Origin of the sequence: Stenotrophomonas maltophilia (assembly GCF_039555535.1) — a bacterium.
Taxonomy (GTDB): domain Bacteria; phylum Pseudomonadota; class Gammaproteobacteria; order Xanthomonadales; family Xanthomonadaceae; genus Stenotrophomonas; species Stenotrophomonas maltophilia_Q.
Genome location: NZ_CP154630.1, coordinates 2,410,778 through 2,526,120 on the forward strand (window position 1 = coordinate 2,410,778; position 115,343 = coordinate 2,526,120).

The following is a 115,343-nucleotide window of genomic DNA, read 5'->3' on the forward strand; positions in this document are numbered from 1 at the left end:
GGACGGCGACGAAGCGGCCGCGCAGCTTGCCCTGCTGCGTCAGTTCGTCGAGCGTCGGCGCGAAGCGTTGGCCGATCTGGAAGTGCAGTTGGCCACCCTGCCGACCGAGCCGGCACAGCACGCGGAGAGTCTGCCATGAACAACCCCGAGCGCTTGCCGTCCGAGACGCACAAACCGATCACCGGCTACCTGTGGGGCGGACTGGCTGTGCTGACTTGCCCCTGCCACCTGCCCATCCTCGCTGTCGTGCTGGCCGGCACAACCGCCGGTGCTTTCCTCGGCGAGCATTGGGTCATCGCGGCGCTCGGTTTGACCGGCCTGTTCCTTCTGTCCCTGTCGCGGGCGTTGCGGGCATTCAGGGAAAGAGAATGAGCGCTTTCCGGCCGGATGGATGGACGACGCCGGAACTGGCCCAAGCGGTCGAGCGCGGGCAGCTTGAACTGCACTACCAGCCCGTCGTCGATCTGCGCAGTGGTGGGATTGTCGGCGCGGAAGCCCTGTTGCGCTGGCGTCATCCGACGCTTGGACTATTGCCACCGGGCCAGTTCCTGCCCGTGGTCGAATCGTCCGGCCTGATGCCTGAAATCGGCGCTTGGGTGCTGGGTGAAGCCTGCCGCCAGATGCGTGACTGGCGAATGCTGGCATGGCGACCGTTCCGGCTGGCCGTCAATGTTTCGGCGAGCCAAGTGGGACCGGACTTCGACGGGTGGGTAAAGGGCGTGCTGGCTGATGCCGAGTTGCCCGCCGAGTATCTCGAAATCGAGCTGACCGAATCGGTCGCGTTTGGTGATCCGGCGATCTTCCCCGCCCTGGACGCCTTGCGGCAGATCGGTGTGCGCTTCGCCGCCGATGACTTCGGGACGGGGTATTCCTGTCTGCAACATCTGAAGTGCTGCCCAATCAGCACGCTCAAGATCGACCAATCGTTTGTCGCCGGGCTCGCCAACGACCGCCGCGACCAAACCATCGTGCACACCGTGATTCAGCTTGCGCACGGGCTGGGCATGGATGTGGTGGCTGAAGGCGTGGAAACATCGGCGAGTCTTGATCTATTGCGACAAGCGGACTGCGACACAGGACAAGGCTTCCTGTTCGCGAAGCCAATGCCGGCGGCGGCATTCGCCGTCTTCGTCAGTCAATGGAGGGGTGCCACCATGAATGCAAGTGACTCGACCACCACCAGTTGCTGCGTGTGCTGCAAGGAAATCCCGCTCGATGCCGCCTTCACCCCGGAAGGCGCGGAATACGTCGAGCACTTCTGCGGGTTGGAGTGTTATCAACGCTTCGAAGCGCGTGCCAAGACAGGGAACGAAACCGATGCCGATCCGAACGCCTGCGACTCGCTACCGTCAGATTGAGGCATACCCTAACTGGATGTCAGGCAGGGCCGCGCCGCTTGTCATTTTCAGAAGACGACTGCACCAATTGACGGGGCGTAACGCCAGGTGTGCAGTCGGCTCCTGACCACGCAATATCAGAAGTCATCTGCACCAATCTCGACTATGCTCAATACTCGTGTGCACCAAAGCGAGGTGTGAGCATGGCGTCAGACACATTACCAATTGCCGAGCAGGGCGTGGCCACCCTGCCCGATGCGGCATGGGCACAGGCCCGGCACCGGACCGAAATCATCGGGCCGCTGGCAGCGCTTGAAGTGGTTGGGCATGAAGCCGCCGATGCCGCTGCTCAAGCGCTGGGCCTATCCAGGCGACAGGTGTATGTCCTGATCCGGCGTGCCCGGCAAGGTGCTGGGTTTGTGACGGACCTGGTTCCCGGCCAGTCCGGCGGCGGAAAAGGCAAGGGACGCTTGCCGGAATCAGTTGAGCGCATCATCCGCGAGTTGCTGCAAAAGCGCTTCCTGACCAAGCAGAAGCGTAGCCTGGCGGCGTTCCACCGCGAGGTCGCGCAGGCTTGCAAAGCGCAAAAGCTACGGGTGCCGGCGCGCAACACTTTGGCCCTGCGGATCGCCGGCCTCGACCCGCTCAAGGCCACTCGCCGCCGGGAAGGTCAGGATGCGTCCCGCAGCCTGCAAGGTGTCGGTGGTGAGCCTCCCGCCGTGACCGCGCCACTGGAACAAGTGCAGATTGATCACACGGTCATCGACCTGATCGTGGTGGACGAGCGCGACCGGCAACCGATTGGCCGTCCGTATCTGACCATCGCCATCGACGTGTTTACCCGCTGCGTGCTCGGCATGGTCGTCACGCTGGAAGCGCCGTCATCTGTTTCGGTCGGCCTGTGCCTTGTGCATGTCGCCTGCGACAAGCGTCCCTGGCTGGAGGGTCTGAATATAGAAATGGATTGGCCGATGAGCGGCAAGCCCAGGCTGCTCTACTTGGACAACGCGGCCGAGTTCAAGAGCGAGGCGCTGCGCCGTGGCTGCGAGCAGCACGGCATCCGGTTGGACTATCGTCCGCCAGGGCAGCCGCACTACGGCGGCATCGTGGAACGGATCATCGGTACGGCGATGCAGATGATCCACGATGAATTGCCAGGGACGACCTTCTCCAACCCTGACCAGCGCGGGGACTACGATTCCGAAAACAAGGCCGCCCTGACATTGCGTGAGCTGGAGCGCTGGCTCACGTTGGCGGTGGGCACCTATCACGGCTCTGTGCACAACGGCCTGCTTCAGCCGCCGGCGGCGCGCTGGTCAGAAGCCGTGGCGCGTGTCGGTGTACCGGCTGTCGTCACCCGCGCCTTGGCTTTTTTGGTCGATTTCCTGCCCATCATTCGCCGTACTCTGACTCGCACCGGCTTTGTCATCGACCACATTCACTACTACGCCGATGCGCTCAAACCGTGGATCGCACGACGCGACCGCTTGCCCGCTTTCCTGATCCGGCGCGACCCGCGTGACATCAGCCGTATCTGGGTGCTGGAACCGGAGGGGCAGCATTACCTGGAAATCCCCTACCGTACCTTGTCGCACCCGGCTGTCACCCTCTGGGAACAACGGCAGGCGCTGACGAAATTGCGGCAGCAGGGACGCGAACAGGTGGATGAGTCGGCGCTGTTCCGCATGATCGGGCAGATGCGCGAGATCGTGACCACCGCACAGAAGGCCACGCGCAAGGCGCGGCGCGACGCGGATCGACGCCAGCACCTCAAGGCATCGCCTCCGCCGGACAAGCCGATTCCGCCGAAAACGGACGTTGCTGATCCGCAGGCAGACAACCTGCCTCCGGCCAAACCGTTCGACCAGATCGAGGAGTGGTAGCCGTGGACGAATATCCCATCATCGACTTGTCACACCTGCTGCCAGCGGCACAGGGGCTGGCTCGGCTGCCGGCGGACGAGCGCATCCAGCGCCTTCGCGCCGACCGCTGGATCGGCTACCCGCGCGCGGTCGAGGCGCTGAACCGGCTGGAAACCCTGTATGCGTGGCCAAACAAGCAACGCATGCCCAACCTGCTGCTGGTTGGCCCGACCAACAACGGCAAGTCGATGATCATCGAGAAATTCCGGCGCACGCATCCGGCCAGCTCCGACGCGGACCAGGAACACATGCCGGTGCTGGTCGTGCAGATGCCGTCCGAACCGTCGGTGATCCGCTTCTACGTCGCGCTACTTGCCGCGATGGGGGCACCATTGCGCCCGCGCCCACGGCTGCCGGAAATGGAGCAACTGGCGCTGGCACTGCTGCGCAAGGTCGGCGTGCGCATGCTGGTGATCGACGAGCTGCACAACGTCTTGGCCGGCAACAGCGTCAACCGGCGGGAATTTCTCAACCTGCTGCGCTTCCTCGGCAATGAGCTGCGCATCCCATTGGTCGGGGTCGGCACGCGCGACGCCTACCTGGCCATCCGCTCGGATGACCAATTGGAAAACCGCTTCGAGCCCATGATGCTGCCGGTGTGGGAGGCCAACGACGATTGCTGCTCACTGCTGGCCAGCTTCGCCGCTTCGCTTCCATTGCGGCGACCCTCGTCGATTGCCACGCTGGACATGGCCCGCTACCTGCTCACACGCAGCGAGGGCACCATCGGCGAACTGGCGCACTTGCTGATGGCGGCGGCCCTCGTCGCCGTGGAGAGCGGCGAGGAAGCGATCAACCACCGCACGCTCAGCATGGCCGATTACACCGGCCCAAGCGAGCGGCGTCGGCAATTCGAGCGGGAACTGATGTGAAGCCAGCGCCACGCTGGCCGCTGCATCCGGCTCCCAAGGAAGGCGAAGCCTTGTCTTCATGGCTCAACCGCGTGGCCCTTTGCTATCACATGGAGGTGTCCGACCTGCTGGAGCACGATCTTGGTCACGGCCAGGTTGATGACCTGGATACCGCGCCACCACTGTCGCTGCTGATGATGCTCTTCCAGCGGAGCGGTATCGAGCTGGATCGGCTGCGCTGCATGAGTTTCGCCGGCTGGGTGCCTTGGCTACTGGACAGCCTTGATGATCAGATTCCAGCCGCATTGGAAACCTATGCGTTCCAGCTCTCGGTACTGCTGCCGAGACTCCGCCGTAAGACGCGATCCATCACGAGCTGGCGTGCCTGGCTGCCCACCCAACCGATACACCGCGCCTGTCCGCTCTGCCTGAACGATCCGGAGAACCAAGCCGTACTGCTCGCGTGGAAGCTGCCCCTGATGCTGAGCTGCCCACTGCATGGCTGCTGGCTGGAATCCTATTGGGGCGTGCCAGGGCGGTTTCTCGGCTGGGAGAACGCCGACGCCGAACCGCGCACTGCCAGCGACGCGATTGCGGCGATGGACCAGCGTACCTGGCAGGCACTGACGACCGGCCACGTGGAGTTGCCGCGCCGACGCATCCACGCCGGATTGTGGTTTAGGCTGCTACGCACGCTGCTCGATGAGCTGAACACCCCGCTTTCGACGTGCGGCACCTACGCGGGGTATCTCCGCCAAATCTGGGAATGCTGCGGGCATCCGCTGCGTGCTGGGCAAAGTCTGTGGCGACCGTATGAAACCCTGAACCCGGCAGTACGGTTGCAGATGCTGGAGGCGGCGGCAACGGCAATCAGCTTGATTGAGGTGAGGGATATAAGCCCGCCAGGCGAGCACGCAAAGCTATTCTGGTCCGAGCCCCAAACCGGGTTCACCAGTGGCCTGCCGGCGAAAGCGCCGAAGCCCGAACCCGTCGATCACTGGCAGCGTGCAATCCAGGCCATTGATGAGGCCATCATTGAAGCACGACACAACCCCGAGACGGCACGCTCGCTGTTCGCGTTGGCTTCCTATGGTCGGCGCGACCCCGCTTCCTTGGAACAGTTGCGCGCCACCTTCGCGAAGGAAGGCATCCCCCCGGAATTTCTGTCACATTATGAGCCTAGCCTACCCTTTGCATGCCTTAGGCAGAATGACGGGTTAAGTGACAAATTTTGACGTGCAGAGCTTCCCGATGCAAACTGTCACATAATAGAACGTATATGTGACAGGTACAAGATGCTGATTGGCTACATGCGAGTATCGAAGGCGGATGGCTCCCAGGCGACGGACTTGCAGCGCGATGCGCTGGTCGCGGCCGGTGTTGATCCGGCGCATCTCTATGAAGACCAAGCGTCCGGAAAACGCGAGGATCGTCCCGGTCTGGCGAGCTGTCTGAAGGCACTACGGCCAGGCGACACGTTGGTCGTTTGGAAACTGGATCGGCTCGGGCGCGACCTGCGCCATCTGATCAATACCGTCCATGACCTGACCGGACGCGGCATCGGCCTCAAGGTGCTGACCGGGCACGGCGCGGCCATTGACACCACGACCGCCGCCGGCAAGCTGGTCTTCGGTATCTTCGCCGCGCTGGCCGAGTTCGAGCGCGAGTTGATCGCCGAGCGCACCGTGGCGGGCCTGGCCTCAGCACGGGCACGCGGCCGGAAAGGCGGCCGGCCGTTCAAGATGACCGCCGCCAAGCTGCGGCTGGCGATGGCGGCAATGGGGCAGTCAGAGACCAAGGTCGGCGACCTGTGCCAGGAACTTGGCATCACGCGGCAGACCCTGTATCGGCATATTTCACCCAAGGGCGAGCTACGTCCAGATGGCGAGAAGCTACTCAGCCGAATTTGATGCCGACATGAGGCGACGTAGCGAAAGCGTGGTTTGTCTCAATTTGACGGCGGCGAACCGCAAGCGTTCGGTTCGCCGCTCGTTTCGGTCGCAGTGCTGGCCCGCGCCTGGAAACGTTGATAACACTCCAGCCCGCAGAAGTGCTCGACGTACTCCGCGCCTTCCGGTGTGAAGGCGGCATCGAGCGGAATTTCCTTGCAGCACACGCAGCAACTGGTGGCGGTCGGATCATTTGCATTCATGGTGGCACCCCTCCATTGACTGACGAAGACGGCGAATGCCGCCGCCGGCATCGGCTTTGCGAACAGAAAGCCTTGCCCGCGCTCGAACGCTTGGGCCCTCCGCCGTAGTCCATCCATCCGGCCGGGAAGCGCTCATGATCTTTCCCTGAATGCCCGCAACGCCCGCGCCAGTGACAGAAGAAACAGGCCGGTCAAACCGAGCGCCGTGATGACCCAATACTCGACAAGGAATGCACCGGCGGTTGTGCCGGCCAGCACGGCAGCGAGGATGGACAGGTGGCAGGGGCAAGTCAGCACGGCCAGCGTGCCCCACAGGTAGCCGGTGAACGGTTTGTGCGTCTCGGCCGGCATGCGCTCGGGGCTGTTCATGGCAAACTCTCCGCATGCTGTGCCGGCGCGGTCGGCATGGCGGCCAACTGCACTTCCAGATTGGCCAACGCTTCGCGCCGGCGTTCGACGAACTGACGCAGCACAGCAAGCTGCGCGGCAGTTTCATCGCAGTTCGCCGCATCCAGCGCCCGGCACAGCCGCGCCAATGCGCCGAGGCCGATGCCCGCCTCGAAGGCGGCCCGCACGAAGCACAGTCGCTGCAAGGCGGCGTCATCGAACAGGCCGTAGCCACCCGTGGTGCAGGCGACTGGCCGCAGCAATCCGCGCAGCAGGTAGTCGCGCACGATATGCACGCTCACCCCGGCATCAAGGGCCAGCCGGGACACCGTGTAGGCGTTCATCGAACACCTCCTTTTGGTCGGTTCACGGCAATGCATATACCGTTTCGCCGAGTTCAATCCGCGCGCTGCGAATCCGATGCCGGTGCCGTAGAACATTGGGTCGATATCCGATCACGGTGTCCTAGATGACATGGTCTGCAACAGATGTCGATTAAACTCCTGGCCCAAGCCGAAAGCCTCGTGGACACTGACGATCGCCAATCCTTCCAATCCTTGATGCTTGGAGGCCCAGTCTTCCGCCGTCGGGACAGATGCAAAGAAATGTACATGGCAACAGAAGGACTGACGAACGTCGGCTGCTTCCTGCGGCAATACCAAGGACACCGCCATGCCGGCAGGTTCGACAGCCTGTATCTCGCTGGGTGAAACCGTGAGTGAAACGGGTGCTCCGGTTGCAGCGCAATGCGATGAGACGCGAGCTGTACGGCCGATCAGCGCCGGAAATATCAAGGTGTCCAGCGCGCACCAGGCATACAGACGGCGGTCGTCAATTTCAAAGACATACGAAGTCTCGCGCAAGGTGAGGCCGTAGCCGATGATGTTCCCATCTTTGTCATATTCGGTACTGGTGGCCTGTTCGAGTACGGCGGCCACTCGCTCAGCGGGCCAGTCGAGAATCCCGGCAAGTGTCGTTCGTGAAACCGGACGCCCCTTGGCGAGTTCCCGCAGTAGCGGGACCAAGAGATCCGCAGTACCATTGGTACGATTGACCGAAGTGAGACGTTCTAAAATATATGGGGCGAGCTTCATGGTTCCATCTCCTTTCATCCTGCGCAGCAGGACAATTGTTTGACATCCTTGGTGAAGGTCTGCGCCGCGAGCTTCAGCCCCTCGACCATCGTCAGGTAGGGGAACAACTGGTCAGCCAGTTCCTGTACGGTCATGCGGTTACGGATCGCGAGCACCGCCGTCTGGATCAGCTCGCCCGCTTCCGGGGCCACTGCCTGTACCCCAATGAGTCGTCCGCTACCTTCCTCGATTACCAGCTTGATAAAGCCGCGTGTGTCGAAGTTGGCGAGCGCACGCGGCACGTTATCCAGTGTTAGCAGGCGGCTGTCGGTCTCGATCCCGTCGTGGTGCGCTTCCGCCTCGCTGTAGCCCACAGTGGCGACCTGCGGATCGGTGAACACCACCGCCGGCATCGCGGTCAGATTGAGCGTAGCGTCTCCGCCGGTCATGTTGATGGCCGCACGGGTGCCGGCGGCCGCTGCCACATAGACGAATTGCGGCTGGTCAGTGCAGTCTCCTGCGGCATAAATGTGTGGCGTACTGGTGCGCATGCCCTTGTCAATGACGATGGCTCCCTGCGCATTGACGGCGACACCCGCCGCTTCCAGCGCCAAGCTGCGCGTGTTCGGCGTGCGGCCGGTAGCGACCAGCAACTTGTCGGCGCGCACTTCGCCGTGCCCTGTGGTCAGCACGAATTCGCCGTCCGCATAGGCGACCTGGCTGGCTTGCGTGTGTTCCAGAACCTTGATTCCTTCGGCACGAAAGGCGGCTGTGACGGCCTCACCGATGGCCGGGTCTTCGCGGAAGAACAGTGTGCTGCGCGCCAGGATCGTGACCTGGCTGCCCAGCCGGGCGAAGGCTTGCGCCAGTTCCAGCGCCACCACCGACGATCCGATCACGGCTAGGCGTTCGGGAATGGTGTCACTCACTAGGGCCTCGGTAGATGTCCAGTACGGCGTGCCTTTCAAACCAGTGATGGGCGGAATGGCCGGACTGGCACCAGTGGCGACCAGGCAGCGATCGAACACCACGACGCGCTCGCCGCCATCGTTCAAACGGACGGTAAGGCTTTGGTCATCCTTGAAACGCGCTTCACCATGCAGAACGGTGATGGCCGGGTTGCCATCCAGGATGCCTTCATACTTGGCGTGGCGCAGCTCATCGACGCGCGCCTGCTGCTGGGCCAGTAGTTTGCTGCGGTTAATCGCCGGCACAGTAGCCGCGATGCCATCGTCGAACGGACTTTCACGGCGCAGATGCGCAATGTGGGCGGCACGGATCATGATCTTGGACGGTACGCAGCCGATGTTGACGCAGGTGCCGCCGATAGTACCGCGCTCGATCAGCGTGACTTTCGCGCCTTGCTCGACGGCCTTCAGCGCCGCCGCCATTGCAGCGCCGCCGCTACCGATCACGGCGACCTGCAACTGGCGTTCACCGTCGCTGCCCTTGTCGGCGGTCCCCATCCAGCCGCGTACCTTGTCGAGTAGCCCGGCGCGGTTGTCCGTCGATAAGGTATCAGCGAACGTTGCCTTGTAGCCGAGTCCGGCCACGGCGGCAGTCAGTGCGTCCGATGCGGTGCCGGGGTCAAGGTCGAGTTGGGCCGCGCCCTTGGCGTAGGACACGACGGCCGACTGTACGCCGGGCACTTTCTCCAAGGCTTCCTTGACGTGCGTAGCGCACGAATCGCAGGTCATGCCGGTGATCTTAAGGGTGGTCATGTTTGTTCCTTCTCTGTTGTCGGCGACGGTCGTTTCCGTCAGCCATGTTGTGGTGGCAGTTCGCAGCCGTCCGGGCCGCAGCGGCGATGTGCCGGCGAGACGAAATCCCAGATCGACACCCCGACCATCAAGGCCAGACCGACGTACATCAGGTTCGCCGTCCACCAGTTGCCGAGAAGCCAAACCGTGGCCGCGAATACGATGGCCGGCCTGATCATGCCGAGCAGGCTGCGGTGCCATTGACGATGACTCAGCCAGCCCAGCGCGTTTGCTAACAGGGCGATGGCGGCAAACAGCGGCAATAGCCTGGAGATAAACAGGCCCTCGTATTCACTCAGGAAGCCCAGCCCTATGGCCGCGCCGAAACTGGCGATGGCTGGGAAACAAGCCGCGCAGCCCATCGCGGAAACGACGCTGCCGAGCGCTCCGGTTTTATCGGCGATGCGTGTAATCAAGCCCATGATGTCGCTCACTGCTTAACACTGGAACTTCTTGTCCATTCCATAGCCTGAGCATCGCCGTCCGCGATCTGCTCACGTGTCAATCTGGCCGCAAGCTCGGCGCGCAGCTTGACCGCGGTCTCGTCGCCGCGGGCGGCGGCGATGCCGAACCACTTGTACGCCTGGACCAGATCGGACGCGGCCGGAGCGACGCCCTTCGCGTACAGCTGTGCCAGCTTAACTTGCGCCTGTGTGTGGTTCTGCTCAGCGGAGCGGCGGTACCAATTCACGGCCTCGCTGTCGTCAGCGGGCACAGGCCGTGCGTGGCGACGATAGAAGGTGTCGTTGGCATGCCCTTCGTAGATGCGCGCGAGGTTGAACTGGGCGTCCGCCTCGCCCTGCTCTGCCGCTGAGCGGAACCACTTCCACGAGACTGCCTGATCCTGCGCGACGCCGATGCCGTACTTGTACGCCATGCCGGTGACGTTCTGCGCAATGGGTTCACCCGCTGTGGCCTTGCGCTCCCATTCGCTTTGCGTGGTAGGCGAGAGCGACTCGATGGCCGCCTCCATCCTTTTGAAGTCATAGGCCAACGCACCGACGCTCATGAGCATCAGAAGGCCGCTTACGACGGACGAACGTCCGTATCTAAACAAGTTACTCATCATCGCTTTCCGGGTAGATTTACTGCTTGACGCTGGACGGAAAGCCCGCGTCTCCGGTTGCCTTGATCAGCTTCTGCACGCTGGTCTTGGCATCATCGAACGTGACAACCGCTTCGCGTGTCTCGAAGGTCACGTCAATTTTGCTGACGCCTTCGACCTTGGAAATCGCCTTCTTGACGATGATCGGGCAGGTGGAGCAGGTCATGCCCGGTACGGACAGCGTGACGGTCTGGGTGGCGGCCCACACGGGGGCAACAACGGCAGCGAGGGCGAGGGCGGCAAACAGTTTTTTCATGATGAACTCCTGTGATTAATAGAAAAATGGCATGACGTAGGGAAATCCGAGCGAGACCAGGACCAGCGCGGCCACGATCCAGAAAATGAGCTTGTAAGTAGCTCGCACTTGGGGAATCGCGCAGACCTCACCCGGTTTGCAGGCTTGCGCCGGGCGGTAGATGCGCCGCCAGGCGAAAAACAGCGCGACCAGCGCTGCGCCGATGAAGATCGGGCGATAGGGTTCCAGCACCGTCAGGTTGCCGATCCATGCCCCGCTGAACCCCAAGGCGATCAAAACCAGCGGCCCCAGGCAGCAGGCCGACGCAAGAATGGCGGCCAGCCCACCGGCGAAGAGCGCGCCGCGCCCGTTTTGTGGTTCAGACATACGCTTGTCCTTTCAAATTTGGTTTGGATAGCTTAAGCTTACTTCCGTAGTTATGTACGGAGTCAAGCGATATGCAAATTAATTTTGAGAATCTGACCATTGGCGTTTTTGCCAAGGCGGCCGGGGTCAATGTGGAGACCATCCGGTTCTATCAGCGCAAGGGCTTGTTGCCCGAGCCGGACAAGCCCTATGGCAGCATTCGCCGCTATGGCGCGGCGGACGTGACACGGGTGCGATTCGTGAAATCGGCCCAGCGGTTGGGCTTCAGCCTGGATGAAATCGCCGAGTTGCTGCGGCTCGACGATGGCACCCACTGCGAGGAGGCCAGCAGCCTGGCCGAGCACAAGCTCCAAGACGTGCGCGAGAAGATGGCCGATTTGGCGCGCATGGAGGCTGTGCTGTCTGACCTGGTGTGCGCCTGCCATTCGCGGCAGGGGAATGTTTCGTGTCCGCTGATTGCGTCGTTGCAAGGTGGAACGAGCTTGGCAGGGGCTTCCACAGCTTAGCGTGCTTTATTTTCCGTTTTCTGAGACGACCACAGATCAGAAAAGACTGTGCAGCCGACTCTTGATATTCCGTGCAGTCACCTTCTGAAAATGACACCGCTTAGTCAGAATAGAGTCATCTTTCGCATTTTTTGACACATGCCTGCGAAGGGCATAGATTTCAGCCTGACAGAAACGGGGTTTGAGGCACAACGGAACAGAAGGAGCACTTAAGCCGCCTTCAACCAAGGAGACATCGTGCAGGGGCACCGCATCGGCTACGTCCGGGTCAGCAGCTTCGACCAGAACCCGGAACGCCAGCTGGAACAGACACAGGTGAGCAAGGTGTTCACCGACAAGGCATCGGGCAAGGACACCCAGCGCCCCCAGCTCGAAGCGCTGCTGAGCTTCGTCCGCGAAGGCGATACAGTGGTGGTGCACAGCATGGACCGGCTGGCCCGCAACCTCGATGACCTGCGTCGCTTGGTACAGAAGCTGACTCAACGCGGCGTGCGCATCGAGTTCCTGAAGGAGGGCCTGGTGTTCACTGGCGAGGACTCGCCGATGGCCAACCTGATGCTGTCGGTGATGGGGGCCTTCGCTGAGTTCGAGCGCGCCCTGATCCGCGAGCGGCAGCGTGAGGGCATCACCTTGGCCAAGCAGCGTGGCGCGTACCGGGGCCGCAAGAAAGCCCTGTCCGATGAGCAGGCTGCTACCCTGCGGCAGCGAGCGACGGCCGGCGAGCCCAAGGCGCAGCTTGCCCGCGAGTTCAACATCAGCCGGGAAACCCTCTACCAGTACCTCCGCACGGACGACTGACACATGCCGCGTCGCTTGATCCTCTCGGCCACGGAGCGGGGCACCCTGCTCGCGTTGCCAGAAAGCCAGGATGACCTGATCCGCTACTACACCTTCAACGACTCCGACCTGTCGCTGATCCGTCAGCGGCGCGGCGACGCCAACCGCCTCGGCTTCGCCGTGCAACTCTGCCTGCTGCGCTACCCCGGCTATGCGTTGGGCACTGACAGCGAGCTGCCCGAACCGGTCATCCTGTGGGTGGCCAAGCAAGTCCAGACCGATCCGGCGAGTTGGACGAAGTACGGCGAGCGCGATGTGACCCGTCGCGAGCACGCCCAGGAACTGCGCACCTACCTTCAACTGGCCCCGTTCGGCCTGTCCGACTTCCGCGCCCTGGTGCGCGAGCTGACCGAACTGGCCCAGCAGACCGACAAGGGCTTGCTGCTGGCCGGCCAGGCGCTGGAGAGCCTGCGGCAGAAGCGACGCATCCTGCCGGCGTTGAGCGTGATCGACCGGGCTTGCTCGGAGGCCATTGCACGGGCCAATCGGCGGGTCTACCGCGCCCTGGTTGAACCGCTCACGGACTCGCATCGGGCCAAGCTGGACGAGCTGTTGAAGCTCAAGGCCGGCAGCAGCATCACCTGGTTGACCTGGCTGCGCCAGGCACCGCTGAAACCCAACTCTCGGCATATGCTTGAGCACATCGAGCGGCTGAAGACATTTCAGCTGGTGGACTTGCCCGAAGTCCTGGGCCGGCACATCCACCAGAACCGCCTGCTCAAGCTGGCCCGCGAGGGTGGGCAGATGACGCCCAAAGACCTCGGCAAGTTCGAGCCGCAGCGGCGCTATGCGACCCTGGCCGCCGTGGTGCTGGAGAGCACTGCAACCGTGATTGATGAGCTGGTGGATCTGCACGACCGCATCCTAGTCAAGCTGTTCAGCGGCGCGAAGCACAAGCATCAGCAGCAGTTCCAGAAGCAGGGCAAGGCGATCAACGACAAGGTGCGCCTGTACTCCAAGATCGGCCAGGCGCTGCTGGAGGCCAAGGAAGCCGGCAGCGACCCCTATGCCGCCATCGAGGCGGTGATCCCCTGGGACGAGTTCACCGAGAGCGTCAGCGAAGCCGAGCTGCTGGCCCGGCCGGAGGGCTTCGACCACCTGCACCTGGTCGGCGAGAACTTCGCCACCCTGCGCCGCTACACGCCGGCTCTGCTGGAGGTATTGGAGCTGCGCGCCGCCCCGGCCGCGCAGGGCGTGCTGGCAGCCGTGCAGACGCTGCGCGAGATGAACGCCGACAACCTGCGCAAGGTGCCGGCCGATGCTCCCACCGCCTTCATCAAGCCGCGCTGGAAGCCACTGGTGATCACCCCGGAAGGCCTCGACCGGCGCTTCTACGAAATCTGCGCCCTGTCCGAGCTGAAGAACGCCCTGCGCTCCGGCGACATCTGGGTCAAGGGCTCGCGGCAGTTCCGCGACTTCGACGACTACCTGCTGCCGGCCGAGAAGTTCGCCGCGCTCAAGCGGGAACAGGCCCTGCCGCTGGCGATCAACCCGAACAGCGACCAGTATCTGGAAGAGCGCTTGCAGCTGCTGGACGAGCAGTTGGCCACTGTCGCCCGCCTGGCCAAGGACAACGAGCTGCCCGATGCCATCCTCACCGAGTCCGGGTTGAAGATCACCCCGCTGGATGCGGCGGTGCCGGATCGGGCGCAGGCGCTGATCGACCAGACCAGTCAGTTACTGCCGCGCATCAAGATCACCGAACTGCTGATGGACGTGGACGACTGGACGGGCTTCAGCCGCCACTTCACCCACCTGAAGGACGGGGCCGAGGCCAAAGACCGGACGTTGCTGCTGTCCGCGATCCTCGGTGATGCGATCAACCTCGGGCTGACCAAGATGGCCGAGTCGAGCCCCGGTCTGACCTACGCCAAGCTGTCCTGGCTGCAAGCCTGGCACATCCGCGACGAGACCTATTCGGCGGCCCTGGCCGAGCTGGTCAACCACCAGTACCAGCATGCCTTCGCCGCCCACTGGGGCGACGGCACCACCTCATCCTCCGATGGCCAGCGTTTCCGGGCTGGCGGCCGGGGCGAGAGCACCAGACACGTCAACCCGAAGTACGGCAGTGAGCCGGGACGGCTGTTCTACACCCATATCTCCGACCAGTACGCGCCGTTCAGCACCCGCGTGGTGAATGTCGGCGTGCGCGATTCCACCTATGTGCTCGACGGCCTGCTGTACCACGAGTCCGACCTGCGGATCGAGGAGCACTACACCGACACGGCCGGCTTCACCGATCACGTCTTCGCCCTGATGCACCTGCTGGGCTTCCGTTTCGCGCCGCGCATCCGCGACCTCGGCGAAACCAAGCTGTACGTGCCGCAGGGCGTGCAGACCTACCCGACGCTGCGGCCGCTGATCGGCGGCACCCTGAACATCAAGCACGTCCGCGCCCATTGGGACGACATCCTGCGCCTGGCCAGCTCGATCAAACAGGGCACCGTCACTGCCTCGCTGATGCTGCGCAAGCTCGGCAGCTATCCGCGCCAGAACGGCCTGGCCGTGGCCCTGCGCGAGCTGGGCCGGATCGAACGCACGCTGTTCATCCTAGACTGGCTGCAAAGTGTTGAGCTGCGCCGCCGCGTGCATGCCGGCCTGAACAAAGGTGAGGCGCGCAACTCGCTGGCCAGGGCGGTGTTCTTCAACCGCCTTGGGGAAATCAGGGATCGGAGCTTCGAGCAGCAGCGCTACCGGGCCAGCGGCCTCAACCTGGTGACGGCGGCTATCGTGCTGTGGAACACGGTGTACCTGGAGCGCGCCACCCAGGGGTTGGTCGAGGCCGGCAAGCCGGTGGACGGCGAGCTGCTGCAATTCCTGTCGCCGCTGGGCTGGGAGCACATCAACCTCACCGGCGATTACGTCTGGCGGCAGAGCCGCAGACTGGAAGACGGGAAGTTTCGGCCCCTACGGATGCCCGGAAAACCTTAGCGTACGATTTTTTCCGAATTCTGCGAGCCCCCCAGGAAGAATTGCGTAGACCCGCGCGCAGCAAGCACTACGTTGTGCTGAGGGATCAGCAGCAGCTTTGCCCCCGCGGAATACGCCCCTGTGAGAGCATCCTCTGCCAGGGTATCCGCTGCGACGACGAGGTGGTCACGAGTGAGGAGAACGTTGAGGATGCTCATTGCGGGATCGTCTAGACGTTTGCAGACTATCGCCTTCCCCTCCCCTCCTGTCCAGACTGCTATGGCCTCCGCGATCACACAAATTCTTGGTCGCCCCAATGCTTGCGAGAACGCACTTGAGATACGCCGCGGCTACCTCAAGGCGATGGAAGATGCGCTGCGGGTTTCGCTTCTGATCCACCAAGATCCAAGGCTTCTGTTCGACACGTGGGCCAGACTGCTCCCCTTGATCGCTCAAAGCCACGAGAGTGACGGCAGCCAGCCATTTGCGACCGGGATCGTCCGCTCGCGCGATCATGGATCCCGGCGGTTGGCTGGCTGAGCGTATGGTTGCAATATAGGAAGCAATCGCGCGCGGACCAGAACGCTGTTCATCGCAGACATTCTTAGGGTGCCATTGCAGAGATTTCAGCTTTTGAGGAATAAAATTTCAGTGCAAGACGGTCCATTGCAGAAAAATTTGACTTGCGACTGACGCAACGCAGAAATTGCTGATGCACGGATGATGCAATGCAGAGATTACCGGCTAACAGATGCTGCAGCCCAGCCGGCCAACTGAGGGCTTTGCCCGATGGACGAGCCGTTACTCTTGCCTGCAGATCACGATTCTAGGATGACTTGTGCCTCAATCGGCTGACCAGGATCGGGCGTCTGTGCTGGAGGGCTCCTTAGAGCTCTTGGGTGAAATTCGAGCCGCTTGGATGGAGATAGAGCATGGACGTGACCGAAGATCGACGGCGGTGGCGGCACTTTGCCAGATGTCCCTTGATCACGCCGTGGCAGTACAGTCCCTGATCGCTACTCTGCCCCAGTCAGCAATCTCGCTGGTCCGGCCCCAGTATGAGGCCCTCGTGCGTGCAACCTGGGCATGTTATGCAGCTACCGACACCGACATCGAGAAGCTTCTTGCGCCCCTGACTCTGGAGAGTCAGCAAGCGGCAAAGAGGCTCCCTGGCGTTCAGGACATGCTCGTAAAGCTTGAGTCCTCTGGGCCCCGAGGAGCATCACAGTTGTTGGGCAGAGCCAGACAATGCCTTTATGTCGGCTTGAACTCCTATCTCCATGCCGGGATTCACCCCTTGGCAAGGCAGTTAAATGGCTACCCGGGCGCGCTTCTGGCGGGGGTGGCCATGAACAGCAATGCGCTTGCCATGCTAACCCTTCTGAATCTGGCGCACCTGTGGCCAGGCGAACCAGTTCTGGCATGGATGAATGCACTGCATCATCAATTTGGGGGTGTTTTGCCAGAGTTGGAGCCATTGACCCCCCATCAGCCCTCGCCATAGAGCTGTCCCGGATCGCCTGCGCGTCTAGGGTGGGGTCTGTGGTGAGTGACTAGGCAGTTGGGCCTCGCCCCCCTCTGGGGGCACGGGGAGAACATCACGGGCGCATAAGCAGTTGCCCCGGATTTCTCGTTGGGGCAAGTCCTGGCAGTTGATCTGTGTCGGGGGCCTGTCGGGCGACTGTCATGTTTCCAAGTTCGGCACCCTCCTAATCTGGGCTCCCTACCCCTCCGGAGTTATCTTCTATGACCACCAAGACCCCGCCTCGCCTGCTTACCGCTGCTGAGGTTGGCGCCTGCATTCGCCAGTTCCGCCAGTTGCGTCATTGGTCGCAAGAACAATTGGCCGAGATCTCGGGCCTGAACGTGCGAACAGTTCAGCGGGTTGAGCAGGGTGACTCGGCCAGTTTCGACACCCGTCGCGCACTGGCGCGCGCCTTCGATTTCAATGACATCGATGCACTCAACAAGCCTTTCTCGCTGCCGACAGACGAGGAACTGCAGGCGGCGCAAGCGCAGTTTGAGCGCGACTACATCACCCTGGCGGTGTCCCCGCTTGCTGCTGGGCGCGAGCTGGCCAGCCTGATCGTTTCGTGCGACATGGATCTGTCCGAACCGGCTTTCGAGCTGTCGCGCGAGGCGGCGAGCGAGTTTGCTGCACTGGTCGACTACTACCGTGAGTATCGCGACTGCCAAGACCTGTATTCAGAAGTCGACAAGCTAGACATCTACGACGGGCTGCAGCAGCGCATTGAGGTCCTGCGGGAACTGGGAGTATCACTGTCGCACGGTCAGCGTAAGGTCGTCATTCGGATGGGCTCAGGTATGCCGATGGATGCCACGGTCCTGTACGTCGTGGCGTTTCGCCTCGGCCACGAGTGCAGTCAGATCGTAACTCCTAAGGCAGCACGCATCGGCTGAGTCAGCATTCATTAGATCGATAGTGGTGGCGATACATCTGACAGATGTCTATTGATCGCGCCGTCGCAGTACAGTCCCTGGAGGTTGCCCTGCCTTAGTCAGCGATAGCGCTGGTCCGGCCCCAGCACAAGACCCTGATTCGTGCGACAGCAAGGTTCTTAGCTTTCGAGGCAGCGAATTTTTGATGTGCCCTGAACCCTCGCGAAGATCCACTATGGAGACGCCGTCGATTTCTGGATCCAGACCTAAGAAGCCCTCGAGTTCTGGATCCACAGGCAACTCGTCCTTGAGTTCCTGACTGCGCACCTGAGTGGTCAAGCTCCGCCCGGGTGAAGGCTCTGCGCCCAGTACTCTAGGAACTCCTCTTGAGCAATCGTTTCGATTGCGCCTGGCCTGGCATGCCGCACCATGTGGATGGCATCCGATGCCCGCTTGGCCTCGCCAGACTGCAGCAAAAGCATGGCAGCGACCGTTCCCGCGCGTCCCAACCCCCCCTTGCAGTGGACCACGATCCTTTGACCGCTCAGCATGTCAGCGACGAGCTCAGCACTTAGCTGTAGCCAATCTTTGAGGAGTCTGTCGTCTGGTGCGGCTCCATCAGTGATTGGCAGTCCATGCCAAGAGATGCCCTTCCCCGCCACTATCGCCGGTAAGCTCTCGATTCGAAGGTCCTTGAGCTCCCAAGGCTCAAGCAAGGTGACTAGGTGAGTGGCACCCCAGTCCTGAATAGCCGAGACGTCCACATCTAGGTCTCTCGCCCATGCTCCAGTCATGGCGACTTCCTGGTACTTGCCTGGCGCAAATGTCACCCCTATGCCGCCTCCATGGGCTCCAACAGGCAACTCTGCAATCAGTAACGGGTGGCTAGCGCTGGTGCGCATCATTTCGGCTCTCCCAACATGCGGTAACGTTCTGCGTCGTGCGCCGGGGCGCTCCCCGCTCATTCGCTGCACGGCTAGGATATCGGATGTTCAGATATCGTTGAACTGGAGAGAACACCTAAGGGTCAATATCGGAAAGTCAGATAGACAGTCTGTGGGCAGGTTGATATCCTGACAACTGGTATCGCGATTTGAGGGCTGTGTGGCCTATGTCGTTAGCCAACCGACCCTCATCGCGCCCTGGCCAGAACTGGACAATTTCGTTCGTTCAATAGGTCCCTTTCTTGCGTGCGCGTGGTGCGCGCTAGAGCGCTCAAGAACGGCTAGTTCGCCGGTAGCTGCTGAGGGGTTGGCCTCGCAGGCACTTGACACGCTTGCGACGCTGCGCGTCCTCCATCGCGAACCAGTCGAATGTTCTCGGCTTGCCGCAAGATCTCTGTATGAGCCCCTGGCTTGGTCCTACAAATCTCCGTGGTCTCGCAGTGACTTGAACCTTGAGTCGGCATTGACCCGGTCGCTCACCCAGTGGGCGGCTGAGTGCACGCCCAGTGCGAGGCGGAATCTCGGAATTTCACTGGCATCCACCGAAGCTCGAGCGTACTTGGCAAACCTTCTGCGGAAGCATCGGTTGGACCCGAAGCTAGGCGACGGGCTTCAGTCGATTGGATCGCCTGAATGGAATGCGCTCAGCTTGGGGCGTAAGCGCTACGTGCTGTGGGCGAGCATGCGAAATTCTGCCTCGGAGTTCATACAAAGCGGTTTGGATGAGCATGCCGCGAGGCGAGCACTTGATCGCGAGATAAAACGCAGATGCATCTGGTTAGCTGGACGCGAGCAAGCTGGAACCCTCGCCCGGAAGGATTTTTGCTTCTTGCCTGGTCAGGGTTGGCGTCAGCCGTTGATCCTGGACGTTGCAATGGAGACTTTCCTGCCGCTGGGCATGGCGTACTGGCTGGAACCTAGCGGCAGTTGGCAGCTTTAGCTTCTAGTCTGAGTAGACCGACCAGCTGCCACGGGTCCATGAGATGGTTTGAGGGGGCTCAGGACTCTATCGCGGTAAACGCCCCCCCAGGTCTATATCGACGGTTCTCCAACGAAGCGCTGGACCTTGGTTGACCGGCGAGCCTGTGGCCCATTGGACGCTGGCCAAGAGATGGCCCTCTAGTACTCGTTCAGTCGCTTACGGATTGCCTCGATGGCATCGTCCAGTCCCGCGTCGTCCTCGGGGTAAGGAGAACAAAACAGTTGAACCGGGACCCAGCAATGTTCCTGTCCCGGTTGTACATAGGGGGCGTAATCATCTAGTAGCCATGCAGAGCCGATGGGCTGGGAAACGTTGGCAAGATCCTTCGTCGGCCCAGTCCAGTCTATGTATGGCAAGCGGGCAAACCAACCCGGGGCCGCTCCTTCGCAAGCCAATAGGTCGGCAATCTCGCGAAATCTAGGCTCCGGAACTGTGGTGAAGATGACTAGACCCTCAAAGAGCGACTTTGCCGACTCCAGAAATTCGTAGAGGCCCGGGCGCGGGATCTGGCTTACAGCGTTGGAAATCAGCGTTCCTTCTAAGTCCAAGGCGAGGATGGACGGGCGCATTGTGTAATGGTCCTCTTTGGCGGGGGTGAACGTCGGTACCGCTACCAAGCCCCGCCGGAGGGTGATCCGCCGGCGGGGCTTGGTAGCATCAGACATCTTCGAACTCGCTCGCTTGCTTGAGTTGGTTCTCAAGGAAATCAATGCGCTTCTGAAGATCGGCACTTAGATAGGCTTTGTCCGTAAAGTCCATTGCTGTCTCAGGGATCATCTCCAGCTCGACGCGTGTGGATGTAGCTTGACGAATCGCCAAGGTGGTCCAGGCCTTATCGCCCTTGACGAATCCGACAGTGAATCGAGCCGTAACATGGTGTTCGGGCTTGAGGCCTTCGATGGAACGGAAATCGCTGCGCACCTTCGACGTGGCTACAGGCTGTACATCGCCATTGATGTACAGCGCCGCATTCCAGCTCGCTTCGCTCAATGGCAGTGTTGAGCGGTTGATGATGCGGGCGGTGATGACTGGCTTGGGCCCAAAGAAGCTGTTTTCCATCCGGAACTCTGGATCAACCGCACTGACCCTCTTTAGCTCGGCGATAGTAGGAAGTTGATCGTTGGCCTCCTGTCGTAGCGCTTCTATCTCCTTGGGATTGCTATCCCTGATGTGCTTAACCTGCCCTCTCACCACCTGCCTTACGGAAGCGTTTGGGTAGGTCTGGTTCAGTTTTTCAAGAAGGTCGGCAGGGATTCGTGAGAAAAACAGCCGAATCGTCTCTAACACCATGATTCAACGAGGAAACACCCCTCGACGTCAGGCAGTTCGTGGATTACAGACCTAGGCTTGATTGAACCAGAAGCCGCGTGACACAGGCATTCCTGGAGTACTGCTCAGGCACGCGTGCCCTTCTTGAATATTGGATTCAAGAGTTTCCACGCTCCTGACCCAACGGAAACCTTCAAGAAGGCTCTGACCGTCGCCTGATCCATTGCAGTAGTTCCTCGTGCGGGATCGTACGTCCAGCGTCGACGTCGGCCATACCCTCGCGGGTCCGCCGTTCCTTCTCTTCCTCGGTCAATCCCGGAAGGAGTGCTAGTAGCTTATCTTCAGGGCTCATAGGCCGATGAGCTGTGCTCAAGTTGGCTTGATTCTCGTGAAAAAATATGGGCAGGATCTGGGGATCATCCAAGCCCGCCGGCAAAGGCAGCGATACGTCGTGGACCGCCAAGTCGATGATGACGTCCAAATCTGAGCATAAGGGCTGTATGGCGGTGGTCACCAGACGAGCCGCCCGCTCGGCGAAAGCCAGGTCCACCACCAGCCAGATCAACAGACCGGGAGGCTGTTCGACGCCCCCTGACGAGTGAGTTTCCAGGAGATAGGCCGACGAGACGAAGTCGGCGTGCTCAAGGCTGCCGCTGATGGCCGGAGCGAGCCAAGCCGGCGCGGCCTGGGCAGGTCTCACCGCGAACTCCGCCGGCGCCAGACGTTCCACCCTGGCCAGAAAGCCCGTATCCAACAATGTCGCAACCTCTTCCGGGTACAGGACAACGCCGCCGTAGTTGGGATTGAGCATCAACGTCGCGCCGCGAGTACCGGTTAGCAGCTCACGGCCTGAAACTCCCAGAATTCTGACAGCAGACGAGCTGGCCGCCTGCGCCTTGTCGAGCGAGGTAAAGAAAGGGATCGCATCGAAACCGTCAGGATGGCGGAACTGGACCAGCCGCAGTGTCTGCGCGTCGTCCGAGATGGGCGCATGCACGTACACGATCGCATCCATCAGTCGCTTGAAGAATGCGCGTTCCTCGGCCGCACTGTCGCGGGCCCGTTCAAAGGAAGCCTCCAGCGCTGTCTCCGCAGACGTAGTCCCTCTTCCACGCGGCCTGCTCGGTTGCTTCATGGTCAGATGCGATGAGGGCCGAGCGGGTACCCGGAGAACCAATCCGCCTCGATCTCGCTGCTCAGGTAGGGTCGTACGAAGGCCGACTGGGTCAGCGCTCGCAGCCGCTCTTCGTGCTCAGCAATCGCCTCGATGTCGCTGACGGTTGGATAGTGCCGCAGCAGTCGATATGCCTCTTGCCGCACCTCTTTAGGCACGGCTTGGCTGGCCGCTAGCTGCCTGAGGAACGCGCCCGCCTGCAGCACATTGCGGGTGCGCTCAGATGGCATCGTCATGACATCAAGAATGACTAGCACTAAGGAATGCTTAGCTTATCGCGTTTGTGGCCGGCCAGGGCACGGTGCAACTACAGACCTTGCGATTCCTGTATTAATGTAATATAATCAATAACTTAATTCGCATAAGTGAGCGTTATGTCCATGGAGTGAGGGCCAATAGGAACGAGCAGGTAGCCTGAGCCTTCCCATGATGGGAAGGTCAACAACGCGGGACGGATTACCACTCAACTTGCCTGTCGTTTGACCTTCCCACCGTGGGAAGGCTCATCGTCACGCCGTCGGCAAACCGCCGATGCTTTTGGAGGGTTGTCCATGAATCTCGTTGTTGAAGGTATGACCTGTGGTCACTGTGTCCGAACGGTCACCCAAGCCATTCAGGCCCTTGACCCCCACGCCCAGGTGGACGTCGATCTGGGCAGTGGCGTGGTCAAGATCGAGGGCCTGCTTGCCGTAGAACAGGCGGTTGAGGCTATCCAGCGGCAAGGCTATGTGATCGCTGCGGTGCTCCCTTCTGAGGCTGGTACGCCGGCCGCCCCGGCCGTCGCATCCTCCTGCTGCGGCGGATGCCACCGCTGAGTCCGCGCGAGGGCTTGATCCTGATCAATGACAGTCGGCCCCAAGAGGGCTAGACTGGCCATCATGAGAGCTCGCACGTCCCCTGCCCTGATCTGCCCAGCGTCCGCAGGCGCTGCTTCGGGCGTGCGGGAGCTGTCATGGTGAGGCTGCTGAGGCGATGGCGGCGACCCCGTTCTCGTGCCCGACTGGCATGGCTGGGACTGTGGGCGCTGCTGCTGCAGCAACTCGCGCTGGTGGCTTACGCCTGTCCGCTGGAATCGGTGGAAGCTGGACAAGCGACCCTGATGGTCGGTTGCGAAGAGATGTCCACGCCGGATCCCGATGCTCCGGCGTTGTGCGACCAGCATTGCCAGCGCGATCACATCGCCACGGCCGATGCGAAGGCCCCTCAAGTGCCTTACCAGCCCGCGCTGGCCGCCTTCGCGCTGGTGCAGGCTCTGTTGCCACCGGTACACGCGCAGTTGTATCGGGATGTTCCGGTGTGCGTGTCCGATCCGCCTCCCCTGCAGCGCTTTTGTAGCCTGCTGATTTAAGCCCCCTCCTGGATTGACCCGTGCTCGTGCTGCATGCGTTGCAGCGCGCTCGTTGTCGTTTCCCGGAGGTCTTATGGAGATGTCTTTCTTCTTGCGTGCAAGGCGCAAGATGGCGTGTGGGTTCGTGTTTGCCCTGGCGCTCAGTGGTCCTGTGCTGGCGGCATCGCCCGCTATCCCGATCAGCTACACAGAAGCCCTACAACGGGCGCTTGCTAACGCCCCAACCCTGCAGGTGCGCCGATCGCAGATCGATGCCAGTACCGAAGAAGCCGCGCGTGCTGGCGCGCTTCCCGACCCACGTTTGATCGTGGGGCTGGCGAACTGGCCCGTCAGCGGACCCGATGCCTTCAGCTTGCGGGCCGATGAGATGACCACCCAGCAAATCGGTCTGATGCAGGAGTTTCCTGCGCGTGCGAAACGACGTGCCGAGCACGCCTTGGCGCAAGCGACGCTGGCGCAAGCGCGCTCACTGTCGATGGCCGAACAGCAGATGGTGGCCCAAGCGGCCGCGCTGGCCTGGATCGAGCTGTGGAGTACGCAGCAAGCCGTAGATGCGTTGGAAGGTCTGCGCGAGCCGGCCCGTATAGCCGAGCGTGCGGCGCGTGCTCGCTTGGCAGGCGGCACGGCCGGGGCCAGTGATGTGCTTGCCGCCCAGGCCGCCCTACTGCAGTTGGACAATCGCCTGGAGCAGGTACATGCGGAGCACGCCGCCGCGCAGGCCGGCCTGGCGCGGTGGTTGGGTATTGCACCAGAGGCGATCTTGGCCAGTGGTGCGGCACCGGATTTTTCGCAGTTGCCATTGGAGCCCACCCAACTGCTGGCCAAACTGGACCAACACACGCCACTACTGGGCTGGGAGGCACGCGAGAGCTTAGCCCAGGCCCAGGTGGATGCGGCCGTGGCCGAAACCCGCCCGGATTGGAGTGTGGAGCTCACCTACGGACGTCGCGAGCGCGCACCCGACGGCATGGCGCGCAGCGACATGCTCATGGTGGAAGTGGGTGTGGGCCTGCCGCTGTTCCAGAAGAACCGCCAAGCACGAGGCATCGCGGCACGGCGGGCCGAGCTGGAGGCGGTGTCCGCAGAGCGCGATGAGGCCCGGCGCATCCAAGCCGAGTCGGTGCAACGCGCGATAGCGCGATGGCGCGGGTTAACCGGCCAGTTGGAGCGCCAGAACACGCAGAGCCTGCCTTTGGCGCGCGATCGTGCACGCACGGCGTTGGCCGCCTACGGCGCCGGTGCCGACCTGCAGCCGTGGCTGGAAGCGCGGCGCGATGAGATCGAATTGCACCTGGAGAACGCCCGTCTGCTGGGCGAACAGGGCCGTGCCTGGGCGGCACTGGCCTATCTGCTACCCCATGAGGAGAACACGCCATGAGCCCGACCAAGACGCGTCTCACACAGCTCGCCGTGGCCCTCGGGTTGCTGGCGCTCGGCTTTGCCGGCGGCTACGCCTGGATGACTCGAACCTCTGATACCACCCCGCCCCCCGGCACGAGCGTCGCAGATCAAGCACGCAAGGTGCTGTACTGGTACGACCCCATGGCGCCGGAGCAGCGATTCGACAAGCCGGGCAAATCTCCGTTCATGGATATGGAGTTGCTGCCCAAATACGCAGATGAGGCCATAGGGGGCGGAACGCAGATCGATCCGCGCCTGCAGCAGAACGTGGGCATACGCACTCAGGAAGTGACGGTAGAGTTACTAGGGACTGCCGTACGCGTGCCGGGCACACTGACGTGGGATCTGACCCAGGAAAGCGTGATCAGTGCGCGCATGGAAGGCTTGATCACCCACGTGCAGGTAAAGGCGCCGTTTACCGAGGTTCGTCGTGGTCAAACGCTGGCCACCGTGCAGGCCCCGGCATGGAACGCGGCCATCGCCGAAGCACATGCCCTGAGCCAAGCTCAGTCCGCGGGCGCGCGTGAGCTGCAGGGTGCGGCGCAACAACGGTTGCGTTCGTTGGGTGTTCCTTCTGGCGCCTCGGCCAGAAGTGGCGTCGTGCTTAGCGCAGACCACAGTGGTGTCGTGACCGAGATCCTGGCACGCGAGGGACAGACGGTGATGCCCGGTACGCCACTGTTCAAGATCAATGGGCTGGACACGTTGTGGCTGGAGGCCTCGGTACCCCAGGCAGCGCTGGGCACCTTGCGGCCGGGGACCTCAGTGCAGGCCACGGTCAGTGCCTGGCCGGCAGAGCGCTTTGCCGGACAGATCCAGGCGTTGCTTCCCCAGGTCGACATGGCTAGTCGCACGCAGCGGGCGCGAATTGTGCTGCGCAACCCGCAGCGTCGGCTGGTGCCGGGCATGTTCGCCGAGGTTCTGGTGCAGCCCGACGCCGAGCAGGCCCTGCCAGTCGTTCCCACGGAGGCGCTGATCGCCACCGGGCGGGACAGCCGGGTCATCGTGCAGGATCCGGACGGGAGCTTCCGGCCAGTGCGGGTGAGTGTGGGACGTAGCGTGCAAGGGCGCACGCAGATCGTGGCAGGCTTGGCCGGTGGTGAACGCGTGGTCGTCTCGGGTCAGTTCTTGCTCGACTCCGAAGCCAGTCTCTCCGGTGCGTTGGAGCGCCTGGGTGCTGCACAACCGACACGCCCTGCCAGCGCATCAGGTGTGCACGAGCGCCATGACGCCGGGCACGAACCACGCACTGTCGTGCCGTCACCGTCCAGACAGCCGGCGCCTGTCGCGCCAGACACCTCCACCTCTACGCCGCCGCGCTGCCCGGTGCAGTACTGGTATGACCCGATGGTGCCGGAGAAGCATTTCGACAAGCCGGGCAAGTCACCGTTCATGGATATGCAGTTGGTACCCAAGTTCGGCCCCGCCGCAGCCGCTGATTGCCAGGCAAGCGAGGTCATGTCCGAAGCGATGGAGGGCACACCATGATCGCGCGCCTGATCCATGCTTGCATCGCCAATCGCGTGCTGGTGCTGGTTGCCGCCGCGCTGCTGGCGGTGGTCGGTATCTGGTCGGTAAAGAACACGCCGCTGGATGCGCTGCCGGACCTGTCCGATACCCAGGTCATCATCCGCACGCAATGGGCGGGGCAAACCCCGCGCATCATCGAAGACCAGGTCACCTACCCGTTGGCCACCACGATGTTGTCCGTGCCGGGCGTGAAGGCGGTACGCGGCTTCTCCTTCTTCGGTGATTCATTCGTCTACATCCTGTTTGACGATGCCACTGATCTTTACTGGGCGCGCTCTCGAGTGCTCGAGTACTTGAGCCAGGTACGCGATCGACTTCCGCCGAATGTGAATCCGGCGCTGGGTCCTGATGCGACAGGACTGGGCTGGATCTACCAGTACGCCTTGGTGGATCGAACAGGTCAACGTGATGTGGGGCAGCTGCGTGCGTTGCAGGACTGGTTTCTTCGTTATGAGCTAAAAACCGTGCCGGACGTGGCTGAAGTAGCCAGTGTGGGCGGTGCGGTGCGCGCCTGGCAGATCCAGCCCGATCCGCAGGCGTTGGCGGCCCGTGGACTGACGGTGGCCGAGCTCATCGAGGCGGTGGATGCGGCCAACGGCGCTACCGGGGGCTCGGTGATCGAACAAGGCGAAGCCGAACTGATGGTGCGCAGCGAAGGCTACCTGCGCACACAGGAGGCGTTCGAACAGGTGCCGGTAACCGGCAACGACGGCATCCCCGTCCTGCTCGGCGAGGTGGCCACGATCAGTCGCGGGCCGGTCTTCCGTCGTGGTATCGCAGAGTTGGATGGTCAAGGTGAGGTGGCCGGCGGCGTGATCGTCCTGCGGACCGGCAAGGATGCCTTGGGGGCCATTCGGAACGTCAAAGCGCGACTGCAGGCGTTGCAATCCAGCTTGCCCGAGGGCGTGGAAGTGGTGCCGGTGTACGACCGCTCCGAGCTGATCCAGGATGCGGTACGCAACCTCACCCACAAGCTTGGCGAAGAGTTTCTGGTCGTAGCGCTGGTATGCCTGCTGTTCCTGTGGCACCTACGCTCGGCGTTGGTGGCCGTCATCACCCTGCCTTTGGGTATCCTGGCGGCCTTCATCGTGATGCACGCCCAGGGGATCTCCGCCAACTTGCTGTCATTAGGCGGCATCGCCATCGCCATTGGTGCGATGGTCGATGCAGCGGTGGTGATGATCGAAAATGCACACAAGCATCTGGAGCACTGGCGGGAGGCGCACGGCCGGGAACCTCAGGGTGAGGAGCGCTGGCAGCTGATGGCCCGCTCGGCGGCCGAGGTCGGACCGGCCCTGTTCGCCAGCTTGCTGGTCATCACCCTGTCTTTCGTGCCGGTTTTTGCCCTGCAGGCGCAGGAAGGGCGATTGTTCTCGCCTCTGGCCTACACCAAGACCTACGCGATGGCCGCCGCAGCAGGGTTGTCGGTGACCTTGATCCCCGTCTTGATGGGCTACCTGATCCGCGGCCGCATCCGCCCGGAACAGCAGAACCCCATCAATCGCATCCTGATCGCTGGCTATCGGCCCATCCTGCTGTGGGTCCTCAAACATCCCGGTGTCACCTTGCTGCTCAGCGGCCTGCTGCTAGTGCTCACCTTGATCCCCTTTAGCCGGTTGGGCAGTGAGTTCATGCCGCCCTTGGAAGAAGGCAGCCTGTTGTACATGCCCACGGCCCTGCCCGGCCTGTCCGCCGACAAGGCCCGTCAGTTGCTCCAGCTCTCGGGCCGGATGATCAAGACCGTACCGGAGGTTGAGCACGTGTTCGGCAAGGCGGGCCGTGCCGAAAGTGCGACCGATCCGGCACCGATCGAAATGTTTGAGACCACCGTGACCTTCAAGCCGCGGGATCAATGGCGCCCGGGCATGACCCCCCAGAAGCTACGCCAGGAGTTGGACGCAGCGGTCAAGATTCCCGGTCTGACCAACCTATGGGTCCCGCCCATTCGCAATCGCATCGATATGTTGGCCACCGGCATCAAGAGCCCGATTGGGATCAAGGTCTCCGGACCCGATGTGGAGCAGATCGAGCGCCTGAGCCAGCAGATCGAGCAGGTGGCCAAGACTGTGCCCGGCGTGAGTTCGGCACTGGCCGAACGCGTCACGGGTGGGCGCTATGTCGATGTACAGGTGCGCCCGGAAATCGCTGCACGTTACGGATTCACTCAAGGCCAACTCCAGCAACTGATTGCCACGGTCGTTGGCGGTGATCCAATCGGGGAAACGATCGAGGGGCGCGAACGCTATCCCATCGTCTTGCGCTACCCCCGTGGCCAGCGTGACTCGTTGCAGGCCTTGCAGGATCTGCCGCTGATCGCGCCAGGCGGTGTGCAACTGACCTTGAGCCAGGTGGCGGAGCTGTCAATCAGCCCAGGCCCGCCGATGCTCAAGAGCGATAACGGCCGGTTGGTGGGCTACATCTACGTGGATGTGGCCGATCGCGACTTGGGATCGGTGGTCCAGGACCTGCAAGCCGCGGTGCAGACCCAGGTGAGTTTGCCTGCCGGCTATGGTCTGGCGTGGTCGGGGCAGTACGAGTATCTGCAACGGGCTTTGGCACGCCTGCAATGGGTGGTGCCCGCGGCGTTGGCGATCATCTTCCTGGTCATCTGGATGGTGTTTCGCCGGCTTAGCGATGTATCCATCATCCTGCTCAGCTTGCCCTTGGCGTTGGTGGGCGGTTTCTGGTTGATCTGGGGGCTGGGCCATGCGATTTCGGTGGCCAGCATGATCGGATTCATCGCCCTGGGCGGCGTTGCGGCTGAGTTCGGCGTCATCATGCTGCTGTACCTGCGTCATGCCTGGGAGCAGCGCTTGGCCAGCGGTGCGCCGGAAGATGTGTCTACCCTGCAAGAGGCTATCTACGAAGGCGCCGTGCAACGGGTGCGCCCGAAGGCGATGACGGTAGCCGTCATCCTAGCCGGGTTGTTTCCGCTTTTCGTCGGTGCCGGTGCCGGCTCGGAGGTCATGCAACGTATCGCCGCGCCGATGCTGGGTGGCATGCTCACCGCACCGGTGCTCTCTATGGTGGTGATTCCCGCAGCGTTCTATCTAGTGCGGCGACGTGGATTGCGCGCGGCGCGGGGCGACCAATGAGAGACAGACTGAGCACTTGAGGTAAGTCCCCACAAAAAGACGCCAGTCATGGAAGAAGTCATGACTGGCGTCAAAGGGGAGAGTACCGCCTACATGCTTACTTATCAGTGCCCGGCGTGCGGGGAAATCTCAAAGCTCAGCGACGCCCGATCCGACACAAAATCCAAACCCTTTTGTGTAGAGGGCACAATGTGATTGGTGTGGATGTACCAGGTCTTGGCGGTGGTCACCTGGAAACTGGCTTGGCCTTGGGCATCGGTGCGCAGGAGCGTAGCGCTACCGTGCCCACCCTTGACCGGTGCGTCAGCACGATGACCGACGTACACGCGTAGGTTGGGCACTGGCGTGCCCTGCTGCAGCACCTGGAACGACAGCTGTTCGCCGACCTTCACGCTTCCAGGATTGCGGGCCAAGCGGATCTCCAGCGGATAGCCCAGCGAGGCAGCGAAATCGTCGGTCAGTTTTGTGCCCACCTGTCCAATGGTACGAGCATGCTTGGTATAGCTATAGGTGACCCCTTTGGGAAACTTGCTCGCATCATAGGTGGCCAGGGTATCGGGCAAGTCTTCCAACTCCAGGTACTTGCCGAACTCGCTGGCCGTACGCGTGCTGGTGGAGGCCATCGTCGAGACCCCCAGCAGATAGGTGCCCTCGCCCGCCGGATGCACGGTGAGCTGGCTCTGCTTGCCGACCTCTTTCCAACTGGCCAAGTCCGGTGCAGCCTTAGCGCCGCCCTGACTCAGCGAAACGTCCTGTAGACGCGCTCGGGTGACTGCACCTGCACTTTCATCGAAGGTGCCATTGTTCACCAACGCTGTGTTCGCCTCGCCCGCTGCGGTGCCAGGCTTGGAGAAAGCGACAAACAGGTCGTGCGCACCGGCACTGCCGGCCACAGCGAACAGCAGTAGTGTGGCGGATAGTTGCGTGTTTCTCATGATGTGTAGCTCCTCGTGATCGTGGCTTACCAGTGGTAACCAAAGCGGACATTCCAGCGACGACCCAGCAAGTCGTACGTCATGGTGTCGGTGTCGGTGTTGGGGTTGTTCTTCACGAACGGCGCCTTCTTATCGAGCACTTTTTCAACGCCGGCGGAGATATCCCACTTCTTCTTGATGCCGTAGCTCAGTTGCAGGCTGTGGTACACCACGCTGGACACATGCGAGCCGATCGTGTCGGGCACGGCGATGATGTCGTCCGCGCTGCCGATGTACTGCGCCGAATAGACGCCGGTCCAACGGTTCTTGCCCATACGCAGTGAGCCCAAGCCACGCCACTGGGTGTAGCTACCCAAGCCGCTGGTGATCTTGCCGGCGTACTCAATGGTGGTGGCCCCGGGCGTGAGCGCCCCCAACCCACGCGGGGTGAGTCTGGAGGTCCTGGAAGCCCTGCTGGATCTGGTCATGGCCTCGGGCAAGGTACGTGTGGTCGACGTGGCGGAACTGTGTCCGCCCCTGGATCCGGATCAAGCCACCGCACGTGTGGCCGCGCGTTTGATCCACCGAATGGTCAGTGCGCAGGCTCAGTGAAGTGATATCGGCTGGCAAAAGGCAGTGAGCTAATGGGAACGCTCAGCCAGCAACTGCTTCATTTGCGCGATCTCCTGTGTCTGCGAGGTAATAATGTCCTGGCAGAGCTTCACCAACTCAGGATCCTTCAGACGATTCTCCTCACACATCAGGATGGCGCCAGCGTGGTGGGGAATCATCGAACGGATGAACTGTTTGTCAGTGACCGCTGCTTGAGTGCGAATGCCCCACCAGCAGAACAGCATGAACGCCACCGTCAGACCAGCCAGAATCAGATTGCGTCGGCGATCGGGGTACATGCTGGACATTAGCCACAGCTCGATCAGCAGCATGGGAGCGGCCATCAGGCCCGCCATGTAGAACTGGTTCACGTTGTTATAGACGTTAGCCCACTGATCGACCATTGCGTACATCAATGCGTACATGGCCACGAAAGACAGGCCCATCATCAACAACAGGCGGCCGTAATGGCCTTGATGCCCTTGTTGTGCCTGGTGGGCAGGTTGGTGTGAGGCGTGCGGTTTTGCGTGCTGGGACTGCGGGTCTTGCGCGTTTTCGTGCGTACCGTGCGAAGAGGACATAACAATCTCCGTGGGAATGGCAGAACGGCGGAAGAACCCGCGAACTGTTGGAACAGCTCCCGGGCTGAGAACACTTACATACCCTTGCCGGCAGCGAATTCCTGCGGGCTCAGCTTGCCATCTTTGTTGCTATCGAGCATGCCAAAGTGCGGCGCCAGCTTGTGCTTGGCCAGTTCTTCCTTGGACAGCGAGCCGTCCTTGTTGGCATCGAGCTTGGTGAAATCGGCATCGGCCGCCGCCGGCTTGTGCTGACCGTGGTCGGTGGTGGGCGTGGTGGTCTGGCCGCCGGCGAAGGCCGCGCCCGCCATCAGGAATAAGGCCATCATCGAGAGGGAGGCATAACGCTTCATTGCAGTACTCCTTGTGGGATATGAGCCATCAGTGACAGGAATGGCCGCGCGCAGGCTCATCGGCGCGGTCAGGGTGGGGGGTGGCAACAACGGTGGAGCCGGACAAACGCAGGGCATTGGTGACCACCGAAACCGAGCTCAGGCTCATGGCCAGGGCCGCCATCATCGGACTGAGCAAAAGGCCGAAGCTGGGATACAGCAAGCCGGCGGCGATAGGCACGCCGATGGCGTTGTAGACGAAGGCGAAGCCCAGGTTCTGCTTCATATTGGCCACCGTCAAAGACGAGATGGCACGGGCTTGCACGATGCGCCTCAAATCACCCTTGACCAGGGTGAGCTGGGCGCTGGACATGGCCACATCCGTGCCCGTCCCCATCGCGATGCCCACATCGGCTGCCGCCAGGGCCGGCGCATCGTTGATGCCATCGCCAGCCATGGCCACGCGACGACCCTGGGCTTTGAGTTGCTGGACCAGGTCGGCCTTGTCCTGCGGCTTGACGCCACCACGCACATCCTCGATGCCCAGCGTGCGCCCCACGGCCTCGGCCGTCGCCTGTGCGTCACCGGAGGCCATCACCACGTGCAGGCCATCGGCACGTAGCAGGTTCAAGGCAGGCAAGGTCGTGGCTTTGATGGGATCAGCCACCGCAATGGCGCCGGCCAACCGACCATTGACCGCCAGGAACATCACGCTAGCGCCTTCTTTCCGAAGACGCTCGGCGCTGCTTTGCAAAGGTGCTACATCGGCGCCAACCGACGCCATCAGGCTTTGGTTGCCGAGCACGACATCCTGATCGGACACGCGCCCGCGGACGCCTTGGCCGGTGAGCGAATCAAAATCTTGGGCGGCCACCAGGTTCAAGCCACGTCGCTGGGCTTCAGCCACGATGGCCTCGGCCAAGGGGTGCTCACTGCCCTGCTCCAAGCTGCCGGCCAAACAAAGGATCTGATCGGCGTCGAAGCCGGCGTTGGAGAGCGTGTCGCGAAAGGCTGGACGCCCCTCGGTCAACGTACCGGTCTTGTCCACGATCAACGTGTCGATCAGACGTAGCTGCTCGATCGCCTGAGCATCGCGGAACAGGACCCCGACCTGCGCAGCGCGGCCAGTGGCGACCATGATCGACATGGGGGTAGCCAAACCCAAGGCACACGGGCAAGCAATGATCAGAACCGATACGGCATTGAGGACGGCAAAGGTCCAGGACGGTTCGGGTCCAAACAGACCCCATCCGAAGAACGTGAGCACCGCCGTGGCCAGCACGGCCAGGACAAACCAGTACGCCACCTTGTCCGCCATACGCTGCATCGGCGCGCGGGAGCGCTGGGCTTGGGCTACCAACTGCACAATCTGCGCCAGTACCGTCCCGGATCCGACTTTGTCCGCCCGGATGACTAAGGCGCCCGTCCCGTTGAGCGTGGCGCCTATAACGTGATCACCGACAGCCTTCTCCACCGGAATGGGTTCACCGGTCAGCATCGACTCATCGACACTGGCGCGGCCTTCGATGACTTCCCCATCGACCGGCACCTTCTCGCCCGGTCGTACGCGAAGCAGATCACCCACGTGCACGTGATCCAGCGCAACGTCCTCTTCGCCCCCATCGGGTTTGACGCGGCGAGCCGTCTTGGGCGCCAATCCCAGCAGGGACTTGATGGCCGCCGAGGTTTTGGAACGCGCCCGCAGTTCCAGCAGCTGTCCGAGCAGGGTGAGCGAGACGATGACCGCTGCCGCCTCGAAGTAGACCCCTACCCGTCCATGCTCGCGGAAAGAGTCCGGAAACAGGTCCGGTGCCACGGTGGCCACCACGCTGTAGCCAAACGCGGCGGCCACGCCGATGCCGATCAGCGTCCACATGTTGGGGCTGCGATTGCCGATGGACTGTAGGCAGCGCTCAAAGAAAGGCCACCCCGCCCAGAGCACCACCGGGGCGCTCAGCACGAGCTCAATCCAGGTGCGCGCCTGCGTGGACAAGCCGGGCAGACGGTGTCCCAGCATGGCCAAGACCAGGACGATCAACGTCAAAGGCAACGTCCACCAGAACCTTCGGGTGAAATCGCGTAACTCTGGATTGTCGTCCTCCTCCAGCGAGGGCATCTCCGGCTCCAGCGCCATGCCGCAGATCGGACAGGTGCCGGGACCTGGCTGACGAATCTGCGGATGCATCGGGCAGGTGTAGACCGTGGCGTGGGTACCGCTGGGTTGGGCCACCGCTGCTGGGGCGGTCACTTCAACTTGCTGGGGAGCATCGTCCGTATAGCGGACGGGATTGGTGATGACCCGTCCATCCGCAGCCTCGACAGGGGCTGCGCCTGCAGAATGGTGATGGTCATGGGACGACGGTGAGTTCATGCCGATGCTCGCTTTAGTGGGGATGGACTGCCAAGGCAGTGTGCCATTGCGGGTTACACAGCTATTCGGGGCTGAGCGTCCCGAGCACTGAAACAACAATCAGGATCAAGATGGCCAGCGCGGCCTCAGCCGTAACACTCTGCCGCAAAGCCCGCACCTCCTGCGCGGGATCTCCGCTGGTCAGCGCTCGTTCCAAGCGCGGCACCAGCGTCCATCGGTGCAGCGCTCCCAAACCCAGCATTCCAGCGAACAGGGCCAGTTTGAAAAGCAGCAACTTCCCGTAGGTGCTCTGGAACAGGGCCGAAAACGACCACGCGGTGAGATCCCCGTAGTGCGCGATGCCGGACACGATGAGCGCACCAACGAAGATCGTTCCCAGCGTCGAAAAACCATGCAGAAAGTCATGCGTTGATCGCAGACGCCCGCTGCCGTTCGTCTCTTTGCCGCGCAGCAGCATGGCAAGGAACATCAGGACCGCTGCGATCCAGCCGCCTGCCGCGAGAAGATGGACGATGCCTGCAGCAAGCCGGACCGCGCCTGCCAAGCCCTCGCCAGCGGCGGCGTGGCCGTTCCATGCCAGCGAAGCGAGTGCGCCGCCCGCCAGCATCGCCCCCAGCGGGAAGGCGGTCTCCACCTTCCCGCGGCGACGATGCCATCCGAGCACGAACATCAGGGCGACCAGCAGCGCGCCTCTCGCCATGGCTGCCCGGCCCGCGGACGTCTCGAGCAGATACCAGCCAAGCGATGCGCGATCAACCTCGGCAAGCGGCATTCCCATGATGCCCGCGGTCTTGAAGACGACATCGAGCCCGGTGAGCACGAGACCGGCTACGGCACCCGCCAATAGAACGCCCATGAGTGACCACCCGGCCAAGGCGTCGGCGAGTGCCGATCGACGCGACCCGTACCAACCGAAGAGTGGAACCCCGAAAAGAACCATGATGACAAGGTATTCCAAGAATCTCAGTGCATAAGCCGACAGGTCGAACATTCGCGACTCCTCAGCGCACCGTGAAGCTGAAGCTGCCCGGCATGGGGTGGTTGTCACCACCGACGGCGCGGTATTCCACGGTATAGACGCCCGGAGCCAGCGGTCCAGGCAACTTGGCACGCAGGGTCTTGCCGTTGTTGACGATCTCGGTCGTGAAATTCTCGATCGGCATGGTGGAACTGCCGTGCTTCATGAGCAACTTGAGACGCGACGCCCGCGGAATCAATGTCTCGTTGAACACGAGATCGATCTGGCCTGGCGAGGCCACCACCGCATTTGCCGCCGGTGTGGACTGCTGCAGCGCGGCGTGGGCGTGCGCGACCTGCAGCGAAAACTGCCCGGCCGCGATTGCGAGGACGAGCGCGAAGGAGCGAATGACGTTGGACGACTTCATATGGATAAATCCTCATTGGAATGTGATGCAAAGCCCGTTCGGGAGGGGCCGCGCTGTGTTCGATGCGACAAGCGTTAGATGTCGGACTGTCACTGAAACCACGATTTGTCGGATTTTCTTGATACTTCCGCTTTCGCGAGACGAGGATCCCACCGGCTCAGGCGGGATCCTCGACGCATTACGCTGCCATGGCGCTGCAGCTTTCCGCGCAGCGGCGACAAACTTCGGCGCAGCGCGTCATCTCAGGGTCGTTCATGGCGTCGCATGCATCGGCGCACTGGCGGCAGATCTCCGCGCAGGCACCGCAAACCACGTCGTGAACGCTGGCACCGCGCAGCATCGCGTCGGCACTGGTTGCGCAGGTATCGGCACACGTCGCCAACAGGGCGATGTGCTCCGGGGCCGCGTGAACACCTCCTTTGGTCAGGCAGTAGTTGATGGTCTCCAGGCAGATCGCATGGCATTGCGTGCAGTTGTCGATGCACTCGTTCATGGCCTGGGGCCGGTGTGCTGCGGAATGGTGAGTCATGTAGTTCTCCTTCTTCCTCGCGGGCGAGAATCGGCGCGCCCGCAACACCGTCCCCTGTTGCTGCGACGGATCAGTGCTGTGCGAACGGTTCAGTGGTTCCGTCGCGATGTATCAGCTCGACCGTGAACGGCTGCTGGCGTCCCTCCGGGACCTCCATGCCCGGAGAACCAAGCGGCATCCCTGGGAGGACCAGGCCGCGTGCGTTCGGCTTTTCTTCGAGGAGACGCTTGATGTCCGCGGCCGGAACGTGGCCTTCGATGACGTATCCGCCGATCTCGGCCGTGTGGCAGGAGCCCTTTGCATAGGGGACACCCAACCGCTCCTTGACCAGACCCAGGTCATCCATGTCGTGCACATCCACGGTGAATCCCGCCTTCTGCACGTGGTCGATCCAGACACCGCAGCACCCGCAGGTCGGGGTCTTGTGGACGGTCATGCGTGGCAGGGCTGCTGGAGTCGCGTCGGCTGATTGGACGACAACCTGTGCGGAGGGCGAGGTTGTGGGTTGCGCGGATGAAGCATCCTGGGTGCAAGCACCCAGACCAGCCACGGCAAGGACCACAAAAGTCAGACGGTGCAATGTGAGCGTAGTCATTTCAATCTCTCGACTCAGCGCTTGGTCCGCGAGGACCAGTGGATGTGGACGATCCGCCAGCCGTCCGCGGTCTCCTTCAGCACCATCGTCTCGTCGCTCTGGACGGTCAGTGGCTGGCCGTCCTTCTGGGCATGCAACTCGCTTTCGGTTCCGACCCACGCGAACTCGCCAGCGGCTCGTGCGCGCTGACGGAGCAGCTGGCGATGGGCGCCCTTGAGGAACGCCGCATCGCTGACTGCGTGATGGCCCATGTATTCCTCGCGGCTGCGTTCGGCGCCCCCGGACTCGAGGATGAGAACGTCGGCAGCGAGCAGGGCTTCGACCGTGGCCAGATCGCCGCTAGACAGGGCCCTGTTGAAACGCTCCGCTACGGCGACCGCGGCCTCTGCAGTGACTGGGACGTCGACGTCCGCAGATGCCGCGGCAGCGGGGTGATGTGCGTGCGGCTGTGTCGCCTGCGCCATTGCGGGGGACACGACGGCCAGTGCCAGTGCGAGGGTGAACGAGATTGCTGTTGCGTTCATTGCGTGGGCTCCAAGAAGATCAATGGGGGTGCGCATGGCCGTCATCGGCCACGGGCGTGTGTGGTGCAGGGTGCGACTCCACCTTGCCGTCGGGATGGCCGTGGCTCACCAACCCGACTTCCGTGTCGCTGGGTGTCGGGCCGTGGTGATCGTCGTCCACGCCCGGCGGGTGCGCATGCGGCATGGAGTTGTTGCCCGGCTCGAATAAGGCAGGGTGATCCTCGGCCTTTTCGTCGTCATGGTGGCCTTGCGTCTCGCCGCCGCCATGCGAATGGCCCTCGCTGCTGTCGACAAGTTCCTTGTACGCAGTCGCGTCCAGCGTGGGCAACTTCTGCAGGAAGGCCGACATGTTCCATATGAACTCATCGTCCATGCTGCCGCCCCAAGCGGGCATGCCGCTGGCCTTGATGCCGTGCTTGATCACCCAGAACGCCTCAGCTGGAGCGACCGGCTGTTTGCTTAGGTTCGGTGGCGCGGGGTACAGGCCCTTGCTCATCTCGGTGGCCGCCGCGTCTGGTGAAAGATGGCAGGTCACGCACATGGCGTTGTAGTTGCCCGCACCCTGGCGGATACGCTCAGGATCATCAAGGTTCGTGGGTAGCTGAAGCTTGGCGGCGCGCACCTCAATGGAACGCTCGCGCGCCGTTTCAAGTAGCGCATACACCGGGCGACTATGCGGATCGTCGGCGGCCACGTTGTACACGCCCAGAGAGAGCGTGGCGGTTGCGACCACCGCAACCAATGCCACGCCGGCACCGAGCCATACCCACATCTTTTTGTTGGATTTCATTGTCAGTTCCCCTTAGAACCAGGTACGAAGGCCGATGACCAAGCGCGTGTCTTCAAAGGACTCGCCATGCTCGCGTCGCATGTCTGCGGTATTGCCAAACGCGCGCTCGTACACCACGCCGATGTAGGGAGCGAACTTTCGGGTGAACTCATAGCGAAGTCGTAGCCCCGCCTCAGCGGCACTCAGACCCGAACCTATCCCGCGCAATGGATCGTTCTTGCCATAGGCGGTGACTTCCACCAGCGGCTGCAAGATCAGCCGGTTGGTTAGCAGCAATTCGTACTCGGCCTCGACATTGGCGGCAGTCTGGCCCCCTTCGCCGAGATAGGCTGTGGCGGACACTTCGAACTTCATCGGCGCCAAGCCCTGTACACCGATAGCGGCGAAGTTCTGCGATGCCCCAGGCTTGAAGTCATGACGCACACCGGCCACCACATCCCACCACGTGGAGATACTGCGGCCGTAAAGCACTTCCAGATCAGCCGACTCGGTCTGACCATCCGTGCGTTCGCCTTCACTGCGGAGCCAGACGCGATTGAGGTCCGTACCGATCCAGCCCTGGCCCTCCCAGCCCAGCCCGGTGCCCGGATCGGCATCCCAGGTTTCCAGGCGATTGAGCAGCACGTAGCTCTTGATCGAGTTGTCATGCACCGGATGCGCGTGTTCCGGCGCGATGGCCGCCTTGCGATCCGCGTCCGTCACCGCGGGAATCGGGGTGCGCGGCTGCGTTGGCGCTGCAGGCCCGTGTCCCATCTGACTGTGGTCCATGCCCTCCATCGATTGCATTCCCGCTTCTGGTGTAGCGGGCGCGGGCGAATCATGGCCCATCTGCGAATGGTCCATCCCCTGCATCGCAGGCGTGGCCGTGCCGGAGGTGTCGGCTGCAGCGGGCTGTGCCATCTGACTGTGATCCATGCCCTGCATCGACTGCGCCTGCGCTGTGGGCGCCGCAGGTGTGCTCGCGGGCGAGCCGTGCCCCATCTGCGAATGGTCCATGCCCTGCATGGCAGGCTCGGCTGCGTTAGCCTGCGGCTCGGCGTGGCCCATCGCCGCATGATCGATCGTCGCTTCGCTCGTCTTGGCCGGTGTTGCAGGCTTTTGGGCTGGCGCAGGTTTTGATGTCGGTGCCTGATGTGCAGAGTGATCCTGAGTCTGGGTCTGCGCGCCCTGCTCCATCTGCATGGAGCCGTGCTGCATAGATTGGGCGCTGGCCGCATTGGCCAGGGCCAGCGAGATAGCCGTCAGCGCAGTCAGGGTGGTATCGCGTCTATTGATGTTCATTCGTCGACCCTCACCGTGCGCATCATTCCGGCTTCCATGTGATAAAGCAGGTGGCAATGGAACGCCCAGCTGCCCAACGCATCGGCACGCACGCGATACGTGCGTCGGCTACCTGGCGGCATATCCACCGTGTGCTTGCGCACCATGAAGTTGCCGTTGTCGTCCTCCACGTCACTCCACATGCCGTGCAAATGGATGGGATGGGTCATCATCGTGTCGTTAACCAATACGATGCGCATACGCTCGCCGTAGTTCAGCCGCAGCGGCTCGACATCGGAAAACTTCTGACCGTTGAAGCCCCAGGAGAATTTCTCCATGTGTCCGGTCAGATGCAGCTCGATCTCGCGACCGGGGTCGCGTCCGTCAGGGTCTTCAAAGGTGCTCTTGAGCATGGAATACGTCAGCACATGACGGCCGTTATCGCGCAGGCCATTGCCCGGATCATCCAAGCGCGAACTCACACTCATGGCTTGGTTGTCCAACAGGGGATTGTTGGTCTCGCTAGCAGGGTGTGATTGCATGCCCCCGTGCTGCATGCCTGCCATGGCACCATCGCCGGCGGCGGGCATCGCATGGCCTGCATGGGCCGAGGTCGCGTTACCGCTGACAGGTGGGGTCATGCCAGGCATGCCCATGGCCGCACCACAGCCGCCTTCCATGCCCTTGCTGCCGCCAGACATATCCATCGACCCATGATCCATGCCCATGTCTGCCATCGTCAGCAGCGGCCGGGGATCCACAGACGGAACGGGCGCGCGTAATCCTTCGCGCACAGCGAGCGTGCCGCTGATGTAGCCGGTGCGACCGGAGTCTTGGGCAAAGATGGTGAATGCGTCCTGCCCGGAGGGCTCCACGATCACATCGAAGGTTTCTGCTACCGCGATGCGGAACTCGTCGACGGAAACCGGATGGACATACAAGCCATCTGCCGCCACCACGGTCATCTTCAGCCCCGGAATACGCACATCGAAGTACGTCATGGCAGAGCCATTGATGAAACGCAGGCGCACCTTCTCGCCACTGCGGAACAAACCGGTCCAGTTGCCCAGTGAGGTCGTGCCGTTCATCAGGTAGGTGTAGGTGTTGGCGTTGACGTCGGACAGGTCCGTGGGCGTCATCCGCATCACGCCCCACATCTTGCGATCTTCCAACGTGGCCGACAGGCCGTTGCGCTTCACATCGCGCGCAAAATCGCCGACCGTGCGCTTGTAGTAATTGTCATGGCCCGGCATCTTCTTCAAACGATCGAACAGGGCCGTCGGGTCCAGGTCTGTCCAATCGCTCAGCATCACGACGTAGTCGCGATCGAAACTGAAGGGCTCCGGCTCCAATGGGTCGATGACGATCGGGCCATAGAGCCCGGCTTGTTCCTGGAACCCTGAGTGGCTGTGGTACCAGTAGGTTCCGCCCTGATGCAGGGTGAACCGGTAGTGGTAGGTCTCACCACGTCCGATACCGTCAAAGCTCAGACCCGGCACGCCGTCCATGTTGGCCGGCAAAATGATGCCGTGCCAATGGATGGAGGTGTCCGCGCCATGGATGGAGTTAGCGGGCAATGCATTAGAGACGCGCAAGTTGACCGTGGTGCCTTCCCGCCACCGCAGCAACGGCGCCGGAACGGACCCGTTGACCGTGATCGCGGTGCGGGTCTTGCCGGTGAAGTTCATCGGCGTCTCGCCAATGGTCAGGTCAAACTCAGTGCCCGATAGTACGTTGGGTTGTCCCGGCCCCTTGAGCGCCCAACTGGCTTTGGGCCAGAAACCTAATCCTGCGACTGCGCCTCCCAAGGCCAAGCCTTGGACAAATCGCCGCCGCGAAGGCAGCAGCGGTCCACCGCGTGGACCACGAAAATCATCATGCGACATGAAAATGCTCCAAGCGTCGTGTTGCCACCGGCGGGCGGTGGTACAGAGCGGGCGGCTGGCCTAAACAGGCATGCAAGCCACACCAACGGCGCCATTGCGGCGCCTAGGGACGCTTAGCCGATCGGTGGTCGGATCAGATGAGGCAAGGCAGGTGCCGCATGCCCTAGGGGCAGCGGCATGACATCCAGGCCCAAGGCCAGTTGCACCGAAACATGCAGGCGCGCAGGAAGTGCGCTCGCGCAAGCGTGTACGCAGGCGCACCGGCACGCAGAAGACTTGCAACAGTCGGGACCGGCATGGTCGCCATGCCCAGTGCCAGCCTTTTCAATCGATGTGGCATCGGGATGATGCTCAGCACTGTGATGGGCGAAGCAGTCTTCGTCGACTTGCACCGCGGCAGCCACTTCGCTGGCCTGCTCTTCCATGACCGGGTTCATACTGACGGACGCAAACGCCGACCACGCGCCGTTAAGCACGAGCATGGCGATCAGGAACAGTCGCAGTAGAAGTGAGGAGGCTGACACGGGCGACATGGTATATCACTTTAGACAAGGCGCGTGTGTATCGGTCGTGAACAAAATCTCAAGTAAGCCTGAGATGTCGCGACTTGTCAGTCGCACTAGCCGCGGACACTGCAGCTCCCTCCAGAAGCGCCCAAAGGGCGGGTTGAGGCGAAGAGTTGCCCATAGGGCGAGCGCTTGTTCGGTTTACTTCTCGGGCGTGGCCTCGATCAGCTTCACCAACTCGCGCTTCTGCTGCTTGCTTAGCGAGCCCCAGCGCAGGAGCAACTTGGCCAGCAGATCATCGTCGGTGTAAAGGAAGGCGGCGGGGATCCCCAACGCTTGGGCCAACCACTCAGCAATCTCCAGCATGGGCTCGTGCTTGCCACGCTCGTACTGGTTGATTCGGGGGCTGGCCACGTGAGGATCCAGACCGGCCCGGATGCCCAACTCCTTCTGCGACAAACCCGTGTGCAGGCGGGCTTGTTTGAGGCGTCGAGCGAAGGTCGGTGTTGAGTCGACGGACAAAGTCACGCGCGCACCCCATGGAGACCCCATAAGGATGGCGGATGTACCCAGCCTTGCATACTAAGATATTCTTAGCTTTGAGGCAACCGGCGACACCGGTAGCGCCGCCCCCCCCCCCCCAGGAGCCACGCCGCTCCCTCATCCCCGGAAACCGCATGCCCGGAACCTCGTCAATGACGCCATCTGGGGTCGCCAGCATCGAGGAGTTGGGCCTTCGTGGCACCCTTTTCCTAGCCGCACTGTTAGCCGCGCAGCTACGACGCCTACCGGTGGCGCCCACACGCCGCTCCACCTTGCTGGTGCTGGACACGCTGCGAGACTTGGCCTTGATCCAAGTTCCCTGGCCAGCCGATCGATGGCAGATCCGCCCCGATGCCGAGGTCACGCCCATCGAAGATCTGCAATGGGCTTTCGCCTGGTCTACCCACGAGCGCAGGCACCTGCTCCCGGTGCTGGAAGACCAACTCGGCGATATGGCACACGATGTAGACTTGGCGGACGCGAAACTGGAGCTGTGGGATGAACTTGCACTCTGGGAGACCGAGCAGTTTCTGGAGCAGCAATTGCTCAAACATCACTTCGACCCAGGCTGGGCACGTGATGTGGGGTTCGTCTTTCAATCCGGACCGCGGGGCTTGCCGATCGCGCGGTGGCGTTACTGCTGCTGGGCGGCGGTACGCCAAGGTGCCTCGGTGGCGATGCGTCTTGGCGTGCACGACAGCGCCCATGTGCGGGAAGCCATCTTTCAGGAGGTCCAGAAGCGCCTGCGCTACCTGATGACCAGTTCGCCCGAGCAAGGCATGTTCAATCCCTATCATTTGGCACCGGAGTCCTCAGTAGCCAAACTGTTTGTAGATTGGGTCGTCCCTATGGAATGGGCGTACTGGACAGGTGAGCGCCACCCCAGCCGCTAGCAGACAAACGAGCAGCCTCGTCAGTCGGCTCCCCCATCTTGCGCATGGCCGCGCCTAGTTTTCTTCACCGCATTTTGTGCTGGCGTCAGTTGATTCAGTAGAGGCTCTAGCGCTTCAAGACGTGCATTGGCACGCAACGCATCGGCTTCAGCGCTCTCGCGGCGCTCACGCTCCCGCGCAAGGGTGTCTTGAACTTGAGCTAGCTCGTTGCGCATGGTATCCAAGGTCTTGGCGTCAGTCTTCCAGCGCTCCTGCAGTGCCAAATAGTCCGTCGCGGTCTGGCGCAACGCCACGACCTCGCTGTGTTGGCCTTCGTGGGCCTGTCGTAGCTGGGCAAGCTCACGCTCAATCCGCCCGTGGCGCTCCAGCCATTGACCATTGTCGCGGTTCAGCACCAACAGCTCCTGATTCTTCGCGCCCAAGGCTTCATTGGCCTGACGTAAGGCTACTTGCAGCTCTTGGACCTGATGCTCGTGACGGCGAAGCTCTTGCTCACGCTGCTCTTTGGTTGAAGTGCGGTAGTGCTCAAGCGCTTCCCGGGCATGGGCATGCTTGTCCTCCAGAGAACGCGTATGCGCCTCATGATCAGCCAGCCGCACCGTCATGCCAGCGATGCGCTCGTTCAACTGGGCGATTTCCGCGATCCTGTCACCTAGATTCTGTTGAAGGAGGGCGTGAGCAGCTTGCTCTTGGTGCAGGCTTGCTTCGGTGCGCTGCAGCCGACTGCTCAAGGCGGCAGCCTCCTCTTGGGCACCGGAAAGCGCCTGTTGCCGACTGTGGAGCTCAGCCTGATGGCGCTCACGCTCCTGGGTGAGGATGGACTCTGCTTCCTCCTGGAGCCGCGAGGCCAAGCGCGCAACCAAGTCCTGCAAAGCATCACTAACGGCTACCGTCCTCGCCGGACCGCCGCCTTCCTCTCCTTCCAGTTCACGCAAGTAGCGGTGGATCGTGGTCTTGGAGCCCGTGTTGCCCAAGGCCACTCGCACCGCGTCGACTGACGGCTTCTTGCGTTGGGCCAGCAGCGCGTCGCGCGCCTTCTGGACGTCACTCTTATAGAGTCCTGCGCGCGCCATCGTGCCACCTCACTTTATTTCGTAATGTATTACATACCATGTAATTACATACTATTAAAGCAGGTAGACGACCGCTCGTCGGCGAAAATAGTTATACGGGATAATATTGAATTATCCCGCCTGATCGTCTTTTTGCTCCAGATTTCACCGGTGGCACGTACGAAACGGTCCGAGAGGAGACGCCCCTGCAGACGCCTATGGCACCTCTATCGACCAGGCCATCCAGAGGGGCCTCGTGCTGGGTTAAAATTGAGCGCGAATGGCCCATTCTTCTCCCACGACCACGCCAATGCCGCCCTAGACCCAGCCTGGGCCTAGATCGTCAAGACGTGGTTACAGCGCACAGCGCTTGAGGGAGTCTTATGCCGACCCATACCGCGGAGGCCGCGCGCCGCCGCACGTTTGCCATCATTTCGCACCCGGATGCCGGGAAAACCACCCTGACCGAGAAGTTTCTGTTGTTTGGCGGCGCCATTCGCCAGGCCGGTAGCGTCAAGTCCCGGAAGTCAGCCAAGCACGCCACGTCCGACTGGATGACGCTGGAGAAGGAACGCGGCATTTCGGTCACCTCGTCGGTGATGCAGTTCCCCTACGATGGCCGCATCGTCAACCTGCTCGATACGCCGGGGCATGCCGACTTCTCCGAGGACACCTACCGTGTGCTGACCGCGGTCGATTCGGCGCTGATGGTCATCGACTGCGCCAAGGGCGTGGAAGAGCGCACGATCAAGCTGATGGAGGTCTGTCGGCTGCGGGACACGCCGATCATGACCTTCATCAACAAGCTCGACCGCGAAGGCAAGTCGCCGGTCGAACTGCTGGACGAGGTCGAGCGCGTCCTCGACATCCCCTGCGCACCGATCACCTGGCCGATCGGCATGGGATCGAGGCTCAAGGGCGTGATCCATCTGATGACCGGCGAGGTCCACCTGTTCGAAACTGGCAAGAACTTCACGCGACAGGATTCGACGATCTTCCCATCCATAGAGGATCCTGCACTGGTCAAGCGCGTCGGAGCGCAGCTCCTCGATGAGGTCCGGGAGGAGCTGGCCCTGGTTCAGGGCGCGTCTCATCCCTTCGATCGCGAACTGTATTTGGCAGGTCTGCAGACTCCGGTATTCTTCGGCTCGGCGGTGAACAACTTTGGTGTCCAGTTGCTGCTCGACTTCTTCGTCACGCATGCGCCGGCACCCAAGCCACGCGACGCATCCCTGAGGAAGGTTTCGCCAGAGGAGCCGGCTTTCAGTGGCTTCGTGTTCAAGATCCAGGCCAATATGGATCCATTGCATCGCGACCGCGTCGCCTTCCTGCGCGTGTGCTCCGGCAGCTATCAGCACGGCATCAAGGCACTCCATGTCCGCACGGGCAAGGAGATGCGGCTTGGCGATGCCTTGACGTTCATGGCGTCCGAGCGTGAGTTGGCCGAGCACGCCTACCCGGGCGACGTCATTGGCATTCATAACCACGGCACGATCGCCATCGCCGACACGTTCACCGTCGGCGATCCGTTGCAGTTCACCGGCATACCGAGCTTTGCCCCCGAGCTGTTCCGGCGCATCCGCCTGCGGGACCCGTTGCGTCTCAAGCATTTGCAAAAGGGTCTGACCCAGTTGTCTGAAGAGGGAGCCACGCAGTTTTTCCGGCCACTGTTGTCCAACGACCTGATCCTCGGGGCAATCGGAACCCTGCAGTTCGAGGTGGTGGCCTATCGGTTAAAGGACGAGTACGGCGTGGAAGCGAGTTTCGAACCGGTCCAGATCCACACTGCGCGCTGGATCCAGGCTGAGAGCGATTCCGATCTCGAAGAGTTCCGTGAGAAGGCGGCAACCCATCTTGCGCTCGATGCTTCCGGAGCCCTGGTCTACCTGGCACCCAGTCGCGTCAACCTGCAGATGGCGCAGGAACGTGCACCGAAGATTTGCTTCACAGCCACACGCGAGCACTCCCAAGCCGTGGGTCGCGCGGACTAGGGGTTGTCCGTGTAAAAATGGTTCTTTGCGGATTACCGTGGAGCCTCGGCTGACCAACGGTGCCCTTGAGGCCTGATTTCCTAGATTCGAGGATGCAGCCATGCTGGACCGGAAGACGATCGAAAAGCTGGATGGCCGGGAAGGCTATCGGGTAGAGCGCGTGGCGTGGCCTGAGGATGACAGCCGGACCGTCACGATCTACCTCAAGCCATCGGCGCGGACGATGTACTGCGAGCACTGCGACACTCCCAAGCCGTGGGTCGCGTGCAGCGCAGGGGAAACCATCACGTTCATGAACCCCTCACCTCCGGTCGAATCGGCAATTGATCGGCGCGGACGTCGACCGCGTGCTCGATAGGCATTGATGCCGGACGTCTAACCCCCACGCTCCCGCATCACCTCGCGCACGATGAACAGCGACGCGATCGAGCACGCTTCAGAGCAGTCCTCGCGCAGGGCCAATTCGTGGAGGCGATCGAGCTGCCAAGGGACCACCTCGAGCTCTTCGGGTTCGTCCCCCGGCAAGCGCTCCGGGTACAGGTCCTCCGCCAGTACCAGATGGATGGCGTTGCTCATGTAGGTGGGGGCCAAGATCAGTGGCCGCAGATAGCGCATAACCTTGGCGCCCATTCCGACCTCTTCCTTCAGCTCGCGATTGGCGGCCTCGAGAATCGACTCGCCGGGGTCCATACGTCCCTTGGGCAGGCCAAGTTCGTATCGATGGGTGCCCACCGCGTACTCGCGAATCAAAAGTACCGTGTGCGGATCGGGCATCGCGGCGATGATGACGCTTCCAGGTGAGCGGGTGTGGAGCCGCTCGTAGAGCCGTCGCTCCCCGTTCGCGAATTCGAGATGCACCTGTTCCAGGCAATACGGGCCGAGCTCGGTCGCATCAGCCCGATGGATGACCGGTAGGCGCAGGATCGTGTTGAGGCGGGACATCAGCCGTCTTCCGATTGCACCGCGCCCGGCGGTTCTGCTTCGGCAATCGCGACGCCGCTGCTGAGGAACATGCGGGCAGCAGCGGCCGCATTCTCCAAGGCCAAGCGGGTGACCTTGGTCGGATCGAGGATGCCGAACGCGACCATGTCGCCGTATTCGCCGGTCTGGGCGTTGTAGCCGAAATTGCCGCTGCCTTCCTTGACTTTGTTGACCACGACCGATGGCTCTTCACCGGCGTTGGCGACGATCTCGCGCAGCGGTGCTTCCATCGCGCGCAGGGCGATCTGGATGCCGTGGTTCTGGTCTTCGTTGGCGCCCTTCAGGCCTGCAATCGCGGCCTTGGCGCGCAGCAGCGCGACGCCGCCGCCCGGGACGATGCCTTCTTCCACCGCCGCACGCGTGGCGTGCAGGGCGTCTTCGACGCGGGCCTTCTTTGCCTTCATCTCGATCTCGGTCGACGCACCGACCTTGATCACCGCCACGCCGCCGGCCAGCTTGGCAACGCGCTCCTGCAGCTTCTCGCGGTCGTAATCCGACGAGGTGTCTTCGATCTGGGTCTTGATCTGGGTGACACGCGATTCGATGTTGGCCTTCTCGCCGGCGCCATCGATGATCGTGGTGTTTTCCTTGGAGACCTGCACCTTCTTGGCGCGGCCCAGGTCCTTGATCGTCGCCTTTTCGAGCGACAGACCGATTTCCTCGGAGATCACGGTGCCGCCGGTCAGCACGGCCATGTCTTCCAGCATCGCCTTGCGACGGTCGCCGAAGCCCGGTGCCTTGACGGCCACGACCTTGACGATGCCACGGATGGTGTTGACCACCAGAGTCGCCAGCGCTTCGCCTTCGATGTCTTCGGCGATGATCAGCAGCGGCTTGCCGGACTTGGCCACGCCTTCCAGCACGGGCAGCAGGTCGCGCACGTTGGCGATCTTCTTGTCGTGCAGCAGCACGTACGGATCGTCCAGGTCAGCGGTCTGCGACTGCTGGTTGTTGATGAAGTACGGGGACAGGTAGCCGCGGTCGAACTGCATGCCTTCGACGACGTCCAGCTCGTTTTCCAGGCCCGAGCCTTCTTCAACGGTGATCACGCCTTCCTTGGTCACGCGGCGCATCGCTTCGGCGATGATGTTGCCGATCGATTCGTCGGAGTTGGCCGAGATCGTACCGACCTGGGCGATCGCCTTGTCGTCGGTGGTCGGCTTGGAGATGTTCTTCAGCTCGGCGACGGCGGCGATCACGGCCTTGTCGATACCGCGCTTGAGGTCCATCGGGTTCATGCCGGCAGCAACGGCCTTGGCGCCTTCGCGGATCAGGGCCTGGGCCAGCACGGTGGCGGTGGTGGTGCCGTCGCCGGCGTCATCGTTGGTGCGGGAAGCAACTTCCTTCACCATCTGCGCGCCCATGTTCTCGAACTTGTCAGCCAGTTCGATTTCCTTGGCGACAGACACGCCGTCCTTGGTGATGGTCGGGGCGCCGAAGCTCTTTTCGAGCACGACGTTGCGGCCCTTCGGGCCCAGGGTGGCCTTGACGGCATTGGCGAGAATGTTGACGCCGCGCAGCAGGCGCAGCCGCGCATCATTATCGAAAAGGATCTCTCTGTGCGTCATGACCGTTCCTCCGCAATAAAAACGCATGCCGGAGGGGAGCCGCCAGAACCCCCGGCATACGCCGACTCCGGCAGCAACACTTTCGTTCCGTCCACCGCCTTCATCGAAAGCCGAACCCGACCCTGCATGTCCACTTCCAGGACCTTGACCTTCACCACATCCCCTTCCGACAGAACGGAATTCGGGTTTTCCACTCGCTCGTCAGAAATCTGCGAGACGTGCACCAGTCCGACCTTGCCCGGCGCGATGGTGACGAACGCGCCGAAGTCAAGCACCTTTGCCACCTTACCTTCGTAGACCCGACCCGGTTCGATTTCGGCCGTGATCTGTTCGATACGCCTGCGCGCCGTGTCGGCGGCTCCGCCGCTGGTCGAAGCGATCACGATCGTGCCGTCGTCCCGGATATCGATCTGCGTGCCAGTTTCCTTGGTGAGCGCCTGGATGGTGGCCCCGCCCTTGCCGATCACCTCGCGGATCTTGTCCGGATGGATCTTGATCGTCAGCAGGCGCGGTGCGAACTCCGACATCTGCTCGCGCGGGGCCTGGATGGCCTTGGCCATCTCCCGAAGGATGTGCAGTCGCCCTTCTCGCGCCTGCGCCAATGCCACCTCCATGATCTCGGCGGTCACGCCGTCGATCTTGATGTCCATCTGCAGGGCCGAGATACCGTCGATAGTGCCGGCGACCTTGAAATCCATATCGCCCAGGTGGTCCTCGTCACCCAGGATGTCGGACAGCACCGCGAACCGATCGCCTTCCTTGACCAGGCCCATGGCGATGCCTGTCACAGGCCCCTTGACCGGAACGCCCGCAGCCATCAGGGCCAGCGAGCTGCCGCACACTGAAGCCATCGAGGAAGAACCATTGGACTCGGTGATCTCCGACACTATTCGAATGGTGTAAGGGAATGCTTCCATCGACGGCATGATCGCGGCGACGCCACGCTTGGCCAGACGGCCGTGGCCGATTTCGCGTCGCTTTGGGCCGATCATCGGACCCGTCTCGCCGACGCAGTAAGGCGGGAAGTTGTAGTGGAAAAGGAAGTGTTCCTTGTACTCGCCGGTGACGGCATCGATGACCTGGCCGTCACGCGTAGTGCCGAGCGTGGTGGTCACGATGGCTTGGGTTTCGCCGCGTGTGAACACCGCCGAGCCATGAGTGCGCGGCAGCACGCCGAGTTGGATCGAGATCGGACGTACGTCTTCGAGACCGCGACCGTCCAGCCGACGCCGATCCTGCAGCACCATGCGGCGCACAGCGGTGTACTCGAGGTCGTCCAGCTCCGCGCGGACTTGGGCGACCTCCCAACCCGTTGCCGAGGTCGTCGGTGCAGCTAGCGCAATCAACACTTCATTTCTGATCGCCTGCACTCGTTTCTTGCGTGCGATCCGGTCGGTGATCAGCAAGGCGCTGTTGAGGTTGTTTCCAATCTGTGTGCGCACCGTATCGGCCAGGGCCAGGTCGCGTGGTGGATGGCTCCACTCCCACTTGGTCACCTTCGCTTCTTGGGCGAGTTCCTCGATCGCTTCGATCACGGGCTGCATGGCGTGGTGGCCAAGCGACACCGCCGCCAGCATGATCTCCTCCGAGAGCACGTTGGCTTCGGACTCGACCATCAACACGCCGTGCCGGGTGCCGGCGACGACCAGATTGAGGTCGGAGGCCTTGAGCTCTTCGGTGGTCGGGTTGACCAGAAAACTGTCGCCGTGGCGGCCGATGCGGACCGCTCCAATCGGCCCCTTGAACGGCAACCCCGACAAGCGCAGCGCGGCGGAGGCGCCGACCATGGCTGGAATATCGGGATCGATCAACGGATCGACGGACAGCACGGTCGCAATGACCTGGACCTCGTGGCGGAACTGATCGGGAAACAGTGGTCTTACCGGCCGGTCGATCAGGCGCGAGGTCAGGATTTCCTTTTCGGTCGGGCGACCCTCGCGCTTGAAGAAACCACCGGGGATACGACCGCCTGCGTAGAAGCGCTCCCGGTACTCGACGGTGAGCGGGAAGAAGTCGAGTCCATCTTTCGCGCGCTTGCTGCCGACCGCGGTTACCAGCACCACCGTATCGCCCATGCGGACTATGACCGCGCCGGACGCCTGCTTGGCGATCTCGCCGGTTTCGAGGGTGAGTTCATGCGCCCCGAAGGCGCAGCGCTTCACGACCGGTAATTTAGCCGGTGCATTCGTCATCAGATTCATTATGTTTTCCTTTCATCAACAAGGATATGCCGACCACCGCAGAGGCGGCCCAATGGGTGCCGCGCGGACTCAGCGACCGGCGTTTCGGCGCATGTTGTGCTGTTTCGCCTCGGCCAGTTCCTCGGTGCACTCCAGGCAAAAAGGCGCGGCGGGATCGGCCATCAAACGGCCATGCCCGATTTCGAGTTCACATCGGCAGCAAATGCCGTAGCGCCCCGATTCGTAGCGATCCAGCGCCGCCTTGATCCGATCCAACTGGATCATCAGGCGACTGCTGCCCGCCTTGGCCATGTGCTGCTGGGAGATGGCGTCGATCCTGCTGACGCGGCCTTGCGTGGTCTGATCGAGGGCGACGGGTTGGCCCGCGTCTTCCAAACCGGCGAGGGTGATGCGAATGTCCCGCTGCTCCTCTACGAGCATGCTGAAGAATTCGTCCAGACTTTGAACGTGTACGGACATGGTGACTCCTCATCTTGGTAGGCGGTATGCCGGGAGCGGCATCCGGAAGCGGGCATTGCGCCCGCGGCCAAGAAGTGAGCGTTAGATTGGAGTGGTCATGAGAGAGCCTCGTCTTGACCCTCTGAACCGCACCCCATTGTGCGGAAACCACATCACCTAGTAGAGCTTGAGGCCATCCTCAAGATCGACGAGACAGGCGGAGGGGTGTTGTATCGTGAATTTCACTAAATCATAGCATGTCAAGTCCCCCGTCAAACGACGGGGGATTACCTCGGGCCTTCTGGGCGCTGATAGCCGCCACGAACCCCATCCTTGGACAGCACCCACTGCCACAGTTGCAGGTCGCGGGCGCGGAATGCACCGGCGCAGGACAACAGGTAGTAGCGCCACATCCGATGGAACCGTTGCCCCAGTTCGTCCTCGAAATGAGGCCATGCCTGCTCGAAGTTGGCATGCCACGCCATCAATGTGTTGTCGTAGTCGGCGCCGAAGTTGTGCAGATCCTCGACGACGAAGAGCTCGTCGCAAGCATCACCGATCTGGCCAATCGACGGCAACTCGCCGTTCGGGAAAATGTAGCGATCGATCCACGGGTCGGTAGTGGACTTGCGCCGGTTCTTGCCGATGGTGTGAAGCAGGAACAGGCCGTCATCGGCCAGGCAGCGATGAGCTACTTCCATGTAGCTGCGATGGTTCTTGCGACCCACATGCTCGAACATGCCGACGCTGGCGATGCGATCGAAGCGCTCGTTGATGGAGCGGTAGTCCTGCAGCCGGAACTCCAGTGGCAGGTCGGCATAACGCTCCGTCGCCCATGCGGTCTGCTCCTTCGAAACCGTCACCCCCACGCACTCAACGCCGTAGTGCTCGGCGGCGTACGCCATGAAGCTGCCCCAGCCACAACCGATGTCGAGCACCCGCATGCCGGGCTCCAGGCGCAACTTGTGGCAGATCATGTCGAGCTTGGCTTCCTGCGCCTCCGCCAGGTTCTTCGCATCGGCCCAGTAGCCGCAGGTGTAGGTCATGCGCGGGTCCAGCATTGCCGTGTAGAAATCATTCCCGAGGTCGTAATGGGCCTCGCCGACTTCCCAGGCCTGTCGCGATGTCTGCCGATTCAGCAGCTTGGCCCGTAGCGAATGAAACATGAGCCGCAACGGTTTGACGTGGCGATCGAGCCGCGCACGCAGGATGCGATCGAACAGTTCGTCCAGCCGATCGCACTCCCATGCGCCGTTCATGTAACTTTCCCCAAGGCCGAGATTGCCCTGTGCAAATACGCGCTCCGGGACGCCATCGACCAGCAACCGGATATCCCATGGGCGATCACCGCCCAGTCGAACATCAGCGATCTCCAGCAGTTCGTCCATCATTCGATGGAGGTGGTTTCGATTGATTGTTTCAGTGGATTTATGCTTGGTTGATGCTTCGGTCATTTGACTTACTGCCGGTGGTTGGCGTCAACGGAGAAGGAGCACCGGGACGCGGCAGGTGCGCAGCATCGTGGTGGTGGTGCTGCCGACAATCAGCTGGCGGATACGCGAGTGGCCATAGGCCCCCATGACCAGCAGATCCACATGCTCGTCACGGATGTAATGGCCGATCACCTCTTCCGCTTCGCCCGGTCGCACCGCGCCGGCCGCAGACAATCCGGCCGCGGCCAGCGTGTCCAGCGCCCAGCGCAATGCGGCTTCGTTTGTGGCATTGGTCGCTCCGACGGTGAGCACACGGATATCGAGTCCACTGAACAACGGGCTGGCCGCCACCATTTCCACGCCCTTGCGGGTCGTGGCGCTCCCATCGAACGCGATCAGCACGCGTTCGATTTCCGTGTAGCTGCGCGACGCCACCAGCAATGGGCGATGGACTGCACGTACCACGCGTTCCAGTTGGCTGCCCAGGTGTCCCTTGGCGAAATCCGCATGCTCGCCACGCTTGCCAAGGACAAACAGGCGTGCATCGCCTTCCAACTCGATGAGGGTGTCCACCAAGGACCCATGCCGCATCCGCGTCTCCGCCTCGATGCCATGGAAAGCGGCCGCAATCCCCTTGGCCTGTTGCAGCACTAGGCGGCCTCGTTCTTGGCCCAGCTTGCTGCGGGTCTCGTCCAGCAAGGCGAGCCCTTCCAGCAACCTGGGCTGGGCATCCGCTCCGAGGTTCCCACTGAAGTCCGCGGTACTGGCCGCTTCCGGATGGCGGTCAAGCACATGAAGGTATTCCAGCGGGGCTTCCAGTCTGTGCGCTGCCCAAGCGGCGTAATGCGCCACGCTCTCGCTGTAAGCGGATGCGTCGGTGGCGGCCAATACACTGCCGCTGTGATCTATATGGGAGTGTCCAATCTTGTCTGTCATGGTTGCTTCCTCAGTGGCCCATCAGCCGCTCGACGGCGTCGGGCTTGTCGTGGACGCCCAAGCGATCCACCAGCGTCGCACTGGCTTCGTTCATTCCTAGGATTTCGACCTCAGTACCTTCACGCCTGAACTTCACCACAACCGTGTCCAGTGCGCCCACCGCGCTGAGATCCCAGAAGTGGGCACGGCCCACGTCAATTTGAACGCGCTCCAAAGCCTCGCGGAAATCGAAGCTAGCAATGAACTGGTCAGCCGAGGCAAAGAAAACCTGCCCGGTCACGGTGTAGCACCGCAGACGCCCACCTTCTTCAGAAGTGGAGCCGATATGAAGCACCTGGCCTACCTTGCGAGCAAAGAACAGCCCCGAGAGCAGTACGCCGATCAAAACGCCCTTTGCCAGATCATGGGTGGACACCGTCACGATAACTGTGGCGATCATCACCACACTAGAAGTCTTGGGATTTGCCTTAAGTGCCGCCAGTGAACCCCAGTTGAAAGTGCCAATGGAGACCATGATCATTACAGCGACCAGCGCCGCCATGGGAATCAGCTTTACCCAAGGGCCTGCAAATACCACCATCAACAATAGGAATACGCCCGCGGCCAGTGATGAGAGGCGACCACGACCGCCGGACTTAACGTTGATGACAGACTGGCCAATCATGGCGCAACCGGCCATGCCGCCAACAAAGCCGGATGCGATGTTGGCTATGCCCTGACCGACCGCTTCGCGGTTTTTGTTGCTCGGCGTATCGGTCAGATCATCGACGATCTTTGCAGTCATCATCGATTCCAGCAGGCCCACGACCGCCAATGTGGCGGAAACCGGGAAAATGATCTTCAGTGTCTCTAGATTCAAGGGAACATCAGGCAACAAGAACACCGGCAAGCTGTCGGGTAGTTCGCCCATGTCCCCCACGGTGCGGATATCAAGCTTGAGCAGGAGCGCGACTATCGTCAGGACCACGATGGCCACCAGCGGCGAGGGAATGACCTTGGTCACGCGTGGCAACAGATAGATGATGGCCAACCCTGCGGCGACCATCGCATAAACGGTCCAAGGGACGTTGGTTAGCTCGGGGAGCTGCGCCAGGAAAATCAGGATCGCCAGCGCATTGACAAAACCGGTGATGACCGAGCGCGAGACGAAACGCATCAACGCCCCGAGCCTAAACGTGCCAGCCAAGATCTGCAGCATCCCGGTTAGGAGCGTCGCTGCCAACAAATACTGCAGTCCGTGCTCCTTCACCAAGCCAACCATCAGCAGCGCCATGGCCCCGGTAGCTGCCGAGATCATTCCCGGACGACCGCCGGTAAAGGCGATAACCACTGCAATGCAGAATGAGGCGTAGAGGCCCACCTGGGGATCAAGCCCGGCAATAATTGAGAACGCAATGGCCTCAGGAATTAGAGCGAGCGCAACAACTATGCCGGCAAGCAAGTCGCCACGAATATTGCCGAGCCAGTCCTGGCGCAGTCGAGTAAGCGTAGTCAAAACAGAATATCCCTAGTCCCGACTGGTCGTCGGGCCAACAGTGTGATTTACGAAATAACAACCCTAAGCCCGCTTGCGGGCTTGATCCGATGACAGGATTTAGGGCGGCGTAATCACTATGGGCACTGGCTCGGGAGTAGAGTTGGGTCCGCTGTTGTTTGCGGCCGCTGGCTGGAGAGCCTAGCACAATCTGCATAGTTGCGTCGAATGATGGACGATTGGCCGGCCACCTTTGAAACGTGCGTGTTCTGGGCCAGGTGACTATCCTCGATCAGTACATTGATGCCGCCACCCGCGAGAACACTGTGCGCAGCTACGCTTCGGCGTTACGGCACTTTGAGGTCGAGTGGCAAGGACACCTTCCGGCCACCCCAGACAGTGTGGCGCGGTACTTGGCCACCTACGCGCAGACCCTGGCCACCAGCACGCTGCGGCATCGCCTGGCGGCGATCGCTTTTTGGCATCGGGATCACGGATTTGTGGATCCCACCCGCTCGCCACTGGTGCGCAAGGTACTTAAAGGGATTCAGACCCTCCACCCGACCCGGGTCAAGCAGGCTGCGCCACTGCAGATCCGGCGGCTGGTCGAGCTCGATGACTGGCTGGCCGCAGCGATTGCTGCGGCCCATGCCCGGGGCGACGGGGCGGCGGCGCTTCGCCATCAGCGGGATCGCGCGTTGGTGCTGCTCGGATTCTGGCGTGGCTTCCGTGGCGATGAACTGCTGCGTCTGGAAGTGGCCCATCTCACGCTGGTGCCGAGACAGGGGATGACCTGCTTCCTGCCGCGCAGCAAGGGCGATCGCCAAGCGGCCGGCGTTACCCATAAGGTGCCGGCGTTGTCGCGGCTGTGTCCGGTAGAGGCGACCCAAGTGTGGCTGCAGGCGGCAAACGTGCAAGACGGGCCGGTGTTTCGGGCAATCAACCAGTGGGGCCACGTAAGTGCCGAAGGGCTCCATCCCAACAGTTTGGTGCGCCTGCTGCGCGAGTTGCTGGCCAGTGCCGGCTTTGCCGATGCGGGGCTCCACAGCAGCCATTCGCTGCGCCGCGGCTTTGCTAGTTGGGCCAACGATCAGGGCTGGGACATGAAGGCGTTGATGGAGTACGTGGGCTGGCGCGATGTTCAGTCGGCCATGCGTTACCTGGACGGGCGTGACCCGTTCGCCCGGGATCGCATTGAAGCGAGCCTGCCCAGCCCAACCGCGCCAGCTCCGGCGATGGCGCTGCCGGCGCCCGAGGTCAAATCTGCCCTGCAGCTGCTCCTACGCATGGTGCTGACCCCGTTTGCCCGCGCCGGCCGCGGCGCGGCCAAGGCCCGGGGCAGAATCGAAGAGATCTGCTTGGCCCCGTTCCAAGCGGTGCGGCTGAACACCGCCAGCAGCGAGTACCGGTTGACTGTTCCCACCGATCCCGACCGGGATCTGGATGAAATCCTGGCCACGTTGCTCGATGACATGCACCGCATGGCCGATACGCACCAGTGCTTCCTGGAAGCGTCGCTCAGTACAGACGACGGCCGGCACTGGGACTGATCCCCCTCACACCCTCCGGATCCAATGGCTACCCTTCACGAGACCGCCTACCCGCGACTGAAGCCTGATCCCACCGCCAAGGAACTGGAGGAGATCTATACCCCGACCGCCGCTGAGATTGCATTCGCCAAGCAGCTGACCACCCAGCCGGGTCCGCAGCTGGCGGTACTGATTCATCTCAAGCTCTTCCAACGCTTGGGCTACTTCACGGTGTTGGCCGACGTACCCGAGCGGATCCGGAAGCACATCGCCAAGGCCGCCCGACTCGGGCGCGTATTGGACACCGACCAGCTCGAACGCTACGACGCTTCCGGCAGCCAGCGCCGGCATATGCCGCAGCTTCGGCAATTCATCGGGGTACGTCCCCTGGATAAATCGGGCTTGGCTTGGCTGGACACCGTGGCCACCGGAGCAGCCCAGACCAAGCACACCATCCCGGACATCGTGAACGTCCTGCTCGAAGAGCTGGTGCACCATCGCTACGAACTGCCCGGTTTCCGCACTCTGGAGCTGGCCGCCATCGGCGCCCGTGAGCGGGTCAATCTGGGCTACTACCGCAGCATCAGCCACGCACTGACGCCTGCCACGCGCACGCTCATCGACGAACTGCTGCGCGCACCGGAAGGGTCCAGGTTCACCGGCTGGCAATCACTCAAGCGCGAGCCCGGCCGGCCCACCAACAAGGAAGTTCGGTTCTATCTGCAGCACATCCGCATGCTGCAGCAGTTGGCCGACCAGCTGCCTCCCATTGATGTGCCGGTGCCCAAGCTCAAGCAGTTCCGTGCGATGGCTCGGGCCTATGACGCCAGCGAGCTGGCCGAACTGGCTCCGGACAAGCGCTATGCGCTGGCCACCATCTTCATTCGCGCCCAGCATGCCAAGACACTGGATGATGCAGCCGAGTTGTTCATCAAGCAGGTGCGCGGGCTGGAGAACACGGCCCAGCAGAAATTGCTGGCCTACCAGCTCGAACATGCCAAACGGGCCGACTTCCTCATCGGCCAGCTCAAGGAAATCCTACAGGCCTATCAGCTCGACGGCAGCGATAGTCAGCGCGTGGATGCCATCGACAACAGCCTGGAAGCGGAAGTGTCGACCTTGCTGGCCGAATGCGAAGAACATATGGCCTACGCCGGGAAGAACTACCTGCCATTCATGCTGCAGCCCTATGGCGCGGTCAGGCCGCTGCTGTTCAATGGGCTGGAGCTGATGAAACTTCGGGCGACCAGCCACGACGCCGGCATGGAGCCACTGATCGCAGCGGTGCTCTCGCTGCGCAACCAGCGCCGTGAGCTGATCGAGGTCGCCTCCCTCGGTTTGGACCCGGAAAAGGACTTTGACTGGATGTCCAAGCTCTGGCGTCAGCACGTGTTCGGCAAGCGGGCCAGTGCAGCCGGCGCCGGCTGGATGCACCGTAAGTACTTCGAGCTGGCCGTGCTGGTGCAGGTCAAGGACGAACTGAAGTCCGGAGATCTCTTCATTCCCAGCAGCGAACGGTTTGATGACTACCGTGAGCAGCTGGTCGATGAAGCCACCTTGGCCCAGGAACTGGAAGCCTACGGCCAGGTGTCAGGCCTGCCCACCGACGCCGAGTCTTTCGTGGCGGGATTACGTGCACAACTGACCTCCCTGGCCGATGAGGTCGACGCGCGTTTCCCGGAGAACGTACATGCGGACATCCTGGATGGGCGCCTGGTGCTGCGGAGGGGCAACGCGCCGAAGTCTCCAGCGCGATTACCACCGTGGATCGCCTCATCGCCGAACGGCTTCCAGAATCCAGCATCGTCGATGTCCTGATCGATGCCAGCCAATGGCTGGATCTGCACCGTTTCTTCCGCCCGATCGCCGGCACCGAGAGCCAGGTCGAAGATCTGCCCCGACGTGTGATCACCACGCTATTTTGCTATGGCTGCAACCTGGGGCCGACGCAGACGGCGCGGTCGATCAAGGGCTTCAGCCGGCGCCAAGTCGCTTGGCTAAACCTGAAATACGTGACCGAGGATGTGCTTGAGAAGGCCATCGTGGAGGTCATCAATACCTACAACAAATTCGACCTGCCTGGCTATTGGGGCAGCGGCAAGAGCGCATCAGCTGATGGCACGAAGTGGAGCGTCTACGAGGACAACCTGCTGTCGGAGTATCACATCCGCTACGGCGGCTACGGTGGCATCGGCTACTACCATGTGTCCGATAAATACGTGGCGCTCTTCAGCCACTTCATTCCCTGTGGCGTGCACGAGGGCATCTACATCCTCGACGGTCTGTTGGCCAACACTTCCGACATCCAGCCTGAGATCGTCCATGGCGACACGCAGGCCCAAAGCTACCCGGTCTTCGGCCTGGCCCACATGCTGGGCATCCAGCTGATGCCCCGGATCCGGAACATCAAGGACCTGACATTCTTTCGGCCCGAACCGGGTAGGGCTTATAAGAACATCCAGGCACTGTTCGGGGACAGCATCGACTGGCAACTGATCGCCACCCATCTCCACGACATGCTGCGGGTGGTGATCTCAATCCGATTGGGCAAGATCACCGCGTCCTCGATCCTGCGCCGGCTGGGCACCTACAGCCGGAAGAACAAGCTGTACTTCGCATTCCGAGAACTTGGCAAGGCCGTCCGAACGCTGTTCTTGCTGCGCTACATTGATGACAACGAGATCCGCAAAACGATCCATGCTGCGACCAACAAGAGCGAGGAATACAACGGCTTCGTGAAATGGGTGTTCTTTGGCAGCCAGGGGATCATTGCTGAGAACGTCCAACACGAGCAGCGCAAGATCATCAAGTACAGCCAGCTGGTGGCCAACATGATCATCCTCCACAACGTGGAAGGCATGAGCCGGACCTTGGCCGAGATGAGGAAGGAGGGGATTGAACTGACGCCCGAGATCCTGGCCGGCCTGTCGCCTTATCGGACCAGCCACATCAATCGCTTCGGCGATTACCACCTGGATCTTGAAAGGGAAGTGGCGCCGCTGAGCTACACAGCCAAGGTGCTTGAACAGACCCCATAGATGGGGAGAGCCTGCCCGAGAGACGAGCAATCAACCTTGAAATTCAGTCGCTTAGGCAGCTTTTGGCCCTGTACGTAATGATTCCCTGCCGACCATCGACCAAAGCCCTGGACCCAATCGCTCTAAGCAACCTAGCTCTGCTGCGGCCATCTCACCAAGAGAGATGACCTTCTCTTTGATCATCTCGTCACTGAAGGCTACTTGCCCCCCCCTACTCTCGATGTGATCCCAAGTATTGGACAGCACATAGGCCTCGATCTCAGAATAGAGGTCGGATGGTGCCGCAACGCGCGAAAGTGACTCCAGCCGAGCCAGTAGATCAGGATGAGCTGAGTCGCCATCGAAGCCAAGCGTCTTCTTTACCGAGACCCACATCTGCGGCCATTCCCCTTTCGAAGCATGACTTCTGACTATCTCCTCGAGATCATCAAAACAGCCCGCAAACGTCCATAGTTCCCGGAAATGACCTGCCAGAAGTGAGCGCGCCCAGTCGCGAAGAGTCAAGTCATCACATGTCAGCACCGGTCGCAGCAAGTTCAAGAAGCCGATATACCACTCGAGCTCTTCGGCACGCGTTCGCGGCTGCCAGCCAGCATCACGTCTACGTGCACCGAAGTCGAACGCAGAGAAAGACGTCCAGTGCGTCGCTTCGAACGCAGCATGGAACAGCTCGGCTGCGATCTCGCGATGCCTCTCGGTGCCCGACTCGAGTAGCTTGCTGACAAACGCACACCGCCGTTCTGGTCGCGCCAGCGTACCTGACAGGTGCAACGAGAACAGATGCCGCATCTGTCCAACTATGCTGTCCCTGTTCTCACCTGACTTCTCGCCCTCGGAGAACTTCAGCATGACCGTCGCAGCACGATCAAACTTATCGTCGTCGTAAGCTAGCTGGTGCAGCAGGCGCACGAACAACCTGAAGTTTCGGTTCTCGCGCGAGGCAAAGCCTGGCTTGGTTGCGGCGTTCTCGATCAGCTGCAGCACGGTCTCCGGGAATACCGGCGCTATGTATAGCAATGCAGACAGCGTGCCTTCGTTACACGATCCAATATCATGCAGCGGTCCGCCGGGGCTCACCCAACTATTTGCCATCCGAACCGCAGGCTCGAAATCGTGCAGGTATCCCAGTCGATGCGCACATGAGACGAAAAGTCGGAGGTTCTCTGGCTTTAGCAGCTCGGCATTGATTGCATCGACAGGGATGTTCTCCAGCGCACGCTTCGCCAAACGATTGGCAAGTGCATGAGGAAGAACTGCTCTCCACTCACCACGACTCTGCGCGAGCTGACGACGCATCAACTCAGCCTGAGCCCGATGCAGACCACGACGATCGAGGCCAACGATGGCACTTAGGACGCCAAGCTCATCATTGAACTCGGACGAGGAGACATTGAAGGAATAGACGAGCGATAGCGCTTCAGCGCATTCCAGAAGTTCATTGGACGCTCCTTTTCGTTGACTGAACAACCTATGGAAAAGGTCCTCGTCGGAGAAGTTTGTCAACGTCTCATCTGCATCTACCCGGCTGGCCAGCGCGATCGCGATGCGCGAATTGCCGCCGGAAAATTCGGCGATTTTGCCCGCGTTCAACTTCCCGATGTCTGGGTGCCGCCGCTGGATCAGCATCGAGACCGTCTCCTCGCTGCACGGCTCGAGGTGGATCACTTCGGTTTCCTCAGGACGATCGTCCGAGATGTCGTACTCGATTGTCAGAAGGCTGAGCATCGCGCTACTTGCGGAGACCTGCTTCTGCAACTGCCGATGCACGTCTGGCGGGCAGTTGTCCAGCACCAATTGAACCGCATGATCGTTAGCAACGATGTATGAAACTAGCTCGGATGCCGTCGGTGTCAAGTTCTCACCCAGGTCGGCGTAGATTGCGCTAGCTGGTGACAAGGCCTCCTCACCAACGTTCGCCTCAAACAGGGCCTGCGCGAATCGCGTCTTCCCCACTCCGGAGAGGCCGGTGATGCGCACCGCACTACCGCGGCGGCGCAACCGTTCTCGAGCTAGATGTATACCCTCAGAAACAGGCATAGGAGTCTTTGCGCTCGAGTTCGCGTCAATCACGCAGGGGTGGTCATCAACAAGGAATGCGTCGTTCTGGGCTGGGGGAGTAGCTGCCCACCTCCCGAAAGGCCTCCAGCCGGACAAGGGGCGGCCGAGGCGCGCACGAACCCACAGCGCAACGCTTGGATGCCGCCGTAGCCAAGTCGCCAATCGATCTCGACCATAAAAGTCAACGCGCAGAGACGCTTTTCCAGGAAGGGTCTCCGCGACCGCCTCCATCGCCCGCACTCGACTCGCCAACATGCTGTCTGAACAATCGTCCTTGCCACTAACGATAATGTAGGCACCATTTCGATCGGCAAGATCTGCAAGTACGAGCTTTGGGGTGCCACCCTCCAACATCTCGTCCCTGCATGCCGCCGCACCCATAGCATGCTTCTTGACCTGGAAACCGCAGATCCCACGAGGAACAAAGCCGTCGTTGGACGGCAAGTCCATAGCCTCAATACGGACATCCAAACCGCCATCAGGTGCCTCCTGCGCACCTCCCCACATAACGCTCTTCGGCCGACGCCCCTGCTGGATTACCTCCGCTTCGCAAAGACGGGCAACCAATTCACGCAGATCGCCAGCACTGAGCGCTGTGATATCTACAGCATCAAGTTCAAAAAATCTCATGATTCCCTTCCCGCAATGATCGGGGCACGCGCATCAAGGCATTAAAGACGGCGCAAAGCAATTTGTCGCCTAGGTCAGACTGCCCAGAATTCTAGGAGCCTGGAAACTGTGGAAGGAGAACCTCCTGCTCCAGCGTCCCCGGATGCGTTTCCACATGAATGGCCAAGTCATTCCACCCGATGGATCGACAAGTTCGAGATATTGCGCTAGACACCGATTCAGCCGTTGGCTTGAGAGCGTAACCGAGACCAATGAGCTCCCTGGGATCCATCAACCACGGCTTCAGGGTGAACCCCGCCTCGGCGGCAGATCCTGCGATGACGGCGCCAATTCTCATCCCCCCCTCATCCAAGTCGCCGAAATGAAACGCCTGAGTTGTCTGGCAAGGAAGTGATTTCAAGATCAGCATGTAGACCTGTCTCCAGGATGGGGACGGCATACCACCGGTATAGAGCAGCACGAGGCCGACTTGATCAGATGCAGCTTCAGCAAACTCATGGAATGTCTGTCGATTCTCTATGGTGAGAACACGCCAACTCAACACGGCTGGATTCGGCACGAATCCAGTGATGTGGGCAGGAGCGAAGCCGAGATATGGATGAACCACTCCCACCACCGTAGTCGACGTAACAACCGTAAGCGGACCTGAGATCAGTACGGGCAATGGTTCCTTGTGCAGGCCTATGGCCGAGAAGACCTCGCTACTATCAAGTCCAGATGGTGCAATAGAGTTGAACCAAAGCAAATCGATCCATTTCACGATGCCCTCCACTCGCTTGCTGTCACCAAACATCATGGCCGAAACCCGGCGCAACAGTTCGTCCCTGACGACACCTCGCCTTGCTGAAATGAGTCTGATTGCATCCAGTATTTGCGCTACAGAAGCATCGGTAGCCTCTTGCCCGCGAACCTTATGGCCCAGCGACCAGCGCTCAATGACCTCGGTCAGTACGGGGAAAAGGCCGGTGTGAGTGTCCAGCATGGAACGGGCCTCTGATACGGAATCACGACGAAGTCGTGCGCCCAAGAAGTTCGCCAGCTTTGCGAGGTTCAGTACGGCAACGCCCGCAACATCTAGAGGCGGCTGCACCATCACCTTGGCCTTGATTTCGATGGCTCCAGAGCGCTCAGCCAGTTCAAGTTCGGAACGAAACGCTCTTGCATCCTCGATGCTGCGCAGGCTGAAGAACTCTGGGCATGATGACTCCGTCAGCCTGAGAGCTATTCGCTCATCCTTGCCACGACTCACTGCATTCTGGGAGCGATTGAAAATTGACGTAAGGAAGGCCCGGGCTATAGTCATGCAACGACCCCTTCCCCATGGGGCATTCGACTTGCTTCAACACGCTTGAGCTCCTCCTCGAAAAGCTCGGGATGCTTGCGCCAGTTATCGGAATCCAGAATTACATGACCATCGTCATCAATGCGTACGTGTTTGATGGAGATAAGATCGTCGTCACGGTACATCTCGATGTAGGTATCCACCGATTCGTTGATCTTACCCAAGGCATCGTCCGGTGCCGCGACGATGGGCTGAAGGCCCAATGCCTTCAGGTACTCAAAGACGGCACGGGTATTCACTGAGTCAATCTTGTCACCCAACTCATCGAAAATTATCAGCGACATGCCGCCTTGATCACCGCGCAACTTTCCCAATGCGCGCGCCATCGACGCTGCAGCAACGATGAAAAGAGGCGCGCGGTGCTCGCCCCCGGAACCCTTGTCCATGCGCTTTGAGAAGTCGGTCACCGTCACACCATTGCTGCGAACGTCAATCTCGAAGTTGAAGAAATTGCGATAGTCCTCCAGAAGCCTGTTGGCCTCTGCATCCTTTCCCTCAAGCATCGCCCTGAACTCAGGAGGAGCATCCACCTGTCCAGAGAAGATATCCCCCTCCGGTCCCGCACCAGCCACCTTCAGTATGAATTTGTACAGCGACTCATGATCTTTATTGAGATTGGTGACGAAGTGATACTTCTCGTTGTTCGAGAATGGCGGCAAGCGCTCCATCGTACTGTTCAGCTCATTGAGCGTGCTGCGCATGCTGGCGAAGTGGTCGCTCAGGCGGGCGGCGATCTGCACCTTGAACGTTTGCTCTGCCGCTTCTGCAGCTTCCGCGGAAAGCACTTGGTAGTGATGGAGCTCGGATTCCTCTAGCCGTTGCTTCTCCTGAGCCATCGTCTCGCACATGGCACCCAAGTCGCCCACCGCGATATCCATCTGCGGATCGAATTGGTTTGCGTATGTAGACATGTCACTTGCCAAGGCCTGCACCTGGGAAGACAGCTGATTGCCACTTCTAACCGTAGCGTCACTAATCTTCGCCACAATCGTATGCAGCGATAGGCCGGAACCATCAAACTCATCGCGTTTTGTTTCGAACCACTCATCACCCACGTATTCATTGCGGCGACTGAGAGCCGCCTTTGAGCAGATTCCGTTGGTTCTATCCGCAAGCTCGTCTAGCCGTCTCTGTGCTTGCCGGAAAGCCTCACCATGAGTTCCGACGTCTCTGCTGCTTTCTTCCAGCTTCGACTGTGCTGCCAGGGCAGCTCGCCTTGCCTCTGTGATGAGCAGCTGACGAGCAAGGAGATCAGGTGCGCTTGCGATCTCTTGCATCGCCGCCTTTGCATCAAGCGCGGATTGCTCCTGAATGTGCGAGTTCAGCCATCTTTCAATGTCCTGGATACGTCCTTCAAGTCCCACCAACTTCTCAAGGGCTTCAACCAACTGGCGCGACCGGTTCGCCTCCTGCTCGCATTCGGCTGCGTTCTGCCCCAAAGTGCTGCGCTGCTGCCGAAGCACCGCCAGGCGATGGCTCGCATCTTGGCGTCCCAACACCAGTTCCGTTGCAGACAAGGGGCGTCGACGGCCGAAATCAGCACGTCCAGCCTGCTCGCCAGTACGGGTGAAGCCCTCTGGGCTATCCGTGGTGACGCGCTCCAATCGCTCCAGCCGGCCGAGTCGAAGACGGATATAGTCCACCGCCACTTGATTGTCACCCGCGATCAGGTGCGCGAGACCCATTGGCGGAACCACACCCATATCCGCCTTCGACTTCACCGGGTTCACCAACAGTACTGAATCCGGCTTTGTATCCCACGGAATCTTGTTGAAAACGGACAAGGCATCCTCAAACTTGCCGCTACGGACAACCAGGGCAGTGCGCGAACGACCAAGGAATCCCTCGATTACGGGTGCCCAGTCGGCATCTGTGACTGTAACCAAATCGCAGACGGGCGTGCACAGAAGTCCTTTGTCTCCAAGTATGTTCACAACTGCTTGGACGGCCGGCGGGAGTTCCGCTTTGCCTTCCTGGATGCGTTTGATCTGCTCGTTAGCGATCCTAAGTTCATTTCCAAGCTTGGACAGCCTCTGCTCGTCATGGTCTAGCTGACGCCGTGCCGACTGGATGATCGGAGCAACCCGCATGCTGGACTCGCGCAATGCTGCCGAGGCCTGCGAAACGTCAAGCACAAGCGCATCGGATACGGATGTACTGGAAACCGCATCAAGAAGCTCAACCCACGGCATCGCCAGATGCTGCCAGCCTCCGAGATCGGGTTTCACGCGGTTGGCCTTCTCGAAGCCCGCCACCACCTCGCGAATGGCCTGGGCCACGTTGGTTTTGATAGGTCTAAGTGATCTCTCTCGTTCGCTGGCCAGGTCACGGGCGGCACTGATCGCCGGATCTGCTGCTGATTGAAGCTCTAGTTCGATGTACACGCCGTTGAGTCGATCATGCTCCGCCTTGGCGCTGTCGACTGCATTCTGCGCTGCCTGATGCCTGTCCCGCGCTTCATGCAGCGTAGTTTGTGCCGCATCAACAGCATCCATGTGTTGTTCACGCTCATAGTCATCCAACAGCGCCCTATAGGTCGCTGCGTGCATCCGAGTCTGAGTAGCCTTATGACCGGCTGCGATCAAGCTTTTGACGTTCTCAAGCCTGTCCAGTGTTTCCAGAACCTTGGCTTGAAGCGAGCGCAGATTGTCGAGCTGGGAGCGGAAGTTCTTGAGCTCGATAGGATAGGCATCGACAATGTAATTTCGAACAAAGCTGCTGGTGTCAGGAACTTTCTGCAGATTAAGCGCATTCTTCATCGCTCGCCGAAAAGCTCTCGGGTCGATGCTGCCCCCTCCTTTGGGGCGCAAGGCGAACAACATTGCTTCAACCTGCTTCTCCGCCGACGGAGGCACTGCGAGCCTACCATTCACGCGACTGACTGCGTCCTCCATCAGCTTATTGAACGTTCCCCAGGCCAACGGCAAAAGTTCCGCCTCGGCGTTCGCTTCAAGATGATCATCTAACGCGAGCGCAACCCCTTGGACCACATAGCGCCCGTAGACGTGCAGCTTTGGGTCGCCCACTGACGCGCCCAGGGCCAGGCCAACCGAAACCGGCGGCAATTCGCCCTCAGTGTCGCGAAACACCATGGTCAAATAGGACGTCGCATTCTCACGAATATGCTCGTCACCGCGATAGTAGCCGAGGCAGTATTCGCGCACTGAACGCCCTCGAGTGCCTGATACCCCCCCTGACTGCGCATTGAGATCGATTTGATTCTGATCCCCTCCGTACAAGACGATCTGCATCGCATCCAGAATCGCAGATTTTCCAGATCCGTTAGGCGCCACAATGCCTGTTGCAGGGCTAAAGCTCAGGGTTTCGGCACGGAATAGGAAAAACTGTACCAAGTGAAATTTCTCAAGCAGATACATCGCCATCCTCCGTGACTTCATTCATTGCGTCGAAAGTAGCCGCATCCCCCTCACCTGCCACTTCCTTACGGAAGGATTCCAGATGGCTCAAGTATTCCTTCCGCAGCAGATCTCCGATCGCGGGATGGATGCGAACCTTCGCGAGCTGATTCCGTACATCGTCCTTGTCCTCAAAGGCAGCAATCCCCCAGCGCTTGAACTTGGTCATCAAAGAGCGGAAGTCCCCAGGCGAGGGAAAGTCCCTGCCCGTTTCCTTCTCGTAGTGCTCTTGCAAGTCAGGCAAATCGACGAAAGTTTCGCCATTTGGCTCTTCGCGCCCCTCGAAACGGACGCGATGATGAACGCCGGCGAGCACCAACAGCAGCAGGGTTTCGTCCTTGCTGGCTCGCTGTTGGGTCAGTACGTGCACGGGCCGCGCCACGATGTACTGGTAGTTGGTGTCGTGCAACAGCTCGATGCCAAGGGGACGAACTGCCTGCTCAAAGTCATTGATATTTCGGCTGACAATGCCGTAATCCTTCCGGGTCGCCCGGTCAGAGGCGGACAAGACCTGATGGGTTACTAGCCGATAGGCCGCCTGCTCGTAGTCCTGCTCTTCGTACATAGTGTCGCGGCTAAGCGCCTTTTCCCAGTGGCGTGCCATGTCATTTCACCTTGGTGATGTAGAAGTCCGGCATGTCCAAATACGGCCCGGCAATTCGTTCATCACCGGCGCTTTGGAAGCGATATCCAGGTAGTCGCTTTGAAATTCCTTCATGGTGCTTCTTTCCGAGGCCTGTCATTGCTTCCTGTGCGTAGGTGGACAGCGTCTGCACCATTCGAAATTGCTTGATACCGGTGATGGGAAGCTGAGACGCCCGGATCTGCCTACCTCCTCCCATGACACCCTGCAAGTACACCCTCACCTCTGTTGGCATGGCGGTACGCGCATCACGCGCACGCCTGTGCAGGTTCATCCGCGCCTCCTGCTCGGCTGTCATCTGCCGCGGAGAATCCGCGGTCCTGGGAATGGGCGGACGGGCGATGCGTGGTTGAAACAGGAGTTCACCGGAAAGCAATGCTCCGGGCCCAACGGGCATGGAGGCGTCGAAGTTCTCCGCAGCATTGACTCCGGCGATAGCCTTTTTGATCCGTCTCTCGAGCTGGCCCGGCGCGCGAAGCTGGTACTCGATCATGGCCAGCATGCGACGCTCGATATGGCGCTGATCCTGGCCCAAGCGATCGAAGTAGTCTTGCAGACGATAGACATTGCTCAATCGCCTGATCGCCTTCTCATAGACAGCCTCAGCCGTGCCTTTATCACCTTTGTAGCGTCGCTCGGCCAACCACACGATGATCCGTTCCCGATGATCCCCGTAATGGATTTCCTGAGTTAGGCTCAACACCTGCGCCTTTCGTGCGAGGGGGTGATCGGCGCCAGCCAAGTCCGCATAGTCAGCCATGACGTGCTTGGAAATGTAGTCTTCAAACAACCGACGGATAGCCGCCCCGGGGGTCGCGGACTTGAATATCTCGCGCTGCAGGGTACGCACGTTCAGACTCATGGCGGCAATCCCGGACAGAAGCGCATGGGCGCTGTCGCCGGCGTTTACGAAGTCGTCACCGTAGACATTGCTTGCAGGATCAAGCACCCGACGTAATGTGTCTTCAATGGAACGCATCTTCGCGCCCACCATCGCCGGCGTGTCTTCTGTGAAGACCTGCAAGGTGGCAAGGAAACGGCTTACCACAGCAGTCATGGACAGAGTGCGCGTGAGTCCCACCTGCTCTTCTTCGAACCAGCCATTCTCCGTGAGATGGCTCAAGTACATGTTGGCGCGAATGTTGAGCGGAGTGAGCTGGCCTACCCCCTCTTCTGCCTGCCAAGCGTCATCGTGTTCGAGGTAGTTCTCGATGAACTGCGTCAACTGCCGCCGTTCCCAGCCGGTCGCCGGGGGAACCTCAGCCTCTGGCCCGAAGAATTCTTCGTACAGACCCAAGAGCAGCCGCCAGTAGTTCTCCCGATTTGCCGAGGCCAATGGGCGAAAGAGTTGCGATGGCAGTACCTCAAACAGAGAGCTGGACACTGTGCAACTCCACAGAAGTTGGGCTATCTACTTCACATTAGCATAAACGCTAACATATCATAAACGCTAACTTAGCATCAATGCTAAGCTGCGTGTCATCTGACCCCGGCCCAGCCCCATGCCCCGCCCCCGCCCCAATCCAAACAAAAGTCCGGAAACACTTCGAGCCATCGAAACGCTGCTCCTCTGGGAGGGGCAAGTCACCAATGAGCGAGTACGCCAAGTGTTTGATCTGCATATCACCACGGTAAGTCGATTGCTAACCCAATATGCTGAACTCAATGGAGGCGGCCTTGAGTACCGAAGCCATGTGCGCGGATACGTGGCGATGTCTGGCTTCAGACCCCTCCTAACCGAAGGGCTGATCGAAGAGTACCTTGCGTTTGAGCGCCCCCAGGAAGCTACAGGCTTTATCGAGAGCTCCCAGCTTATCCTCGGCGGCGTTGAACGACGCCACTTCGCACTGCTTAATCGTGCCTGCAGAGAGGGCAAGGGGCTCGTTGGCGAGCACCGGTCCATGCGCAACCCAGCACCTCGCACCAAACGACTGTTCCCTCATGCGCTGGTGCAGGCAGGCAGGCGCTGGCATGTTCGCGCATTTGTCATCGCCGAGGACGAGGCGGAAGCCGGACGCTTCCTGGACCTGTCTATAAATCGGCTGAGCGGCTTGAAACAGCTGGCTGATCCTCGGCCAGAGCGGGCCGAGCCTAGCCAGGACGCCGCCTGGCAGACACAGGTAGAGCTGTCGATCGTCCCCCATCCGCATCTGACACCAGATCAGAAGGATATGGTGCGTATCGAGTATTTCGGAGGTAAGGCAGCCTACAGGTTAAGAACCCGTGCCGCACTACTCCAATACCGACTACATGAACTGCGCTGCGCCACCGATGCAGAGAAGGAGCCGCCGAACGAATTTCACCTCTGCGTCGACGATCCAACCGCGATCCAACCGTGGCTATTTGGCGAGCTGAATTAGCGGATGGCATGATCGTAGCCAAACTTGAGGCCCGGCACGGATACCGCGCTACCCCTGCCTGGGTAGCTACCCTACATAGGAACCGTATCAGATGGACGCCATTGGCATTCAAAGCCAATTCTCCGTCTGTACCTCAATGATCAGGTCGATGAGCCGTGCCCTCGTGTCCCTATCGATCGAGCGCCAAATGCAAACTACCGCCCCAGCTGCGGCATGGTCCGGGGCATTCAACTCTAGCCCTTCGCTTACTCGGCATTGAGGTGACCAATCCCTACCTAGGCGATTACTGATTGCCCACTTCATAAACTCATGGCACTCTGGGTTGGCATCATTCTGGTCACAGGGGGCCAGGTATGGGCAGTCTGCATCAAATCCACAGTCGCAACGGCCGTATCGGTGCCGGAACCGATACGAAGCCAGAGGATATCGACGCTATCGTCACGGCGCTTCGTAAGGACGGGCGTGGTCATTTGCTGCTTTACTTTCACGGGGGCCTGGTCGACAAGGCCGCGGGTATCGGTATTGCCCAGCGACTTGAGGGGCGCTTTTCTCAATCGGCCTATCCGGTTTTTTCCGTGTGGGAGTCGGGTTTCGTTGAAACGATCCGCAACAACCTGCGCGAGCTGCCGGATGAGCCGGTATTCAAGAATCTGGTGCGCAAGGCGCTAGAGTACGCGCTCCGCCGCTTGGGAGGTAGCAACGGCGCCCGGACCATCACGCCGGGCAACGTCGATGCAGGGAAGGTCCGCCAGGCAGTTGATACATATTGGAGCGATCCCAGTCGCAATCACGTGCCCTACCGTGATTTCAAACCTGTAGTGGGGCCCTCAGGTGCGCGTGCGGCGAGTGCGCTGATCGACGACGCCGAGATCGAAGCCGACTTGCAAACCGACAGCGAGTTTGTGGTCGCCATGCAAACCCTGCCAACCGCGTTAGACGAAGCACGCGATGCATTCATCGGGGGCGGAGCGAGCGTTCGAGATACCCCGTTCTCGCAGGCGGTATCAACGCAGGTCGCCGGGGTCGAGGGAGGCCGCGGGTTGATCGTCTGGTTCAAAGTTTCCCTTCTGGTGAAGCGCATCCTGCAGGGTGTTCTGCGTCGGTACGCGGATCAACGCGATCACGGCCTGTATGCAACGGTCGTAGAGGAAGTGTTGCGTGGTGTTCATTTTGGTGGCAGTGGACTCAATGAATGGGGCAAGGCACTCCAGTGGAACCGCATGAAGCAGGACTCACTCGATGCGTTCGGCGACGGCTCCGACCTGTATGCCGGAACTGCGCTGCTGGAGCGGCTGCGTGCCGCCCATGCCTCTGAAGGGCTGCTATCGAGGATCACTCTAGTCGGCCACAGCACTGGCGCCGTCTACATCGCCAATTGGCTTGACAAGGCATCAGAGCTTCTGCCGGCCGAGATTGCATTCGACGTCGTGTTCCTGGCGCCCGCCATCACCTACGAGCGCTTTGCCGCCACGATCACCCAACATGGCGATCGCATCCGTCACTTCCGCTTGTTTGGCATGCGCGATGAATTCGAACGGGACGATCAGGTCGTCGGAGACGACTCTAAATTTCCCAATGGGCAGGACTGGAAGCGCTTCATCTATCCCAGCTCCCTCCTCTATCTGGTGTCGGGTGTCCTCGAATCGCGCCCAAATTCCGACGGAACGCTCGTCGACGAACCGGACATGCCGCTGCTGGGCATGGAACGCTTCTTCGCTTGGCACCACATCTACTCAGATAGCAAGTTTCCCGAAATAGGTGCAGTCCGCGCGTGGCTCGGAGCTGCACCGAACCGTACGATCTGGTCCAAGTCCCAAGGACAGACAGCAGGCTTGAACAGCACAAGCATTGATCACGGAGCTTTCGACGACGACGAAGATACGCTGCTCAGCGTTGAGAGCCTCCTCGGCGGATGGTGACATCTTCGAGAGCACGCCAAAGGTGCCCTTGTGTACGCAACAGGGAGAGATGTGGACATGCCGCGAGATGATCACTACGCGATCGTGCTGACAATTAACCGTTATCCCGGCCTGAGTGACCTCCATGGACCTGAGAACGATGGCGAAGAGTTCCGGCAATGGCTCCTCGATCCGGAGTACGGCGACCTGGACACCCGACGTATCCAAGTCATACGGTCGCAGGATTATGGCGTGGCAGCGACCCCGGACGACGCAAACCCGACCGAGAAGGAGCTCAAGAAGGCGCTTAATCTATGGCTGCGCACCCCGAACGGATGGCATGACCGCATTGGACAGCGCTTGTATCTGTTCTTCGCCGGACACGGGTTCACAGCCGGTTCGGCGATTCACGACCCGGCACTATTCTCGGCCGTCGCGCAAAACGGCGACACGGCGCATATCGCCGTCCTGCGTTATGCGTCGAAAATCGCCAACGCGGGTTTCTTTGATGAAATCATCCTGGTAACGGACTGCTGCCAGGACGTACTCAAGGCGAGCCAGGTGCTCGAGCCGACTTGGACCCCGCCGGACCGGCAACGAACGGCACACGTCCGATTGTTCCAGGCGTATGGAGCGCCGCGGGGACGTCAGTCCTTTGAGCGCAACATTGGCCCGGCCGGGCAGTCTCGCGGCCTGTTCACTAGCGTCCTACTGGACGCGCTGCGCAGCGCACCGCCTGACGCCGACGGATGGGTGACGGATCGCGCCGTCGCGGACTACTTCCAGGTGCTATGGGCCGATCGCTACGAACAGGAAACCGGATACACGCCACCACTGACTCCCGCAACGAAGCGGATTCGAATATATCAGCGCCCGGCGTCGGCGCCAGCTTCCGCGCTCCCACGCCGGGTTGCCGTCGACCTGAGCCGCATCATTGCTAAATTCGCGGCCATCGACCGGCAACCGGATCCTGACATCTCACCTTACCCACCCGCGCCGCCCACCGACATGACGCCAAATGGGCAGCTACGCAGTAGCCAGCTTCGCCAGCTCGAGCATCCCATCGTGGAGCTGACCCCGGGTCTGCATCTCGTCGTTACACCAGGGAATCTACCCGACGTCGCCTTCGAGGTTCCCTACCCGGTGCTGCCAGCTGCAGGCAACACCCCTCCCGTTGCTGCACCTATCGACATGCCCGCTTTGCGAACCGACGAGGTTGCAGCGCAGCCGGTGGTGTTGAGGACGGACAATCCCAACGCGCAGATCACGGTGCTCGATGCTAGCTACGCTCGTGTCAGCATCGGTACGGGAGTGGTCTCGCTGTCCTTAGCTCCGGGACTCTACAAAGCCCTGGTGCACGTCGGGGCCGAATCGGCGCAATCGCTGTTCGTTGTTGCGGATGCGCCCCTCGACCAGCGGTTGCCCGGGCCCGAATTTTCCGCGGCTGCGCCCGTCATCGGCACGTCAACCACGCACCAAAATCAGTCCCTTCATGCCGCTGAATACTCGATGATTCCGACGGAGCCAAGCCGCGATCTCAGCGAAATCGGTGAGGTCTTTGTCTTCGCGCGCGACTCCAGTTTCAGTCCCGACGGCTCTCTAAACCCCGCGCCACCGTGGCGGCAGTGGCACCTCAGTTCCCTTGTAGGGGCAACCTTGGAGGAGCGCCTCATCCACAGTGGTACGGACGACAGGCTCGGCTACGCCTACCTCAAATTAGCAGCAACAGCTGGCAGCCTCGCACTGCGAACGGCCAGCCCTTGGGACGAGTCGAATGAAGACGGACTGGTCGTCCCGGTGATTAAGGGGTGGCGTACCGAGATCTACCTTGACTGTACCTCAGCTCCGCCAACCCCTCCGATGGTGGACACTCAGGGCGCACGAATGCTCGACTTGGCGACTGCCTCCATCCATCTGGTCCGGATGGGAAGTGCGTCACTGCTGTTCGATCCGATCGGGCTTGCGACGGAGGCGGCGCGAGCGCAGCTTACAGTCGGCCGGGAGGTGGCGGTGCCATCAACCGAGCAAGCAATGGCCAGCCCGATGTGGGCCTTGTACGCGGCCCTCGCTGCCTTCCAGCGGGGCGGGCAGCACATCGATACCGTTGGACAATGCGTTGCAGCCGTTCCTAAGGAAATCAGGGAGGGTCTATCCGATTTTGCGGTGCTCGCGCAATGGCTAGGCCTATCGAACGTGGCCCATCCGCTCCGTAACCCACCCGCGCTGGCGGCCTCATGGAGCCTTGCCTCAAAGCTGGAGGCGCGAGGCGGACTGGCCTCCGAACTGTTCGAGGAGATCGGCCAATGGCGGTCCGGTGGGAGTCTATGGACTCTCTGGCAGCGTTCAGTTGATGACCGCTGGTTGTTGCGAAATCGGCTTTCTGACCAGGCTATGGGCACTCTGAAGGGTAATGCACAGGGGATTGACGACGCGGCAACCCCGCAAGTGCTCGCCCCCGCCTGGTCACTGGACACCTGGGTTCCGGTCGAAGACGGCCTGAGGTGTCCTAATCCCACCCATAGCCCCTTCCAGCAAGCACTCCGTCGGCGTCTTCTGGATGCGCTGGCTGAGCGCCACACCGATGCCGACAGCGGCGCCTTCACCACTGTGTCGCTGCCACCCGAGTCCGATGTCTTCGCCTTGGCAGCGGAGCTCATGCTGTCGCCGATATACGCCATGGCCGCCTATAGCAAGCTGTATGCGGAAGCCCGCCGCCAATCCGACCTGGGCCCTCTCATCGAGTGGGTAACGGTGAACGGAGATGAACCCGACCCAGACTCGACAGCCACCAAGTCGAAGCGCAGCACTCACCTGCAATCAATGGACGACTACTGAGAGGCGAATCGTAAGCGCGGCCTTCACGCGAACCCCATCCAAGTATTCTTAGCGGTGTCTAGGCAAAGTTGTCCCAAGTCACTGCCGACCTGCGTTGCCAGCCCGAAGCGGTTATAGGTCAAGAATCTAGATGAGGTGCGACGCCCGGCCTACAGGATGACATCCTCCCGCGTGTTAGGCGGCTCTCAAGTAGCGCCATTTCTTGGTGGTCCTTGTGCCTTCGCTGTGGCAGTTTGCGATTCGGACCTCACACTACTCACATAGAATGCTGAAATGCCGGTAAGCGCCAATCTCGCCTACGACCTTCTCAAGACCGTGAGCAAACTGGAATTCCAGCTCCGACGGCACGGGGACTTCTTCCGGAAAGACCGGACGGGGCAACCGACGTCCGACGTGGCTTGGCGCAAGGTGCAAGAGCGCGTCCGAAAGTTGGGCGACGATTTCGCGTCAGAGGTTCCTGAGTCGGCGCGTGCGCGCCTTCTCTGTCAACGCGATGAGCGCCCCATGAAGCAGATGATTATTGAAGAGAACGGGAACTTGGTGGCCCGCTTTTGCCCCTGCCCATTGGATGCCGAATCGGATGCGGTCGCGCTGGTGGAAGCCATGCGGCAAGTCCGCAACAACCTCTTCCATGGTGGCAAAGAAGATTCGGAAGTGGATCCGTACGAAGAAGACAACGATTGGGTCTACGCCGCGACGCAGGTTGCGATTGCTCTCCAGCATGCGTTGTCTAACGGACGGCTCGACAATCGCGAATGAAACCACCTCACGAAACTCTCGGGACGGCCCTAGGCCGTTGACGAGCGTGCAGCAAGGGGCGACGCGGCGATTGGCATAGCGCTAGCTAAGGCGAGGGGTGCCGACTAAACGCAGCATTGGCCGGGGGCATTCATGGTAGGTCGGTCACATCAGATCCGTAATTCTGAGATCATCTGGGTCCGATCTTCTGAACCAGGCACGCTTGCGCGCCAAAGGCCGATGCTCGAATGATCGCGCACCTCGTCGAACTATCTCTCGCCCAAGGAGCTCAATAGCTGACTGCTTCCATGATCCTCTGGATGTAGTGACTAGTACGACCTTTTTCCCAGGGAACATGTTGCTCCTAACAAACTCCCAAGCCGGCGGCGCTGGGCAACCACGCCAGATGGGTGTTCCCAAATAGATAGCGTCATAGGGAGCTAGATCCATCCACGCGGGATTTATCCACGCGTCATCAAGACCCCCATCAGCCATAGCATTCACCCACCCGGCCAAGCCCAATGAGTAGTCAAATGCTTCGACAGCACGCAGATCGGCGTGTAACTGGTTCGCCAGATAACTAGAGGCTAAGGCGGTGTGCCCAGAGCGAGAGTAGTAGACCACCAGGGCATCGGGTAAAGGAGATCTCGATGGGGCCGGCGCCTTTAGCTTCTGAAGTTTCTCCAGCCTTCGTCGCGCTGCCCACACGACACAGCAATCAATCACCTTGATCCCAGCGGCAAGCGCGACGATGACTACGACGAGCTTGGTGATTAGCATCATTCAGTACTCTCCATCATGCACTCCCGCGTTACTTCTGTAGTCGCTCTGCGAGGTACTGCACTCAAGGACATTGCATGGTCGAACACCCGCGATCGTCGCCACCTACTATAGCGAGCGGCTAATAGTGAAGCTTCCGAACACCGGCGACTGGCGCTGGCCATAGAACTCCCGGGTGCTGTGGTAACGCGCCATTGCGAATCTCCAGCGCCCGCGCATCACCGCGATGCCGTAGCCGCCTTGGGCGACCACGTGGCGCTTGTCCACGCTGTGGCTGTTGCGGAAGGTATTGCCGTCCAGAGTGATGTCGCGGATTACCCATGCCGCGTCGGTGGTCGCAAACAAGTGCCAGGACCAGCCGCTGAGGCGGCCACCACGGGTCGGCGCGGTGTTCTCGCCGGCCGGGCGCAGCGGCGTGCTGCCGAAGTCGTCGGGCAGCTTCCAGCCGAAGCGCACTTCGCCACCGGCGTTGGCCTTGGTTTCCAGGTTGCCGATCGCACCGCCATAGTGACTGATCGCATCCCAGCCCCAGCCGCCGGCATTGACACTGGCATCGGCCGGCCAGCGGCGCATGCGCTCGTGGGTCAGCATGAACACCGGCTCGTTGTGCAGCTGGTTGTCCCAACCCTTGAACTTCTCGTCCCCTAGCGCGTCGTGCACGGCGTTCTGCACCTGCCTGCCCTGGGCCCAGGGCCCGACCACGCCCACGGCCAGCTGGGTGGTCTGCAGGCGGTCGCCGCTGCGTGCGTTGAAGCCGAAGCTGGCCAGCAGCACGCCGGCATACGGCCGGTCATCCTCGATCAGGTCGCGGCGGGTCGGGTCGGTGGGGGTGAAGATGGCCTGGCCGATGCTGAAGATCATGTTCTGCTGCTCGAACCTGCCGGGGTGCAGGCCTTCCAGGTACTGGTTCACCCAGCGCGCCATGCGCGGCAGGCACGGGTCGGCGGTGTAGTCGACCAGGTTCGGCGAGACCAGGGTCAGCTGCGCGCCGTTGGTATAGCCCTGGTCTTGGTGGCGGCCACCGAACAGGTCGTTGTCGACGCGGAAGCTGATCTGCGGCGGGTGATCGCGCATCGCGTCCGGGCCACATTGTTCGGCCGCCTGGGCCACCGGGGCTCGGGCAGCGGCCAGGAACACGAGTGCCGCCATCACAGACAACCGACTAAGCGCCAGTCTTTTCATGGGCTTGCTGCCATTTGACTCAATGTGAGGTTCAATTGAAGATCTAATGCGCTGTCGCAGTAGACCCGGAGGAAGGGGTTTGAGCCATACACCAGGCCATCAGCCGGCCGCACGCCAATTGCTTTCAAAGGCGGCGCATCCCTGCAGCAGTATCTAGCGCTCTTGGGCTCGCCAAGACGTTCGCCTGAGCAAGAGATCGTCCAGGCCCTCCCCTAGTGCCGCAACAGCCGGCGCCCCAGGTACTGACCTAGACTGAAGGGCACGTCACCTCGCTGCGAAGCAACGTCAGCCGCTCAAGATGGACGTTTCAGAATCACAGTCAGTTTGTTGATCTCTGACTGAGAGAATGGCCACCCCGCCAGCAACTCCGCATCATGTGAGGTGGGGCATATGCGCTCAGCGGGCTCGCCAGATGCGTCCAGGAATGACTCCGGTCGCAGCGAGTTTTGTGGAAGGCTCCCAATCGCAGGGCTAGCCTCCGTGCTGAGCACGGAGGCACCACCGCACTAGCTACTTACGCCGACCTATCCACGCCGAAATGGAGCTACGAAGCAATCTAATGGCCCAGACTGCGACAACCGACGCTCCGATGAGGCCTGTGACTGAGTCCAGCCACGTCACGTCCCAGATCATCCCCACGACAAGTGCAGTAATTGCGAGTGCCGTTACAGCGGTGTCCGTAGCGACGTGAAGATAGGCCGCACGAAGATTGGGACTCCTGCGCGCATCGGCCCCCTTCTCGTCAGCATGGCGCTCATGCGGAACGTGGCAGTGATCAACCGCAGCACCTTCGCGATGGTAGGCAGAATGTAGCCACCGCGCTGAGAATATATTTGTAATCAAACCCGCAACGGCGATGGCAAGCGCTTCTGAGTACTGAACAGCCTCTGGCGCATGGAGACGCTCCGTCGATTCATAGGCCATCGAAGCGGCAATCCAAAGCATGATCATCGCGCTTACGCTCGCCGCGATGAGCTCAACCGCTAGCACCCGAGCCGCGCGCTCTGGGCGGCTCTGATTCCGCTCAGCGTACCAAGCGATAGAAAGTGCGAACAGGAGTACCAGCACGTGAGAGCTCATGTGCCAGCCATCTGCGAGAAGAGCCATCGAGTTGAAGGCCCATCCTCCAGCAATTTCGACGGACATCATGACCGCAGTGAGAGTCGCGGCCTTCGTAATTGCCCGTGCGTTGCCGGTGCTCTGTACGCCCTGCAGAGTCCGCTCGTGCATTGCGTTGGGGGGAAGCAAGGACATGGTCGAAGACTCCAGGCTCTGAGCGAAAATGTATACGCCGGTGGCGTACTGTCAGGAAGTACCGCCCCTTGCATGCAAGGGGCGGCATTTACACTGCTTAGGAGAGAACGCCGCTGAGTCGTGCAGCATGCGCGGACAGCGCATCCATGAGCGGCGGGTTCAACACGTCGTACGGCTCCAGGGACAGAGCCTTCAGGCGGCTACGGACGCCGTCCATCTGTTCCGGCCTTGCGCCGCCGCCTTCGATGATCGAAGACACGAATGCGGCGAAGCGCGGTTCTTCCCAGCCCTTCTGTTCGGACAGTTCAACGTGAATGAAGTCCAGGCCGTAGAAGGCATGGGACTTGTTCTCGATGCGGCCAAACATGTGGACACCGCAGTCCTTGCACGCGTGGCGCTGGATGGTCGCAGCCGGATCGACAATCGCCAGCTTGTCGGCATTCGCCGTGATCGAAACGGTATCGCGGGGAACGACACCGACCACGGAGAAGATGGCGCCTTCCGGCTTCCAGCACTTGGTGCAACCACAGGCATGGTTGTGGGCCACATTGCTTGCGACGGAGATCTCAACCGGCTTGTCAGAGCACAGGCACTTCAGCGTGCCGCCCTTGAAGCCGGCGGTTCCGGCAACGACGCCGGAATCGACCGAGGGATGGATAGTTTGGTGTTGCATGGACTTAAACTCCTATTGTTGGAAGTGCAGCACCGGTTGCCCGGTGCTGCGGTGCATCAGTAGTTGATGACAGTACGAATGGACTTGCCTTCGTGCATGAGTTCGAAGGCTTCGTTGATTGCTTCCAGGCCCATCGTATGGGTCACGAACGGAGCCAGATCGATCTCACCCCGCATGGCGTCTTCGACCATGCCAGGCAGCTGGCTACGGCCCTTCACACCACCGAAGGCGCTGCCAATCCAGCGACGACCGGTCACGAGCTGGAACGGACGGGTGGAGATCTCCTGACCAGCACCGGCCACACCGATGACAACGCTCTGGCCCCAGCCGCGGTGTGCACACTCCAGCGCCGAACGCATCACATTGACGTTGCCGATGCACTCGAAGCTGTGATCGACGCCCCAGCCGGTCATCTCAACGATGACTTCTTGAACCGGACGGTCGTAATCCTTCGGGTTCACGAATTCGGTTGCGCCGAACTGCTTGGCCAACTCGAACTTGGACGGGTTGGTGTCCACTGCGATGATGCGACCAGCCTTCGCCTGACGAGCACCCTGGATCACCGCCAGGCCGATGCCACCGAGGCCGAACACGGCCACGCTGTCACCTTCCTGCACCTTGGCCGTGTTGTGCACCGCACCAATGCCAGTGGTGACACCGCAACCGAGCAGGCAGACGTGCTCCGGATTCGCTTCCGGATTGATCTTGGCCAGAGAGACTTCGGCCACGACGGTGTACTCGCTGAAGGTCGAGCAGCCCATGTAGTGATACAGCGGCTGGCCGTTGTAGCTGAAGCGGCTGGTGCCATCAGGCATCACACCCTTACCCTGGGTGGCGCGTACGGCAACGCACAGGTTGGTCTTGCCGCTCTTGCAGAACAGACACTCACCGCATTCTGCGGTGTACAGCGGGATGACGTGATCGCCGGGCTTCACACTGGTCACGCCCTCGCCCACTTCGACAACGATGCCGGCGCCTTCATGGCCCAGCACCACCGGGAACAGGCCTTCAGGGTCATTGCCCGACAGGGTGAATGCGTCGGTATGGCAGACACCAGTGCTGGTGATCTTCACCAGTACTTCGCCCTTCTTCGGCGGAGCAACATCGATTTCGACGATCTCGAGCGGTTGACCGGGACCGAATGCAACGGCTGCACGGGATTTCATGTGAGTTCTCCTTGGGTGTAACGAGATAAGTGCGACAACGGTCTTTGGGGCGAGCTTGATCAGTGGTACATCGGGCGCGCCGCCCCTGGCGCCGGCTCTAGAACGCGTTTCAATCAGGTCGAATGCGCCTACAGCATTCTAGTTGGCGAGCTGTTGGGACCAAGTATTGGACTTCGATGGATTGCTGTATATGGAACAGATTGGATTTCATAATTCCTTGCGTTGGAATTGTTGACTCGCAGCTCCGCCCCTCAGCTCGCCCGCATCAATGCAACTTGAGGCGAGGCTCCGTACTCCGTCCCAATGCGTCTGCCAGCATGCGCGCAACCACCCGGCGTGTACCGAACAGGCTCCTCTGGTGCATGCGATACAGTGAGATGTAGAACATCCTGGCCAGCCAGCCCTCGACCTTGAATGACCCCATGAGGTTACCCATCAGCGTGCCAACGGCGCCCTCCCTCGACAGGGACACCAGCGATCCATAGTCTCGATAGGTGAAGCTGGGCAGCGGGCGTCCCTCGATACGGCGGGTAATCGCCTGCGCAAGGAAGTGAGCCTGCTGATGAGCGGCCTGTGCCCTGGGGGGAACGTTTGTACCGCTGTGTCCATTCGGGCAGGCTGCACAATCCCCGAATGCGAAGATGTTCGGATCCTGCGTTGTCTGCAGCGTTTCAGATACCTCGAGCTGGTTGATGCGATTGGTCTTTAGGTTCCCGAGGGATGCAAGGAAGACGGGAGCACGGATGCCCGCCGCCCATACCTTCAGCCTCGCAGCAACCTTGATGCCATTGGCGAGTTGCAGGCCCTCTTCATCCACTAGGGTCACAGCCGAGCCACACATGACACGAACGCCTTCATGTACAAGTCGCTCGGCGACCGGCAGGCTCACGCGCTCTGGCAGAGCTGGCAGCACTCGCGGACCAGCCTCGATAAGCGTGATTTTCAGATTCTCGGGAGAGATCTTGTCCAGCCCATAAGCGCTAAATTGCCTTGCAGCATCACGCAGCTCGGCCGCCAGCTCGACACCGGTGGCGCCGGCGCCGACGATCGCAACCTCCAGTGTTTCTGACTTGCCGCGCGCTTGCGCGCCCATGTACTCGCTCAGCAGCCGCTTCTGGAAAGCAATGGCGGCATCGGGATCGTCCAGGAACAGGCAATGATCCGCTGCACCGGGAGTTCCAAAGTCGTTCGTTCCGCTACCCACGCTGATCACCAGGGTGTCGTAGGAGATCGAGCGACGGGGCGCAATAACGTTGCCCTCCTCATCGTACAGTGGGGCAAGCTCGATCTTTCTGGACTTCTGATCCAAACCCGTCATCCGCCCCAACTGAAACTGGAAGTGATTCCAGCTAGCCTGGGCGAGATAGTTGAGCTCACTTTCTGCGGCATCCAACGCGCCTGAGGCAACCTCGTGAAGAAGTGGCTTCCACAGATGCGTCATCCGAGCATCGACAAGAGTGACTTTTGCTCGCCCTGAGCGCCCGAGCTTCCGGCCCAGCTGCGTAGCCAGCTCCAGCCCTCCGGCCCCACCACCAACAATGACAATACGATGCATTTTGATTCCCCAGGTATTTGAGTTGCCAGCGACGCCCACGAGCACTTCATGGCCCAGGCATCTAGACGTTGGTTAGTTCAGGACCTCAACGGAATGGAAGCGGAGCTGACCATCCCAATCCTTGTCGACGGCTACCTGCGCTCGTGCACGGCTTGCTTCGAGCGCTGCGAAGTCAATGTCAGCAATCGCCCACTCCTGATCGTCGGAGGTCGCTGCGAGCACGCCGTCACTGGGGAAGCCATGGTCCATCGGTGAGAGGATCATTGCCTCACCGGTGTTGACATCAAGCGCTTCACTCCAGTCGGCGACGCCAGCGGTGACCGCCTTTGCCACGAACATCCGATTCTCAAGCGCTCGCGCTCGGCACCCAACATCGACACGGGTGGCACCGGCGTCGGTGTCGGTGCAACTTGGCACCAACAGCAAGCGCACCCCTGCCTCCTGCTGGAGGCGAACAGGAAGCGGAAATTCGCTGTCATAGCAAACCGCAATCCCGACACGCTTTCCGTCCTGCTCAAACGCCGCGATGCGATCGCCAGGCTCGATGACAACTGCCTGCTTCTCGAAGCCAGTAAGCTGAAGCTTGTCCTGCCATCCGCTGCGACCATCAGCTGTGAACCACCAGGCACGGTTGCGATACATCCCATGGGATGTTGCGGTGAGGAACGTTCCTGCCTGGATGGTCATTCCCAGTTCGACAGCCAAGGTGCTATAGAGCTCACACCATGCGCTCTGATAGATCTGGAGCGACTCCAGGGTGGACCTCAGGCTAAGCTGAAGAGCTTCTGGAAGAGTCGAACCCAGTTCCAGCGACAGGTATTCCGGAAGTACTGCAAGCTCAACTCCTTGTTCCCGTGCGTCATTCAGAATTCGGCGCTGGCGCGCAGCGAACTCGGCAAAGGTCTTCGGACGACCGATCACGTACTTAGCTGCTGCAATCTTCATGTAACGTCCTCCAAGGAACGGAGCCAAAGTGAAAGTGTCTGCTCGGTTTCGTGCGTGGCCCCATGCTGCCGCCAAGGAAGAGCGACCTTCATCGCGCTCTGTTGTGCATACCCACGGCGAGTCCAGAAGCCTTCATTGCTTCGATATCCAGGTGGCCTAAGCGGATCAGTCTCCGACCGAACCACCGACGCGAAAGAAGACCACTTGAAGCCCTTTCGTCGGGCTTGCTCCTCTCTTCGATCAAAGAAGACGTGGCCCAAGCCAGCTCCTCTGTACTCCGGCCTCAGTACGGACTCCCCGCAGTAGAAGACTTCTTCTGGCCGGGGACCGTGCTCCTGGAAGGGACGAATGAAAGCGGCATCGGCGCTCAACAAAGGAAGGCCAGTCGATGCACCTACAACGTCCCTTCCATCCCTGGCCAGGACAACGATGCCCCCGTCAGACGTCGCATAATTGCGGAGGTAGTGACGCTCATAGTCCATGTCTCCTTCGTACAGGTAGGGATAGCTACTGAATATCTCGATCCGCAACTGAGCGACGCGATCGAGCCAGTCCTCGATTTCGGTGCCGACCAGTACCTCTACTCGCACGTTGGTAGCCATTTCAGGGCGCCTTGTGGACCTGGGAAATCCAGTCCTCCAGGTTGTAGTAGTTGGTGACGCGCGCAATCTTTCCATCACGGATGTCAAAGAACGCGCCACCGGGAAGAACATAGATCTGCCCTGCCGCTGCAGGGAGACCTTCGTCCGTGTGGTGGTAGAGTCCGTGCACCACGTACTCCGCGCCGGCACGCGCACCATCGCTGCTGTACATCACCACGATGTCGTGAAGCTGCTCGCTGTAGCAGGAATCCATGCGGCTCAGGAACGCGCGGAATGCGTCGATCCCTACTTCGCGACTCCCCTGATTTAGATCGTGCACAACGTCATCAGTGAGCATCGAGAGCATCGCGTCGCGATCACCGCGGTTGAATGCCTGGTAGTACTCTTCGATGTAGTTGAACTTGCTCATCAGGTTCTCCGGTCAGGTGAGGGTGTGGAGGAATTCTGGAGACCTGAAGAATTGTTGTATATGGAATTGATAGGATTTCATAATTCCCTGAAATGGAATAATATGAGCCCAACGACCATGGGGGCCTTGAGATGAACAGCGAGCTGGATCTTCTAAAGACGTTTAGGGCCGCGGCTGAGGCGCCGAGCTTTCGTGAGGCCGCTGTTCGACTGGGAAGCTCTCCTCAGGCCATCACCCGAGCGATACAGGCCCTTGAAAGTCATTACGGGGAGCTGTTGTTCCACCGAAGCACACGCCAGGTTCGCATCACGGCCTTTGGGGAGGATCTCTTACATCAGCTGCGGCCGGCGCTTGAGGGCTTAGACAAGCTGTGGCGCCCGCGAACCAAGGCGACGGCCTCACAGATTGTGGGCACAGTCCGAATTAGTGCCCCTCACAGCATGGGCTCCAGGGCAGTTCTTGCCGCCTTGGATACAGTGACCCAAAGTCACCCGGGAATTGTCTTGGACGTTCGCTTAAGCGATCGGGTTGCAGACGCTGTCGATGAAGGGATCGATGTCGGAATCCGCGTCGGCTTCATGCGTGATAGCAGATTCATTGCGAAGAAGGCAGGAGAGATGCGACTGCACATCGTTGGCTCCCCCGCACTTGTAGAGAGAATCGGAGCACCAGCGGAGACTAGCGAGCTCTCGCGGTTTCCACTGGTTGCATCGGTGGACATCAATACAGGCAGGCCCTGGCCCTGGTACCTGGCTGGAGGCGTACAGGTGGCGCCGACAGCACCGGTCTTCATTGCAGACAATGCCGACATGGAGATGGCAGGGGTCATTGCGGGCTTGGGGTTTGCCCAACTTGCTGATTACATGGCTGCCCCACTCATTCAGTCAGGTGTTCTGCAGCGTGTGATGGAAGAATTCGATCCTGCGCCGTGGGGCTTGTACGTCTATCGGCCTCAACGCGGCCCAGTCTCACCTCGCGTCAGAGTAGTTTTCGATGCACTCCATTCCGCCGTCGGAGCACTACCAAGCCTTACGCAGATGGCGCCCTCCCCCACCTCGGCCCTAACGCCATCCAAAGCAGGGAAGCGCTAATGCCGAGTCGCTTGGCCGCTCTCTGATACGGGATCTGGCCGCCATGAGCGCCAGGGACGCTCATGGTGGCCAAAAGAGCGTCGGGTCAACCCGCGCGGGCGAGTTCCTCAGCCAAGAAGGGGGCGGTACGGCTTCTCTTCACGCGAGCGACCTGTTTTGGAGTTCCTGCCGCCACGATCTGCCCGCCCGCATCACCGGCACCTGGACCCACGTCGATTACCCAATCCGCCTGAGCAACGGCACGCATGTCGTGCTCAATCATGACCACCGTATTGCCGGCATCAACGAGCCGCTGGAGCTGCACAAGCAGCCTATCCGCGTCCGAGGCATGGAGGCCCGTAGTGGGTTCATCCAGGACATACAGTGTCCGCCCGCGCTGGCTTCGTTGAAGCTCTGTGGCCAGCTTGATGCGCTGCGCTTCACCACCCGATAGCTCGGTAGCCGGCTGGCCCAGTCGAAGGTATCCAAGGCCAATCTCCTTCAGCAACTGAAGTGGGCGAGCGATCGCGTCCTCATCGCCAAAGAATTCACGTGCATCCTCGACAGTCATCCGCAGAACGTCTGCAATGTTCTTACCGTTCCAAAGCACCTTCAGCGTAGCTTCGTTGTATCGCGCACCGTGGCACGTTGGGCACGGTGCATAGACGCTAGGCATAAACAGCAGCTCGACGCTCACGAACCCCTCCCCTTCGCACGTCTCACAACGTCCCTTGGCCACGTTGAAGGAGAATCGACCTGCGTCGTAACGTCGACGCCGCGCATCTGGTGTTGCGGCAAACAGCTTTCGAACATGATCGAAAAGGCCGGTGTAAGTCGCGAGATTCGATCGCGGCGTCCGTCCGATTGGCTTCTGATCAACCTGGACGAGACGCTGAATAGCATCGACATCTCCGCCGAGGTGTCCCCCTGTCGTCTCGATGACGGTTGGCCCGTCTGCTGCCCCCGTTTCCACCGCGTCGTCTTCAGGCTCGTGTCCAAGTTGAAGCATCATCAGCTCCGGCAACGCTTGGGCGACGAGGCTGGACTTGCCCGATCCCGAAATCCCGGTCACCGCGGTGAGGATGCCCAGAGGTATCTTCGCATCAATGCGCTTCAGGTTGTGACGCTGGATGCCCTGAAGTTCCAGCCAACCACTCGCTTGACGCTCTTGGCCACTAGGGGGCGGGACCTTGTCAAAGAGGTACAACGCGGTACGTGACTCGTCGATGTCACGAAGACCATCCGGCTCTCCGCTGTAGAGCACTTTGCCGCCCCGCTCTCCCGCCTCAGGCCCAACATCCACCAACCACTGGGCACGGCGCATCAGCTCCAGATCGTGCTCCACAACAAATACGGAATTACCACCGTCGCGGAGGCGGTCCAAGGCGTCATAGAGAGCCTGGCTGTCGGAGGGATGAAGACCTGCCGACGGCTCGTCCAACACGTACACCACGCCAAAGAGCAGCGAGCTCAACTGCGTGGCGAGTCTCAATCGCTGCAGCTCGCCAGCGGACAATGTCGGCGTAGCGCGATCCAAAGTTAGATAGCCAAGCCCAAGGCCACGCAACTGACTGATTCGGCTCATCACTCCACTAGCGAGGCGCTGCGCGGCCAGGCGCTTCTCCTCCGACAGCGCTGAGGTCCGGCGGACGTCAGGAGACACCGCGTGGACCGCCCGCCCACTGGCCGCCCTATCGGCGCGATCACGACGGGTGGCTTCCTTGTTCGCCTTGCCCCCGCCAGCATGAGCACTGAAGTCTCCTTGAGAAATGGGCTCGAGCAGGGAAGCCAGTTGGTCAAGAGGCATCTGCATGAATTGACCAATGTCCACACCCGCAAATGTCACTGACAGCGACTCTGCCTTAAGGCGCTTGCCATGGCAGGTGGGACAAAGCTTACCCTCCATGTATCGCGATACGCGGCGCCTCATCAGGGCACTTTGCGTGTTAGCAAACGTGTGCAGGACATACCTACGGGCGCCAGTGAAGGTTCCCATGTAGCTCGGCTCAGTTTTACGCTTCAGGGCCGCACGCGTCTCCGCCGGCGTGAACCCAGCATAGACCGGCACAGTGGGCGACTCCTCGGTAAACAGAATCCAATCGCGGTCTTTCTTGGGAAGGTCCTTCCAAGGCCTATCAATGTCGTAGCCCAGCGTCACCAGAATGTCGCGAAGGTTCTGCCCGTGCCATGCAGGTGGCCACGAAGCAATGGCACGCTCACGGATGCTCAGCTTTGGATCCGGCACCATGAGGGCCTCTGTCACCTCGTACACATGGCCAAGGCCATGGCAGGTCGCGCATGCGCCCTGGGGAGTATTGGGTGAGAAGTCCTCGGCATAAAGCATAGGCTGATCAGCCGGATATGCTCCCGCGCGGGAATACATCATACGAATGAGGCTGGATAGCGTGGTGACGCTACCCACCGAAGATCGCGCATTGCTGGCACCACGCTGCTGCTGCAGCGCTACTGCCGGCGGGAGTCCATCGATGGAGTCAACATCAGGGACGCCTGCCTGATCGATTAGGCGTCGAGCATAGGGAGCAACGGACTCAAAGTACCTCCTTTGAGCTTCCGCATAGATTGTCCCGAATGCAAGAGATGACTTCCCGGAACCGGATACACCGGAAAAGACGACCAGTGCGTTGCGAGGAATTGAGACATCAACGTCTCTAAGGTTGTTCTCACGCGCACCGCGCACCTCTACAAGGCCGCTTGCTGCGACACTGCAGGAAGCTTCACCGAATGTGGCGTTTGGCATGTGCATGTCTCTGTAGGTTGTAGACGTTAAGTTCAGCTGGATCACTGGCCCGAAGAGGGATCGGCTTCGGTTTGCGATGCCTCTTCATCCAAGGCTCGCTGCCATGCCTGTCTCTCAGCCAAGGCGCGCTCAGCTCCCCGATCAGTGGGCCGATACCAGTTCGGCCTCTCCACACCCTCCGGCAGGTACGTCTGTCCAGCTGCGTAGCCGTCTGGCTCATGATGCGCGTAGCGATATGCTTGTCGATACCCCATCTGCCTCATAAGCTTCGCTGGAGCATTCCGAAGATGCATGGGAACTGGTAATGATCCGTGCTCCTTGACGAAGGCCCTTGCTAGATCCCAAGCCGCATAGGACGCATTCGACTTGGGGGAGAGCGCCAGATAGGTCGCAGCCTGGGCCAAGACAATTTCACCTTCAGGAGAGCCAAGTCGCTCATACGCCTGCGCAGCGTGGATGGCCAAGTGCAGAGCGCCCGGATCAGCATTTCCGATATCTTCGCTTGCCATAACAATCATTCGACGTGTGACCTGGCTCACGTCCCCGCCCCCATCCAGAATGCGCGCTAGCCAGTAGAGGGAGGCGTCGGGATCAGAGCCACGCAGTGATTTGTGAAACGCGGAGAGCTGCCAATAGAACTCGTCCCCGCCCTTATCGAATCGACGCAGTGACGGGCTGGTGGAGCGCTTGGCAAACTCAAGATCCACCTCTTCCACCCGCTTCTCAGAGGCCGCAGTTGAGACCTGCTCGAGAAGATTCAGGAATCTGCGGCCATCACCATCAGCGAAGCCCTTCAGCAGCTGCAATGCGGGATCGGAGAGGTCAACGCCTCGCAAGTGAGGTCTGGCGCGTTCGTAGAGCTTCTCAAGATCTGCGTCAGACAGAGGCTCAAGTGTGTACACCTGCGCGCGCGAAAGCAGCGCCGAGTTAACGGCCAGTCCTGGATGCTCTGTGGTGCCGCCCACCAGCGTGAGTAGCCCTGATTCAACGTGAGGTAGCAGCGCATCCTGCTGGGCCTTGTTGAACCGGTGAATTTCGTCGACGAAAAGTACCGTGGAGCGACCGCGGACGTCGAGTTCGGCCCGCGCATCATCAATGGCCTGCCTGATGTCCTTTACCCCGGCGAGTACGGCGGAGATCGCAATGAAGTGACTGTCAGTCACCATCGCTGCGAGGCGCCCCAGGGTGGTCTTACCGACGCCCGGGGGCCCCCACATGATGAAGGAGTGCAGACTTCTTGCTTCAAAGGCAAGACGCAAAGGCTTCCCCGGCCCCAGCAGGTGTTGCTGCCCAACGAACTCGTCGAGAGACTTCGGTCGTAGCAGTTCGGCCAGTGGTGCCCTTGGTTTCGCTGTGAATAGATCTGCCAAGGTGTTCTCCTTCGGGAAGTCAGTTGCGAGTGTGCATTCAGAGCGTCTTGGCCCCTATTTCAGCTTCCCATCCAATGAGCCGCTTGTGGCATTGCTTGCTTTTTCACGGAGGATGATGCGAGCCCCTCTGTATCCAACGCTGTGATTCCATACCCAGCTCATTGCGACGCTCAGGCGATTTCGCACTCCGATAAGGAAGTAGATGTGAGCGAGCTTCCAGATCCACCATGCGATTCCTCCGCTCAGCTTTAGCTTCCCCATATCGATTACTGCAAGGCTGCGTCCAATCGTGGCGAGGTTGCCCTGGTGCCGGTACTTGAATGCAGCGGTCCTCCGCGCCCCTGTTATCAGCCCTTCAATCTGGCCCGCGACGTACTTGCCTTGCTGCTTGGCCGCCGGCGCGATTCCAGGAACGGTCTTTCCGTCCGCAGTGGCTGATGAAGCAGTGTCCCCGATCACGAAAATGTTGGGGGAACCAGGCACCGTTAGATCAGGGCCGACGATTGCGCGCCCCGCCCGATCTGATTCGGTGTCGAGCCAACGTGCGGCTGGAGACGCCTGAACTCCCGCTGCCCAGACGATTGTGGATGCCGCCAGCTTCTTGCCATTGAGCATCACCCCATCAGAGGCGCACTCGGTGACAGGGGCCCCCAACAAAACGGATACCCCAAGCTTCTCGAGGGCGCGCCTCGTGTACTCGGAGAGCTTTTCAGGAAAGACGGGGAGCAGCCGCGGACCCGCCTCAATGAGAAATACCCGGGTTTTGCTGGGATCAACTGACCGAAAGTCATCCTGCAGCGTGCCACGCGCCAGCTCCGCGATGGTTCCGGCAAGCTCGACACCTGTAGGCCCACCACCAATGATCACAAAGGTTTGAAGGGCCTCTCGAACCTCGGGATCATTGCAGAGCTCCGCTTGCTCGAACGCGCTCAAGATCCTGCCTCGAATGGTTGTTGCATCCTCCAGGCTCTTCAGGCCTGGAGCGTACTTCGACCATTCGTCATGCCCAAAGTAGGCATGTGTTGCTCCCGTAGCGAGCACAAGGGTGTCGTAAGGGTATCGAGTGCCGTCCTGAAGGATCACTTGGCGGGCAGCTTTATCCACACCCTCGACCTCCGCCATGAGGGTTCTGACCTCCGGGCGGTCACGGAACAGATAGCGGATCGGCCATGCGATCTCCGACGGTGACAGTGACGCACCAGCCACCTGGTAGAGCAGCGGCTGGAACAAGTGATAGTTCCGCCGGTCAATGATTGTTACATCGACATCCACTCCTTCAAGGTGCGTGGCGGCCTCCAGTCCGCCGAAGCCCGCCCCAACGATCACAACTTGATGACGATTTCTGGAGGTCTTGATCACGGCAGCACTCCTTGGTTAGGTGTTCAGCGCCGATGCGTGGTGCTTGAGATGATCGGCAATGAAGCTGGAGATGAAGTAGTAGCTATGGTCGTAACCATCGCGAAGGTTCAGCGAAAGCGGATGATTCACCTTGGCGCATGCATCTTGAAGCAGTTCGGGGCGGAGCTGATTCTGCAAGAAATCATCGCTGAGCCCTTGATCCACGAGCAGGGGCAGGCGCTCCTTTGCATCTGCAATCAGCTCCACGGCGTCATACTGCCGCCACTGCTCCTGATCTCCCCCCAAGTAGGCCGAAAACGCCTTCTGGCCCCAAGGAGCCTGGGTGGGTGCCACGATCGGAGAGAAGGCGGATACGCTGCGATAGCGACCTGGATTTCGCAAAGCGATGACCAAGGCACCGTGGCCGCCCATTGAGTGGCCGCTAATTGAGCGAGCCTGGCTAACAGGGAAGTTCTTCTCAACGAGAGCAGGCAGCTCACTTACAACGTAGTCATACATGCGGTAGTGGTCGGACCACGGTGCCTCGGTGGCATTGACGTAGAACCCCGCACCTTGGCCGAGATCGTAAGCTGGATCATCCGCGACGGACTCTCCGCGCGGACTTGTATCCGGAGCAACGATGGCAATGCCATGCTCAGCAGCGAGCTGCTGCACTGCAGACTTGGTGATGAAGTTCTGCTCTGTGCACGTCAGGCCAGAGAGCCAGTAGAGAACAGGTACCGGGCCGCTGGACGCCTGCGGAGGGAGATAGACTCCAAACTTCATGGTGCAACCAAGGCTGGATGATTCATGCTGGTAGACGTCCTGCCATCCACCGAAGCTTGCGTGACGCTCAATGCGTTCCATTGTTCTTTCCTCTGAGTTGAATTTGATAGGCCATCTATCGCGAATCGAATGTGGCCTTAAGCGAGGCTTTAGGCCTTGTCCTCGACTGCCGAGTCACCGTGTGCATGCCTGATCCTTCGGACAATCCACCAAATCAGCAGCAATACAGCGGGAACCAAGATCGCAGTGACGGTTGCTGCGATGTCATGCGTCCCAGGCAAACCCTTGAGCAGGTATGCGAGAAGACTCACGACGTAGTACGAGATGGCGGCCACCGACAAACCTTCCACCGTCTGCTGCAGGCGCAGCTGAACCTTCGCCCGTTCATTCATGGACGCCAGTAGGTCGCGGTTCTGCCGCTCGAGCTCAACATCAATCCACGACCGGAGGAGCGAGATCGAGCGCGTCAACTTGTCTGAGAGCTTCCCCTGTCGCTCCTTCACTGACTGGCAAGTTCGCATGGCCGGTGCAATCCTTCGATACAAGAAGTCCGCCCAGGTGCTATAGCCGGCAACTTGATCCTCCGCCAACGCATCCAGTCGCTCTTCAACAATTTCGTAGTAAGCCCGACTTGCACCAAACCTATAGAGATTTGCCGCGGCGTCCGCCTCCAACTCTGCAGCCAGGCTGGTCAAATCCGAGAGGAGCACGTCACTGTCACGACGTCCGCCGGAGGCCCTGCGCATCTCTTCAGTAATTGCAGCCAGACGCGCCTCCATGCGACGAAGATTCGACGTCATGGAACGAGTCAGCGGTAGCGCTAGGAGGGCAAGCGTTCGGTATGTCTCGACCTCGAGCAGTCGTTGCGCCAGCGCTCCTGCCCGCGCCGGAGTCAGGTCGCGATCAAGGATGAGCATGTGGGTTAGCCCTTCCTCGTCTTGACGGAAGTCGGTCACAATGGCCGCGGCACCGTTCTCAACCAGCGAGTAGCAGCGGCTGACGGGATCAAAGCAATCTATTTCCTTCTCCGCCTCCGCGGTCCAAGGCAAAAGCCTGACGCTAACAGCCGAGATCACGGGTCCTGGCGGCTTGAATCCCTGTCTAAACGGGTTGTCCCCACAAGGCTCACCTGTTTCTGAGCTCAGTGGTGCGCTCCAGAGGTAGGAAGAGAACTCAGTGTGCTTCTCGCAGTGCAGATCACCCTCATTCCACGTAAGCGCGTGATGAGGTGTGGTGTGATCCTCGACTGCAGCCCCCATACGACCTGAAAGATCGTCGATCGCGGCACGATCTCGACTCATGTCCCCTTCTGTCATGAAGGAGAGCTGGAGAAGGCTTCGCGGAGACTGGGTGAGAAGGTGCGGTCGCGCATGGACTTCCTCAACGGCGGCGCGGCGGTCCGCGTGCGCCGGCATCCCATATACGTAGCCTTCTGCTGGCGTGCCTGCAGCTTGGCTCAGGCCGGATGGGTCATTCATACATAGCCTCAAGAATGGATGATCTTCTAAACACCGCTCACGGGAGGTCTATCACTTGCTTGTGCGATAGCTCAGCGAAAGGTCGTGTGGTGGAGCCGGCTCTGGTGTAGGGCGGTAGTGGGAACCACAACAAGCTGGGAGGACAGCACCGCATAGATCGCAGGCCCTTGCTCTCCCACCTTCCAGCCAGGCGCGGACCGCATGGGAGTCGCAACGAGGCTGGAAGCTCACTTCAAAGGGCCTCCCATGACTCAGTCAGATGCCGAAGGCAACGATGCCGACAGAGATTGCCCGCTCCAAGAAATACAGACAGGCGCAACTCGACTGACATCATCCAGCATGCCTTGGAGCCTCCTGGAAAGGCCTCAACGTCCTAGTCGTGACGCCCTAACCCACGAAGGGGTTAGGAATGGCGGGTTCTACTTGGAAATGAAGTAGTTCGGACACCCATAGATTGCCTCCTCTACTTAGTACTAGCGCCATCAAGCAATGTCGCGAACTGACTAACGGAGATAGGAGCGGACAATAGAGATGGTCTCGTCAATCGACTTCCTTTGAGAGTCGGTGTGGGTGTCGCTATGCGGGAACTCTTCACGCAGATAGCTCTCCAGAACCGTCGCCATCAAACCATTGACCGCCCCGCGCACAGCAGCAAGCTGCTGAAGTACTGCAGCACATTCCGCCCCGCTCTCCAGAGCCTGCTCCAATGCAGCCACCTGTCCGCTGATCCGACGTACGCGGGTAAGGGCCTGCTTTTTCTCCCGAGGGCTGTGAGGCATTGCGCACCTGTCCGTATCACATGAGGGAACGATACTATACTCCCCGATAGTATGCAAGCTAGCAATCTGCGAGGGTCTTTAACTCCGTCAACTGAGTCTGCGCCTGATTTCGAGCCGCCGCCAGAGGCCAGTGACAGACCCCTCCCGCCCCACCCCCACACCACAAAAGGCGGGCTCCTGTAGGAGCCACGCCCCACCACTCGAAAGAGTGGTTACATGTAGATGAATTGGCGGTATAGCTTGTCTAGCTCCAGCCTGACGAACTCGATCTCCTCCTCGTCCCCGGCATCAGAGAGCTCCAGAAGCTGTCGCTCCTTTGATGTAATTCGATCACAGAGGTCTTTTAGGTTGGCGCAGAACTCCGCTGAATGGGCTTGCGACCGGTCAGGTCGAGCCTCTGTTGATCCCAACATTCCGCGAGACGTTGACGGGGTGATGCCGAACTCCTCATTGAACGCGATCTGATGCTGTCGCCTGTCATCAGTCTCAGAAATGGCCTGCCGCATCGCACTAGTGATCGTATCGGCATACATGATCGCCTTACCGCGCGAGTTTCTTGCGGCTCGTCCAATCATCTGAATGAGGGCCTGGCTCGACCGAAGGAAGCCCGCCTGGTCCGCATCAACGATAGCGACCAGAGAGGCCTCAGGAATATCGAGCCCCTCTCTCAGCAGGCTGATACCCACTAGCACATCGAACTCGCCGGCCCTCAGCCCATTGATGATCTCAACTCGATCCTCTGCCTTGATATCCGAGTGCATGTACTTCGCACGCACCCCTTGATCCTCGAGGAACTCGCACAGCTCCTCAGCAGACACCTTTGTCAGCGTGGTCACCAAGACCCTGTCGCCCTCTCGTACACAACGGGCGATCTCTGACAGAAGATCGTGCCTGTAGCCCTCCCTCGGCCTCACCTCTACCAGCGGATCGAGCAAGCCAGTGGGCCTGATGAGCTGGTCAATCAATCTTCCCTTGGATCTCCCAATCTCATAGGCGCCAGGCGTAGCCGAAACGAAGATCGTCTGGGGCTTGATGGCTTCAAACTCAGAGAAGCTAAGCGGTCTGTTGTTCATCGCCGAAGGTAGACGGAACCCGTACTCGATTAGAGTATCCTTCCTGCTCTGATCGCTCCTGAACATCGCCTCGATCTGAGGAACCATGACGTGCGACTCATCAACAAATAGCAGGCCATCCTTCGGGAGGTAGTCCATGAGTGTCGTCGGCCTAGCTCCTGAAGGCTTCGAGTTCAGGTAACTGGAGTAGTTCTCCATGCCAGAGCAATATCCCTGCTCCCTCATCATCTCCACGTCGTTCGTGATCTTCTCGTAAAGCCTATTTGCCTCAACGATTCGACCAGATGCGTTGAGCTCCGTCACCCTGGCCTCCAAATCCTTGAGGATGGCCTTCGTAGCCTCATTGATTTCTGTTTTGGGGCTTGCGAAGAGTGTCTTTGGAGAAACGAGGTAGCGCGTCTCATCGCCAAGCTTCTTCCCTGTAACCGCATCAATCCAGGTGAGCGACTGCACTCTCCCCTCGTCCGTGAGCTCTACTCTAATTGCCTTGTACTCAGAGTCGGCGGGAAAAATATCGACCACATCGCCAGACACACGGAACGTGCCACGCTTCAGGGTCCGCTCAGTCCTGTCGTACTGAAGCGATGCAAGCCGACGCAGGAAGTCCCTCTGATCCAGTTCGATTCCAAGCGCAAGCTCAACCTGCAGATCCCGGTAGCTCTGTGGGTCTCCCAGTCCATAGATTGAGGACACCGAAGCGACAACAATCACGTCTCTACGCTCAATCAGAGACTTCGTAGTCGATAGTCGAAGCCTCTCAAGGTGATCATTGATGGCTGAGTCTTTCTGGATGTAACGATCGCTACCTGGGATATAGACCTCTGGCTGGAAGAAGTCGTAGTAGGAAACGAAATACTCCACGGCGTTCTCGGGGAACAGCGCCTTCATCTCCCCGTAGAGCTGAGCAGTCAACGTCTTGTTTGGCGCAAGAATGAGCGTGGGTCGCTTCAGCCGATGGATCACATTGGCCATCGTGAAGGTCTTCCCTGACCCTGTAATTCCCTTCAAGGTCTGATGTGTTGCTCCCTCCTCGATGCCAGCAATTAGCCTGGCAATCGCTTCGGGTTGATCCCCGGCCGGCGTATGATCCGAATGCATTACGAACATATCTGTTGACATCACTTACGCTCCTACTGGCTCATTCTTGATCGTTAGAGGAACTATTCCCGTCTCACAGACTCCATCCCATATGTGCGAGCGGAACCAAGGGGGCTGTACGAATGCTATCTTTGGGCGAGTTCCTTTCAGGTGAGCCTGGCAACCCATGCCTGACTAGCGCTAGGGCGTGAGCTGGCATGTCGTTACATGCCGGAGCGGCCTCAGAAGTGCACCCGCCGCCCTCCGCTCACGCCTCACTCCTCCCTACCTGGCTGCTGTACCGACTCCTGATCGACCGCAGTCAGAGCCAGCGTTGACATTAGCTCTGTCTCGATCGTCCTCTGCATTGAGTAGATCGGGAGCGCGTTCGGCGCGGAACTGAATGGCTCCTCCAGCTGACGGCCCAGCGCATCGAGACCAAAAAACGTGTACGCCACAATGAGCACCGGTAAAAAGGTCCACCACCCCAATGTTCCTGCCAGCGCAAAAGGAAGTGTTGTGCAGAATACGATCGCAGTCCGGTGAAGCAGCAGCGAATACGAGAATGGAATCGGAGTATTGAGTATCCTCTCGCACCCCCCCTGGATACGAGCCAAGTTGGCAAGCTGCTTATCCATCACCGAGTACTGAATCGAGTCGATCCTTCCCTCATGAGCCAGATGGGCAAGCTTCAAGCCAATGCCCTGGAGCACAGCGTCCGTCGGATTCGGGCCTTGTGATGCCTTGCCAATATCCCACCAAGGTGCGATCGCATGGGCTTCGTCGGCCCGGCGCAGTCGAGAATAGAGGCCAGCACTGAAGCCACACAGGCCTCGCAGGATCTGTGCTCGGCTGTTTGGATCCAGCAGGGACGTCTGCCTGGCTATTGAGCGACACGCTATGACCAGGTCACCCCAAAGGTGCCTCGCCTCCCACCATCTGGAGTAGCAAGCGTTGTTTCGAAAGCTCATGAATACGGAAAGTGCGATACCAATGAGCGTGAACGGAACGGCACTGAAGCGAGCAAAGATTCCTGGATGCTCCGTTGATGCGAGCACCGCTCCTGCGGTCACAATGCTAATCAGTAGTAGATGCAATGCGATCCTGGGCAGGATGGTACCCCTGACGGCAAACGCAACGTCCCACAACGTCGGCTGCCTTCGCATTCTCGTTTCAACATCTGGGAGACGGTGTGTCATGCCAACCTCTGATTCATTGATCGACTGCTGGCGTCGATACGCCTAGGCAACAAATTCCTTCCACTTGAGTTCGAAATGCGAATGACATCACGCCGTTCGCATGACACTGCTACAGCAGGTCTAAAGCAGTTCATCGTCGGCAGCCTCGGGCATCCATAGTTCAATGACCGTCCCTGTCAGGCCGGTTCTCACTACCGACAGGCTGCCACCGTGGCGGTTGGCAAGCATCTGACTGATGGAAAGACCCAGCCCAGTACCTTGACGATGTTTGGTCGTAAAGAATGGCTCAAAAATTCGGACCAGAATGTCCTGAGGAATGCCGCTTCCAGTATCTGAGACTCGCAAAGCGACGCCAGGGTGACCATGAACGTCGTCAACGTCCAACGTCGCCAATCCCAGCGTTCCGCCCTTCTGCATGACATAGATTGCATTGATCAGGAGGTTCACAAGAATTTGCTGCAGCTCGCCCCGATTGCCCGTTACGAGCCGTGTGGACAGGAAGTTCTTCTCTATCTTCACGGGATGGCGCTTGATGAGGTGTTGAATCAGGGGCAGCGTCTCCAACATCAGCGTGGCAGGCTCTAACAGCTCACTATGACCGGAGTACTCACTGGGCTTGGAGAACTGCAGCAACTTGGAAACAATGGTGCTGATACGCCCAATTTGATCCTCAATGAGGTCAATCTCTTCTCCAAACCCTTGACCCTCGGGCTCCCTGATCGAGTCACGCAGAAGCTCGAGGTTCCCCTGCATGACGGCAAGCGGATTGTTGATCTCGTGCGCTATTCCTGCTGCGATCTCGCCAATTGTTGCCAGCTTCTCAGTGACAATCAGGTGCTGGGTCGTCTCTTCCAACCGTCTATTGGCTAGTGCGAGACCAGCAGTTCGCTCCTCTACCCTGGAATTGAGCTCCTCGTTCCAGGCGACCAGCTGCCGTTCCTTCTCTTCCAGCTGACAGAGCAGCTGGTCCAAGTGCGAAGCGACACGTCCGATTTCATCATTGGATGCCCCTGCTCCGGAGCGAGCACTGCGGTCGCCCGCCTTGACCCGTCCAATTGCCTGATCCATCCGCTCAAGTGGCTTGAACACGCCGCGAGCGATGTACAGAAAAAGGGGTACGGTGATGACTGCAACAAGGAGGCAACCGAACACGATCGCTCCGATGGAATTTCGACGGGCGGTGGTGAATGGCTCCTCCAGAAAGCCCACGAAGAGCATACCAATAGGTACGCCCCGGCCATTGAGAATGGGCATATAGCCGGCAATGTACCAATCATTGACTACGTAGGCTCTCGCCTGCCAGGTCTTTCCCTGGCCCAGCACGGCCTCGGCCACTTCAGAAGACACCCGTGTCCCCGACGCTGGGTTCCCTCCCGCCAACAACGCGTTGGTGCTGATGCGGGTATCACCAAGGAAGATGGAGGCTATCCCTGTTGCGCCAGTACGCAGGGCCTTATCTCGGTAGACAAGATCAGTGATCTGCTTGATGAACTCGGTGTTGTGGTTCAGCAGAGTACCCGCAATCAAGACGCCAACCTGATTGTTTGGAAGTGCAACCGGCGTTGCAGCTTGAATCATTAGGCCCCGCTTCTCACTCTGGGCCGAATCGACAGGATTCCTTGCGTTATGCGGACGAATGACCTCGGCCCGTGCGGCGAGCTTTGGGGAGATCTCCATCAGATCGTCCCGGCTTACCACCCCCACCTCCACGCTGGACGCTCCCTTCAGGGCCTTTTCGATGACTGACCAGTCCAAGTCAAGCTCAGCTGGCGAGGCCGGCTCACTACTAGCCAACAAGCGACCGTTTGAATCCAACAGTGCGATGAAGTCTAGTGAACCACCTTGGGCTTTCGACGCTAGTAGGCTGCCAAGCTCTGCATTCTTGTTGACCCCCTGGCTAATGACGCCATGGAAGCTCTGCGAATCAGCAATCGCAGCCAGCGTCGCGCGGTCGTTGACGAGCAGCTGGTTCATGTACTGTCCCGCAACTTTCAGGTCCCCGCCAACCTTCGAGGCGAGCAGTCGGTCGAAGCGCAAATCCCATTGGTAGATGAGTCCGCCGACGATAGCCGGCAGGATCACAAACATTGGAAGGATCGCGATTAGAAGCAGGCGGAAGCGAACTGAGCGCGCTCGGTTCATTGCAGATTCCTAGGCTGATACATTCCAACTGGAGCACTTACGATCAATCGTCTTTCGCGATATGCCCAAGATCGTGGCCGCTCTTTCGCGATCTCCGCCAGTCTCACGAAGCACTGCAAGGATGTGCCTGCGCTCGACCTCCGAGAGCAGCCGGCTTCGTGGGTCAGAGAGTGACTCCAACCGCTCAAGCTGAGTCGGAAAGTGTCCGAGTATCAGGCTACGCTCAACGTAGTTGTGAAGCTCGCGGACGTTCCCGGGCCACGAGTAGCTCTGAAGATATGCCCGGATCCTTTCGTCGATCGGAATCGGTTGAAGGCCAAGCTGCAGCCCCAGCTCACGCATGAAGCCCGCCGCCAGCTCCAACACATCAGCGCCGCGGTCATGAAGGCGAGGAAGCGACACCTCGAGAACGTTGATGCGATAGTAGAGATCCGACCGGAATGTTCCATTCTTCACTTCCGCAACCAAATTCTTGTTGGTTGAGAAGATGAATCTGACATCGATCGGAATCTCCCGATCTGCGCCAACTGGTCGTATCCGTCTATCTTCAAGCATCCTTAGCAGCTTTCCTTGGAGAGCCAAGGGAAGATCAGCGACTTCGTCAAACAGCAATGTTCCGCCTTCTGCATAGGCGACCAGTCCTTGGCGAGACGAGTTCGCTCCACTGAACGTTCCTTTGAGACTCCCGAACAGTTCAACGTCAATCAACTCGCTGGGAACAGCTGCACAATTTATTGGAATGAAAGGATGAGATGCCCGTGCGGACAACGCGTGCAGCGATCTTGCGGCAACCTCCTTTCCAGAGCCGGATTCTCCAGTGAACAGCACGCTACTGGGCAGTGGTGCGACCTTCGCGATCAGATCCTTGGTGGCCTGAATCGCACGCGAGCTACCTGTGAGCCTGTCTCGAAGCGCAGCTGGTGCACCGGAGCCATGTAGCTCGTGACGGAGAATGGCATTCTCCCGCCGTAGGCGACCGCGTTCCAGGCAGCGCGATATAGCGGCCAGCAACTGATTGGTTCTGAAAGGCTTGAGAAGAAAATCAGCCGCTCCCGCGCGGATAGCGCCGATAGCGGAATCCAAGTCTGCGTACGCAGTAATCAGAATGAAGTCGGCCAAGACCCCTCCCCTGCGCTGGTCCTCCAGCCACGCGATGCCACTCTTCCCTGGCAACACGTTGTCCACAATCACGATGTCAAAGTGGCGCTCCGTCAGATGCTGCTCCGCTTCAATGGTGTCAGCTGCAGCTTCCACAACTTTGCATCGCGGTCGCAAGGCACGAACCAAGAAGCTACGCATGCCAGGTTCGTCGTCAACGATCAGTATCGATGAGCGCGCAAGGTCCGGCCATGCAAGATCGCCGTTTGCGCGCTCTTCGGAAGATTGGTTGGCGCTCTTTGGCGTCATGTTTCCCTCAGTACAATTGAAGCGTGGCTAGTTCCGTCGATTCGTGTTCGAGTTCATTTCGATCTTTCGACCGCTAGATGACGGGTGACATATCGAACAAAACACCCCCTCTCACGACGTAGGACGTTGTGCACCAAAGGCCAGTCTGAGACGTTCAATGCTGTCGACCTCAGTCATATGCCAATCCGGAACTCTTGCCCTACGAGCCTAGTATCGACCTCTTGGTGGCCAAACGGACCGGGGGCTCCTCGCCATATTGCCCAGAGCGCCAATGGCCTCCGTGCCCCTCCAAGCCCCTCGGCGGTCGGTCGCCACGGGAGGCTGGAGAAGTCTCGCTCCCTTCGAGCGGATCATTACGCCAATTCGGCCATATGGGAAGCGCTGGGTGCGCGTTGTCCCCGCCTCGGCCGGAGCCACGCAGCGCGGCCAAGCGCGGGCGAGTCGATCCGCCTTGCAAGAAGGTCCAGGCCCTACCGCTCGCCTACCGGCATAGAGATGCCTATGCACCAGGGTCGTCTCCCATTTGCGCGGCTCGCGGGCAGATGTATCGTGGCTTTGGACTCTCTGAGTCTCCGACTGACTGATGGTTGCTCTTCCCCTCAAGACCCGGGCTTGTTGGGGAGCCGACTAAGGATGGTAGAAGGCGGGGCTGACGGGTCGGCCTCTGACGCGAGCCGGGAGGAGAGATCAGTCGCCCATTTTCGATGCAGGCGATCTGGCCCCCAAATATCTCAATGTCGTTGGGATCATGGCTGATCAGCAGCAGTGGAATACCGGCCCCGTCCAGCACGGCCTCCAGCTCCTGCCGCAAGTGCTGGCGAAGATCCTGGTCCAGCGCGGAGAACGGTTCATCCAGCAGCAGCGCCTGCGGCTGCGTCACCAAGGCGCGTGCCAAGGCGGTACGCTGGCGCTGGCCGCCGGACACCTGCGAGGGCAGCAGATCACCCACCGTATCGATGCGGAATGCGTGCAACCACTGCTCCACCGCATCGAAGCGCTGGCCGACCCGCGGATTCAACCAGCCCTTCTGCAGACCGAACGCCACGTTCTGGCGCACGCTCAGGTGTGGGAACAGCGCGTAATCCTGGAACACGTAGCCCAGCCGGCGGTGCTGCGGCGGCAGATCCACACCGGTGGCCGCATCGAACAGGGTCTGCCCCTGTAGGCGCACATGACCCTGGCCCGGCCTCAGCAGCCCGGCCACCGCCTTCAGGGTCAGGCTCTTGCCCGCGCCCGAGGGCCCGAACAGCACCACCTGCCGCTGCGTGCACTGCAGCGACACGTCCAATACGAAATCCTGGCCGGCCGCCTGCAGGCGACGCTGCACCTGCAGGTCAAGCCACATCACGCAGCTCCCGGCGACGTCCGCCCACCAGCCGCGCGGCCAGCAGCAGGATCACGATGCACACCACCGAGGTCAGGATCACCAGCGCATTGGCCTTGCCGTCCTGGCCGGCCTGCACCGCTTCGTAGATGGCGATCGACAGCGTCTGCGTGCGGCCGGGAATGCTGCCCGCCACCATCAGCGTCGCGCCGAACTCGCCCATCGCGCGTGCAAACGCCAGCAGCAGGCCGGCGAGGATGCCGCGCCACGCCAGCGGCAGCGTGATGCGGAAGAACACCGCTGCTTCGGACACACCGAGCGTGCGTGCGGCCTGCTCCAACTGTCCATCCACTTCCTCGAACGCCGCGCGTGCCGGCTTGAACACCAGCGGCAGCGAGGCCACCGCCGCAGCGATCACCGCCGCCTGCCAGGTGAACACCAGGTTGATGCCGAACCACGACTGCAGCCACGCGCCGATCGGGCCGTTGCGGCCGATCAGCACCAGCAGGTAATACCCCAGCACGGTCGGCGGCAGCACCATCGGCAGGGTCAGCAGCGAATCCAGCAGCTCACGGCCAGGAAATCGCCGACGTGCCAGCAGCGCGCCCAGTGCCACGCCCAGCACCAGATTGATCGCGGTGGCCCAGCCGGCCACCTTCAGCGACAACCACAGTGCGCTCCAGTCGAGATCCATGCCTCAGGGCTTGCCGAACCCATGCTTGGCCAGGATCGCCTGGCCCTGTGCCGAACGCACGAAGGTGGTGAAGCGCTTGGCTTCAACCGGTTGCGCACTGGCCTTGGTCACCGCCAACGGATAGGCAATGCGCCCCGCCACCGGCACCGCGAAGGCACGGCGCACCCGATCAGGCATCGCCTGCGCATCGGTGGCATAGACGAAGCCGGCATCCACTTCACCGCGCGCCACGTAGTCCAGCGACTGGCGAACGTTCTGCGTGGTGATGGTCTTGCCCTGCACCGACGGCCACAGGCCCGCCGCTTCCAGCGCGCCCTTGGCATAGCGGCCGACCGGCACGCTGTCCGGGTTGCCCAGTGCGATGCGCTGCACACCGGCACCGGCCAGGTCCTTCAAGGTACGCGGCGCAGCCTTGGCCTGCGGCGGCACCACCACCCACAGCGCGTTCACCGCGAACACCTCGCGGGTGCCGGCCGCCAGCAGGTCCTGCTGCTGGGCCTGGTCCATCGTGGTTTCATCGGCCGACGCGAACACATCCACCGGCGCGCCGCGGCTGATCTGCTGCAGCAGCACGCCGGACGCGGCGAAGTTGAAATCGACCTTGGTTCCCGGGTGTGCCTTCTCATAGGCGGTGCCCAGTTCGCGGAAGCTCTCGGTCAAGCTCGATGCCGCCGACACCGTCAGGTCGGCCGCCAAGGCCGGCACCGTGGCCAGCAGTCCCAGCAACAACAGTCCAACTCGTTTCATCATTGGTTTCCCCGTTTGGTTGGGTTTAGATCGGTTTCACCGCCTATCCTTGGCATCGCAGGCGCTACATAGCTGGCCCGCCCAGAGCTAGGTAGAGGGTGCACGACGGTGCGGACCTCGTTGGCGCAGGCTGTCTCGTACATCCACATCGAATTGAAGCTGCAGCGAGATGTCATCATCCAGCGCAATGCCAAAACCCAGACCATCACGACAGGGCAAACGTAATGCCAAGGACTGAACCGCTTCGCGAGGAAGCATCAACCGGCAGTACTCGCTCCCCTCCAGAAGCACCGCCTGTTGCCCTGCATGCAGTGATAGCACCATGCCCCAGCCGCGATCGCCGCCGAACCGCGTCAGGTTCTCCACCGATTCGCCGGCCAGCAACTGCGCTAGCTCCTCTTCATCAACGCGCAGACGAACTGCCTGCCGCTGTAGCTGGACTTTCATGATGCAATGAACTCGAGCTCGGTTGAGGTGTTGCAGTTGAGTAGCTGGTCGTATTCGCTATCCGCCAGTGGCAGCTCGATTGCGCCCAAGCGTTCTCGCAGGGCGTGTAGCGAGCGGTGCGCCGCCGGATTCTCGATCAATTCCCGCAACACATGCCGGCAATGGTCATCAATCTGCAACCGCATCGGCAGGGGTTCTTCCGCAAACAGCACACAGGCAGCCGAAGGCGCATCACGTAACCGTTGTAGTAACGCCGGGGTCACATTGGGCGTATCCACCGGAAGCACCAGAGCGGCAGCGTCCGGCATGCACATGGCCACACTGTAGAGCCCGCCCAACGGGCCGCAGCGTGCCACGCGATCAGGAATGCCACCGAAGGCCGGGTAGTTGCCACTCACCCATACCCTTTCCGCACCTGCCTGTCGCAGCAGGCCACGCATGTGCTCTAGCAGGGTTCGCCCGTGCCACGGTAGCAGCGCCTTGTCACGGCCCATCCGGCTGGAAAGACCACCGGCCAGCACGATGCCGTCAGTGGGAATGTTCGTGATCGTGTGCACATTCATGGGCATTGTCATGAGCTTGCGTGGGTTCGTTATCCGCATGGCAGAGACTGCAGCCTTCGGTCCACTCGCTGTCGCCGTCCTCGTAATGCTCCTGCTTCCAGATCGGGCACTGGTGCTTGACCACCTCGATCAACTGCCGGCAGGCCCGGAATGCCTCGTCTCGATGCGGGCTGCCGGCGGCCACCACCACCGCCACATCGCCAATGCCCAACCGGCCCTTGGCGTGGGCCACATACAGCTTCAGCTTCGGACCGAACGTCGCCTCGACCTCTGCCGCCAGGCGCTTGAACTCGTTCAGCACCAAAGGTTCGAACAGGTCGTACGTGATCCCGGTCACCGGCCGGCCGATGTTGACGTCGCGCACCTTGCCGATGAACACGTCGATGCCGCCGAAGCCCGGATCAGATACCGCCGCGATGCCTTCGGCCGGATCGATCGCCGCCTGCGCGCGGTCCACCACCGTCGCGATGATCTTCTCGCTCATCGCTCAGCCCCCGCTCACTGGTGGCAGGATCGCCACGCGGCCATCGTCGGGCAGCGCCTCGTGGTCGCGCAGCACGCGTTGCTGGTCGGCAAACGCCGAGTAGTCCAGCAGGCCCGCGCGGAAACCCGGCCAACGCACCGGCAGCAGCTCGCGCAGCGCCTGGCGCAGATCGGCCACGGTGCCACCGGCCACATCGACGGCGATTTCGCGGCTGGCATCCAGATCGGAAAACGCACCGAACAACTGCAGATTCACCTGTTTCATCATGACTCCTGGCTCACCAGCTGCACCGGTTCGTGGTGACCCCAGCCCTGCACGCGCACGAAGGTGCCAGCGCTGGCCAGGTCTCCCTCGGCCTCCAGCACCACCCAGGCGTTGGCCTGCAGCATGGACATCAAACGGAACGACTCCTGCCCGGACAGTACGCGCGCACTCAGGCGCCCCTGCCCGTCCATTTCCACCCGCGCCCGCGCGTGGAAGCGCAGACCGGGCGGCTTGCGCACGTCGGCCTGCAGCGGCAGCCGCAACACCGGTTCCGGTGCAAGCCCCAGCAGGCGGCGCAGTACCGGCTCGACGAAGAAGCGCTGGCCCACGGCAGCCGAAACCGGGTTGCCGGGCAGGCCGAAGTACAGCGCGCCATTGGGCAACACCGCGAACAACAACGGCTTGCCGGGGCGGATCGCCACCTTATGGAAGACGATGCGCGCACCACGGCCACGCAGCGCATCGGGAACGAAGTCGTAGCGGCCGGCCGACACCGCGCCGGTACTGATCAGCAGCTGCGCGCCAGCGGCCAGCGCTTCATCCAGCACCGCATTGAACGCGGCCACGTCGTCGCCCACCGTGCCCTGCCAGACCACCTCGGCACCGGCCGCCTGCAGGCGGCCCACCAGGTAGGGGCGATTGCTGTCACGGATCTGGCCCGATTCCAGCGCCTGCGCCGCCTCGGTCACCAGTTCCTTGCCGGTGGCGATCACCGCCGCCCTCGGCCGCGCCACCACCGCCACCTCACCCACGCCCAGGGCGTGCAGCAGGGTGCGGGCATTGATATCCAGCACCTGGCCGGCGCACAGCACGCGCTCACCCTCGCGCACGTCCTGGCCGCGCAGGCGCACGTTCTGGCCCGGCTTCACCGTCGCGGTCAGCGCGATGCGGGTCGGGCGGCCGTCCTCGCTGGCGAGGATCTCCACGTTCTCGACCGGCACCACCGTATCCAGGCCAACCGGCATGCGCGCTCCGGTCATGATTTCCCAGGCACCCTCGCCGCCTTCGGCGCCGGCATCGCCGGCTGCCTGCCAGCCCTGCACCGCGAATTCGGTACCGGCCTCGAACGTCGCGCCGTTGGCGCGCAGCGCAAAGCCGTCCATCGCCGAATTGTCGAACGGCGGCAACGACTGCCCGCTGTGGATGTCACTGGCCAGGGTACGGCCGCCGGCTTCATGCAGCGGCACGCGCTCGGCCGGCAGCGGCGTGGCCGCGTCCAGCAGGTGCTGCAAGGCTTCGCAATAGGGAATCATGAGTGGCCATCCCCCTCGACCATCGCCAGGGCGTGGCCCAGTACCGGCGCCAGGATATCCAGGCACTGCGCCGCCGCCTTCGGGCTGCCGGGCAGCGCGAACACCAGCATGTTGCCCAGCTGCACCACCTCGGCGCGGCTCAGCCAGGCCATCGGCGTGTGCTGTGCACTCAGCGCGCGCACCATCTGCGCCAGGCCATGTACCGGCCGCGCGTTCAGGGAACGGAGCGCCTCCGGGGTCAGGTCACGCGGGCCCAGTCCGGTACCACCGGTACACAGGCACAGGCGCACGCCCTCGGCGGCCAAGGCCTGCAGGCGACCCGCCAATGGCTCGATGCCATCGGGCAACACCTCAGCGGCCACCACCTCGCCGCCCAGCTTTTTCAGGCCGGTCACCAGGGTCGGGCCAGAGATATCCTCATAGGTGCCGTCGCTGGCGCGATCGCTCAGCGTGATCACCGCGCAGGCCGCGCCCTCCAGGCCCTTCGGCGCACGCGGCTTGAAACGCGTGCGCTCGGCATCGTCCATGCCGTCGGGGTGCAGCCAGACACCGCGCTTGCCGCCTTCCTTGAACAGCAGGCGGATACCTTCGATGCGCAGGGCCGGTTCCACCGGCTTGCTCAGGTCGTACAGGGTAAGCAGCGCCGCGTTGACGCCGGCCAGTGCCTCCATCTCCACGCCGGTGCGCGCCTCGCTGGCGCACTCGCACCACACGCGGATCGCCTGCCGTTCCGGTACCGGCGCGCAGAACACCTGCACCAGTTCCAGCGGCAGCGGGTGGCACAGTGGCATCAGCATCGAGGCCATCTTGGCGCCCTGCAGGCCGGCAATCTCGGCCATCACCAGCGCATCGCCCTTGGGCAGGCGGCGCTCGACGATCAGCGGATAGGCCACTGGACCGGCATGCAGCTCGCCCACCGCCACCGCACGTCGGCGGGTGATGCGCTTGTCGCGGACATCGGCCATATGGAAGGCCGCATTCAATTCCCCACTCATCGTGTTGCTCATCCTCCGATGGAGGCCAGGTGCGGGGTCAGCCCGGTCTGGCCCTGGTGCAGTCCATGCCCGGCCGCTTTCAGGCCAAGCTGCGTGGTAATGCGTGCCAGCAGCGCGTCATGGTCATCGTCGCTCTGCAGCAGCGGGCGCAGCGGCACGCCGAACTCGCCGAACAGGCACAGCCGCAGGTCACCCTTGGCGGTCACCCGCAGGCGGTTGCAGCCCTTGCAGAAGTCACGCGAATACGGGGCGATGATGCCCACCGTGCCGCGATGGTCCGGGTGGCTGTACTCACGCGCCGGGCCGGCATCGGCGGCGCGCGGCCGTTCGTGCCAGCCAGCCGCCAGCAGCTGCTCGATCACCACGTCGGCGCGCAGGTGGTGGCGCTGGAAATAGGCTTCGTTGTCGCCGGTGCGCATCAGTTCGATGAAGCGCACGCTGAAGGGGCGGTCACGCAGGTAGTCCATCCACTGCGGCAGCTCGTCGTCGTTCAGGCCACGCAGCAGCACCGCATTGAGCTTGATCGCCGGCAGGCCCAGCGCCTGCGCCAGGGCCAGGCCCTGTTCGATCTCCGGCAGGCGGTCATGCCCGGTGATGGTCTTGAAACGTTCGCGCTGCAGGCTGTCCATGCTCACGTTCAGCGCGGTCAGGCCGGCGCGGTGCCAGCCCGGCAGGCGCCGCGGTAGCAACGTGCCATTGGTGGTGATGGCCACCTTGCGGATGCCCGGCACCGCCGCCACGGTGGCGATGATCTCATCCAGGTCCTTGCGCAGGCTGGGCTCGCCGCCGGTCAGGCGGATCTTGCTCATGCCCAGCGCGGCAAACGCACGCACCAGGCGCGCGATTTCTTCCACCTGCAGGAAGCGCGGGCGGCCATCGGCCTGGTAGCCGTCGGGCAGGCAGTAGCTGCAACGGAAGTTGCAGGCTTCGGTCAACGAAAGGCGCAGGTACGGAAAGCTGCGTCCGAAACCGTCGGTGAGTTGGCGGGGATGATCTGCCAGTGCGCCCTCACCTACCGGCTCTGGCGCCCGAATGAGCTCGGCTGACATTCTTAGTCCTCCCTACGACATGCCGGCGCAATCACTGTGAAATGACCACCCTGACCGGGATCGACTTCGCCGCGGGGGTACCACTGATGCGATCGAAGTAATCCAGAGGAAGCAGTGGATTGAGTTCAGGGTAGTAGCCCGCAATCGCGCCACGCGGCATCGGATAGTCAAGCACAGTCAACCCATCGACCCGCCGGCAGACGCCATCACTGGAGATCGTCTCGAGGCTCACCTGTTCCTCCTTCCCAATCCCTCGTGCTACTCGATCTTCCAGGTTCATGAAGAGGATCATTCGATCGTTATACACACCGCGATAGCGATCGTTGTAGCTGTAGATTGTCGTGTTGTACTGGTCATGGGAGCGAACCGTGGCCAGCCGAAGCATAGTGGGATCCTCGACCAGGTCGTTCACTTCAAGACCCGGCAACACCAGAATATTGGCCTTCCCGTTAGGTGTCGGCCACTCACGGCGGCGCGGCGGAATGTCCAAGTGGAAGCCACGCGGCGCCTGGATCCGTTCATTGAAGTCTGCGTAGATGCTGGGATAGACCGCCGCGATCAGCTCACGAACATGGTTGTAATCGTGCATGCAAGCTGCCCAGTCGACCTTGCTGTCCGGCAGTGTTGCCATTGCCATGCGGCACACGATCTCAACTTCCGGAAGAACATGTTCACTCACAGGCTCCAGTACTCCACGGGATGCGGTGACATTCGACATGGCATCCTCAATGGTGACAAACTGCTCACCCAGCGGGGTATGGATCCACTCCGAGCGCGCCACCACCGGTAGGATCAGCGCCTCCTTGCCATGCACTAGGTGGCCACGGTTGAGTTTGGTGGCGATGCCAACCGTAAGCTCAAGACCACGCATTGCCCTGTAGGCAATTTCGGTATCAGGAACAGCATGGATGAAGTTCCCGCCCATGCCGATGAAGACCTTGGCGGTTCCAGCCAGCATCGCCTCAATAGACTCAACCACATGGTGCCCATGTTCGCGCGGCGGTTCGAACCCGAACACGTCGCGAACTTGGTCCAGGTAGCGTTGCGTCGGCTTCTCATCAATGCCGACGGTACGGTCGCCTTGCACGTTGGAATGGCCGCGAATAGGAGCAATGCCCGCCCCGGGCTTTCCGAAGTTGCCGCGCAGCATCAGCAGATTGGCAACCTGCTGCAAAAGGCGAGATCCTTGCTGGTGCTGGGTCAGGCCCATGCCATAGCAGATAATGGTCGCACGGGAACGGATGTAGATCTCTGCACAACGCAGAATCTGCTCCTTCTTGATCCCGGACACTTGGACGATCTGGCTCCACTCCAGGGACATCACTTCTTCACGCAATGCCTCCAGCCCGACGGTGTGCTCGGTCAGGAATTCGTGATCGAGAACAGACTCGCCGGCCGCTTCCCGCTCGAACATAGCCTTCATGATGCCCTTGATCAGGGCCAGGTCACCGCCGATGCGAATGTGTACAAATTCACTGGAAATCTCGGTGGAGCCAAACGTGGCCATCTGCACGACGTCCTGGGGCTCGGCAAAGCGAATCAGCGCACGTTCCGGCATAGGATTGACCGCGACAATTGGAGCATTACGCTTCCGCGCCTCCACCAAGTTGGACATCATTCGTGGTGAGTTGGTGCCTGTGTTCTGGCCGATGACGAAGATGGCCTCAGCATGCTCAAAGTCATCGAGCACGATAGTGCCCTTGCCGACACCAATTGCCGGCGGCAACCCCCGGCTGGTCGGCTCGTGGCACATGTTCGAGCAGTCCGGGAAGTTGTTGGTTCCGAACTCGCGCACGAAGATCGAGTACAGGAACGCGGCTTCGTTCGGCGTCCTCCCCGAGGTGTAGAACTCAGCCTCATGCGGGCTGGACAGGGCCTGCAGGTGTCGCCCGATCAGCGCGAAGGCCTCATCCCAGCTACAAGGAACGTAATGGTCGGATACCGGGTCATATCGCATCGGCTCGGTCAATCGACCCTGCATCTCCAGCCAATAGTCGGACTGCGCCATCAGCTCCTGGACAGTGTGCTCCGCGAAGAACTCACGCGTGGCGCGATGCTTGGTTGCCTCCCATGCCAAGGCCTTCGCACCGTTTTCGCAGAACTCCAGCTTCTTGGTGTGATCTGCATCCGGGAAAGCGCAACTGGGGCACTTGAATCCCCCAGGCTGATTCATCGACAAAAGCGCTTTAGATCCCTTGGCAATGACGCTCTGCTGCATCAGAACCTTGGCGGTTGCACCGGTGGCACCCCAACCACCGGCAGGATGGTCGTAGGCTTTGTAACGGGGGATCTTCTGCTCTGACATGACAGGCACTCGCAGCATGCAATTGGGAGTGGGAAAAGTTAAGCACGCGACGGCCTCCCCTTCCACGGACAGTATGTCCACCCTGCCCAGACAAGACGTCCGGCGTACACGCCGGGGATCGAATCGAGGCACTGGTGTCCGATACGAGTGCCTCAACGGACCCGAAGCGCTCATCCTGGCCCTCACCACGAACAGGTCTTCACGCCACCCGCCATCGATTGTAACTATCTAATTTATCGGGCGTTTTCTAGCTACAGGCACATGTAGCGGACAGGCGGGCCACAGCCCCTCGAACAGAATGTCGGATCAACTCAGCCAAACTGTCCATCTGCGAACATTTGTAAATTTTGACCGCAGCGGGGTGTACGCCTTGGGATACTCTCCGCACTGTCAAACCACTAAGAAGTCCCCGACCCGAGGGACCCTGCACGCCCAGATCATCGTTACCGGCTTCCCTCCCCGCCAGGCCTCATCTCCATGCAAGCGCCCAGCCCAGTACCTGCCAACGAGCCCTGCGGCATCGCATATCGAAGAACCCTTCGGTGGCGTGGTGGCGAGCGCGGCTCAATCATGGACAGCGTTGCCGAAGAAGTGCCTGTCGCGATGCTCTACAACGACAGTCCTTTCTCGGTGATGATGGCCAGCCCAACGGATCTGGAAGACTTTGCGCTGGGCTTTTCCATGACGGAGGGAACAATTTCTGATCCCTCCCAACTTCTCCGGATTGAAGTGAGGCCATCGCTGGAAGGCATTGAGCTGGCGATGGAAGTCACAGATAGTGCGCCCATCGTGTCAATGCCCAACGACGCCACCCGCAACCTACCCGGGCGTAGCGGTTGCGGGCTATGTGGAGCTAGTCGACTGGAGCAAGTGCTCAGAATGCCTTTGCCAATCGACCGACCCACCACCTACTCCGCCTTGGCGCTACGCGTAGCACTGTCCTCGCTAAAAGGGCTACAGCCAATGAACGAGGCTGCCGGCTCAACCCACGCAGCAGCATGGGTTCTCCCGGACGGAGCTATCGAAGTGGTACGCGAAGACGTGGGCAGGCACAACGCACTAGATAAGCTCATTGGTGCAATGAGGCGCTCATCGACTTCAACCAACGAAGGTCTCGTGCTTCTATCTAGCCGTGCTAGCTACGAAATGGTGAGTAAGGCCGCCTATGCAGGCATGGCGATCGTTGCAGCGGTATCGGCACCCACAGCCTTAGCCATAGATCTCGCAAAGGCCGCAGGGATCTGTCTTGTCGGTTTCGCGCGCTCGGATGGCTTCAACATCTATTCACACCCCCAGCGCCTACTCGATTTGGAAGCTGCACACCTAGCAGCCGTATGACGCCAGATGACGCCTGCCGTGCAATGAGCAAGGATCTCCGCCGATGAAATTGCTAGGCACCATCGGAACTTGAGCCGCTAGCCACCACCCACCCCCTATTGGGATCGTTATGGACGCCCTCCTCCTTTCCCGAATTCAGTTCGGCTTTCTCATCAGCTTCCATGTGCTCTTCCCTGCCTTCACCATTGGCTTGGCCAGTTGGCTTGGTTTCGTGGAATGGCGCTGGCTTCGAACCCGCAACCCGGTGTGGCGGGATCTGTTCTTCTTCTGGCAGAAGATCTTTGCCGTGTCCTTCGGCATGGGCGTGGTAAGCGGTATCGTCATGGCGTTCCAGTTCGGCACAAACTGGCCTCGTTTGAGCCAGATCGCCGGAACCGTAATCGGCCCCCTACTGACTTACGAGGTCCTGACAGCCTTCTTCCTGGAGGCAAGTTTCCTCGGAGTGATGATGTTCGGCTGGGGGCGAGTATCACCACGCCTGCACTTCTTTTCCACATGCATGGTCGCACTTGGAACGCTCTTTTCAACGTTCTGGATTCTTGCCTCCAACAGCTGGTTGCATACGCCTGCGGGCTACGAAATGATCAACGGAGTGGTCCATCCGGTTGACTGGTTCGAGGTTGTGTTCAATCCATCGTTCCCCTATCGACTGGCCCATATGGCAATAGGGTCATTCATAACAACCTGCTTCGTGGTGGGTGGTGTTGGCGCCTGGTACCTGCGGCGTAAGGAGCACGTCGAAGCCGGCCGCAAGATGCTTGGGGCGGCTGTGATATTTGCGGCCATTACCGTTCCTGTTCAGATTTTCGTGGGTGACATGCATGGTCTGAACACCCTCAAGCACCAGCCGATGAAGATCGCAGCGGTAGAGGCTCACTGGCATCAGGGCCAAGAAGGTGAAGGAGTTCCGCTGGTCGTCTTCGCTGTACCAAATGAGAAGGAAGAGCGGAACGATCTTGAGATCGCGATTCCGCGTGTTGGCAGCCTCATCCTGACTCACTCCATGGATGGAACCTTCGCACCGCTGACATCCGTACCGGCGAGCGAACGACCTCCGGTCACGCCTGTGCTCTTCGCATTCCGGATCATGGTTGGGATAGGCACCCTCATGCTACTGCTCGCCTGGCTTTCTGCTTTCACCCTGGCCCGCCGTAAGCTGTTCGATTCCGGGGCCCTGCTGCGCGCTTGGAACTGGATGCTTCCAAGTGGGTTCGTTGCTTTGGTGGCCGGCTGGTTTGTCACCGAGATGGGGCGCCAGCCTTGGATTGTCTATGGCGTTTTGCGAACGGCTGATGCCGTGGGACCGCAAACGGCCTGGATGACAGCGATCTCACTCGCGGTCTATGTCGCTGGATATGCGTTCGTATTTGGTTGGGGCATCTGGTATCTGGTCAAGATCCTCCGACATGGCCCACATGCCCAAGACGGAAGTCCGTCGCTAGAGGGTGGTGATCGCACACCTGCACGGCCTATCTCGGCCGCTGATCAATCTCTCTGAGGAACGCTGACATGGACTCGATGACCTGGTTGCCCATCGCCTGGTTCGCCGTCATCAGCTTCGGCGTCCTGATGTACGTCGTCCTCGACGGCTTCGTACTCGGTATTGGCATTCTCGCGCCCTTTGCCGAGGATGAAGAGCAGCTCGATGTGATGATGAACACCGCTGCCCCAATATGGGATGGCAACGAAACCTGGCTGGTGCTCGGCGGAGCCGGATTGCTAGCAGCGTTTCCAACAGCCTATGCAGCGCTTCTTTCGGCCCTGTACCTTCCAGTACTTCTGCTGCTTGTATCATTGGTTTTCCGGGGGGTCGCCTTTGAGTTCAGGTTCAAAGCCCATCGCTCCAAGAGGCTTTGGAGCGTGGCTTTCGGCCTTGGCTCGCTTCTGGCCGCGTTCTCTCAAGGAGTGATTCTTGGCACGGTGGTGCAAGGCGTGCCAATGACTGGTGACACCTACGCTGGCGGGCCATTCCTATGGTTCAGCCCCTTTGCCATGCTTACCGGAGCAGCCTTGGTTGCCGGCTACGCCTTGCTTGGAGGCACCTGGCTAATCTTGAAGACCGAGGGGCGAACCCACGCACTTGCCAGGCGCCTGACCCGCCCCCTGGTGGTCGCCGTGATCGTGGCCATGGGGCTCGTGAGCAGCTGGCTGCCGTTCCTTGATCTGCGACTAATGACTCGCTGGTTCAGTGACGGGAATTTCTGGTGGCTGTCCCCCGTCCCCCTTCTTACGCTCGCCGTGGCAGTGGCGCTGTGGCGCGCGGAGAAACGCCCCACTCATGATCTTGCCCCTTTCCTACTGAGCCTGTCGTTGTTTGTCCTGGGTTACCTAGGCCTCGTACTCGGCATGTGGCCGTACCTGCTCCCCCCGGCATTGACGATCTGGGATGCAGCAGCGCCAGTGTCGTCGCTTGGCTTCAGCCTGGTCGGCTTGGCGGTCATGCTTCCTGTCATCCTGGGCTACACCGCCTGGTCATACCGCGTTTTCCGCGGCAAGGTGAGTGCGAGCACGAGCTATCATTGAGCGTGATATGCCGCCCATTCGCCTGAAGTGGAGAATGGGCTCAACTAAAGCCCGGAAAGGGCGAGTGGGTTCGGTGGCGGCCGACTCATGAACTGAATGTCACTGGACTATCTTCAGCTAAGCCGAAGGTCAAATGCCACCGCCTCTGGCCCTCGACTTGACTCAATCAGTTAGCCAATACGCCCGGCCTCCCAGAATCGTGTATCGCCCTAAGACACACAGGATGTGATGAGTGGGGCCTTCAGCCGACCCTGAATCGTATGCCTTCGGATCGAACTGACTTGAAGGAAAGTCGATGATTCACGGTGAGGTGGTAGAAGAACGCCTCACACCAACGAAGTCGCCTAGAAAGAAGGACTACATCATGTATGGGGCCGCTACGAGATAGCCACCTGACAAGAGTGAGTGGGTCCCTTCCCGACAGCATGGG

The 115,343-nt window shown here is 60.7% G+C and carries 102 protein-coding genes and 3 pseudogenes (1 of these 105 cut by a window edge); 32 read left to right on the forward strand and 73 right to left on the reverse strand.

Features of this window, described 5'->3' with window-relative positions; all coding sequences use genetic code 11:
* The 7 genes from merD (AASM09_RS11180) to AASM09_RS11210 form a co-directional block, all read left to right on the forward strand.
* Positions 1-139 carry the final stretch of a mercury resistance co-regulator MerD gene (gene merD / locus AASM09_RS11180; RefSeq protein ID WP_000995360.1) on the forward strand. Its footprint begins 227 nt before the window's first position, so the window shows 139 of its 366 coding nt (coding positions 228-366); the start codon falls outside the window, past its left edge; the stop codon is at positions 137-139.
* Positions 136-372, forward strand: a complete 237-nt coding sequence (merE, locus tag AASM09_RS11185; RefSeq protein ID WP_003132004.1) for a broad-spectrum mercury transporter MerE — start codon at positions 136-138, stop codon at positions 370-372. The genes merD (AASM09_RS11180) and merE (AASM09_RS11185) overlap by 4 nt, the downstream gene beginning before the upstream one ends.
* Positions 369-1,358, forward strand: coding sequence for a DUF3330 domain-containing protein (locus AASM09_RS11190; protein ID WP_003132006.1), 990 nt, complete (start codon positions 369-371; stop codon positions 1,356-1,358). The genes merE (AASM09_RS11185) and AASM09_RS11190 overlap by 4 nt, the downstream gene beginning before the upstream one ends.
* Before the next feature lie 218 nt (positions 1,359-1,576).
* Positions 1,577-3,220, forward strand: coding sequence for a transposase (locus AASM09_RS11195; protein ID WP_425513009.1), 1,644 nt, complete (start codon positions 1,577-1,579; stop codon positions 3,218-3,220).
* Between the two features lie 2 nt (positions 3,221-3,222).
* A complete protein-coding gene (locus AASM09_RS11200; RefSeq protein ID WP_003830789.1) occupies positions 3,223-4,131 on the forward strand; it encodes a TniB family NTP-binding protein in 909 nt (302 codons plus the stop codon).
* Positions 4,128-5,345 (forward strand): TniQ family protein, encoded by a 1,218-nt coding sequence (locus AASM09_RS11205; RefSeq protein WP_005413389.1) that lies wholly within the window; start codon positions 4,128-4,130, stop codon positions 5,343-5,345. The genes AASM09_RS11200 and AASM09_RS11205 overlap by 4 nt, the downstream gene beginning before the upstream one ends.
* 60 nt (positions 5,346-5,405) lie before the next feature.
* Complete coding sequence (locus tag AASM09_RS11210) at positions 5,406-6,020, forward strand: recombinase family protein (protein WP_010981357.1); 615 nt, start codon at positions 5,406-5,408, stop codon at positions 6,018-6,020.
* Positions 6,021-6,058: 38 nt separating this feature from the next.
* Here AASM09_RS11210 and AASM09_RS11215 read toward each other — a convergent pair whose 3' ends face one another.
* The 9 genes from AASM09_RS11215 to merT form a co-directional block, all read right to left on the reverse strand.
* Positions 6,059-6,262 (reverse strand): DUF3330 domain-containing protein, encoded by a 204-nt coding sequence (locus AASM09_RS11215; RefSeq protein ID WP_005413391.1) that lies wholly within the window; start codon positions 6,260-6,262, stop codon positions 6,059-6,061.
* Positions 6,263-6,394: 132 nt separating this feature from the next.
* Positions 6,395-6,631: a broad-spectrum mercury transporter MerE gene (gene merE, locus AASM09_RS11220; protein WP_005413392.1), complete on the reverse strand. Its 237-nt coding sequence runs from the start codon at positions 6,629-6,631 to the stop codon at positions 6,395-6,397.
* Positions 6,628-6,993: a mercury resistance co-regulator MerD gene (gene merD / locus AASM09_RS11225; protein ID WP_000995361.1), complete on the reverse strand. Its 366-nt coding sequence runs from the start codon at positions 6,991-6,993 to the stop codon at positions 6,628-6,630. Before merD (AASM09_RS11225) ends, merE (AASM09_RS11220) begins: the two co-directional genes overlap by 4 nt.
* A gap of 111 nt (positions 6,994-7,104) precedes the next feature.
* On the reverse strand, positions 7,105-7,743 hold the full coding sequence (merB, locus tag AASM09_RS11230; RefSeq protein WP_000761850.1) for an organomercurial lyase MerB: 639 nt from the start codon (positions 7,741-7,743) through the stop codon (positions 7,105-7,107).
* A 14-nt stretch (positions 7,744-7,757) separates the two neighbouring features.
* A complete protein-coding gene (merA, locus tag AASM09_RS11235) occupies positions 7,758-9,443 on the reverse strand; it encodes a mercury(II) reductase (RefSeq protein ID WP_005413393.1) in 1,686 nt (561 codons plus the stop codon).
* Between the two features lie 38 nt (positions 9,444-9,481).
* Positions 9,482-9,916: an organomercurial transporter MerC gene (gene merC / locus AASM09_RS11240; RefSeq protein ID WP_425513007.1), complete on the reverse strand. Its 435-nt coding sequence runs from the start codon at positions 9,914-9,916 to the stop codon at positions 9,482-9,484.
* Positions 9,913-10,548 (reverse strand): tetratricopeptide repeat protein, encoded by a 636-nt coding sequence (locus tag AASM09_RS11245; protein WP_020833620.1) that lies wholly within the window; start codon positions 10,546-10,548, stop codon positions 9,913-9,915. The genes merC and AASM09_RS11245 overlap by 4 nt, the downstream gene beginning before the upstream one ends.
* Positions 10,549-10,567: 19 nt before the next feature.
* Positions 10,568-10,843, reverse strand: a complete 276-nt coding sequence (gene merP / locus AASM09_RS11250) for a mercury resistance system periplasmic binding protein MerP (protein WP_005413396.1) — start codon at positions 10,841-10,843, stop codon at positions 10,568-10,570.
* 15 nt (positions 10,844-10,858) lie between these two features.
* Positions 10,859-11,209, reverse strand: coding sequence for a mercuric ion transporter MerT (gene merT / locus AASM09_RS11255; RefSeq protein WP_031623830.1), 351 nt, complete (start codon positions 11,207-11,209; stop codon positions 10,859-10,861).
* A gap of 71 nt (positions 11,210-11,280) precedes the next feature.
* On the opposite strand from merT, the gene merR reads away from it, so the two are divergent.
* The 3 genes from merR to AASM09_RS11270 all read left to right on the forward strand — a co-directional run bounded on the left by merR (position 11,281) and on the right by AASM09_RS11270 (position 15,483).
* On the forward strand, positions 11,281-11,715 hold the full coding sequence (merR, locus tag AASM09_RS11260; protein ID WP_005413398.1) for an Hg(II)-responsive transcriptional regulator: 435 nt from the start codon (positions 11,281-11,283) through the stop codon (positions 11,713-11,715).
* Positions 11,716-11,952: 237 nt separating this feature from the next.
* Positions 11,953-12,513: a recombinase family protein gene (locus AASM09_RS11265; protein ID WP_010921730.1), complete on the forward strand. Its 561-nt coding sequence runs from the start codon at positions 11,953-11,955 to the stop codon at positions 12,511-12,513.
* A 3-nt stretch (positions 12,514-12,516) separates the two neighbouring features.
* Positions 12,517-15,483, forward strand: a complete 2,967-nt coding sequence (locus tag AASM09_RS11270; protein ID WP_005413400.1) for a Tn3-like element TnAs1 family transposase — start codon at positions 12,517-12,519, stop codon at positions 15,481-15,483.
* On the opposite strand, the gene AASM09_RS11275 is transcribed toward AASM09_RS11270, so the two are convergent.
* Positions 15,480-15,680 (reverse strand): hypothetical protein, encoded by a 201-nt coding sequence (locus tag AASM09_RS11275; RefSeq protein WP_032966765.1) that lies wholly within the window; start codon positions 15,678-15,680, stop codon positions 15,480-15,482. The two genes, AASM09_RS11270 and AASM09_RS11275, sit on opposite strands and share 4 nt — an antisense overlap.
* A 61-nt stretch (positions 15,681-15,741) precedes the next feature.
* Here AASM09_RS11275 and AASM09_RS11280 point away from each other — a divergent pair, with 61 nt between their 5' ends.
* From AASM09_RS11280 to AASM09_RS11285, 3 genes are all read left to right on the forward strand, one after another.
* Entirely contained in the window at positions 15,742-16,002 is a 261-nt protein-coding gene (locus AASM09_RS11280) for a hypothetical protein (protein ID WP_049401600.1), read from the forward strand.
* Between the two features lie 436 nt (positions 16,003-16,438).
* Complete coding sequence (locus tag AASM09_RS22200) at positions 16,439-16,966, forward strand: DUF6988 family protein (RefSeq protein WP_395760189.1); 528 nt, start codon at positions 16,439-16,441, stop codon at positions 16,964-16,966.
* Positions 16,967-17,208: 242 nt separating this feature from the next.
* Positions 17,209-17,883, forward strand: a complete 675-nt coding sequence (locus AASM09_RS11285; protein ID WP_005413401.1) for a helix-turn-helix domain-containing protein — start codon at positions 17,209-17,211, stop codon at positions 17,881-17,883.
* 314 nt (positions 17,884-18,197) lie between these two features.
* Here the strand turns inward: AASM09_RS11285 and AASM09_RS11290 are convergent, their stop codons facing one another.
* The 5 genes from AASM09_RS11290 to AASM09_RS11310 form a co-directional block, all read right to left on the reverse strand.
* Positions 18,198-18,827, reverse strand: a complete 630-nt coding sequence (locus tag AASM09_RS11290; RefSeq protein ID WP_306341171.1) for a cyclin-dependent kinase inhibitor 3 family protein — start codon at positions 18,825-18,827, stop codon at positions 18,198-18,200.
* 1,098 nt (positions 18,828-19,925) lie between these two features.
* On the reverse strand, positions 19,926-20,453 hold the full coding sequence (locus AASM09_RS11295) for an NIF family HAD-type phosphatase (protein ID WP_021201831.1): 528 nt from the start codon (positions 20,451-20,453) through the stop codon (positions 19,926-19,928).
* On the reverse strand, positions 20,446-21,078 hold the full coding sequence (locus AASM09_RS11300) for a hypothetical protein (RefSeq protein ID WP_021201832.1): 633 nt from the start codon (positions 21,076-21,078) through the stop codon (positions 20,446-20,448). Before AASM09_RS11300 ends, AASM09_RS11295 begins: the two co-directional genes overlap by 8 nt.
* 172 nt (positions 21,079-21,250) lie before the next feature.
* Positions 21,251-22,072: an SseB family protein gene (locus AASM09_RS11305; protein WP_019184713.1), complete on the reverse strand. Its 822-nt coding sequence runs from the start codon at positions 22,070-22,072 to the stop codon at positions 21,251-21,253.
* Between the two features lie 122 nt (positions 22,073-22,194).
* Complete coding sequence (locus AASM09_RS11310; RefSeq protein WP_223224794.1) at positions 22,195-22,488, reverse strand: BPSL0761 family protein; 294 nt, start codon at positions 22,486-22,488, stop codon at positions 22,195-22,197.
* 294 nt (positions 22,489-22,782) lie between these two features.
* Between AASM09_RS11310 and AASM09_RS11315 the strand changes: the two genes are divergently transcribed.
* The 5 genes from AASM09_RS11315 (at position 22,783) to AASM09_RS11335 (ending at position 29,605) form a co-directional block, all read left to right on the forward strand.
* On the forward strand, positions 22,783-23,046 hold the full coding sequence (locus AASM09_RS11315) for a heavy-metal-associated domain-containing protein (RefSeq protein WP_021201833.1): 264 nt from the start codon (positions 22,783-22,785) through the stop codon (positions 23,044-23,046).
* Positions 23,047-23,183: 137 nt separating this feature from the next.
* Positions 23,184-23,579 (forward strand): hypothetical protein, encoded by a 396-nt coding sequence (locus tag AASM09_RS11320; protein ID WP_005413404.1) that lies wholly within the window; start codon positions 23,184-23,186, stop codon positions 23,577-23,579.
* A 73-nt stretch (positions 23,580-23,652) separates the two neighbouring features.
* Complete coding sequence (locus tag AASM09_RS11325) at positions 23,653-24,957, forward strand: TolC family protein (RefSeq protein ID WP_170935783.1); 1,305 nt, start codon at positions 23,653-23,655, stop codon at positions 24,955-24,957.
* Positions 24,954-26,468, forward strand: coding sequence for an efflux RND transporter periplasmic adaptor subunit (locus AASM09_RS11330; RefSeq protein WP_005413406.1), 1,515 nt, complete (start codon positions 24,954-24,956; stop codon positions 26,466-26,468). The genes AASM09_RS11325 and AASM09_RS11330 overlap by 4 nt, the downstream gene beginning before the upstream one ends.
* The gene (locus AASM09_RS11335) at positions 26,465-29,605 is read left to right on the forward strand and encodes an efflux RND transporter permease subunit (protein WP_005413407.1); all 3,141 of its coding nucleotides are present in this window, start codon (positions 26,465-26,467) and stop codon (positions 29,603-29,605) included. Before AASM09_RS11330 ends, AASM09_RS11335 begins: the two co-directional genes overlap by 4 nt.
* 104 nt (positions 29,606-29,709) lie before the next feature.
* On the opposite strand, the gene AASM09_RS11340 is transcribed toward AASM09_RS11335, so the two are convergent.
* Entirely contained in the window at positions 29,710-30,540 is an 831-nt protein-coding gene (locus AASM09_RS11340) for a DUF4198 domain-containing protein (RefSeq protein ID WP_005413408.1), read from the reverse strand.
* 26 nt (positions 30,541-30,566) lie between these two features.
* Positions 30,567-31,007 (reverse strand): TonB-dependent receptor, encoded by a 441-nt coding sequence (locus AASM09_RS11345; protein WP_229298439.1) that lies wholly within the window; start codon positions 31,005-31,007, stop codon positions 30,567-30,569.
* On the opposite strand from AASM09_RS11345, the gene AASM09_RS22205 reads away from it, so the two are divergent.
* The gene (locus tag AASM09_RS22205) at positions 30,925-31,131 is read left to right on the forward strand and encodes an arginase family protein (RefSeq protein ID WP_005413410.1); all 207 of its coding nucleotides are present in this window, start codon (positions 30,925-30,927) and stop codon (positions 31,129-31,131) included. The two genes, AASM09_RS11345 and AASM09_RS22205, sit on opposite strands and share 83 nt — an antisense overlap.
* 29 nt (positions 31,132-31,160) lie before the next feature.
* On the opposite strand, the gene AASM09_RS11350 is transcribed toward AASM09_RS22205, so the two are convergent.
* From AASM09_RS11350 to AASM09_RS11410, 13 genes are all read right to left on the reverse strand, one after another.
* Entirely contained in the window at positions 31,161-31,712 is a 552-nt protein-coding gene (locus tag AASM09_RS11350) for a DUF305 domain-containing protein (protein ID WP_031269107.1), read from the reverse strand.
* Positions 31,713-31,786: 74 nt separating this feature from the next.
* Positions 31,787-32,062 carry a hypothetical protein gene (locus tag AASM09_RS11355; protein ID WP_005413412.1) on the reverse strand — a complete coding sequence of 92 codons (276 nt, stop codon included), beginning with the start codon at positions 32,060-32,062 and terminating at the stop codon, positions 31,787-31,789.
* 28 nt (positions 32,063-32,090) lie between these two features.
* Positions 32,091-34,226 (reverse strand): copper-transporting P-type ATPase, encoded by a 2,136-nt coding sequence (locus AASM09_RS11360; RefSeq protein WP_024957401.1) that lies wholly within the window; start codon positions 34,224-34,226, stop codon positions 32,091-32,093.
* A gap of 247 nt (positions 34,227-34,473) precedes the next feature.
* Positions 34,474-35,403 carry a copper homeostasis membrane protein CopD gene (copD, locus tag AASM09_RS11365; RefSeq protein ID WP_017354978.1) on the reverse strand — a complete coding sequence of 310 codons (930 nt, stop codon included), beginning with the start codon at positions 35,401-35,403 and terminating at the stop codon, positions 34,474-34,476.
* Between the two features lie 10 nt (positions 35,404-35,413).
* On the reverse strand, positions 35,414-35,797 hold the full coding sequence (copC, locus tag AASM09_RS11370) for a copper homeostasis periplasmic binding protein CopC (RefSeq protein WP_005413416.1): 384 nt from the start codon (positions 35,795-35,797) through the stop codon (positions 35,414-35,416).
* Positions 35,798-35,975: 178 nt separating this feature from the next.
* The gene (locus AASM09_RS11375) at positions 35,976-36,326 is read right to left on the reverse strand and encodes a four-helix bundle copper-binding protein (protein ID WP_012480213.1); all 351 of its coding nucleotides are present in this window, start codon (positions 36,324-36,326) and stop codon (positions 35,976-35,978) included.
* A 70-nt stretch (positions 36,327-36,396) separates the two neighbouring features.
* Entirely contained in the window at positions 36,397-36,921 is a 525-nt protein-coding gene (locus AASM09_RS11380; protein ID WP_012480214.1) for a DUF411 domain-containing protein, read from the reverse strand.
* 14 nt (positions 36,922-36,935) lie between these two features.
* On the reverse strand, positions 36,936-37,481 hold the full coding sequence (locus AASM09_RS11385; protein WP_223224792.1) for a nuclear transport factor 2 family protein: 546 nt from the start codon (positions 37,479-37,481) through the stop codon (positions 36,936-36,938).
* Positions 37,465-38,235, reverse strand: a complete 771-nt coding sequence (locus tag AASM09_RS11390) for a c-type cytochrome (RefSeq protein WP_005413420.1) — start codon at positions 38,233-38,235, stop codon at positions 37,465-37,467. The genes AASM09_RS11385 and AASM09_RS11390 overlap by 17 nt, the downstream gene beginning before the upstream one ends.
* Before the next feature lie 12 nt (positions 38,236-38,247).
* Positions 38,248-39,516 carry a copper-binding protein CopB gene (locus AASM09_RS11395; protein ID WP_005413421.1) on the reverse strand — a complete coding sequence of 423 codons (1,269 nt, stop codon included), beginning with the start codon at positions 39,514-39,516 and terminating at the stop codon, positions 38,248-38,250.
* The gene (locus AASM09_RS11400) at positions 39,513-41,381 is read right to left on the reverse strand and encodes a copper resistance system multicopper oxidase (RefSeq protein ID WP_012480217.1); all 1,869 of its coding nucleotides are present in this window, start codon (positions 41,379-41,381) and stop codon (positions 39,513-39,515) included. Before AASM09_RS11400 ends, AASM09_RS11395 begins: the two co-directional genes overlap by 4 nt.
* 113 nt (positions 41,382-41,494) lie before the next feature.
* Positions 41,495-41,914, reverse strand: coding sequence for a transcriptional regulator CopL (gene copL, locus AASM09_RS11405; RefSeq protein WP_012480218.1), 420 nt, complete (start codon positions 41,912-41,914; stop codon positions 41,495-41,497).
* Between the two features lie 174 nt (positions 41,915-42,088).
* The gene (locus tag AASM09_RS11410; RefSeq protein WP_049432857.1) at positions 42,089-42,439 is read right to left on the reverse strand and encodes a helix-turn-helix domain-containing protein; all 351 of its coding nucleotides are present in this window, start codon (positions 42,437-42,439) and stop codon (positions 42,089-42,091) included.
* A gap of 125 nt (positions 42,440-42,564) precedes the next feature.
* Here AASM09_RS11410 and AASM09_RS11415 point away from each other — a divergent pair, with 125 nt between their 5' ends.
* Positions 42,565-43,323: a hypothetical protein gene (locus AASM09_RS11415; RefSeq protein ID WP_234026164.1), complete on the forward strand. Its 759-nt coding sequence runs from the start codon at positions 42,565-42,567 to the stop codon at positions 43,321-43,323.
* Positions 43,324-43,343: 20 nt separating this feature from the next.
* Here the strand turns inward: AASM09_RS11415 and AASM09_RS11420 are convergent, their stop codons facing one another.
* Complete coding sequence (locus AASM09_RS11420; protein ID WP_049432850.1) at positions 43,344-44,396, reverse strand: DNA-binding protein; 1,053 nt, start codon at positions 44,394-44,396, stop codon at positions 43,344-43,346.
* Between the two features lie 362 nt (positions 44,397-44,758).
* Between AASM09_RS11420 and AASM09_RS11425 the strand changes: the two genes are divergently transcribed.
* A complete protein-coding gene (locus AASM09_RS11425) occupies positions 44,759-46,366 on the forward strand; it encodes a peptide chain release factor 3 (RefSeq protein ID WP_005413425.1) in 1,608 nt (535 codons plus the stop codon).
* Between the two features lie 100 nt (positions 46,367-46,466).
* A pseudogene (locus tag AASM09_RS11430) lies at positions 46,467-46,607 on the forward strand (ISL3 family transposase); the annotation flags it as partial.
* Between the two features lie 134 nt (positions 46,608-46,741).
* Here AASM09_RS11430 and nudE read toward each other — a convergent pair.
* From nudE to AASM09_RS11465, 7 genes are all read right to left on the reverse strand, one after another.
* Positions 46,742-47,308, reverse strand: coding sequence for an ADP compounds hydrolase NudE (gene nudE / locus AASM09_RS11435; protein ID WP_343368458.1), 567 nt, complete (start codon positions 47,306-47,308; stop codon positions 46,742-46,744).
* Complete coding sequence (gene groL, locus AASM09_RS11440; RefSeq protein ID WP_343368459.1) at positions 47,308-48,915, reverse strand: chaperonin GroEL; 1,608 nt, start codon at positions 48,913-48,915, stop codon at positions 47,308-47,310. Before groL ends, nudE begins: the two co-directional genes overlap by 1 nt.
* On the reverse strand, positions 48,912-51,116 hold the full coding sequence (gene pnp, locus AASM09_RS11445) for a polyribonucleotide nucleotidyltransferase (RefSeq protein ID WP_005413428.1): 2,205 nt from the start codon (positions 51,114-51,116) through the stop codon (positions 48,912-48,914). The genes groL and pnp overlap by 4 nt, the downstream gene beginning before the upstream one ends.
* A 69-nt stretch (positions 51,117-51,185) precedes the next feature.
* Positions 51,186-51,575 carry a TraR/DksA family transcriptional regulator gene (locus AASM09_RS11450; RefSeq protein WP_046272806.1) on the reverse strand — a complete coding sequence of 130 codons (390 nt, stop codon included), beginning with the start codon at positions 51,573-51,575 and terminating at the stop codon, positions 51,186-51,188.
* 266 nt (positions 51,576-51,841) lie between these two features.
* Positions 51,842-53,008 (reverse strand): cyclopropane fatty acyl phospholipid synthase, encoded by a 1,167-nt coding sequence (cfa, locus tag AASM09_RS11455; RefSeq protein WP_005413430.1) that lies wholly within the window; start codon positions 53,006-53,008, stop codon positions 51,842-51,844.
* A 24-nt stretch (positions 53,009-53,032) separates the two neighbouring features.
* The gene (locus tag AASM09_RS11460) at positions 53,033-53,923 is read right to left on the reverse strand and encodes a universal stress protein (RefSeq protein WP_046272807.1); all 891 of its coding nucleotides are present in this window, start codon (positions 53,921-53,923) and stop codon (positions 53,033-53,035) included.
* Positions 53,924-53,933: 10 nt separating this feature from the next.
* Entirely contained in the window at positions 53,934-55,418 is a 1,485-nt protein-coding gene (locus AASM09_RS11465) for a SulP family inorganic anion transporter (RefSeq protein ID WP_086016262.1), read from the reverse strand.
* 257 nt (positions 55,419-55,675) lie between these two features.
* Here AASM09_RS11465 and AASM09_RS11470 point away from each other — a divergent pair, with 257 nt between their 5' ends.
* Both AASM09_RS11470 and AASM09_RS11475 read left to right on the forward strand, forming a co-directional pair.
* Positions 55,676-56,947: a site-specific integrase gene (locus AASM09_RS11470; RefSeq protein WP_343368460.1), complete on the forward strand. Its 1,272-nt coding sequence runs from the start codon at positions 55,676-55,678 to the stop codon at positions 56,945-56,947.
* A gap of 24 nt (positions 56,948-56,971) precedes the next feature.
* A pseudogene (locus tag AASM09_RS11475) lies at positions 56,972-59,964 on the forward strand (Tn3 family transposase).
* A gap of 51 nt (positions 59,965-60,015) precedes the next feature.
* On the opposite strand, the gene AASM09_RS11480 reads toward AASM09_RS11475, so the two are convergent.
* The 5 genes from AASM09_RS11480 to AASM09_RS11500 form a co-directional block, all read right to left on the reverse strand.
* Complete coding sequence (locus tag AASM09_RS11480; RefSeq protein ID WP_234026163.1) at positions 60,016-62,652, reverse strand: hypothetical protein; 2,637 nt, start codon at positions 62,650-62,652, stop codon at positions 60,016-60,018.
* Positions 62,653-62,743: 91 nt separating this feature from the next.
* Positions 62,744-63,955: a Wadjet anti-phage system protein JetD domain-containing protein gene (locus AASM09_RS11485; RefSeq protein WP_017354465.1), complete on the reverse strand. Its 1,212-nt coding sequence runs from the start codon at positions 63,953-63,955 to the stop codon at positions 62,744-62,746.
* Positions 63,952-67,371 carry an SbcC/MukB-like Walker B domain-containing protein gene (locus tag AASM09_RS11490; RefSeq protein ID WP_158704768.1) on the reverse strand — a complete coding sequence of 1,140 codons (3,420 nt, stop codon included), beginning with the start codon at positions 67,369-67,371 and terminating at the stop codon, positions 63,952-63,954. Before AASM09_RS11490 ends, AASM09_RS11485 begins: the two co-directional genes overlap by 4 nt.
* The gene (locus tag AASM09_RS11495; protein WP_017354467.1) at positions 67,358-68,014 is read right to left on the reverse strand and encodes a DUF4194 domain-containing protein; all 657 of its coding nucleotides are present in this window, start codon (positions 68,012-68,014) and stop codon (positions 67,358-67,360) included. Before AASM09_RS11495 ends, AASM09_RS11490 begins: the two co-directional genes overlap by 14 nt.
* 1 nt (position 68,015) lies before the next feature.
* Complete coding sequence (locus AASM09_RS11500) at positions 68,016-69,437, reverse strand: Wadjet anti-phage system protein JetA family protein (protein ID WP_049400904.1); 1,422 nt, start codon at positions 69,435-69,437, stop codon at positions 68,016-68,018.
* A 118-nt stretch (positions 69,438-69,555) separates the two neighbouring features.
* On the opposite strand from AASM09_RS11500, the gene AASM09_RS11505 reads away from it, so the two are divergent.
* The 4 genes from AASM09_RS11505 (at position 69,556) to AASM09_RS11520 (ending at position 75,905) form a co-directional block, all read left to right on the forward strand.
* A complete protein-coding gene (locus AASM09_RS11505; RefSeq protein WP_146027645.1) occupies positions 69,556-70,413 on the forward strand; it encodes a hypothetical protein in 858 nt (285 codons plus the stop codon).
* Positions 70,414-70,766: 353 nt separating this feature from the next.
* The gene (locus AASM09_RS11510) at positions 70,767-72,332 is read left to right on the forward strand and encodes a hypothetical protein (protein WP_017354470.1); all 1,566 of its coding nucleotides are present in this window, start codon (positions 70,767-70,769) and stop codon (positions 72,330-72,332) included.
* Positions 72,333-72,389: 57 nt separating this feature from the next.
* Positions 72,390-75,146 (forward strand): caspase family protein, encoded by a 2,757-nt coding sequence (locus AASM09_RS11515; RefSeq protein WP_017354471.1) that lies wholly within the window; start codon positions 72,390-72,392, stop codon positions 75,144-75,146.
* 273 nt (positions 75,147-75,419) lie between these two features.
* Entirely contained in the window at positions 75,420-75,905 is a 486-nt protein-coding gene (locus AASM09_RS11520) for a hypothetical protein (RefSeq protein ID WP_017354472.1), read from the forward strand.
* A gap of 144 nt (positions 75,906-76,049) precedes the next feature.
* Here the strand turns inward: AASM09_RS11520 and AASM09_RS22210 are convergent, their stop codons facing one another.
* The 9 genes from AASM09_RS22210 to AASM09_RS11560 form a co-directional block, all read right to left on the reverse strand.
* On the reverse strand, positions 76,050-76,667 hold the full coding sequence (locus AASM09_RS22210; RefSeq protein WP_080355009.1) for a flavodoxin family protein: 618 nt from the start codon (positions 76,665-76,667) through the stop codon (positions 76,050-76,052).
* Positions 76,668-76,772: 105 nt separating this feature from the next.
* Positions 76,773-77,813, reverse strand: coding sequence for a lipid A deacylase LpxR family protein (locus AASM09_RS11525; protein WP_017354473.1), 1,041 nt, complete (start codon positions 77,811-77,813; stop codon positions 76,773-76,775).
* 543 nt (positions 77,814-78,356) lie between these two features.
* Positions 78,357-79,100 (reverse strand): cation diffusion facilitator family transporter, encoded by a 744-nt coding sequence (locus AASM09_RS11530; RefSeq protein WP_049400906.1) that lies wholly within the window; start codon positions 79,098-79,100, stop codon positions 78,357-78,359.
* Between the two features lie 97 nt (positions 79,101-79,197).
* The gene (gfa, locus tag AASM09_RS11535) at positions 79,198-79,773 is read right to left on the reverse strand and encodes an S-(hydroxymethyl)glutathione synthase (RefSeq protein ID WP_005413334.1); all 576 of its coding nucleotides are present in this window, start codon (positions 79,771-79,773) and stop codon (positions 79,198-79,200) included.
* 56 nt (positions 79,774-79,829) lie between these two features.
* A complete protein-coding gene (locus tag AASM09_RS11540) occupies positions 79,830-80,939 on the reverse strand; it encodes an S-(hydroxymethyl)glutathione dehydrogenase/class III alcohol dehydrogenase (protein ID WP_005413335.1) in 1,110 nt (369 codons plus the stop codon).
* A gap of 265 nt (positions 80,940-81,204) precedes the next feature.
* Positions 81,205-82,494 carry an NAD(P)/FAD-dependent oxidoreductase gene (locus tag AASM09_RS11545; protein ID WP_037590709.1) on the reverse strand — a complete coding sequence of 430 codons (1,290 nt, stop codon included), beginning with the start codon at positions 82,492-82,494 and terminating at the stop codon, positions 81,205-81,207.
* A gap of 72 nt (positions 82,495-82,566) precedes the next feature.
* Positions 82,567-83,439 (reverse strand): carbon-nitrogen hydrolase family protein, encoded by an 873-nt coding sequence (locus tag AASM09_RS11550; RefSeq protein WP_017354476.1) that lies wholly within the window; start codon positions 83,437-83,439, stop codon positions 82,567-82,569.
* Positions 83,436-84,041: a GNAT family N-acetyltransferase gene (locus AASM09_RS11555; protein WP_017354477.1), complete on the reverse strand. Its 606-nt coding sequence runs from the start codon at positions 84,039-84,041 to the stop codon at positions 83,436-83,438. Before AASM09_RS11555 ends, AASM09_RS11550 begins: the two co-directional genes overlap by 4 nt.
* A gap of 1 nt (position 84,042) precedes the next feature.
* The gene (locus AASM09_RS11560) at positions 84,043-84,450 is read right to left on the reverse strand and encodes a ketosteroid isomerase-related protein (protein ID WP_017354478.1); all 408 of its coding nucleotides are present in this window, start codon (positions 84,448-84,450) and stop codon (positions 84,043-84,045) included.
* Positions 84,451-84,581: 131 nt separating this feature from the next.
* Here AASM09_RS11560 and AASM09_RS11565 point away from each other — a divergent pair, with 131 nt between their 5' ends.
* Entirely contained in the window at positions 84,582-85,541 is a 960-nt protein-coding gene (locus AASM09_RS11565) for a LysR family transcriptional regulator (RefSeq protein WP_017354479.1), read from the forward strand.
* Positions 85,542-85,626: 85 nt separating this feature from the next.
* Here the strand turns inward: AASM09_RS11565 and AASM09_RS11570 are convergent, their stop codons facing one another.
* The 21 genes and pseudogenes from AASM09_RS11570 to AASM09_RS11670 form a co-directional block, all read right to left on the reverse strand.
* Entirely contained in the window at positions 85,627-88,278 is a 2,652-nt protein-coding gene (locus tag AASM09_RS11570; RefSeq protein WP_026070507.1) for an excinuclease ABC subunit UvrA, read from the reverse strand.
* A gap of 41 nt (positions 88,279-88,319) precedes the next feature.
* Positions 88,320-89,648 carry a replication-associated recombination protein A gene (locus tag AASM09_RS11575; RefSeq protein WP_005413341.1) on the reverse strand — a complete coding sequence of 443 codons (1,329 nt, stop codon included), beginning with the start codon at positions 89,646-89,648 and terminating at the stop codon, positions 88,320-88,322.
* Between the two features lie 54 nt (positions 89,649-89,702).
* Positions 89,703-91,007: an NAD(P)/FAD-dependent oxidoreductase gene (locus AASM09_RS11580; protein WP_026070508.1), complete on the reverse strand. Its 1,305-nt coding sequence runs from the start codon at positions 91,005-91,007 to the stop codon at positions 89,703-89,705.
* 15 nt (positions 91,008-91,022) lie between these two features.
* Complete coding sequence (gene fghA, locus AASM09_RS11585) at positions 91,023-91,853, reverse strand: S-formylglutathione hydrolase (RefSeq protein WP_017354482.1); 831 nt, start codon at positions 91,851-91,853, stop codon at positions 91,023-91,025.
* Between the two features lie 68 nt (positions 91,854-91,921).
* Positions 91,922-93,250, reverse strand: coding sequence for a DUF3422 family protein (locus tag AASM09_RS11590; RefSeq protein WP_026070509.1), 1,329 nt, complete (start codon positions 93,248-93,250; stop codon positions 91,922-91,924).
* Positions 93,251-93,753: 503 nt separating this feature from the next.
* Positions 93,754-94,029 (reverse strand): formaldehyde-responsive transcriptional repressor FrmR, encoded by a 276-nt coding sequence (gene frmR, locus AASM09_RS11595; RefSeq protein WP_017354484.1) that lies wholly within the window; start codon positions 94,027-94,029, stop codon positions 93,754-93,756.
* 212 nt (positions 94,030-94,241) lie between these two features.
* Complete coding sequence (uvrB, locus tag AASM09_RS11600; protein ID WP_343368461.1) at positions 94,242-96,221, reverse strand: excinuclease ABC subunit UvrB; 1,980 nt, start codon at positions 96,219-96,221, stop codon at positions 94,242-94,244.
* Positions 96,222-96,454: 233 nt separating this feature from the next.
* The gene (locus AASM09_RS11605) at positions 96,455-97,378 is read right to left on the reverse strand and encodes a bestrophin family protein (protein ID WP_227832955.1); all 924 of its coding nucleotides are present in this window, start codon (positions 97,376-97,378) and stop codon (positions 96,455-96,457) included.
* Positions 97,379-97,498: 120 nt separating this feature from the next.
* Positions 97,499-99,520 carry a cache domain-containing protein gene (locus tag AASM09_RS11610; protein WP_017354487.1) on the reverse strand — a complete coding sequence of 674 codons (2,022 nt, stop codon included), beginning with the start codon at positions 99,518-99,520 and terminating at the stop codon, positions 97,499-97,501.
* A 9-nt stretch (positions 99,521-99,529) separates the two neighbouring features.
* Entirely contained in the window at positions 99,530-100,927 is a 1,398-nt protein-coding gene (locus AASM09_RS11615) for a sigma-54-dependent transcriptional regulator (RefSeq protein WP_026070510.1), read from the reverse strand.
* A gap of 685 nt (positions 100,928-101,612) precedes the next feature.
* A pseudogene (locus AASM09_RS11620) lies at positions 101,613-102,272 on the reverse strand (ATP-binding cassette domain-containing protein); the annotation flags it as partial.
* Complete coding sequence (gene modB, locus AASM09_RS11625; protein WP_005413347.1) at positions 102,262-102,945, reverse strand: molybdate ABC transporter permease subunit; 684 nt, start codon at positions 102,943-102,945, stop codon at positions 102,262-102,264. The pseudogene AASM09_RS11620 and the gene modB, both read right to left, overlap by 11 nt.
* 3 nt (positions 102,946-102,948) lie before the next feature.
* The gene (modA, locus tag AASM09_RS11630) at positions 102,949-103,692 is read right to left on the reverse strand and encodes a molybdate ABC transporter substrate-binding protein (RefSeq protein ID WP_026070511.1); all 744 of its coding nucleotides are present in this window, start codon (positions 103,690-103,692) and stop codon (positions 102,949-102,951) included.
* 87 nt (positions 103,693-103,779) lie between these two features.
* Positions 103,780-104,139: a hypothetical protein gene (locus AASM09_RS11635; protein ID WP_017354491.1), complete on the reverse strand. Its 360-nt coding sequence runs from the start codon at positions 104,137-104,139 to the stop codon at positions 103,780-103,782.
* Positions 104,136-104,702: a molybdenum cofactor guanylyltransferase gene (mobA, locus tag AASM09_RS11640; protein WP_026070512.1), complete on the reverse strand. Its 567-nt coding sequence runs from the start codon at positions 104,700-104,702 to the stop codon at positions 104,136-104,138. Before mobA ends, AASM09_RS11635 begins: the two co-directional genes overlap by 4 nt.
* Positions 104,668-105,186, reverse strand: coding sequence for a molybdenum cofactor biosynthesis protein MoaE (locus tag AASM09_RS11645; RefSeq protein ID WP_017354493.1), 519 nt, complete (start codon positions 105,184-105,186; stop codon positions 104,668-104,670). The genes mobA and AASM09_RS11645 overlap by 35 nt, the downstream gene beginning before the upstream one ends.
* A 3-nt stretch (positions 105,187-105,189) precedes the next feature.
* Positions 105,190-105,450 (reverse strand): MoaD/ThiS family protein, encoded by a 261-nt coding sequence (locus tag AASM09_RS11650; RefSeq protein ID WP_017354494.1) that lies wholly within the window; start codon positions 105,448-105,450, stop codon positions 105,190-105,192.
* Positions 105,450-106,703, reverse strand: coding sequence for a molybdopterin molybdotransferase MoeA (locus AASM09_RS11655; protein WP_017354495.1), 1,254 nt, complete (start codon positions 106,701-106,703; stop codon positions 105,450-105,452). The genes AASM09_RS11650 and AASM09_RS11655 overlap by 1 nt, the downstream gene beginning before the upstream one ends.
* Positions 106,700-107,698 carry a bifunctional molybdenum cofactor biosynthesis protein MoaC/MoaB gene (gene moaCB / locus AASM09_RS11660; RefSeq protein ID WP_026070513.1) on the reverse strand — a complete coding sequence of 333 codons (999 nt, stop codon included), beginning with the start codon at positions 107,696-107,698 and terminating at the stop codon, positions 106,700-106,702. Before moaCB ends, AASM09_RS11655 begins: the two co-directional genes overlap by 4 nt.
* Before the next feature lie 8 nt (positions 107,699-107,706).
* Complete coding sequence (gene moaA / locus AASM09_RS11665; RefSeq protein WP_017354497.1) at positions 107,707-108,747, reverse strand: GTP 3',8-cyclase MoaA; 1,041 nt, start codon at positions 108,745-108,747, stop codon at positions 107,707-107,709.
* Between the two features lie 31 nt (positions 108,748-108,778).
* Positions 108,779-111,052 carry an FdhF/YdeP family oxidoreductase gene (locus AASM09_RS11670; RefSeq protein ID WP_049399264.1) on the reverse strand — a complete coding sequence of 758 codons (2,274 nt, stop codon included), beginning with the start codon at positions 111,050-111,052 and terminating at the stop codon, positions 108,779-108,781.
* A gap of 477 nt (positions 111,053-111,529) precedes the next feature.
* Between AASM09_RS11670 and fdhD the strand changes: the two genes are divergently transcribed.
* The 3 genes from fdhD (at position 111,530) to cydB (ending at position 114,913) form a co-directional block, all read left to right on the forward strand.
* A complete protein-coding gene (fdhD, locus tag AASM09_RS11675) occupies positions 111,530-112,390 on the forward strand; it encodes a formate dehydrogenase accessory sulfurtransferase FdhD (protein WP_026070516.1) in 861 nt (286 codons plus the stop codon).
* 109 nt (positions 112,391-112,499) lie between these two features.
* Entirely contained in the window at positions 112,500-113,888 is a 1,389-nt protein-coding gene (locus AASM09_RS11680) for a cytochrome ubiquinol oxidase subunit I (protein WP_343368462.1), read from the forward strand.
* 11 nt (positions 113,889-113,899) lie between these two features.
* On the forward strand, positions 113,900-114,913 hold the full coding sequence (gene cydB, locus AASM09_RS11685; protein WP_017354501.1) for a cytochrome d ubiquinol oxidase subunit II: 1,014 nt from the start codon (positions 113,900-113,902) through the stop codon (positions 114,911-114,913).
* The last annotated feature ends 430 nt before the right edge of the window (positions 114,914-115,343 follow it).

Coding starts and splice junctions, on each gene's coding strand:
- groL (WP_343368459.1), bottom strand. CDS start 48,915: ATGACGCACAGAGAGATCCTTTTCGATAATGATGCGCGGCTGCGCCTG.
- AASM09_RS11380 (WP_012480214.1), bottom strand. CDS start 36,921: ATGACTACGCTCACATTGCACCGTCTGACTTTTGTGGTCCTTGCCGTG.
- AASM09_RS11400 (WP_012480217.1), bottom strand. CDS start 41,381: ATGTCGCATGATGATTTTCGTGGTCCACGCGGTGGACCGCTGCTGCCT.
- AASM09_RS22200 (WP_395760189.1), top strand. CDS start 16,439: ATGTCCCTTGATCACGCCGTGGCAGTACAGTCCCTGATCGCTACTCTG.
- AASM09_RS11330 (WP_005413406.1), top strand. CDS start 24,954: ATGAGCCCGACCAAGACGCGTCTCACACAGCTCGCCGTGGCCCTCGGG.
- AASM09_RS11295 (WP_021201831.1), bottom strand. CDS start 20,453: ATGTCTGATGCTACCAAGCCCCGCCGGCGGATCACCCTCCGGCGGGGC.
- AASM09_RS11415 (WP_234026164.1), top strand. CDS start 42,565: ATGCCCGGAACCTCGTCAATGACGCCATCTGGGGTCGCCAGCATCGAG.
- AASM09_RS11325 (WP_170935783.1), top strand. CDS start 23,653: ATGGAGATGTCTTTCTTCTTGCGTGCAAGGCGCAAGATGGCGTGTGGG.
- AASM09_RS11340 (WP_005413408.1), bottom strand. CDS start 30,540: ATGAGAAACACGCAACTATCCGCCACACTACTGCTGTTCGCTGTGGCC.
- AASM09_RS11300 (WP_021201832.1), bottom strand. CDS start 21,078: ATGGTGTTAGAGACGATTCGGCTGTTTTTCTCACGAATCCCTGCCGAC.
- AASM09_RS11320 (WP_005413404.1), top strand. CDS start 23,184: ATGGTGAGGCTGCTGAGGCGATGGCGGCGACCCCGTTCTCGTGCCCGA.
- AASM09_RS11590 (WP_026070509.1), bottom strand. CDS start 93,250: ATGAATGACCCATCCGGCCTGAGCCAAGCTGCAGGCACGCCAGCAGAA.
- cfa (WP_005413430.1), bottom strand. CDS start 53,008: ATGACCGAAGCATCAACCAAGCATAAATCCACTGAAACAATCAATCGA.
- AASM09_RS11605 (WP_227832955.1), bottom strand. CDS start 97,378: ATGACACACCGTCTCCCAGATGTTGAAACGAGAATGCGAAGGCAGCCG.
- AASM09_RS11525 (WP_017354473.1), bottom strand. CDS start 77,813: ATGGCGGCACTCGTGTTCCTGGCCGCTGCCCGAGCCCCGGTGGCCCAG.
- merR (WP_005413398.1), top strand. CDS start 11,281: ATGCAAATTAATTTTGAGAATCTGACCATTGGCGTTTTTGCCAAGGCG.
- AASM09_RS22205 (WP_005413410.1), top strand. CDS start 30,925: ATGGTGGTGGCCCCGGGCGTGAGCGCCCCCAACCCACGCGGGGTGAGT.
- AASM09_RS11650 (WP_017354494.1), bottom strand. CDS start 105,450: ATGAAACAGGTGAATCTGCAGTTGTTCGGTGCGTTTTCCGATCTGGAT.
- AASM09_RS11560 (WP_017354478.1), bottom strand. CDS start 84,450: ATGAGCAAGTTCAACTACATCGAAGAGTACTACCAGGCATTCAACCGC.
- AASM09_RS11395 (WP_005413421.1), bottom strand. CDS start 39,516: ATGAACATCAATAGACGCGATACCACCCTGACTGCGCTGACGGCTATC.
- pnp (WP_005413428.1), bottom strand. CDS start 51,116: ATGAATCTGATGACGAATGCACCGGCTAAATTACCGGTCGTGAAGCGC.
- copC (WP_005413416.1), bottom strand. CDS start 35,797: ATGAAGTCGTCCAACGTCATTCGCTCCTTCGCGCTCGTCCTCGCAATC.
- AASM09_RS11245 (WP_020833620.1), bottom strand. CDS start 10,548: ATGAGTAACTTGTTTAGATACGGACGTTCGTCCGTCGTAAGCGGCCTT.
- AASM09_RS11450 (WP_046272806.1), bottom strand. CDS start 51,575: ATGTCCGTACACGTTCAAAGTCTGGACGAATTCTTCAGCATGCTCGTA.
- modA (WP_026070511.1), bottom strand. CDS start 103,692: ATGAAACGAGTTGGACTGTTGTTGCTGGGACTGCTGGCCACGGTGCCG.
- AASM09_RS11555 (WP_017354477.1), bottom strand. CDS start 84,041: ATGGCTACCAACGTGCGAGTAGAGGTACTGGTCGGCACCGAAATCGAG.
- AASM09_RS11480 (WP_234026163.1), bottom strand. CDS start 62,652: ATGAGATTTTTTGAACTTGATGCTGTAGATATCACAGCGCTCAGTGCT.
- AASM09_RS11390 (WP_005413420.1), bottom strand. CDS start 38,235: ATGAAATCCAACAAAAAGATGTGGGTATGGCTCGGTGCCGGCGTGGCA.
- AASM09_RS11345 (WP_229298439.1), bottom strand. CDS start 31,007: ATGACCAGATCCAGCAGGGCTTCCAGGACCTCCAGACTCACCCCGCGT.
- frmR (WP_017354484.1), bottom strand. CDS start 94,029: ATGCCTCACAGCCCTCGGGAGAAAAAGCAGGCCCTTACCCGCGTACGT.
- nudE (WP_343368458.1), bottom strand. CDS start 47,308: ATGTCCCGCCTCAACACGATCCTGCGCCTACCGGTCATCCATCGGGCT.
- modB (WP_005413347.1), bottom strand. CDS start 102,945: ATGGATCTCGACTGGAGCGCACTGTGGTTGTCGCTGAAGGTGGCCGGC.
- AASM09_RS11270 (WP_005413400.1), top strand. CDS start 12,517: ATGCCGCGTCGCTTGATCCTCTCGGCCACGGAGCGGGGCACCCTGCTC.
- AASM09_RS11425 (WP_005413425.1), top strand. CDS start 44,759: ATGCCGACCCATACCGCGGAGGCCGCGCGCCGCCGCACGTTTGCCATC.
- merT (WP_031623830.1), bottom strand. CDS start 11,209: ATGTCTGAACCACAAAACGGGCGCGGCGCGCTCTTCGCCGGTGGGCTG.
- gfa (WP_005413334.1), bottom strand. CDS start 79,773: ATGCAACACCAAACTATCCATCCCTCGGTCGATTCCGGCGTCGTTGCC.
- AASM09_RS11495 (WP_017354467.1), bottom strand. CDS start 68,014: ATGGCACGCCACTGGGAAAAGGCGCTTAGCCGCGACACTATGTACGAA.
- AASM09_RS11420 (WP_049432850.1), bottom strand. CDS start 44,396: ATGGCGCGCGCAGGACTCTATAAGAGTGACGTCCAGAAGGCGCGCGAC.
- AASM09_RS11680 (WP_343368462.1), top strand. CDS start 112,500: ATGGACGCCCTCCTCCTTTCCCGAATTCAGTTCGGCTTTCTCATCAGC.
- AASM09_RS11515 (WP_017354471.1), top strand. CDS start 72,390: ATGCCGCGAGATGATCACTACGCGATCGTGCTGACAATTAACCGTTAT.
- AASM09_RS11510 (WP_017354470.1), top strand. CDS start 70,767: ATGGGCAGTCTGCATCAAATCCACAGTCGCAACGGCCGTATCGGTGCC.
- fdhD (WP_026070516.1), top strand. CDS start 111,530: ATGCAAGCGCCCAGCCCAGTACCTGCCAACGAGCCCTGCGGCATCGCA.
- AASM09_RS11375 (WP_012480213.1), bottom strand. CDS start 36,326: ATGACTCACCATTCCGCAGCACACCGGCCCCAGGCCATGAACGAGTGC.
- AASM09_RS11530 (WP_049400906.1), bottom strand. CDS start 79,100: ATGTCCTTGCTTCCCCCCAACGCAATGCACGAGCGGACTCTGCAGGGC.
- AASM09_RS11610 (WP_017354487.1), bottom strand. CDS start 99,520: ATGAACCGAGCGCGCTCAGTTCGCTTCCGCCTGCTTCTAATCGCGATC.
- AASM09_RS11655 (WP_017354495.1), bottom strand. CDS start 106,703: ATGATTCCCTATTGCGAAGCCTTGCAGCACCTGCTGGACGCGGCCACG.
- AASM09_RS11645 (WP_017354493.1), bottom strand. CDS start 105,186: ATGAGCGAGAAGATCATCGCGACGGTGGTGGACCGCGCGCAGGCGGCG.
- AASM09_RS11505 (WP_146027645.1), top strand. CDS start 69,556: ATGCCCCGCCCCCGCCCCAATCCAAACAAAAGTCCGGAAACACTTCGA.
- AASM09_RS11410 (WP_049432857.1), bottom strand. CDS start 42,439: ATGGGGTCTCCATGGGGTGCGCGCGTGACTTTGTCCGTCGACTCAACA.
- AASM09_RS11635 (WP_017354491.1), bottom strand. CDS start 104,139: ATGAAAGTCCAGCTACAGCGGCAGGCAGTTCGTCTGCGCGTTGATGAA.
- AASM09_RS11360 (WP_024957401.1), bottom strand. CDS start 34,226: ATGCATCCGCAGATTCGTCAGCCAGGTCCCGGCACCTGTCCGATCTGC.
- AASM09_RS11315 (WP_021201833.1), top strand. CDS start 22,783: ATGAATCTCGTTGTTGAAGGTATGACCTGTGGTCACTGTGTCCGAACG.
- merE (WP_005413392.1), bottom strand. CDS start 6,631: ATGAACAGCCCCGAGCGCATGCCGGCCGAGACGCACAAACCGTTCACC.
- merP (WP_005413396.1), bottom strand. CDS start 10,843: ATGAAAAAACTGTTTGCCGCCCTCGCCCTCGCTGCCGTTGTTGCCCCC.
- AASM09_RS11520 (WP_017354472.1), top strand. CDS start 75,420: ATGCCGGTAAGCGCCAATCTCGCCTACGACCTTCTCAAGACCGTGAGC.
- AASM09_RS11335 (WP_005413407.1), top strand. CDS start 26,465: ATGATCGCGCGCCTGATCCATGCTTGCATCGCCAATCGCGTGCTGGTG.
- merD (WP_000995361.1), bottom strand. CDS start 6,993: ATGAACGCCTACACGGTGTCCCGGCTGGCCCTTGATGCCGGGGTGAGC.
- copL (WP_012480218.1), bottom strand. CDS start 41,914: ATGTCGCCCGTGTCAGCCTCCTCACTTCTACTGCGACTGTTCCTGATC.
- AASM09_RS11615 (WP_026070510.1), bottom strand. CDS start 100,927: ATGACGCCAAAGAGCGCCAACCAATCTTCCGAAGAGCGCGCAAACGGC.
- AASM09_RS11550 (WP_017354476.1), bottom strand. CDS start 83,439: ATGAAGATTGCAGCAGCTAAGTACGTGATCGGTCGTCCGAAGACCTTT.
- AASM09_RS11215 (WP_005413391.1), bottom strand. CDS start 6,262: ATGAATGCAAATGATCCGACCGCCACCAGTTGCTGCGTGTGCTGCAAG.
- merE (WP_003132004.1), top strand. CDS start 136: ATGAACAACCCCGAGCGCTTGCCGTCCGAGACGCACAAACCGATCACC.
- moaA (WP_017354497.1), bottom strand. CDS start 108,747: ATGTCAGCCGAGCTCATTCGGGCGCCAGAGCCGGTAGGTGAGGGCGCA.
- AASM09_RS11280 (WP_049401600.1), top strand. CDS start 15,742: ATGGCCTCCGCGATCACACAAATTCTTGGTCGCCCCAATGCTTGCGAG.
- AASM09_RS11485 (WP_017354465.1), bottom strand. CDS start 63,955: ATGACTATAGCCCGGGCCTTCCTTACGTCAATTTTCAATCGCTCCCAG.
- AASM09_RS11670 (WP_049399264.1), bottom strand. CDS start 111,052: ATGTCAGAGCAGAAGATCCCCCGTTACAAAGCCTACGACCATCCTGCC.
- AASM09_RS11290 (WP_306341171.1), bottom strand. CDS start 18,827: ATGAGCGGGGAGCGCCCCGGCGCACGACGCAGAACGTTACCGCATGTT.
- AASM09_RS11190 (WP_003132006.1), top strand. CDS start 369: ATGAGCGCTTTCCGGCCGGATGGATGGACGACGCCGGAACTGGCCCAA.
- fghA (WP_017354482.1), bottom strand. CDS start 91,853: ATGGAACGCATTGAGCGTCACGCAAGCTTCGGTGGATGGCAGGACGTC.
- merB (WP_000761850.1), bottom strand. CDS start 7,743: ATGAAGCTCGCCCCATATATTTTAGAACGTCTCACTTCGGTCAATCGT.
- moaCB (WP_026070513.1), bottom strand. CDS start 107,698: ATGAGTGGGGAATTGAATGCGGCCTTCCATATGGCCGATGTCCGCGAC.
- AASM09_RS11355 (WP_005413412.1), bottom strand. CDS start 32,062: ATGAAGCGTTATGCCTCCCTCTCGATGATGGCCTTATTCCTGATGGCG.
- AASM09_RS11565 (WP_017354479.1), top strand. CDS start 84,582: ATGAACAGCGAGCTGGATCTTCTAAAGACGTTTAGGGCCGCGGCTGAG.
- uvrB (WP_343368461.1), bottom strand. CDS start 96,221: ATGTCAACAGATATGTTCGTAATGCATTCGGATCATACGCCGGCCGGG.
- AASM09_RS11460 (WP_046272807.1), bottom strand. CDS start 53,923: ATGACAGACAAGATTGGACACTCCCATATAGATCACAGCGGCAGTGTA.
- AASM09_RS11275 (WP_032966765.1), bottom strand. CDS start 15,680: ATGAGCATCCTCAACGTTCTCCTCACTCGTGACCACCTCGTCGTCGCA.
- cydB (WP_017354501.1), top strand. CDS start 113,900: ATGGACTCGATGACCTGGTTGCCCATCGCCTGGTTCGCCGTCATCAGC.
- AASM09_RS11350 (WP_031269107.1), bottom strand. CDS start 31,712: ATGTCCTCTTCGCACGGTACGCACGAAAACGCGCAAGACCCGCAGTCC.
- mobA (WP_026070512.1), bottom strand. CDS start 104,702: ATGAATGTGCACACGATCACGAACATTCCCACTGACGGCATCGTGCTG.
- AASM09_RS11545 (WP_037590709.1), bottom strand. CDS start 82,494: ATGCATCGTATTGTCATTGTTGGTGGTGGGGCCGGAGGGCTGGAGCTG.
- AASM09_RS22210 (WP_080355009.1), bottom strand. CDS start 76,667: ATGATGCTAATCACCAAGCTCGTCGTAGTCATCGTCGCGCTTGCCGCT.
- copD (WP_017354978.1), bottom strand. CDS start 35,403: ATGTTCGACCTGTCGGCTTATGCACTGAGATTCTTGGAATACCTTGTC.
- AASM09_RS11285 (WP_005413401.1), top strand. CDS start 17,209: ATGACCACCAAGACCCCGCCTCGCCTGCTTACCGCTGCTGAGGTTGGC.
- AASM09_RS11490 (WP_158704768.1), bottom strand. CDS start 67,371: ATGTATCTGCTTGAGAAATTTCACTTGGTACAGTTTTTCCTATTCCGT.
- AASM09_RS11305 (WP_019184713.1), bottom strand. CDS start 22,072: ATGGATGCGATCGTGTACGTGCATGCGCCCATCTCGGACGACGCGCAG.
- AASM09_RS11540 (WP_005413335.1), bottom strand. CDS start 80,939: ATGAAATCCCGTGCAGCCGTTGCATTCGGTCCCGGTCAACCGCTCGAG.
- AASM09_RS11385 (WP_223224792.1), bottom strand. CDS start 37,481: ATGCGCACCCCCATTGATCTTCTTGGAGCCCACGCAATGAACGCAACA.
- merA (WP_005413393.1), bottom strand. CDS start 9,443: ATGACCACCCTTAAGATCACCGGCATGACCTGCGATTCGTGCGCTACG.
- AASM09_RS11210 (WP_010981357.1), top strand. CDS start 5,406: ATGCTGATTGGCTACATGCGAGTATCGAAGGCGGATGGCTCCCAGGCG.
- AASM09_RS11570 (WP_026070507.1), bottom strand. CDS start 88,278: ATGCCAAACGCCACATTCGGTGAAGCTTCCTGCAGTGTCGCAGCAAGC.